83 protein-coding genes and 1 tRNA gene are annotated in these 105756 nt (G+C 31.2%); 48 read left to right on the top strand and 36 right to left on the bottom strand.

Translation table 11 applies throughout. The features are described 5' to 3' along the window. Positions 1-131 precede the first annotated feature (131 nt). The 12 genes from ACKTTC_RS05460 (at position 132) to ACKTTC_RS05515 (ending at position 13593) form a co-directional block, all read left to right on the top strand. Entirely contained in the window at positions 132-320 is a 189-nt protein-coding gene (locus tag ACKTTC_RS05460; protein WP_408038787.1) for a hypothetical protein, read from the top strand. A gap of 238 nt (positions 321-558) precedes the next feature. Continuing rightward, complete coding sequence (locus tag ACKTTC_RS05465) at positions 559-1020, top strand: helix-turn-helix domain-containing protein (RefSeq protein ID WP_408038788.1); 462 nt, start codon at positions 559-561, stop codon at positions 1018-1020. Between the two features lie 437 nt (positions 1021-1457). Further along, positions 1458-2006: a hypothetical protein gene (locus tag ACKTTC_RS05470; RefSeq protein WP_408038789.1), complete on the top strand. Its 549-nt coding sequence runs from the start codon at positions 1458-1460 to the stop codon at positions 2004-2006. Further along, positions 1997-2323: a hypothetical protein gene (locus ACKTTC_RS05475; protein ID WP_408038790.1), complete on the top strand. Its 327-nt coding sequence runs from the start codon at positions 1997-1999 to the stop codon at positions 2321-2323. Before ACKTTC_RS05470 ends, ACKTTC_RS05475 begins: the two co-directional genes overlap by 10 nt. A gap of 177 nt (positions 2324-2500) precedes the next feature. After that, positions 2501-2806, top strand: a complete 306-nt coding sequence (locus ACKTTC_RS05480) for a hypothetical protein (protein ID WP_408038791.1) — start codon at positions 2501-2503, stop codon at positions 2804-2806. Positions 2807-3549: 743 nt separating this feature from the next. Next, the gene (locus ACKTTC_RS05485) at positions 3550-3903 is read left to right on the top strand and encodes a hypothetical protein (protein WP_408038792.1); all 354 of its coding nucleotides are present in this window, start codon (positions 3550-3552) and stop codon (positions 3901-3903) included. Further along, on the top strand, positions 3903-4478 hold the full coding sequence (locus ACKTTC_RS05490) for an ABC-three component system protein (RefSeq protein ID WP_408038793.1): 576 nt from the start codon (positions 3903-3905) through the stop codon (positions 4476-4478). Before ACKTTC_RS05485 ends, ACKTTC_RS05490 begins: the two co-directional genes overlap by 1 nt. Continuing rightward, positions 4465-4986 (top strand): ABC-three component system middle component 5, encoded by a 522-nt coding sequence (locus ACKTTC_RS05495; RefSeq protein WP_408038794.1) that lies wholly within the window; start codon positions 4465-4467, stop codon positions 4984-4986. The genes ACKTTC_RS05490 and ACKTTC_RS05495 overlap by 14 nt, the downstream gene beginning before the upstream one ends. Then, positions 4973-6901, top strand: a complete 1929-nt coding sequence (locus ACKTTC_RS05500; RefSeq protein ID WP_408038795.1) for a hypothetical protein — start codon at positions 4973-4975, stop codon at positions 6899-6901. The genes ACKTTC_RS05495 and ACKTTC_RS05500 overlap by 14 nt, the downstream gene beginning before the upstream one ends. Before the next feature lie 115 nt (positions 6902-7016). After that, positions 7017-10391, top strand: coding sequence for a transcription-repair coupling factor (mfd, locus tag ACKTTC_RS05505; protein ID WP_408038796.1), 3375 nt, complete (start codon positions 7017-7019; stop codon positions 10389-10391). Positions 10392-11032: 641 nt separating this feature from the next. Beyond that, on the top strand, positions 11033-12394 hold the full coding sequence (locus tag ACKTTC_RS05510; protein WP_408038797.1) for a TlpA family protein disulfide reductase: 1362 nt from the start codon (positions 11033-11035) through the stop codon (positions 12392-12394). A 338-nt stretch (positions 12395-12732) separates the two neighbouring features. After that, positions 12733-13593, top strand: a complete 861-nt coding sequence (locus tag ACKTTC_RS05515) for a DMT family transporter (protein WP_408038798.1) — start codon at positions 12733-12735, stop codon at positions 13591-13593. A gap of 247 nt (positions 13594-13840) precedes the next feature. On the opposite strand, the gene ACKTTC_RS05520 is transcribed toward ACKTTC_RS05515, so the two are convergent. Together ACKTTC_RS05520 and ACKTTC_RS05525 are read right to left on the bottom strand one after the other, a co-directional pair. Next, the gene (locus ACKTTC_RS05520; protein WP_408038799.1) at positions 13841-14347 is read right to left on the bottom strand and encodes a hypothetical protein; all 507 of its coding nucleotides are present in this window, start codon (positions 14345-14347) and stop codon (positions 13841-13843) included. Positions 14348-14359: 12 nt separating this feature from the next. Continuing rightward, positions 14360-15418 carry a hypothetical protein gene (locus ACKTTC_RS05525; RefSeq protein ID WP_408038867.1) on the bottom strand — a complete coding sequence of 353 codons (1059 nt, stop codon included), beginning with the start codon at positions 15416-15418 and terminating at the stop codon, positions 14360-14362. 85 nt (positions 15419-15503) lie between these two features. On the opposite strand from ACKTTC_RS05525, the gene ACKTTC_RS05530 reads away from it, so the two are divergent. After that, positions 15504-16379, top strand: coding sequence for an energy transducer TonB (locus tag ACKTTC_RS05530; protein WP_408038800.1), 876 nt, complete (start codon positions 15504-15506; stop codon positions 16377-16379). A gap of 136 nt (positions 16380-16515) precedes the next feature. Here the strand turns inward: ACKTTC_RS05530 and dprA are convergent, their stop codons facing one another. Then, a complete protein-coding gene (gene dprA, locus ACKTTC_RS05535) occupies positions 16516-17613 on the bottom strand; it encodes a DNA-processing protein DprA (RefSeq protein WP_408038801.1) in 1098 nt (365 codons plus the stop codon). Positions 17614-17713: 100 nt separating this feature from the next. Here dprA and ACKTTC_RS05540 point away from each other — a divergent pair, with 100 nt between their 5' ends. Both ACKTTC_RS05540 and ACKTTC_RS05545 read left to right on the top strand, forming a co-directional pair. After that, positions 17714-18622: an HU domain-containing protein gene (locus tag ACKTTC_RS05540; RefSeq protein WP_408038802.1), complete on the top strand. Its 909-nt coding sequence runs from the start codon at positions 17714-17716 to the stop codon at positions 18620-18622. Between the two features lie 82 nt (positions 18623-18704). Continuing rightward, complete coding sequence (locus ACKTTC_RS05545) at positions 18705-19217, top strand: acyl-CoA thioesterase (protein WP_408038803.1); 513 nt, start codon at positions 18705-18707, stop codon at positions 19215-19217. A 96-nt stretch (positions 19218-19313) separates the two neighbouring features. Here the strand turns inward: ACKTTC_RS05545 and ACKTTC_RS05550 are convergent, their stop codons facing one another. Genes ACKTTC_RS05550 through ACKTTC_RS05575 form a run of 6 tightly spaced genes read right to left on the bottom strand, consistent with a single transcriptional unit; the run spans position 19314 to position 26035 of the window. Then, on the bottom strand, positions 19314-20363 hold the full coding sequence (locus ACKTTC_RS05550; RefSeq protein ID WP_408038804.1) for an AI-2E family transporter: 1050 nt from the start codon (positions 20361-20363) through the stop codon (positions 19314-19316). After that, complete coding sequence (locus ACKTTC_RS05555; protein WP_408038805.1) at positions 20364-21572, bottom strand: murein hydrolase activator EnvC family protein; 1209 nt, start codon at positions 21570-21572, stop codon at positions 20364-20366. Further along, positions 21572-22339 carry a DUF4292 domain-containing protein gene (locus tag ACKTTC_RS05560; protein WP_408038806.1) on the bottom strand — a complete coding sequence of 256 codons (768 nt, stop codon included), beginning with the start codon at positions 22337-22339 and terminating at the stop codon, positions 21572-21574. Before ACKTTC_RS05560 ends, ACKTTC_RS05555 begins: the two co-directional genes overlap by 1 nt. 3 nt (positions 22340-22342) lie before the next feature. After that, entirely contained in the window at positions 22343-23245 is a 903-nt protein-coding gene (locus tag ACKTTC_RS05565) for a tetratricopeptide repeat protein (RefSeq protein ID WP_408038807.1), read from the bottom strand. A gap of 55 nt (positions 23246-23300) precedes the next feature. Next, positions 23301-24317 (bottom strand): sugar nucleotidyltransferase, encoded by a 1017-nt coding sequence (locus ACKTTC_RS05570; protein ID WP_408038808.1) that lies wholly within the window; start codon positions 24315-24317, stop codon positions 23301-23303. Positions 24318-24376: 59 nt separating this feature from the next. Then, on the bottom strand, positions 24377-26035 hold the full coding sequence (locus ACKTTC_RS05575; protein ID WP_408038809.1) for an ABC transporter ATP-binding protein: 1659 nt from the start codon (positions 26033-26035) through the stop codon (positions 24377-24379). Positions 26036-26231: 196 nt separating this feature from the next. On the opposite strand from ACKTTC_RS05575, the gene ACKTTC_RS05580 reads away from it, so the two are divergent. Together ACKTTC_RS05580 and ACKTTC_RS05585 are read left to right on the top strand one after the other, a co-directional pair. Further along, positions 26232-29741, top strand: a complete 3510-nt coding sequence (locus ACKTTC_RS05580; protein ID WP_408038810.1) for a S8 family serine peptidase — start codon at positions 26232-26234, stop codon at positions 29739-29741. Positions 29742-29891: 150 nt separating this feature from the next. Then, positions 29892-31751 carry an ABC-F family ATP-binding cassette domain-containing protein gene (locus ACKTTC_RS05585; RefSeq protein WP_408038811.1) on the top strand — a complete coding sequence of 620 codons (1860 nt, stop codon included), beginning with the start codon at positions 29892-29894 and terminating at the stop codon, positions 31749-31751. A gap of 53 nt (positions 31752-31804) precedes the next feature. On the opposite strand, the gene ACKTTC_RS05590 is transcribed toward ACKTTC_RS05585, so the two are convergent. The 10 genes from ACKTTC_RS05590 to ACKTTC_RS05640 all read right to left on the bottom strand — a co-directional run bounded on the left by ACKTTC_RS05590 (position 31805) and on the right by ACKTTC_RS05640 (position 44580). Further along, the gene (locus tag ACKTTC_RS05590) at positions 31805-32344 is read right to left on the bottom strand and encodes a hypothetical protein (protein ID WP_408038812.1); all 540 of its coding nucleotides are present in this window, start codon (positions 32342-32344) and stop codon (positions 31805-31807) included. Between the two features lie 87 nt (positions 32345-32431). After that, on the bottom strand, positions 32432-34177 hold the full coding sequence (locus tag ACKTTC_RS05595; RefSeq protein ID WP_408038813.1) for a hypothetical protein: 1746 nt from the start codon (positions 34175-34177) through the stop codon (positions 32432-32434). A 354-nt stretch (positions 34178-34531) separates the two neighbouring features. Continuing rightward, entirely contained in the window at positions 34532-35818 is a 1287-nt protein-coding gene (locus ACKTTC_RS05600; RefSeq protein WP_408038814.1) for a phosphatidylserine decarboxylase, read from the bottom strand. A 300-nt stretch (positions 35819-36118) separates the two neighbouring features. After that, the gene (locus ACKTTC_RS05605) at positions 36119-36496 is read right to left on the bottom strand and encodes a VOC family protein (RefSeq protein ID WP_408038815.1); all 378 of its coding nucleotides are present in this window, start codon (positions 36494-36496) and stop codon (positions 36119-36121) included. 117 nt (positions 36497-36613) lie between these two features. Further along, entirely contained in the window at positions 36614-38071 is a 1458-nt protein-coding gene (locus tag ACKTTC_RS05610) for a serine hydrolase domain-containing protein (RefSeq protein WP_408038816.1), read from the bottom strand. 122 nt (positions 38072-38193) lie between these two features. After that, positions 38194-39324, bottom strand: a complete 1131-nt coding sequence (gene chrA, locus ACKTTC_RS05615; RefSeq protein WP_408038817.1) for a chromate efflux transporter — start codon at positions 39322-39324, stop codon at positions 38194-38196. Between the two features lie 181 nt (positions 39325-39505). Then, complete coding sequence (locus ACKTTC_RS05620; protein ID WP_408038818.1) at positions 39506-40024, bottom strand: hypothetical protein; 519 nt, start codon at positions 40022-40024, stop codon at positions 39506-39508. 109 nt (positions 40025-40133) lie between these two features. Then, complete coding sequence (locus ACKTTC_RS05625) at positions 40134-40499, bottom strand: DUF2200 domain-containing protein (protein WP_408038819.1); 366 nt, start codon at positions 40497-40499, stop codon at positions 40134-40136. Between the two features lie 41 nt (positions 40500-40540). After that, a complete protein-coding gene (gene glpK, locus ACKTTC_RS20600; protein ID WP_456243509.1) occupies positions 40541-43708 on the bottom strand; it encodes a glycerol kinase GlpK in 3168 nt (1055 codons plus the stop codon). A 155-nt stretch (positions 43709-43863) separates the two neighbouring features. After that, positions 43864-44580 (bottom strand): 3'-5' exonuclease, encoded by a 717-nt coding sequence (locus ACKTTC_RS05640; RefSeq protein WP_408038820.1) that lies wholly within the window; start codon positions 44578-44580, stop codon positions 43864-43866. Between the two features lie 194 nt (positions 44581-44774). Here ACKTTC_RS05640 and ACKTTC_RS05645 point away from each other — a divergent pair, with 194 nt between their 5' ends. The 6 genes from ACKTTC_RS05645 to ACKTTC_RS05670 all read left to right on the top strand — a co-directional run bounded on the left by ACKTTC_RS05645 (position 44775) and on the right by ACKTTC_RS05670 (position 52654). Further along, positions 44775-45191, top strand: a complete 417-nt coding sequence (locus ACKTTC_RS05645) for a hypothetical protein (protein WP_408038821.1) — start codon at positions 44775-44777, stop codon at positions 45189-45191. 135 nt (positions 45192-45326) lie between these two features. Further along, complete coding sequence (locus ACKTTC_RS05650; protein ID WP_408038822.1) at positions 45327-46403, top strand: efflux RND transporter periplasmic adaptor subunit; 1077 nt, start codon at positions 45327-45329, stop codon at positions 46401-46403. 24 nt (positions 46404-46427) lie between these two features. After that, positions 46428-49685 carry an efflux RND transporter permease subunit gene (locus ACKTTC_RS05655; RefSeq protein ID WP_408038823.1) on the top strand — a complete coding sequence of 1086 codons (3258 nt, stop codon included), beginning with the start codon at positions 46428-46430 and terminating at the stop codon, positions 49683-49685. Between the two features lie 16 nt (positions 49686-49701). Further along, positions 49702-51099 carry a TolC family protein gene (locus ACKTTC_RS05660; protein ID WP_408038824.1) on the top strand — a complete coding sequence of 466 codons (1398 nt, stop codon included), beginning with the start codon at positions 49702-49704 and terminating at the stop codon, positions 51097-51099. A 142-nt stretch (positions 51100-51241) separates the two neighbouring features. Next, on the top strand, positions 51242-51739 hold the full coding sequence (locus ACKTTC_RS05665; protein ID WP_408038825.1) for a hypothetical protein: 498 nt from the start codon (positions 51242-51244) through the stop codon (positions 51737-51739). Positions 51740-51748: 9 nt separating this feature from the next. Beyond that, a complete protein-coding gene (locus tag ACKTTC_RS05670; RefSeq protein ID WP_408038826.1) occupies positions 51749-52654 on the top strand; it encodes an ATP-grasp domain-containing protein in 906 nt (301 codons plus the stop codon). Here ACKTTC_RS05670 and ACKTTC_RS05675 read toward each other — a convergent pair. The 6 genes from ACKTTC_RS05675 to ACKTTC_RS05700 form a co-directional block, all read right to left on the bottom strand. Continuing rightward, the gene (locus ACKTTC_RS05675; protein WP_408038827.1) at positions 52638-53933 is read right to left on the bottom strand and encodes an aminopeptidase P family protein; all 1296 of its coding nucleotides are present in this window, start codon (positions 53931-53933) and stop codon (positions 52638-52640) included. The genes ACKTTC_RS05670 and ACKTTC_RS05675 overlap by 17 nt on opposite strands. A gap of 75 nt (positions 53934-54008) precedes the next feature. Beyond that, positions 54009-54590 carry a Crp/Fnr family transcriptional regulator gene (locus ACKTTC_RS05680; protein WP_408038828.1) on the bottom strand — a complete coding sequence of 194 codons (582 nt, stop codon included), beginning with the start codon at positions 54588-54590 and terminating at the stop codon, positions 54009-54011. 5 nt (positions 54591-54595) lie between these two features. After that, a complete protein-coding gene (locus tag ACKTTC_RS05685; protein WP_408038829.1) occupies positions 54596-55918 on the bottom strand; it encodes a DEAD/DEAH box helicase in 1323 nt (440 codons plus the stop codon). A 139-nt stretch (positions 55919-56057) separates the two neighbouring features. Next, positions 56058-56309, bottom strand: coding sequence for a hypothetical protein (locus ACKTTC_RS05690; RefSeq protein ID WP_408038869.1), 252 nt, complete (start codon positions 56307-56309; stop codon positions 56058-56060). 307 nt (positions 56310-56616) lie between these two features. Further along, on the bottom strand, positions 56617-57579 hold the full coding sequence (locus ACKTTC_RS05695; RefSeq protein ID WP_408038830.1) for a succinylglutamate desuccinylase/aspartoacylase family protein: 963 nt from the start codon (positions 57577-57579) through the stop codon (positions 56617-56619). Next, on the bottom strand, positions 57543-58448 hold the full coding sequence (locus ACKTTC_RS05700) for a RimK family alpha-L-glutamate ligase (RefSeq protein WP_408038831.1): 906 nt from the start codon (positions 58446-58448) through the stop codon (positions 57543-57545). Before ACKTTC_RS05700 ends, ACKTTC_RS05695 begins: the two co-directional genes overlap by 37 nt. Before the next feature lie 210 nt (positions 58449-58658). Between ACKTTC_RS05700 and ACKTTC_RS05705 the strand changes: the two genes are divergently transcribed. The 11 genes from ACKTTC_RS05705 (at position 58659) to ACKTTC_RS05755 (ending at position 73432) form a co-directional block, all read left to right on the top strand. After that, the gene (locus tag ACKTTC_RS05705; protein ID WP_408038832.1) at positions 58659-61490 is read left to right on the top strand and encodes a VPS10 domain-containing protein; all 2832 of its coding nucleotides are present in this window, start codon (positions 58659-58661) and stop codon (positions 61488-61490) included. 5 nt (positions 61491-61495) lie between these two features. Continuing rightward, positions 61496-61858 (top strand): dihydroneopterin aldolase, encoded by a 363-nt coding sequence (folB, locus tag ACKTTC_RS05710; protein ID WP_408038833.1) that lies wholly within the window; start codon positions 61496-61498, stop codon positions 61856-61858. Between the two features lie 50 nt (positions 61859-61908). Continuing rightward, positions 61909-61979: transfer RNA gene (locus ACKTTC_RS05715), tRNA-Cys, on the top strand. Between the two features lie 287 nt (positions 61980-62266). Next, positions 62267-64600, top strand: coding sequence for a spondin domain-containing protein (locus ACKTTC_RS05720; RefSeq protein ID WP_408038834.1), 2334 nt, complete (start codon positions 62267-62269; stop codon positions 64598-64600). A 203-nt stretch (positions 64601-64803) separates the two neighbouring features. Next, the gene (locus ACKTTC_RS05725) at positions 64804-65649 is read left to right on the top strand and encodes an MBL fold metallo-hydrolase (RefSeq protein ID WP_408038835.1); all 846 of its coding nucleotides are present in this window, start codon (positions 64804-64806) and stop codon (positions 65647-65649) included. A 6-nt stretch (positions 65650-65655) separates the two neighbouring features. Next, a complete protein-coding gene (locus tag ACKTTC_RS05730; protein WP_408038836.1) occupies positions 65656-67341 on the top strand; it encodes a S8 family serine peptidase in 1686 nt (561 codons plus the stop codon). A gap of 68 nt (positions 67342-67409) precedes the next feature. Next, positions 67410-69263, top strand: coding sequence for a M1 family metallopeptidase (locus ACKTTC_RS05735; protein WP_408038837.1), 1854 nt, complete (start codon positions 67410-67412; stop codon positions 69261-69263). Between the two features lie 124 nt (positions 69264-69387). After that, on the top strand, positions 69388-70431 hold the full coding sequence (locus ACKTTC_RS05740; RefSeq protein ID WP_408038838.1) for a helix-turn-helix domain-containing protein: 1044 nt from the start codon (positions 69388-69390) through the stop codon (positions 70429-70431). 88 nt (positions 70432-70519) lie between these two features. Then, positions 70520-71398, top strand: a complete 879-nt coding sequence (locus ACKTTC_RS05745; RefSeq protein WP_408038839.1) for a hypothetical protein — start codon at positions 70520-70522, stop codon at positions 71396-71398. 9 nt (positions 71399-71407) lie between these two features. Then, the gene (locus ACKTTC_RS05750) at positions 71408-72283 is read left to right on the top strand and encodes a hypothetical protein (RefSeq protein ID WP_408038840.1); all 876 of its coding nucleotides are present in this window, start codon (positions 71408-71410) and stop codon (positions 72281-72283) included. A gap of 249 nt (positions 72284-72532) precedes the next feature. After that, positions 72533-73432 (top strand): hypothetical protein, encoded by a 900-nt coding sequence (locus ACKTTC_RS05755; RefSeq protein ID WP_408038841.1) that lies wholly within the window; start codon positions 72533-72535, stop codon positions 73430-73432. A 237-nt stretch (positions 73433-73669) separates the two neighbouring features. Here the strand turns inward: ACKTTC_RS05755 and ACKTTC_RS05760 are convergent, their stop codons facing one another. Then, on the bottom strand, positions 73670-76183 hold the full coding sequence (locus ACKTTC_RS05760) for an AsmA-like C-terminal region-containing protein (RefSeq protein ID WP_408038842.1): 2514 nt from the start codon (positions 76181-76183) through the stop codon (positions 73670-73672). Positions 76184-76398: 215 nt separating this feature from the next. On the opposite strand from ACKTTC_RS05760, the gene ACKTTC_RS05765 reads away from it, so the two are divergent. The 3 genes from ACKTTC_RS05765 (at position 76399) to ACKTTC_RS05775 (ending at position 79773) form a co-directional block, all read left to right on the top strand. Next, entirely contained in the window at positions 76399-78090 is a 1692-nt protein-coding gene (locus tag ACKTTC_RS05765; protein ID WP_408038843.1) for a glutamine--tRNA ligase/YqeY domain fusion protein, read from the top strand. A 164-nt stretch (positions 78091-78254) separates the two neighbouring features. Then, entirely contained in the window at positions 78255-78899 is a 645-nt protein-coding gene (locus ACKTTC_RS05770) for an energy transducer TonB (RefSeq protein ID WP_408038844.1), read from the top strand. A gap of 148 nt (positions 78900-79047) precedes the next feature. Next, positions 79048-79773 (top strand): energy transducer TonB, encoded by a 726-nt coding sequence (locus ACKTTC_RS05775; protein ID WP_408038845.1) that lies wholly within the window; start codon positions 79048-79050, stop codon positions 79771-79773. Positions 79774-79843: 70 nt separating this feature from the next. Here the strand turns inward: ACKTTC_RS05775 and ACKTTC_RS05780 are convergent, their stop codons facing one another. Both ACKTTC_RS05780 and ACKTTC_RS05785 read right to left on the bottom strand, forming a co-directional pair. After that, a complete protein-coding gene (locus tag ACKTTC_RS05780) occupies positions 79844-81463 on the bottom strand; it encodes an Ig-like domain-containing protein (RefSeq protein WP_408038846.1) in 1620 nt (539 codons plus the stop codon). 42 nt (positions 81464-81505) lie between these two features. After that, a complete protein-coding gene (locus ACKTTC_RS05785) occupies positions 81506-82198 on the bottom strand; it encodes a ComF family protein (protein ID WP_408038847.1) in 693 nt (230 codons plus the stop codon). Between the two features lie 47 nt (positions 82199-82245). Here ACKTTC_RS05785 and ACKTTC_RS05790 point away from each other — a divergent pair, with 47 nt between their 5' ends. The 6 genes from ACKTTC_RS05790 (at position 82246) to ACKTTC_RS05815 (ending at position 91601) form a co-directional block, all read left to right on the top strand. Beyond that, positions 82246-82815 (top strand): class I SAM-dependent methyltransferase, encoded by a 570-nt coding sequence (locus tag ACKTTC_RS05790; RefSeq protein ID WP_408038848.1) that lies wholly within the window; start codon positions 82246-82248, stop codon positions 82813-82815. 51 nt (positions 82816-82866) lie between these two features. Beyond that, positions 82867-84057: a GTPase HflX gene (gene hflX / locus ACKTTC_RS05795; protein WP_408038849.1), complete on the top strand. Its 1191-nt coding sequence runs from the start codon at positions 82867-82869 to the stop codon at positions 84055-84057. A 186-nt stretch (positions 84058-84243) separates the two neighbouring features. Then, a complete protein-coding gene (locus ACKTTC_RS05800; protein ID WP_408038850.1) occupies positions 84244-84963 on the top strand; it encodes an energy transducer TonB in 720 nt (239 codons plus the stop codon). A gap of 57 nt (positions 84964-85020) precedes the next feature. After that, positions 85021-87780, top strand: a complete 2760-nt coding sequence (locus tag ACKTTC_RS05805) for a TonB-dependent receptor (RefSeq protein WP_408038851.1) — start codon at positions 85021-85023, stop codon at positions 87778-87780. 146 nt (positions 87781-87926) lie between these two features. Further along, on the top strand, positions 87927-88664 hold the full coding sequence (locus ACKTTC_RS05810) for an energy transducer TonB (RefSeq protein WP_408038852.1): 738 nt from the start codon (positions 87927-87929) through the stop codon (positions 88662-88664). A 30-nt stretch (positions 88665-88694) separates the two neighbouring features. Next, positions 88695-91601, top strand: a complete 2907-nt coding sequence (locus tag ACKTTC_RS05815; RefSeq protein WP_408038853.1) for a TonB-dependent receptor — start codon at positions 88695-88697, stop codon at positions 91599-91601. A 360-nt stretch (positions 91602-91961) separates the two neighbouring features. Here the strand turns inward: ACKTTC_RS05815 and ACKTTC_RS05820 are convergent, their stop codons facing one another. From ACKTTC_RS05820 to ACKTTC_RS05850, 7 genes are all read right to left on the bottom strand, one after another. Beyond that, positions 91962-93035: a CNNM domain-containing protein gene (locus tag ACKTTC_RS05820; RefSeq protein WP_408038854.1), complete on the bottom strand. Its 1074-nt coding sequence runs from the start codon at positions 93033-93035 to the stop codon at positions 91962-91964. A gap of 74 nt (positions 93036-93109) precedes the next feature. Then, entirely contained in the window at positions 93110-93979 is an 870-nt protein-coding gene (locus tag ACKTTC_RS05825; RefSeq protein ID WP_408038855.1) for a DUF3078 domain-containing protein, read from the bottom strand. A gap of 80 nt (positions 93980-94059) precedes the next feature. Further along, entirely contained in the window at positions 94060-94908 is an 849-nt protein-coding gene (locus tag ACKTTC_RS05830) for a DUF3078 domain-containing protein (RefSeq protein ID WP_408038856.1), read from the bottom strand. Between the two features lie 10 nt (positions 94909-94918). Further along, complete coding sequence (locus ACKTTC_RS05835; protein WP_408038857.1) at positions 94919-95437, bottom strand: DUF2480 family protein; 519 nt, start codon at positions 95435-95437, stop codon at positions 94919-94921. Positions 95438-95439: 2 nt separating this feature from the next. After that, positions 95440-95760 carry a DUF59 domain-containing protein gene (locus ACKTTC_RS05840; RefSeq protein WP_408038858.1) on the bottom strand — a complete coding sequence of 107 codons (321 nt, stop codon included), beginning with the start codon at positions 95758-95760 and terminating at the stop codon, positions 95440-95442. Then, complete coding sequence (locus ACKTTC_RS05845; RefSeq protein ID WP_408038859.1) at positions 95761-96531, bottom strand: hypothetical protein; 771 nt, start codon at positions 96529-96531, stop codon at positions 95761-95763. Between the two features lie 9 nt (positions 96532-96540). After that, positions 96541-96966, bottom strand: a complete 426-nt coding sequence (locus ACKTTC_RS05850) for a SufE family protein (protein WP_408038860.1) — start codon at positions 96964-96966, stop codon at positions 96541-96543. Between the two features lie 75 nt (positions 96967-97041). Here ACKTTC_RS05850 and ACKTTC_RS05855 point away from each other — a divergent pair, with 75 nt between their 5' ends. Together ACKTTC_RS05855 and ACKTTC_RS05860 are read left to right on the top strand one after the other, a co-directional pair. Beyond that, positions 97042-97968: a PfkB family carbohydrate kinase gene (locus ACKTTC_RS05855; RefSeq protein WP_408038861.1), complete on the top strand. Its 927-nt coding sequence runs from the start codon at positions 97042-97044 to the stop codon at positions 97966-97968. A 75-nt stretch (positions 97969-98043) separates the two neighbouring features. Next, the gene (locus ACKTTC_RS05860; protein ID WP_408038862.1) at positions 98044-99942 is read left to right on the top strand and encodes an amidophosphoribosyltransferase; all 1899 of its coding nucleotides are present in this window, start codon (positions 98044-98046) and stop codon (positions 99940-99942) included. A gap of 94 nt (positions 99943-100036) precedes the next feature. Here the strand turns inward: ACKTTC_RS05860 and ACKTTC_RS05865 are convergent, their stop codons facing one another. Further along, positions 100037-102337, bottom strand: coding sequence for a fibronectin type III domain-containing protein (locus ACKTTC_RS05865; protein WP_408038863.1), 2301 nt, complete (start codon positions 102335-102337; stop codon positions 100037-100039). A gap of 156 nt (positions 102338-102493) precedes the next feature. Here ACKTTC_RS05865 and ACKTTC_RS05870 point away from each other — a divergent pair, with 156 nt between their 5' ends. The 3 genes from ACKTTC_RS05870 to glpQ all read left to right on the top strand — a co-directional run bounded on the left by ACKTTC_RS05870 (position 102494) and on the right by glpQ (position 105517). Next, positions 102494-103408 carry a glutaminase gene (locus ACKTTC_RS05870; protein ID WP_408038864.1) on the top strand — a complete coding sequence of 305 codons (915 nt, stop codon included), beginning with the start codon at positions 102494-102496 and terminating at the stop codon, positions 103406-103408. A gap of 44 nt (positions 103409-103452) precedes the next feature. Continuing rightward, on the top strand, positions 103453-104442 hold the full coding sequence (locus ACKTTC_RS05875) for a leucine-rich repeat domain-containing protein (protein WP_408038865.1): 990 nt from the start codon (positions 103453-103455) through the stop codon (positions 104440-104442). Between the two features lie 91 nt (positions 104443-104533). Beyond that, positions 104534-105517 carry a glycerophosphodiester phosphodiesterase gene (glpQ, locus tag ACKTTC_RS05880; RefSeq protein ID WP_408038866.1) on the top strand — a complete coding sequence of 328 codons (984 nt, stop codon included), beginning with the start codon at positions 104534-104536 and terminating at the stop codon, positions 105515-105517. Positions 105518-105756: the final 239 nt, after the last annotated feature.

A 105756-nucleotide genomic window follows, 5' to 3' on the forward strand; every position in this document is an offset into this window, starting at 1 on the left:
AATCATTTATATCTATTTATTTCTTCTGTTAAAAACTCTATATGAACAACTTAGCTAAACTAAGGGTTCGCTGTGGCGAAGAAACACCACCAAATGAATAATCAATAAACGTTTAAATTCTTATTACAATTATGAAAAAAACAATTTTAAACTTAGGAAAATCATTAAGTAAAAAAGAACAACAATTAGTATCTGGAGGATTTGGAGATGTATTTTTTAATACTTGTCCAAAATATGCTACAGAATTTGAATGTAGTAAAAGAGCACAATGTGTTTGGAGTAATAATACTTGTGTTACAGATACACCACATATTGTATAATTTATCTTTTGAAAGAAAAGTTATAAAGCCGTCCTAAAATGGACGGCTTTTTCTATGAATATTCCTCGAGTTTTACGTTGTGTTTTATAAGTTTTATTTAAGAAAAAGTAGCGTAATTAATAAACCAAAAAACGAATGTCTTTTTACTGTCATATTGGTGTCGTATTCGTGTCCTAACCTTTTCAATACAAACTAAAACCTAGAACTTACCTTTGTATAAAAATTTACAAAACAAGAAATGAGTTCAAATTCAATAAACGTAAAAGACATTAAAAAAATGAGATTAGAGCGACATTGGTCGCAAGAACAATTAGCAGAAATGAGCGGATTGAGTATTCGAACCATACAGCGTATTGAAAATGGTGAAAATGCGGGATTGGAATCCTTAAAATCTTTGGCCTCAGTTTTTGAAACAGACCTTAATAATACCGATAAAGAAGCTGAACTAGCACAAATACGAAAAGAAGAAGCATATATTCAAAATTTAAAAGGTTTCTACAAATTGCTAGCCATTGCTATTGTAAGTTTAATAGTACCAATTGTTATTGCTTTTAACGATCCAATGTTTTGGAATGCAGCCTTATGGATGTTATTTACTTGGGTACTTTTACTAGGAATTTATGCGTTTAATGTATTTGATTTTTTTGGAGAAGAATGGAAACAAAAAAAGATTACCAAGAAATTTAAAAAGGGAAAATGAATGTATTTTATTGGTTACATGTTGTTTAATATGTAAAAATATGCTGCTGCGATTTGCAGGAAGGTCTTGTTGCTATAACAATGACTATTACGGTGTCGCAGGAAGCCTTTGTTACTGTAACAATACGCTTATGCGATTTGCAGAGAGGTTTTGTTGTAATAAAAAAGGCATTCCGATACCGCAGGAAGCTTTTGCTTCCTTAACATAGCGTATTTCAGTATCGCAGGAAGTTTTTGTTAAATTTTCTTATATTTAAAACATGAAAAAGAGAAAGAAATAGACTTAATTTCCTCTGTTATTTTTACCTCTTAAATACAAAAAAGTGCTTTTATAATTCTATTCTAGAATATTTCATGAGTACATTTTATATATGTATAAATCAGTATGTAACTATGAAAAAAAACAAACGAAATAGTCTGAAAAGTAACCATTTTAAAATGTTCTTGCCAGTTTTATCCATTATTGGAATTGGTATCATCTTTATAATATCACTGTTTTATGAGAAAAGTTGGACTTATAATTGGAGTGAAATACGACAGCAAATAAAAGACAGTGTAAGAATTGCTGAACATGATGGTATCTCAAGTGGAGTTGTAGGTTATGATGCTCGAAAACCAGCTCAATTTGATAGAAGACATTGGATCATGAAAAATGCAACGACATCAGAACTTTTGAAATTAACCGAATATCCAAATGGAACTATAAAAACGATTGCTTATGAGGGACTTATTAGAAAACGAGAATATAAAAATAAGAATGCATTAATTCTGAAAGCAATAGCAGATACCGAATACCCAATTCACTATCAATCAGGTTGTGTTGGTTCAAGTATGAATATTGGAGAATATTTAGTTGATGTAGTGTTACAAATTGGAGACAATAGCCCACCACCACCAAAAGGATTTGGATTAAAATTTGGACTATCTGAAAAAGAATGCCTAGCAATAGTTACTAAATATAGAAAAACACCAAGTTTATGGAGATGAAAAAAATGAAAGAATTTGAATTATGGCTAGAGTTTGAAGAAGTTGATCCAGGAAACTGGGACATTGAGAATGACTTTGCAAATATTCATGTGGATTTACCAGATGGTAGACACTATGGAATTAATGTTTGGACATACAAATTCTTTGAAAGAGCTATAAAAGAAGACCAATTAACAGGTGAAAATTTAAATGGTCTTTATCTAAAACCTCCAGACTTATTTGTAAAGGAATTGACTCGAGAATGTATTCAAAAAACAATTGAAGATTTACTAAAAAAAGGAGATTTAGAAGACGTACTTAACCCAAGTGTGAAATAGAAAAAATAGCATCTAATTATAATTTTTGATCAAAAAGATACAATAGAAGCTATTCAATTGATTGAAGGAGTTGAGGAAATGGAATTTGCTGCTTTAACCAAAAAAGACTTAAATCATATACTAAGTTTTTTAGTTAAAAATGAGAGAAATGAATTAAAAATTAGGAAAGAATAATACATGGCTATTTCAAAAAAAGGATTTAGAAAAATTGTGGTAGATGGAAGTGAATTTTTATGGAAATTCAATAAAAAAATAATAGTGAGTTCAGAGCAATTTAAAAATAGCCTATTGATAATAGATATTGGTTGGTATGATAGATGGTTATATATAGATGATAAAGAGAACAAACCTCCAGATTTTGAACCAAAAAGTATTACTCCTCAGTTTGTTAGTGAATCAATTTATTTTGCTCTTACCAAAGGGTGGAAAGAAGGAAAAATGGAAATAGTATTTACAAATAATGAATATAAAAAGATTGAATAAAAAAGCGACCTACTAATCAAAATTTTGAAAATTAAAGAAGCAGCGTTGGCGGAAAGATGAAAAGCTGTTTGAGCGTTAGCGAGTTCTTTTATCAAGTTAATAACTGAAGATTGTTTAGAAATAGTACATGCTATAAAGCGATTAAAAGCAGCGCTTTTCAAACCTTATTCGCAATATAGAATTTGATTCCGTTAAAAAATCTTGAAACCTTGGAAAGATTTTAGGAATTATAATTCGGTTTTTAGCTTTAGCTAAAAAATATCTCGAATAAGTGTCTTTTCTTTGGTTCGTTTCTTTGGACAAGCAAAGAAATGAACAGAAAGCTTATTTGATTTAAAATATATATTTTCTAAGTTGTATAGTAGAATTTGAAAAAGAATGTTATAATAAATTAGTAAATAACTATTTACAAGAAAAATACAATAAAAAAATAACGGATATCTATAACGAAACTGAGTTTTACAAATCACTAGAAACCGAATTACAAATACAAGAAGAAAAGTAGTAAAAAAGCAAGCTGTAACGCACTATTCTTCCCTCCTCCTCTTAAAAACAGTTGCAAAAACACAAATAATTTACTAGGTTTAAACCACGAAAAAAGACAAAGAAATAGACCAGTCCCCCTGTTCCTTTCACTTTTTCTTATTCACAAACTAATGTATAGCCATAACAAACTTGCGGATATCCGTAAAGTATTGTGCTGTGCTATGGTTAGTTTTATAATTTAAAAATATAAAATAAAGATGGAACCAATTACATTAATAACAACTGCTTTAACTTTAGCTTCCCCATATTTAACAAAAACAGGAGAAAAAATTGCTGAAAAAGTAGGAGAAGGCATATGGGAAATGCTTAGAAAACCTTTTATGGAGGAGAAAAAAAAAGAATTATTTATAGAAGCTCCAAATAAAGAACAACTAGAAAAAATAAAAGAAGAGCTAATTTTAAAAGTTGAAAACAACGAATCTTTTAAAAATGAATTGTTGCAAACAATTATGCAAGCCAAAACAAATCTTAGCCAACAGAATATTCATAATAAGGGTAAAGTAGAAAAACAGGTAAATATTCAAACCAATACAGGAGATATAAAACTTTAATGACGCAAAATATAAATAACGAAGGAGGAGTGCATTCACAGTTGAATGTTAACAATTTTACTGGTAATGTATATCTAGCAAAAAAAACAAGATTTGCAAGAAGATTTGAAAAATTAAATCAAGAAGTTAAAAATGATGAACGGTATGAAGGGACAATGGAATCTTTGAAATTTTATCTTACTAAGCTTGATGGAATTAGTGCTGAAACAAAATTATATGATGGTGGTTTCAACGAAAATGAAGTCATTTCTGCGATCAGAAGAAAAGAAAGGTATGCAAAACGCTTACAGTTAAATAGATTTTTTGAATCGGCACAATGGATAGACAGTCAGTTGTTTGCGAAAATAAAAATGGATTTTGAAGCATTTATTTTACCTCTAATTGACAGTGGTTATTCTAAAAGTGAAATATTAAGAGAAGTTGTTATTAATGTTGTACAACCTGTTCTTGATTTAATAAATATAGAAGGTGAAGATGATGAAGTTTTAAACTATAATGCAGATGATATATTTGGTATGGTTTATTATTTAACAGGACAATGTCACATAAATTGGAAAAATTATGATAGTATATAATCAAGCTCTGGATTTATATCATACAATTTTTAGATTACTTCATTTCCTTAATAAATTTGAAAATAAAACCGTGATAGAGATAGAAAGAATAAGAATTTGGGATTTTTATTTATTGTTCCCAAGTAAGATTCATGAAATAAGATTAAAAAGAGGAGAATCTGATATACGAAAATTAAGAAAAAAGTTTATAAGAGATTCTAAAAATCCTTATGAAAAGATTTCTGAGAATCGAAAGATTTTCGAAAAAATAAAACCTTACCAACTTGCAGCGTTTAATTGTATAGCATCATATGGTATTATTGATAAGTCGTTTTTAAATCAACAAAGAATTTCAATAATTAATAAAGAAATATTAATTGAATTTGTTAATAATTTTGAAGATTTACCAGCAAAAGAAAAAAACGTAATAGCTCTAATGACAGGTCATTTTAATCAAATGTCATTATTTGGAACTGATGGATTAAAAAATAGAACTAACCTTTTAGAAAGCAAGTATGATGCGAAATAATTTATTTTTAAATAGACTATGTATTTTTACTGAAGAAGAAAAGGTTGCTTATGATGAAAAATTTCATAAAGGTGTAAATATAATTCGTGGTGATAATAGTAGTGGGAAATCTACGATTACACATTTTATTTTTTATGTATTAGGTGGTGCTTTCAATGATTTTGTTCCAGAAGCAAGATTTTGCTCAAAAGCTATTGCAGAAGTTGAAATGAATGGAGCTATATTTACAATTAAGAGATATCTTATAAAGGATAAAAAAGATAATATTAGTACACAAGCACCTATGTATTTTTTTTGGGGAGATATGGATGAGAGTTTTAATCCTCCAATTGATAAAATGTGGCAAAAATTTGGATATAAAACGACTGATAATAGAAAGAGTTTTTCAAATGTAATGTTTGATAATCTTGATTTACCTATAGTAAAAGGAGATAGTAATATTACATTTCACCAAATATTAAGATTACTATATATTGATCAAGAGTCCCCAACTAGTTCACTTTTTCTCTACGAATATTTTGATAGTCAATTAACTAGGGAGACGGTGTCTGATTTGCTATTAGGAGTATACAATGAAGAATTATATGAAAATAAAAAACGTCTTATTTCTGCCGAAAAAGAGTTTGAGAATATTAAAAGTGAAATAAAAGCGACTTCACAGTTTTTTTCAGATCCTTTAGCACTTAATCCAATTCATATTAATGAAGCTATACAAAGTAGAGAAGTTGAAATATCTAAAATTCAAGAGGAAATTATCTCAATAAGGAATAAAGACAAAGAAATTACTTATAAAGATGATTCTGAGCTTTATTTTCAAAAATTGAATCAAAATTCAATTGTACAACGTAAAGTAGTTACTGATATTGAAAATCAAATTAACTACTTACACAATGAAATAGAAGATTCTGTTTTTTTTATAGATACACTTGAAAAAAAAATAAATGCATTAAAAAATTCTATACAAACAAGAGAGTTTTTAGGTAATCTTCCTTTAGAATACTGTCCAGAATGCTTATCAAAAATAAAAACTAATTCAGATAGTTCTAATTGTAAACTTTGTAAAGAATCCATTGATGAATCTTTTGGCGTAGTCCAAGCTAGAAGGATGGAACTTGAAATAGGCTTCCAAATTAGTGAATCCAAAAAAATACTTCAAATCAATAAGAGAGGTTTATTAGAATTAGAATCTAAATATTCAAGTGAAATAGGTAAACTTCACGATATTCAGCAACAAGTAAATGTAGCATTGGAGGATGTTAAATCATATAGTGAAGAAGAAGTAGATAATTTAAATAATAAAAAAGGTTTTATAGAAGGAGAAATACTTCAATTTAGAACAATGTTAGAGAATGCTGAACTATATGAGAGATTGCTTGAAAAGAAAAACGAACTTCATAAAGAGGTAAGTTATTTAAAAGCCTATATTTTTAGAACGGAGAAAGAGCAAATAAAATTAAAAGAAATAATTAATAAAAAGATAAAGGAAGAAGGTATTTACTTATTGAATAATGATTTAGATAGACAAGATGAATTTAAAAATGCAAGCGATTTCTTTATTGACTATTCAAATAACATAACATTCTTATCAAATAAATTTTCAAAATATTCGGCAAGCTCAAATTTTTATTTAAAAGTTTCAGCAAGATTCTCAATATTTTTAGCATCATTATATATAGATCAAATGAGGTATCCTAGGTTTATTTTTGCAGATAATATGGAGGATAAAGGTATTGAAATGAAAAGAGCACAAAATCTTCAAGATTTACTAATTAAACGAGTTAAAAATTTTGATGATAATAGTTATCAAATGATTTATACGACTTCGTATATCACAGAAGAACTTAACAATAGTGAATTAGTTATAGGAGATTATTATACAAAAGAAAACCCAAGTTTAAAAAATATTAATAATTGATTTTTTTGATTTGAGTACTTCAATCTATTTATTGAATTAGTAATTCATTATGATATTCCAGACACAATTTCCCCACAAAATATAATCCCCGTATCTTTACAAAAAAATAATCCCGTTGAGTAAGCAAACCATTGTAAACTATTACCAAGATGCTACAAAGGTAGCTTTGGTGCAACAAACCTTACAACAAGAAAAACACCATTTTCAAATCTCGAATTTGGTCGGATCTTCGTTGTCTTTTGTCATTTCAGAAACCTTTAAAAAAGCCGATAAACCTTACTTGTTTATCTGTAACGATAAAGAAGACGCGGCCTATTATTTAAACGACTTAGAACAATTACTAGGAGAAAAAAACGTACTTTTTTATCCAGGATCGTACCGTCGTCCGTATCAAATAGAAGAAACAGACAATGCCAACGTATTGCTACGATCGGAAGTATTAAACCGTATCAACTCACGCAAAAAACCAGCGGTAATTGTTACCTATCCTACAGCACTATTTGAAAAAGTAGTCACCAAAAAGGAACTGGAAAAAAACACACTCAAAGTCAATCAAGGCGAAAATCTCTCGCTCGATTTTATCAACGAAGTACTGTTTGAATACAATTTCAATCGTGTAGATTTTGTAACAGAACCAGGAGAATTCTCGGTACGTGGAGGAATTGTAGATGTCTTTTCCTTCTCTAACGACGAACCTTATCGAATTGAATTTTTTGGAGATGAGGTAGACAGTATACGAACCTTCGATGTAGAAACCCAACTTTCCAAAGAAAAACTCACTAAGGTGAGTATTATGCCTAATGTAGAAAACAAAGCCTTACAAGAATCAAGAGAAAGCTTTTTAAAATACATTGCCTCTAAAACAGTGTTGTTTGTAAAAAGTTTAGATTTACTAACGGGAAATCTAGATAAATTCTACCGCAGAGCACAAGTAGAATTCGAAAAACTATCTGAAGAAGTAAAACACTCAGAACCTTCAGAACTCTTCTGTAATGGCGAACTGATAAAAAATCAACTGAATGATTTTACAGTAGCATTTTTGGATAAACAGAACACGGCGAGCCCTGAGTCCAATCGAAGGGCACCCATCGACCTAGCTCAGGGTACGAATATAGTATTCAACGTACGCTCTCAACCTTCGTTTAACAAACAATTCAATTTGTTAATAGAAGACTTAAACGTGCATCACAGCAAAGGATTTACCAACTATATTTTCTGTGCCAATGAAAAACAAGCACAACGATTCCACGATATTTTTGACGATGCTGATGAAGAGGTACATTACGAAACAGTAGTATTTCCAATCTATCAAGGATTTATAGACGAGGATCAGAAAATTGTTTGTTATACAGATCATCAAATCTTTGAACGTTACCATAAATTCCGATTGAAAAATGGCTACGCCAAAAAACAATCCATTACGCTAAAAGAACTCACCAACTTAGAAAAAGGCGATTATGTAACGCATATCGACCATGGAGTTGGAAAGTTTGCAGGATTACAAAAGATAGATGTAGACGGAAAGAAACAAGAAGCCATTAAGCTAATTTATGGCGATCGCGATATTCTGTATGTAAGCATTCACTCGCTACACAAAATATCTAAGTTCAATGGAAAAGATGGAAAAGCACCGAAGATTTTCAAATTAGGATCGAATGCTTGGAAGAAAATCAAGCAGAAAACCAAAACCAGAGTTAAGGAAATTGCCTTTAACCTGATTAAACTTTACGCAAAACGAAAATTAGAAAAAGGTTATGCTTTTGGTCCAGATACGCACATTCAACACGAATTAGAAGCCAGTTTCTTATACGAAGACACGCCAGATCAGTTTTCGGCAACCCAAGACGTAAAGGCCGATATGGAAAAAGATCAACCGATGGATCGCTTGGTTTGTGGAGATGTTGGATTTGGAAAGACCGAAGTTGCCATTCGTGCGGCCTTCAAAGCGGTAGACAATGGAAAACAAGTTGCGGTATTAGTTCCCACAACCATCTTAGCATTTCAGCATTTTAAGACGTTTTCAGAGCGTTTAAGGCAATTTCCTGTACACATCGACTACTTGAATCGTTTTCGAACTGCAAAGCAAAAGAGAGGTGTTTTAGAAGGTATACAAGACGGATCTGTAGATATTGTTATTGGAACACATCAGTTAACCAACAAAAATGTACAGTTTAAAGATTTAGGACTGTTAATTATTGACGAAGAACAAAAGTTTGGTGTAGCAGCAAAAGACAAATTAAAAACCATAAAGGAAAACGTAGATACACTTACTCTAACAGCAACGCCAATTCCGCGTACCTTACAATTTAGTTTGATGGCGGCACGAGATTTATCGGTTATTAAAACACCGCCACCCAATCGTCATCCTGTAGAAACTAATGTCATTCGTTTGTCTGAAGAAACCATGCGTGACGCGATTTCGTATGAAATTTCACGTGGAGGTCAGGTGTTTTTTATTCATAACCGAATCGAGAATATCAAAGAAGTAGCCGGAATGTTACAACGTTTGGTGCCTTCAGCAAAAATTGGAATTGGACACGGACAAATGGAAGGAAAAAAGTTAGAAGAACTCATGTTGGCCTTTATGAATGGCGAGTTTGACGTACTGGTTTCTACTACCATTATTGAAAGTGGATTAGACGTACCAAATGCCAATACAATTTTCATTAACAATGCCAATAATTTTGGATTATCCGACTTACACCAAATGCGTGGTCGTGTAGGGCGATCGAATAAAAAAGCCTTCTGTTTCTTTATTACGCCGCCGTATCATATGATGACGGAAGAAGCTCGTAAACGTATTCAGGCCTTAGAAATGTTTTCTGAATTAGGAAGCGGATTAAATATTGCCATGAAAGATTTAGAAATTCGTGGAGCTGGAGATTTATTAGGAGGAGAACAAAGTGGATTTATCAACGATATTGGATTCGATACTTATCAGAAAATTTTAAAAGAAGCCATTGAAGAGCTGAAAGAAAATGAGTTTAAAGACTTGTATCCAGTAGATGAAAATAGCGGACCAAAAGAGTATGTAAAAGAAGTTCAAATAGATACTGATTTCGAAATTCTGTTCCCAGACGATTATGTGAATTCTATTACCGAACGGTTGAATTTATACAAACAGTTGAGTGAATTAAATTCAGAAGAAGAATTACAAGTATTTGAAACCAATATCATCGACCGTTTTGGAGAATACCCAACGCAAGTACAAGATTTGTTGGATAGTGTTCGAATCAAATGGTTAGCGAAATCGTTAGGGTTAGAAAAAATCATTTTAAAACAAAAACGCATGGTGGGATATTTTGTATCCGATCAACAAAGCGATTTCTATCATACCGAAGCCTTTACAAGAATGTTGAAATATGTACAACACAATTCTAAAAGCTGTGTAATGAAAGAAAAGGAAACCAAAAACGGTTTACGATTACTCATTACATTTATCAAAATAGACACCGTTAAAAAAGCATTAGAAACACTACAAAAAGTATAAATAAAAAACGTCATTACGAAGAAGGAAGGCTGAGCTGCGTCGAAGCCAACGACTGAAGTAATCTTTCAATCGAAATAATATAGATATATGTCATTCTGAACTGCTTACTGAGTATAATCGAAGTAGCATGAAGAATCTGTCGCTAATAAAATGTTTTTTACAATAGATCCTTCGTTTCACTCAGGATGACAGTAGTATTTGTTTTAATGAATCAGTAACACAAACGTCATTACGAACGAAACGCAGTGTAGTGAAGTAATCTGTTTATCGAAAAGAAGATTTTTTTGTCCCTTTAAGTCCTTCGATACTACTCAGGAGCTCTCAAGGACACTCGCAATAAGGCAAAAAATTGTCATTCTGAATTGCTTACTGAGTATAATCGAAGTAGCGTGAAGAATCTATTGTTTAGCAAAATGTTCTTTATAATAGATCCTTCGTTTCACTCAAAATAAATCCAAGGGACTTCAGTTCCTTGTAAAAAACAACAAATTATAACACTACAATAAGCGTGCTTACCTTACGTTGAAGGAAAAGCAACCTCATTTCTTGCAAATAGGTTGCGATTTATAACGAATCATACATAAAATAATACATGCAATGTATTTTAACGATACTTTTGCAGCCGTAGAAAAGATTGAATTATGAAGAAACTGGTTTTATGCCTTTTTTTATTAAGTACAGGATTACTTTTTGGACAACGATTATCGTTTAGTATTCGTAACGATTCTATTAACAATGAGTTTTTCCTAACCAAAATCAATGGTAAAATAGTAGAGCGAATTACAATAGACGAATTGAATTTTACTTTAGATACCAACTTAGACGACGATTACTATATTCTGGAAAAAGAAGACGATAAAATCTTGTTGTATCTAAAAAGAAATGACGAGTTTGCTATTGCTTTTGATGCAGATGATATTAATAATTCAATTGCCTTTTCAGGAAAAAGAGGTGCTGGAAGAAATACCTATTTACACAGTAAAAGAACACCACTTTTAGATAGAACAGGAAATAAGAAAAACTTTTATAAAAAAGCATTTTACAAAGGAGATGAAAACGAATATCTAGCACGACTAGATAATTTTTATAAAGGTTTTTACGGAACGTTATTTTCTGGTGGATTCGATCAAGGATTTATAGATGAAGAATCTAAAAACTTACAATACGGTTATTATTTAGACATGCTGAAGTTTGATAGTGCTAAAAAGCATTATAAATTTAACGATAGTATTAAAGCGTCAGATACATTTTTAGCACCTTTAAGTAGTTTACATTTCGACAATCAATTGTTTTCAGATACCTACGATTCGTATAACGACTTAGCCATTTTAAAATGGAAAAGAGATATTGAAAATAGCAACGATTATCCAGTTATGGAAGATATCATTGCTTCTATTAGAGTAGAAGCAATTCAACAAGGAGTATTAGAAAGTTTATACGAAGCAATGTCTAACGAAACTCCTGATAGACAACGTACGTATTATGAGTTTATAAAAAAGTATGCGAAAACGAATAAACTCATTGCAAAAGCAAAGGAAAAATACGCTGAAGTACGACAAGTTGAAGCAGAAAAGAATTTATCTAAGTTCAGTTTTTTAAACACGAATCAAGAAAAGGTAAAATTAGCCGATTTTAAAGGGAATTTTATTTTCTTATACATTTGGGCATCTTTTTGTAAAGAGTGCGTAGAAGAGTTTAAAAACATCCAAGAATTAAGAGATAAGTTTGCCGATAAGAATATTGTTTTTGTAGGTGTTTCTATAGATAAAGAAGAAAACTACGACGAATGGGTACAATTGGTAAAAGAAAATGGATTAAAAGCTAGTGCAGAACAATTGTTTTACGACGGTTCTAAATCGAGATTTGTAAAAGCTTATAACCTCTCTACTATTCCAAAATTTGTAATTCTTTCGTTAAAAGGAGAAGTAATACCAACAAAAACAACAAAAGTATCTTCTAAAAAAACCGAACGTTTATTGAATAAGTTAGTTAACGGAGAATAATAAATAGTGTAAACTTTAAATAATAATTTTCTTATCAAAACAAGTTTATAAAGTAGATTGTCATTGCGAAAAAAACGAACATATATTGAAGTTTTTTGCGGCAATCTGTTCAATAAAAGTAAACTTACTTCAGTATTCTTTTAAGATTTTTTCTGGTGATTGAGCAACGTCGAAATCATAAAGAAAAAATACGTTATTATCTAACTGTTTTGTATCAAAAAACAAAGTTGATTTAAATTTAAAACAGAAACAGTATAGTTTGATAATCTTGATTTATTCTGTGCTTAGAATAGTCATAAATAACTATATTTCAGGTTTATAATTTAAAAACAAACCCGTTGCAAAACTCATACAACCAAAAGCTTTTCGGATTAATAATTGCTACATTTTTCATAAGTACCTCTGGAGTATTAGGAAAGTACATAGCTATGCCTTCTGAAGTCATTATTTTCTTTAGAGCAGCCTTTGCAATGGTATTTCTATTCTTGTTTTTAAAACTCAAAAAGATAGATCTTAGATTAAAATCTAAAAAACATTCCGTTCCCTTTGTAATCATTGGCCTTTTAACAGGAATTCATTGGATAACATATTTCTATGCACTAAAATTCTCTAACGTAGCCATCGGAATGTTATCGTTATATACATTTCCAGTAATTATTGCCTTTCTAGAACCCGTATTTTTAAAAATAAAATTCGATCCTATTTATATTGTTTTAGGACTTTTGGTATTGTTAGGATTATACATCCTCTCTCCTACACTTACGTTTAAAGACACCACAGTACAAGGAATTATTTTCGGATTGATTTCTGCATTGTGTTATGCAATTAGAGTATTGATTTTAAAGAAATATGTAAGTCAGTACAATGGAGTCTTACTGATGTTTTATCAAACTGTAATCATTACCGTTTTCTCATTTCCAGTATTGTTTTTTATGGACACTTCAGGCTTTCAAAGTCAGTTGCCTTATTTACTATTACTTGCAATTTTAACAACAGCTATTGGACATAGTTTAATGGTATATTCATTAAAATTTTTCTCAGCTTCAACTACCAGTATTATTAGCAGTGTACAACCCATTTTTGGAATCATATTAGCATTTATTTTTATCAATGAAATCCCGAAACTGAATACGTTATTTGGTGGAGCTTTAATTCTTGCTACTGTGGTAATTGAAAGTGTTAGGAATAAGAAGAAATAATGTCATACTGAATGAGTTTTGAGGAAGTTCGAAGAGAAAGGAAAAATCTTTCATGTTAGATAAATACTTTTCTAAGTGAGAGATTTTTTCCACTATTTCGATTATACCCAAAAAACAGCTCAGAATAACGAAGGATCTATTACAAAGAATATTTTGTTAACGATAGATTCTTCACTTTGTTCAGAATGACATAGCTCAATCGCTTATTTCAAATTTTATTTGAATAAAAAAAGACAGTTTTTAAAATTTATGAATTTTGGTAATATCCCTTAGTTCCAATTCCTATAGACCAAAAGAACTTACCTTCATCTGAATCAGCGATGTTTTCATTATTCTCATCAAGTTCTGGAATAACTTGTCTCCAAAGACTAAGATCTATTGTAGGAAAAATATATGAGTATGGGATTTCTTCGTTTGTAACATCATATTTAGATCTTGTTAATTCTGTAATCTTAATAAGTAATTCAACAGCAGGTATTTTGAAAATATATAATGTATCAAGCAAAACTTCTAAATGCTCAGCGTTTTTACCATAAAACTCGATGAAATCAACTTTATTATTATCAAAAGTTATTTGAAGTTCATTATCAAAATAAGTCATTTTCATTGGTTCTTCTATAGAGAAATTACCATAGTTAATAGTAGATTTTTCAATAATTAATTGAGGAGTTCCAAGGGTTTTTATAACTTGTTTTGAAGTCATTTTAAATTTTAACTCACCAGCACCAATATGTGGTTGTATATTGAATTTCATCTAAATATGTACTTACCTGGTAGTTACATCTTCATAATTTCTACGAACAAAATCCAAAGCACTTTCTAAAACTTCTCCCATGTTTTTGCTTTTTTTGAACGAAATATCTCTAGTAAAATCAAAGACTTGCATTTTTAATAATTCAATGTTTGCTTCGGTAGAAATTTCATCGTTTTTCATACAGAAAACAAGCTCATTAATACGATCTTCTGAAGATAAAATACGCTTAGCAACTATAGAACGTTCTTCGAGTTTATATTGCTCTATGGAGTTTTCTTGTAGCTTCTCTCCTACCAATTGTACCATTGGAAAGTTTTCTTTGAAGAATTGTGGATAATATACTTTAAACTTTCCTTCATAACACTGCTGATCGAAATCTATTGCTCTAATTTTATATACCACATGATCAAAATCGTGTGTAGGTACAATTACATAATTATACGATCGCATATCGCCTAATAAACGAATCATGCAACGTTCATTAAACTTAACAAACTCTTTGGCTATTTGCGATTTTTCAGATTCAGAACAATTAGGCAACATTTCTTTGATAAAAGTATCTCCTGGAATTCCAGCAATATGCTCCTCTATCAAGGTATCTTTATATACTAAAAAGTTGAGGTTATACGGAGATAAAATATGTTCCAACTCCAAACCATATACACGAGAAGCATCAGTTTTTTTTACATAGAAATAAGTGTAATTATCATTTAAAACATTACGAACTTTTACCCGGAAAGGCTTTGAGTTTCCAAACGTACAGTAATCTACAGCATCAATATTCAAAAACTGAATATTATCCTCATTTCCATTAGAATGTAAAATATTATACACTTTTTTCAAGCTCAGATCAATTTCTTGTCGTTCAAATTCTGAATAATATACACGTACCCAAAGCGTATCTTCATCATTTTTGTCATACACAACCACAGATCCTTGAAAACGTAGTAAATCTTCATAAAAAATAGGAATCTTTATGTTTCTACTATGTTCAATTAAATAATCATTTAAAAAATGATTGATAGGAAACGCAGGTTTCTTTTTAGACATTAATTTTTCTTCAGAATGCATGCTTATGGGGTGTTTCTTCAAATGTAAGTATTTCGTTCAATAATTTCTGGAATAATATTTGCTCTTATTTGTAGAAACGCAGACTATGAAAAACTATAAGATTAGTATTCCTAAACCTTGTCTTGAAAATTGGAATGTAATGAAGTCTAATGAAAGAGGACGATTTTGTAAATCTTGTACTAAAACAGTTGTAGATTTTACTAAGAAAACACCAAAAGAAATTCAAGAGTATGTAGTTAAATATAAGAGTGAAAATATTTGCGGTCACTTTTACAGTACACAATTAGATAGTTTAGTTATTCAAATACCAGAAAGTGTTTTTAAAAGCTCTTTATCTTTCCATAAGACGTTTATGCTAATACTTTTAATAGTTATGGGAACTACATTATTTAGTTGTAAAACAGAAGATAAAGTTCAGAAGATAGAAAAAGTAGAATTAATAGAAAGTATCTGTAAAAAAGATGAAAATACAGAAGCTAAGATGAAAATAAGAGCAAAAAAAACTAGTTATAATAAGAAAGAAAAAGATAGTACACCACTACCTGTAATTAAAGGAGCAATTGAAGTAAGCGGAGAAGTTATGTTAGTAGAGCAACCAAAAAATCCTTATTCGATTTATGAGGTAGATATGCCTCCTAAATTTAAAGATACCCCGAAAGATACAGATGAAAATCTGAGAGAATTGCTGCATAAAAATTTAAGGGATTTTGTGAACAAAAGATTTGATCTGAATATTACAACAAACCTAGGTTTGTTAAGAGGAAGAAAAAGAATATTCTCTCAAATTACCATAGATAGTTTAGGAAGTGTTTCTAATATTCAAATAAGAGCACCACATCCTAAATTAAAAATGCATTTAAAGAAAATTTTAGAAGAATTACCTCTTTTTGTACCTGCTGAAAAAGATGGAGAAAGCGTAGCGACAAAATGTATATTTCCTATAACATTTGAAGTATTCTAAAATTGGAATGTACCCTAATTGCTTTCTGAATTTTATTGAAGAATACTCGAGGAGAAAGTGAAGACTCTATCATGTAGAAAGATGCCATTTCCATGAAAATGGGATTCTTTTTTAAAAATAATTATCTCTAAGAAATTTAAACCTCAAACATCTTTCCAGGAAGTGCTTTTACAACATTTTTTAATTCCATTTGAATTAATACTGAAGAAAGTTTGTACACAGGAATCTTACAATCTAATGCAATTACATCTAATAACTGTTTTCCATTGGTTTGCAAGTAATCGTATATGATTTGTTCTTCTGGTTCTAGGTTTAAAAAAAGCTGAGGTTGCTGTACAATTGCCTTCTCTTTTTTGTTCCAATTCAGTAATTGTATAATATCTTCTGCAGAAGATAATAGGTGTGCTTGATGTGTTTTTATAAGATTATTACATCCTTTGCTATAGGTATCATCTACTCTACCTGGCAAAGCAAAAACATCTCGATGATACGAATTAGCAATATCTGCGGTAACCAAAGAGCCACCTTTTACTGCAGATTCAATAATAACTGTAGCATCGGCCATACCAGCAACAATTCTATTACGCTTTAAAAAATTTTCACGCATGGGAGGTTCATCGTGCCAAAACTCAGAAATAAAACCACCGTTAGCCAATACTTGATGCATGTATTTCTTATGTGTTTTTGGATAAATTTCATCTAAACCATGAGCTAACACCGCAATGGTTTGTAAATTATTATCCATAGCAGCTTTATGTGCACAAATATCAGCTCCGTAAGCAAAACCACTTACAATAACTGGATTATAAGATGCTAAATCTTGTACTAACTGATTACAAAAAGCGCGTCCATAATTCGTAATATTCCGTGTACCAACAATTGAAATGATTTTTTGATGTTGCCAATTCATTTGACCATCGTGGAAGAAAATAACAGGGCCGTCAATACAATTTTGTAGATTTTTAGGATAGTTTTCATCTAAAAAATAAGAGTATTGAACACCATTTTCGAGTACATATGAATGTTCTTTCTCAATTTTTTTTAAATTTTTTGTACTTACAATTTGTTGAGCAAGCAACTCTCCTATTCCATCAATTTTTAATAAGGAAGATTTTTTCTCACGGAATATTTGTTCCGCAGAACCAATAATTTGAATTAATTTTTTGGTAATAATAGTACCAATTTTAGGAGTGGCTTGCAATCGTAAAATTGCAAATAATTCTTCTTCTAGCATTTTTTTAATTTTAATAGCAGTTCCTAAAATACAATTTTTTTCGTTAATTCGCGCCCCAACAAACTTGGTAAAGACAAACAAAAAAGCTAACTTTGTAATTATGATATTGAAAAGCTATATACAAGATTTATTATATCGTTATGATTGTGTAATCGTTCCTAACTTTGGAGGATTCGTTACAAATAAAATTGGCGCTAAAATTGAAGACAGTGTAATATACCCACCGTCTAAACAAATCTCTTTTAATGCACAATTAACTCATAATGATGGATTATTAGTAAATCATGTAGCTTCAGTAGAAAAGTTATCTTTTAATGAGGCAAACGAAAAAGTTGCTAAAATTGTTGCTGAATGGAAGCAATTATTAGAAACACAAAGTTTGCATATAGATAATGTTGGAAGTATTGCTCTTAACGATGAAAAGCAATTTACTTTTGAACCGAATAAGAAAGTGAATTTTGATATTGCTTCTTTTGGTTTAGCTCCTGTAGATAACTTATCTACAATAGAGCGATACAAAGAACAAGTAAAACCATTGAATCCAGTTGTTGAAGAAGAGGTTATTACAACTTCAAAATCAAGGAATTCAGTACTTATAAAATACGCGGCCGCTGCTGCAGTATTAATTGCAGGTTTTGTTGGCGCAAACAAGTACAGCCAAAATATTCAAATGGAAGAGCTTGCTAATGAGCAAAATGCTTTAGAGCAAAAGATTCAGAAAGCAACTTTTGTAATAGACGATCAATTACCTACAGTGAACTTAGATGTAGCTAAGAAAAACACAAACCATATTTACATCATTGCTGGAGCTTTCCAATTAGTAAAAAACGCTAATAAAAAAATAGAAGAGCTTCAAGATAAAGGATTTGATGCTAAAATTATTGGTAAAAACGATTGGGGATTAACGCAAGTTTCAGTGGGTAGCTACGAAACAAAAGAAGCTGCAGAAGATGCATTAATATCTGTTCGTGAAGAGGTATCTGAAGACGCTTGGATCTTGGTTAAATAAACCAAAAATCATTTATTATTTCTTAATTTAAGGTTGAAACTCTTTAAAGGGCATTGCCTATCTTTGCATCAAATTTTAATACATGAGAGCTAAGACACCTAAAGAGTCATTAACTACACTTACTGATTTAGTTTTACCTGGAGAAACAAATTATTTAGACAATCTTTTTGGAGGAGAATTGTTAGCAAGAATGGACCGTGCTTGTAGTATTGCAGCTAGAAGACATTCTCGTAGAATTGTGGTAACCGCTTCTGTAAATCATGTGGCATTTACAAAATCTGTTCCAGTAGGAAGTGTTGTTACGTTAGAAGCGAAGGTTTCTAGGTCTTTTAGATCGTCTATGGAGGTATTTGTAGATGTTTGGATAGAAGATCGCCAATCGGGTGAAAAAACGAAGGTAAACGAAGGAATTTATACGTTTGTTGCAGTAGATGAAACAGGAAAGCCTGTACCAATTCCTCAAATAGAGCCAGAAACAGATTTAGAAAAAGAACGTTACGATGGTGCACTGCGTAGAAAACAATTAAGTTTAGTTTTAGCAGGTAAAATGAAACCAGCGGAAGCAACAGAATTAAAAGCTTTATTTGTGTCTTAATTAATATAAAATTACATAAGAAGATTATATACTACTTAAAAAGCCTTGTAAACACAATTTACAAGGCTTTTTTTATAATTTAATATCATTTGTTATTTACGAGCTTTCGTTCGTTTTAATCTCATCTATATCGCCATTTTCGGAGAGCATTATAGCAATAGAACGTGTTTTTTCAAATTGAGAGAAAACAATAATCATAATTACTGTTATAGGAACTGATAATACCATTCCTGTAATTCCCCATATTTTACCCCAAACTGCTAAAGCTAAAATGGTAACTAACGGGCTTAAATTTAAAGATTTACCAAATAACCTAGGCTCTAAGAAGTTTCCTACAACTACTTGAATAGCTCCTACTGCGATAACAATAATTAAAAATGGTGTAAACTCACCAAATTGTAATAAGCTAAAAATGGCTGGAAATAAAGTTCCTACTAAAGAACCTACGGTTGGAATGTAATTTAATAAAAAGATTAAAAATGCCCAGAAAGGAGCACTATCTACTCCTACAGAAAGCAGTACAAAATAACTTAAAACACCGGTTAGTAAACTTACATACGTTTTTAAACGTAAGTAGTTTGAGATAGAATCTTCTATTTTATCTAGCATTGTTTTTATACCCTCGTAATTACCACCACGACTTATAATCATGTATAGTTTCTTTATAAAACTTCGTTCTTCTAAAAACAAGAACAAGGCATAAATAACAATCATAAAAGTATCTCCTAATAAACCACTTACACCATTGGCAACATCTCCTAAAACTGATCCATAATTAAAGTCACCTACGAGAGATTTAATAGATTTTATGATATCTAGATTTAAATAATTTCCAAGTTCCGTAATTATTTTTTCTACGTTGGGTTCGTATTTACTATACGAAGTAGTAACGTTAGTAACACTATTAGTGATGATTTCTGATACAAAGCCAAAAGCTAAAATAATAATTGAGAATACAATAATGCTACTCAACCATTTAGGAATAAAACGTTTAGCAAAAGGAACTTTATAAATTCCTTTTCGAATTTCTCTGGTAAAAAACCAAAAGATTACGGCAAAAATAAAAGGAATTAAAATTCCTTTTCCAATAACAAGAACAGCTATTAAAGCTGTAGTTATAATAACAAAATTTGAAGCTCTATTCATTTAGTTTGTTCTTATCCAGTGCGATGGATTTAGTTGTTTTCTGTTTTTATAAAGTAGAAAAACAAGATCTGTTTTTCCTGTAATTCTATCTGTAAATACCTTTCCTAAGGTGGTTCCAGTTTTTATATTCTGGCCTTTTTTAACAGATACGTTTCTAAGGTTAGAATAGGTAGCAATATAATCTCCGTGCTGTACCATAACAGTTCTGGTTCCTTTTTCAGCCTTAAAAACATTCATTACTTTACCGTTAAAAATACTTTTGGCAACACTCCCCTGCTTTCCTCTAATATGAATTCCAGGATTGTTTAAGGTAATAGACTTAAACGTTGGATGTGGTTGTTTACCAAATCTACGTGTAATTACACCATCTAAAGGCCAAGGTAAATCTCCTTTATTTTGCTCGAAATTAGCTTTTAATGCTTTTTCTGCTTTGTTAAGTAAAAGCTCACCTTTCTTTGCCTTTCCTTTTTTCCCTTTGTTGGCTTTAGCAATGGCATCTCTAATACTTTTATCAATCTTTTTAGCAACAGCTTTCTCTTCTCTTATTTTCTTCTGTAGTTGTCGCTTATACTTACTTTCTTGTTTTTTAATTTTCGAAACTAAGTTTTCTTGTTCTTCTTTTTCGTTTTCAATTTTTTTCTTCTGACTCTTTTCTGTGTTGATCAACACCTTTTTCTGATTCTTTTTCTTTGTTAGAGAGTCATTAAGAAGTTCAATTTGTTTTGTTTTGGCAATAACACGTTCGCCTTGTTTCTTTCGAAACTTTTTGTATTGCTCTATATATTTAATTCTTTTATAGGCTTGTAAAAAGTTTTCTGAAGAGAGTAAAAACATGGTTTTACTTTCCTGTGATTTACTCTTGTAAGATTTAAAGACCATTTCTGCATAGTCTGCTTTCATTTTAGCCAACTCTGCATTGTTTTTAGAGATTATCTTTTCGTTTTGCTTAATTTCTTTGCTAAGCTCTTCGTTTTCTAATTCAATGGTTTCTATTAAGCGTTCACGAACGGTAATTTTCTGACTTAGATCTTTTAAATCATCTAAAGCATTTGTTTTTTCCTTATTCGTTTTAAAAAGTAAGTTGTTAATTTTTTTAATCTCGCTATTAAGCTTTTTACGGCGTTTTTCAAGCTGTTTTCTGTTCTGACCATCTACAGATACACCTAAAAAGAGAAAACTTAACAATGATATGTAAAAAAGCTGTTTCACTATAATTCAATTTCTTTATATCCCGAAGGAATTTTAAATGGAAAACTCAATGTTTTATCAAAAGCAATAGAACGAATGCTTAAGTCAATATTAGTAAATTTATTTTGTTCCTTGGCTTTAATACTTATATTCTCAGGGAATAAGTAGGCATCTTTTTCAAGATAATCAGAATAGTTAATATCTAATCGCTGATTTTTTAAACCGTTTACTAAGTATTGTTTTTTAAGTTTGAAATGTGCAGGATTAATATGATAAAAAATATCAAAAAGTGCACGTTGTTTTTTAGGAGAAAGTTGATAAGAATTCTCTACAATTTCAACGGTTTGTTTTTTCTTTTTAACGTTAAAAAGTGTTTGTCCTAGTAACATATTTTGAAGTTGGTAAAAATCAATCTCTACGCCTAACAATTTTGTTAACATAGAAAAATCGCCTTCAAAATAATTCTTTTTATAAGGAGAATAAAAACTGACTTTCGTTGGTGTAATTTTAGCTTTAAAAATGGTAATTATTTTTGTTCCTTTTAGCCAAATTACTTCGTCTTTTTTCATTTTCATTTTTACAGAAAAACCTAAGCTCTCTTTACTGTCTTTGTAATTTACTTTTAACTTAGCCTCTACTGTTTTAGGAGTTTTAACAGCTGTATGCTTTCTAACAATTTTTCTAGCCGACATGTCTTTAATAACAGCAGTATTATCTGTTATATTCTTAGAAGACTTACAAGCACCTAGTGCTAGAAAGAAAATAATGAGATACTTATAAAATTTCATGAACTACTTAATTTTTTTCTGATACTTATTTACATTTTTTGTATCACCTAAGGCTTTATATGCCTTTACTAATTCGTTGTAAAAATGGTTCTCTAATTGTTGATCATCAATCACAAAATCAATACCATTTTGTAAACTTTCAATAGCTTTTTTGAATTGTTTGTTTTTATTTAACGCTTTACCATTCATTAAATACACAAAAGGTTGCGCTGGGAATAAAGAAATTCCTTGTTCGCTATACCCTAATAAACTATTGTTACCGTCTTTATCTAATTTTACGAGTAAATCTGAAAGATTTGTAAACGATTTTTCTTTTTCAAAACGTTCTTCTAAATTATTTCGAACAGTAGTTTTGCTAGTAGTTAGTTTTTTCGGAGGAGTTGGTGTTCCTATACGGAGTATTTTAGTTCTTAAAGAGCGCAATCTGGAGTTTAAAAGCTTAGCTGTTGCTAATTCTTCTAATACTTTTTTAGCAGAATTTCGATCGTTATTTTGCAAATGCAGATACACAAGTGGTCGTTTTTTCTTAGGAAAACGCTCTCCTAATTTTTGTTGTATAGCAATAGCAGCTTCAAAATTTCTACTTTTCTTATATACGTTTACAAGGTGTTCTAAAATCCAAACATTATTTGCTTCTAATTCTAAGGCTTTGTTTCCATAAATTATAGCTTCTGGAAGCTTGTTTAGGAAATAGTAGTTTTTAGATAACTCAAACAATACCGCTTTATTATCAGGGATAATAGCATTACATTCCTCTAAATAATCAATTGCTTTTTGATAGTTGTAGATGGCTTTTTGAGTAATTGCATCAAAGAAATATTGCTCAAAATTGATTTGTTTTTTCTCGCTAATACTAGATTCTAATACAATACTGTCTTGCGCATAAGAAGAAAAAGTTAGAAACATAAAACACAATAAAAATATTGCGCGAAATGCTTCTAACTTTTTAAAATGTAATATGTTATGTAAGTTCTGTATAATCACCGATACTTATTGATGTAAATTCTCCATTAAATTTAGCAAAATTACCAATCATAGCATTATCAAAATTTGCATTAGTAATTTCTACATTAGTTTGTATAAGAGAATTAGTTATTGTTGCATTTTCTACAACACTATTTTCACCTATAGATACGTAAGGACCAATTTTAGCGTTCTTTAAAACGACATTTTTTCCAATATAACAAGGCTGAATAATCTCTGAGTTTTCTAAGATAACATCATCAGAAACTAAATTATTTCCATCTGCAGCTTCAAAACCTAAAACCTGTTTATTTGTATCTACTGTTGGATCTTTTTTACCACAATCCATCCAAGCATCCACTTTTCCGGGAATAAATTTCGCTCCTTGTTGTTTTAAAGATTCTAACACATTTGTTAATTGATATTCATTGTTTTCTTTCAAATCATTATCAATTAAATATTGAATTTCCTCTCTTAATTTATTACCATCTTTAAAGTAATAAATACCAATAATGGCTAAATCAGAAACAAAATCTTTTGGTTTTTCAATAAAATCAGTAATAAATCCATCTTCTAGTTTTATAACACCAAAAGCACTTGGATCTTCTACTTGTTTTACCCAAATAGCACCATCTGCATTAGTATCTAACGTAAAGTCAGCTTTAAAAAGTGTATCTGCATACGCTACAACACAAGGTCCGCTAAGAGATTCTTTAGCTGCATAAATAGCATGTGCAGTACCTAATGCTTCTTCTTGTACATATACAGAACCTTTTGCACCTAAACTATCTGCAATTGTCATTAATTTATCCTTGGTATCTGAAGGAAATCCTTTTTTCGCAGGACCAATAATAAATGCTATTTCTTCAATCTTTTCGTCAATTACCTTACTAATATCTTCTACTAAGCGTTGTACTATTGTTTTTCCTGCAATTACAGTTAATGGTTTTGGAGTAGTTAATGTATGTGGTCTCAAACGAGAACCAACACCTGCCATAGGTACAATAATTTTCATTAATTTTCCTTTAAATTTTTAGTAACGCAATATACTACTAATTAAGCTATAGAAAAAAGTTAAATATCTTTTGGAATTGCGTTAATTAATGTCCTTGTATATGAGCTTTTTGGAGTAGCATATAAAGCATCTGCTTCAGCAACTTCTTCTATTGTACCTTTATTCATTACAACTACTTTATCTGACATGTATTTTACTACAGATAAATCGTGAGAGATAAATAGATAAGTAAATCCATACATTTCCTTTAAATCATTCAATAAATTTAATACTTGAGCTTGTACAGAAACATCTAAAGCAGATACAGACTCGTCGCAGATAATAAATTTAGGTTGCAATGCAATTGTACGTGCAATTCCTACACGCTGTCTTTGTCCGCCAGAAAATTGATGAGGTAAATGATAAAAGTGTTGTGGTTCTAATCCTACTTTATCTAAAATATCTAATACATAGGCTTTTCGCTCTTTTCGGGAAGAAAAAATTCCATGTACTTTCATAGGTTCCATAATGGCTTCCCCTACAGGAATTCTTGGGTTTAAAGAAGAAAAAGGATCTTGAAAAATAATTTGTATATCTTTTCGTAGTCGTTTTAATTCTCTTCTTTTTAACTGAGTAATATCTCTACCTTGGTAGAATATTTGACCAGAAGTAGCTTTTTCTAATTGTAAAATAGTTCTTCCTAAGGTTGTTTTACCACAGCCAGATTCCCCTACAAGTCCTAATGTTTCACCTTCATAAATAGCAAATGAAACATCATGTACTGCTTTTACTACATTTGAAGATGAAAAGAAAAACTTTTTTGAAACAAACTCTTTATGTAAATTTTTAATTTCTAATAAAGGAGGTTTACCATATATCTTTTCATGATATTCTTTTCTTTCAGCTGTTTTGTATACAGTTAAATCAAGTGAATTGTTTAGAAAATCAGCAACAGTAGGGAGTTTTTTTAATCGTTGTTGAGTACTTGGTTTTGAATTTATAAGTGCTTTGGTATAATTGTTTTGTGGATTTAAAAAGACATCAGATGCTTTTCCTTGCTCTACAATTTCACCTTTTTGCATTACAATAAGATCATCTGCAATTTCTGAAACTAAATTTAAATCATGAGAAATAAAAAGGATACTCATTTTGTTAGTTTCCTGTAATTCTTTTAAAAGTTGTATGATTTCTTTTTGAACGGTTACATCTAATGCAGTGGTAGGTTCATCGGCAATAAGTAGTTTGGGTTTATGAGCAATTGCCATAGCAATCATAATACGTTGCTTTTGTCCACCACTTAATTCATGCGGATAAGCTTTAAAAATTCTTTCAGGGTTTGGAAGCTTTACTTGTTCGAACAAAGCAAGTACTTCTTTTTTAATTTCAGAGTTAGATAAATTAGTGTCTTTTTTAAAAACTTCAGATACTTGATAGCCACAAGTTAAACTCGGATTTAAAGAAGTCATAGGTTCCTGAAAAATCATAGAAATGAGTTTTCCACGAATTTTTAAAAAATTTTTTTCAGAAAAATTTACAAGAGAAAAATCGTCAAATTTTATGCTTCCTGTTACAGTTGCATCTTTAGGTAGTAATCCCATTATACTAAGAGAAGTTATAGATTTTCCACTACCACTCTCCCCTACCAAACCTACTGTTTTAGTAGGATTAATGTCAAAAGATACATTTTTTACAATTGGTCTATTTTTAAAAAAAATAGATAAGTCTTTTATTTTTAGCATAAAGGAGTTTTTAATTATGAATTATAAAAAACTAATATAAAGTAACTTAATAAAAATGTCAAAAAATCAATTTTTTTTTTGATTAATTAGAAAAAAAGCTATATTTGGCCGATTATTAACAAAATTTTAAGGTTTGTTTTAACATTTTTTAATGTAAATCGGCTTTTAATTTTATTAACCCAAATAACCCTTCACAATGAGAAACAATTACTTTGGAAAGCTGTTCTTTTCAGCTGCTTTCTTGGCTTTGACCTATAACGTTGGAGCACAAAGCAAAAAAGAAGCAGATCAAATTCGTAGTAAATACGATTTAGTAAAGCTTCAAACAGTTCAAAAAACTTTAAAGACTAAGGAAGACTCTGACAGAAAAAGAGCTCTAAGATTAGCGAAACAAAATGGTTGGGAAACAACTATTAAAATGAAGGACGGTAGGTTTATGGAACTACAAAAAGTAGTAGACGGAAAACCTATTTACTACACTACATTTAATGTGGCTGCCGCAAAATCAACAAGAACAGATCATTTAAATTCTGGAGGTTCATTAGGATTAAACTTAATGGGGCAAGGAATGACTGCTTACGTATGGGATGGTGGAGTTGCAAATCCAGCTCACCAAGAATACGATGGAAGCGGAGGAAATAACAGGTTCTCTATTGGGGATGGAACCAATACACGTAATTTCCACGCAGAGCACGTTACAGGAACAATTATGGCTTCAGGTTTTGACGCAAATGCAAAAGGTATGGCACCATACGCTTCTGCTGTAGGTCATGACTGGACTAACGATAAGTCAGAAGCAACAGGTCAAGTTAGTAACGGAATGTTAGTTTCAAATCACTCATATGGTTTTGCTGTAAGAAATAGATTTGGACAAGTACAAATACCACAATATTATTTTGGAGGATATATTGACGAATCTCGTGCATGGGATGAAATCATGTTTAATGCACCAAACTACTTAATGGTAGTTGCTGCGGGTAACGATGGTAATGATAACACTGCAAATAATAATCCTAACAGTGGATCTGGATGGGATAAATTAACTGGACATTCTACTTCTAAAAATAACTTAGTAGTTGCAAATGCACAGGATGCAAATATTGATGCAAATGGAAACTTAGTTTCTGTATCTATTAACGCTAGTAGTAGTGAAGGACCAACAGATGATATGCGTATTAAGCCAGATATTACTGGTAACGGTACAAATGTATATTCAAGTTTCCACTGGCCTAGTTATGATGCAGTAGCTGGAACTAACAACGCAGATGGAAATATTACAGATGATTACGCTAGTATTACTGGTACATCTATGGCATCTCCAAACGTAACAGGTTCTTTATTATTATTACAACAACACCACAATAATATTAACGGAAGCTTTATGAGAGCTGCTACTTTAAAAGGTATCGCTTTACATACTGCAGACGATGCAGGAGCTGCTGGACCAGATGCTGTTTTTGGTTGGGGATTATTAAATGCTAAAAAAGCTGCTGAAACAATCACTAACAATGGAAACCAATCTAAAATTGAAGAGTTAACATTAACTTCTGGTCAAACATATACAATTACAGTAAACTCTGATGGAACTAACCCATTATTAGCTTCTATTTCTTGGACTGATAGACCAGGTACAGCTATTACTTCAGCTTCTTCAGCTAAAGTATTAGTAAACGACTTAGATATTAGAGTTTCTAAAGCTGGAACTACTTATTTACCATATGAATTAACTGGGCCAACTACAAGTGCACAGAGAGATAATGATGTAGATCCTTACGAAAGAATTGATGTAGCAAATGCATCAGGAACATATACAATTACAGTTACAAACAAAGGTAGTTTAGTAGGTGGAAGCCAAAACTTCTCTTTAATTGTTACAGGTATTACAGGTAACGCACCAGTTTGTAACGCTACAACTCCAACTGGAGTTTCTACTTCAGGAGTTTCTCAAACAGGAGCTACTGTTTCATGGACTGCAGTTTCAGGAACTACATATGATGTTAGACACCGTCAAGCAGGAACTTCTTCTTGGACAGTAAATGCTGCGTCTTCTAACACAGCTACTTTATCTGGATTAACAGCTGGTACACAATACCAAGTACAAGTTCGTAGTAAGTGTCCAGACGGAACAAATTCTTCTTATAGCTCTACAGTTACATTTACAACTGCTGCACCAGCTGCATGTGCATCATTACCATATAGTGAAAGCTTTGAATCTAATGATGGATGGACACAAGTTAGTGGAGATGATGGAGATTGGGTAAGAGATAGTGGAGGAACACCTTCATCTGGTACTGGACCTAGCTCAGGAGCAGACGGTTCTTTCTATATGTTCTTAGAGGCTTCTACAAATAATAGCGCAGGGCAAATTGGAAACAATGCAACAGCAATTTTAGAAAGTGGATGTTTTGATTTATCTGGTAAATCTTCAGCAACGTTCACATTCAAGAGCCATATGAATGGTACAAATATGGGAACTTTAAAAGCACAAGTTTCTACAAATGACGGAGGTACTTGGACAGATGTATTCACAAAATCTGGTAACCAAGGTAATCAATGGAATAATGAATCAGTAAGTTTAAATAGCTATTTAGGATCTACAATTAAATTAAGACTTGTTGGTACAACAGGTAATGGATGGAGAAGTGATTTAGCTATTGATGATATTGAAGTAACTGCTGTAAATGCAGGATCTGATACGCAAGCACCTTCTACACCAGGAAACGTACAAGCGTCTAACGTAGATCAAACTTCTGCAACTATTGGTTGGAATGCTTCTACAGATAACGTAGGTGTAACTGGTTACGATGTATATAGAGGAGCTACAAAAGTTGCTACGGTAACAGGTACTTCTTATAATGCTACAGGTTTAACAGCTGCAACTTCTTACACATTCTCAGTAAGAGCAAAAGATGCTGCTGATAATGAATCTGCTGCAGGTTCTGTAACATTTACTACATCTAGCAACCAATTAACGTACTGTAATTCTACAGGACAAAGAACTCAATTTGAGTGGATTGATAAAGTTGTAATCGGTGGAATTAATAATGTAACTGGTGCAGGTTCAGGATATTCAGACTTTACTTCACAAGTTGGTACATTAGCTAGAGGAACAACGAATTCAATTATCATTAGTGCTGGATTTGCTAGTACTGCTTATACTGAGTTCTGGGGTGTTTGGATTGATTTCAACCAAAATGGAGTATTTGAAGATAGCGAAAGAGTAACATCTGGATCTTCTTCTAGTGCAGGAGACTTAACTGATGATACAGTTATAGTACCAGCAGATGCTGTATTAGGTAACACAAGAATGCGTGTATCTATGAAGTACAATGCAAACCAAACTGCTTGTGAAACATTTGATGATGGAGAAGTAGAAGATTATACAATTAATATTGTAGCGTCTGCATCTAGTTCATCTTTATATACAACATTTAATGATTCAAACAATCTTATTCAATTAGGAAACGAAGATGCATTATCTGTAGTTACATATCCAAACCCAGCATCTAGTTTTGTTGAGGTTAGATTAGACGACAAAGATGTAGTATTATCTTCTTATAGAATCATAAATACTATTGGTCAAACAGTTCAAAGAGGTGCATTTAGCAACCAAAGAATTGATATTTCGAACTTAAACTTTGGAATGTATGTTCTAGAGGTTAACGACGGACAAAAAGCGTTCAAAGCTAAACTTATTAAAAACTAAATTGGTTAAAAGATAAAAACCCTTCAATTTTTCACAAACCAATTCTAACCCAAGCTTTATGCTTGGGTTTTTTTATTATATAAAGATGCAGTTTTACTGGCTATTAAAATTAGTACCTTTGTTTTCTTTTTAAAATACCCACTAGTATCAATGAATTACCTTACAGTTGAAAATATATCGAAAGCATACGGAGAAAGAGTTTTATTTGAAGACTTGTCTTTTGGAATTAATAAAGATCAGAAGATTGCTTTTGTAGCTAAAAATGGGAGTGGAAAAACCTCTATTTTAAATATTGTTGCTGGAAAGGATACACCAGATTCTGGACAGGTAGTGAGTAGAAAGGGATTGCATATTGCTTATTTATCTCAAGATCATAATTTTGATATAGATAAGACTATTGAAGAAACAATTTTTGCCACAGAAAATAAAATTCTTCCTATAGTACAGCAATATGAAGAAGCTTTACAAAATCCAGACGATACAGAAGCGTATCAAAAGGCTTTTGAGTTAATGGAGCAACACAATGCTTGGGATTTTGAAACGCAATACAAGCAGATTTTATCGAAGCTAAAGCTAGATAACTTGCAGCAAAAAGTAGGAACACTTTCTGGAGGACAACGTAAACGTTTGGCCTTAGCAATTATTCTAATAAATAAACCTGATTTATTAATTCTAGATGAGCCTACCAACCATTTAGATTTAGAAATGATTGAGTGGTTAGAAGCCTTTTTTGCTAAGGAAAAAATTACTTTGTTTATGGTAACGCACGATCGTTACTTTTTAGAAAGAGTGTGTAATGAGATTATTGAATTAGATAATGGACAGTTATATAAATACAAAGGAAACTATTCGTATTATCTTCAAAATAAAGAAGAGCGAAAAGCATTAGAAGCTGTTAATTTAAGCAAAGCAAAAAGCTTATATAAAAAAGAATTAGACTGGATGCGTCGTCAACCAAAAGCACGTACCACAAAGTCAAAATCTAGAATTGATGATTTCTTCGAAATAAAATCAAAAGCACACCAGCGCCGACAAGAACATGAAGTGCAGTTAGAAATTAACATGGAGCGTTTGGGAAGTAAGATTGTAGAATTACACAAACTGAAAAAATCCTTTGATGATAAAGTAATTCTAGATGGTTTTGAATATGTGTTTAAGAAAGGAGAACGTATTGGAGTTATTGGAAAAAACGGAACTGGAAAATCGTCGTTCTTAAATTTATTGACAGGTCAAATCCCTGTAGATGGCGGAAAAATTGTAGTTGGTGAAACCGTAAAGTTTGGGTATTACACCCAAAAAGGAATTAAGATTAAAGAAGGGCAGAAAGTAATTGAGGTAATTAAAGAATTTGGGGAAGAAATTCCATTAACCAAAGGAAGAAGAATTTCTGCAGCGCAGTTATTAGAACGTTTTTTATTCGATAGAAAAAAACAGTATGATTTTGTAGAGAAATTAAGTGGAGGAGAGCAGAAGCGTTTGTACTTGTGCGCAGTGTTAATTCAGAATCCAAACTTCTTAATTCTGGATGAGCCTACAAACGATTTAGATGTAGTTACCTTAAATGTCTTAGAAAACTTCTTGTTGGATTATCCAGGAAACTTAATTGTAGTATCGCACGACCGTTATTTTATGGATAAAATTGTAGATTCTTTATTTGTATTTAGAGGAAATGGTGTGGTAGAGAATTTTCCAGGGAATTACTCCGATTTTAGAGCGTATGAAGATTCTAAAGCACCAGAACCTAAAGTTGAGAAGAAAGAAGCTGTAAAACGCGAAAAAACACCTCAAAAAGGAAAATTAAGTTATAATGAGAAGCGAGAGTTTGGTGTGTTGGAAATTGATATTGAAAAATTACAAAAGAAGAAAAACGAGATAGAAGTGCAGTTTGCCAATGGAAGCATTGCTTCTGAAGATATTAATGATAAATCTGTAGAGTTACAACAAATCATAGAAGACCTAGAAACCAAAGAAGAACGTTGGTTTGAGTTGTCTATGAAGATGGAGGGGTAGAAAGATTAAGTCATATCAGAGTTTATTTGGTAAGCATTTCTGAATGATAAGTGTTATTGTTTACTTTCTTTTCTATTATGTTTAGTGTGTTTAAAGTCATCATTTTCTAATATGAAAAAGCTATAAATTGTACTACTTGAAGAGAAGTCGTCTTTTTGAGTTGATGTACTAATTATATAGGTTATTGTTGAACCTTGATAAACTTTGAAAAAGACATCATCTTCTATGTAAGAATCATATATTTTTCCTCCCCATTTTTTAATTTGGGTTATATATTCATTATACTTTTCTTTTTTATGTATTTGAATACTTAGTCTGTTAGGATAGTTTTCACTATCTGAAAAATATAACCATATAAAGGATTCAGCGTTATCGTTAAATTTAGATTTGTTGTATGCGAAACTTAATCCTCCATATTTGTCGGTTGTTGCTGATTCAGCACTTATAAAGCTCCAATTTCTTAGTGTAAGATACTCTTCAGCTTCTGCCATATTCTTTTTTCTAACAGTGATTAATTGTTTAAGTGATAAGTTTTGAGAAATTGAAGGAATTGTTACTAAAGTAAATAGAATTAATGTTAAAATATTTTTCATTGTCTTTTTAATTAATATTACAAAAGGAGTTTATCAAGAATTATTTTTTTAGTTTAAAAATTAAAACCTTATATAAAATTCTTTTTTTTAAGAAAAGCAAGAATCGTTTTTAATTACTTCAAATGATAAGTCATAATATTCAGTTCTCATTTCCGTATAACATTGTATTAGTGATAATTTAGCAATATTTGATTTATATTTTTTAATATCTTTTTGAACAGGTTTATTTTTTATGTGGCTTGTAATACACATCACATATTTTATGTTTTCGGCAGTCTTGAATAAATCTAAAAAGTTTTGTTCGCTCAGGTTTCTATTCTTCTTTTTTGATTTTAGACTTTTATAGACAGCTTTTAAATAGTCGTTTTTCTCATCTTTTAGGTCATTTTTTAACCTCCTAGCTGATGAAATAACTTGACTATAAAGTTCTCTCATATCTGTGCTAAAACCATATTTCACATGACATAAATAAAGTGTTTTTCCTTTAAAATGAACTATATCTGCTAATTCGATTGAATCTGGTGAAATGGTATCTAAAACTAAATAATTTTTCTTATCATATTTATCATTATATGTTCCTTCGTTCTCCCTTTTTCCACTAGCTTTTTTTTGCCATTCCTCGTTCAGAATTTGATTTTTTAAATCATTAGCGTTTAATATTTCTGAACACCTTTTATTCATTTCATTTATAAATATTTCTCGTAGTTTATACCATTTGGAATCTAGATATATAAAAGTCCCTAAACCTTTGATATTTATCTCTGTGTTTAAATGATATATAAGTGCAGTTTTTAGAATTGGATTTTTATTCTGGTTTTTATAAGTATAAATATATAGACTATATATTTTACTGCCGAAACTGTTTAAATTTCGGTCAAAATTTTCATCATTTAAGTAGCGAAGAATAGTTCTAAGAATTTCACTTTTATCATTTAATTCACTTATTTTTTTGAATTTTCTTTTATCCTCTTTCAGTTTAATTGCATATTGATCTGCACTGTAGAAGTCTTCTATTTTGTTTGGGTAACAAATATCAAAATTTGAAACTTTATTCTCCAAAATATTATTTCTCTTATTGAAGAGTTCGTTTATAATGGCAGGTTTTAATGAGTTTGAAATGAGGTCTTTATCTGTTATTTCTTTGTAAGAACTGAAAAAATCATCAGCTTTCTTCGTTTCTATATATTCCAAGATTTCAATTAATAAACCTAATTCTTGAAAAGTGAGTTTTTTGTTAAGATTAAAGCCACTAGAAATATTTAATATTATATTAGGCGACCTATTTGACAAAAATTGATTAAAATAAAGTTCTGCCGTTTCTGATGAAAGTTTGATCTTAAGTTCAGTTGGAATTTTACCAAACTTAATATAGTCCATTAGTCTGTAATTATCTTTAAACTGTTCAGACATTCCTGCTCTCAAACCAGTTACACCTCTAGTTTTTATTGTAATTATTTCATCCTGTATTGGGTTCATTATTCTGGAATACGTGTTTAGACCATAGGACGTATCTAGAAAGGGTAAAATATATTTGTAAAAAGCACCTCCAATAACTGTAAAAATTCCAGATTCCGTATTAACTAAAATTAAAATAGATGGAATTTGATATTCAAGAGCAATTCCTTTTACGTATTCTTTTGGAAAGAATCTTGCCCATTCAGATTCTTTTTCACTTGATTGAATAACAATTAATTTAGAGTCATATTCATTAACTTGAATGTCTCTAATAATTGAAGGTTTTTTGTTCATTAATAAATGAGCAGAAATTCCGTCAACAATAGAATCTATATTATGTCTACTTTCAATCTTATATATCGTTGGATTCTGTTTCAAATAGTTTCAGTCTTTTATTATGCACGTTTTTAATTACAGTTAATTATGAGTATATAGACCTTTATATTGAATATACTACCAGACTAGCTGCATAAACACAGTTTATTGTTAATTAATAAATTCTCTAAGAAAAAGTGAAAGGAACAGGGGGACTGGTCTATTTCTTTATCTTTTTGGTTCTTAAATGTAGAAAATAAAAATTAAAAGCAAAAAGCACTTCCTTAGAAAGTGCTTTTAATCTTTTACTTATTAAAGAGATTGCTTCACATTCCCTTCGACTCCTTCAACATAGTTCAGGAGCCTCCTCTGGGAATACTCGCAATGACGTTTTATAAATGAGTTTTTATGGTTAGTTTATTTTTTCCATAATACAGAAGGCTGACCATATTGAAAATGAACTGGTACTTGTCCTGGATCGTAGGTATACATGTACAAGTCTTTAGGTGGATTTTCGAATAACATGATAATATCAGAACCTCCAAATCTAAACTTTCCAAACTCTTGTCCTTTTACTACTGTTTTTCCTTGTAAATCTGTGTACATATCTACACCAGATACTTGACACATTCCTATTGGTAAAACAGCCACTTTTCCAACTACTGGACCTGCATCTATAATTACTAAACCTCTGGCTTGTGTAAATTCGTAACCATCTCCTGCACCATCAGGAGCATCCCATTGTCCGTCTTTTTTAAGTTCTACGTTTAAATATACATTCCCTTCAATAGGAATAATTTCTAAAATTTCTCCACTTACTGGTGTATGAAAACGGTGATAATCAAACGGACTTAAGAAGTAGTGAATAAAAGTTCCTCCATAAAAATCACTCGAATACTCACTTTCCTGTAATAATTCATCTACAGTTCCAATAGTATGTGTTCCTTTTAAAGAAACCTTAGTTGGTTTTCCAGTAGTAATACTAATTACATTTCCGCTGTCATCTATTGGGTAAAACTGTTTGTAAGTACAATCTGCAGGAGAGGTAATTACTTCATTATTGTCTGGTGCAATAATTGGACGCAAAGGACTAATACCTGTTTCTGGATTTGCATGATTAAATTCTCTGTAGAAAAACTCATTAAACGTTTTCCAATTAGGTTCATTATCGGCATACAAAGGGAAGTTGTACATACGATCGTATTTAAACGAGTGTAAACTTTCTTTCGTTAACGATTCTTCGGTATCTAAAAACGTTCCCCAAGCATTTGCAAAATCTACCAACCAATTGGCAAACTTTTCAAAACTTTGCATGGTAAGATTCGATCCAGGAATCTTTTGATCTATCAACCAATATGATTGGCATAATAAATCGTATACTTTTTGGTTGTATCCATTTTTTTGATCGTTACTTTTCCAAGCATCTGGATATTGTGGATCGTTACTTTCATTAGGAACCATACGTACGTATAAATCTAAATAATCTAAATACGCCGAAATGGTAGTTGGCCAACCGTTTCCTTTAAATTCATTATTAATGGCATTGTATAAATCTGAATTCAAATCTTTTTTAGCTTTCTCAACTGCAATATTTAACGATGCTACTAAAGCAGCAGCCATTTTAGGATCTTCTGAAAGAATTTCTTGTAAAGAAGCTACTACAGGTTGATGGGTAGTTTTTGAAATAGGAGTTAATGTTTCCATTTTTAAGTGTTTTTAAGGTTGTTCTTCAAAATTCAATAAAATACTAGCAGGATGCTGAAAAAATGGATTAAAAGGAAGATTTTAATGTATAATTGAAGAAAAAGAAGGTATAAGAGCAATGCAGAAAATAGAAACTATTAATTAGCATTATTAAACCAAGGGACTTCAGTCCCTTGCAAAACCAAAGCTGTACTTTTATAAGCAGTTTTTATTTTCTAGGTGAAGATTATTTCAATTTCTTCAAATGTATTCTTTGGTAGAGCTCAGTGTACGCTAAAGAAATATTTTGTTATGATAAATTTAATCAATTCGCCACGGTGGATTCAATCGGTTTTCGCCAGCAAAGAATAAAATTAGTTGATTTCCATCTAGGTCTTTTAATCTGGCTTCTCTCCATAACCAAGATTGATCTGTTGGTTCTTGGTCAAACTGAATTCCATTTGCTTTTAAAGAAGTTACTCGTTCGTCTAAATCATCACATTCAAAATACACATAAATACCTTCACCTTTAGGCAAAGCATCGGTTTGATGAATAGAAAAAGTAGCATTTCCATCCGGACATTCAAAACGCGCATAATGCGGTAAAGCTTTTACAATGAGTTTTAATCCTAGTTTTTCGTAAAAAGGAATTGACTTTGTTAAGTCTATAGAAGGCACTGTTATTTGATTTAAATTCATAGTGTTTGGTTTTAGCAATTGATATGATTTATCACGCTTCAATTTCTATAAAAACCAATAAAACAACTGCTTTTTTCCATAGGAAGTTCTTAGAGAAGCATAAGCATTTCTTATAAATTAAGGATGTTCCTCTAACCATTGAGCTGCGTCTTTAGTATACCAGTTTGATGAAAAATTAGGAAGTGTTACAATGGTTTTATAATGTTGTTTCGCTTTTTTAAGATTTCCATTACGATCGTAAAAAGTTGCCATATAAGAATGTAGATACGGATCGTTTGGTGTTTCTTTTAAAAGTGTTGTTCCAATATGTTCAATTTGCGTATCGAATTGGGTAAAAGGCGGTAATTTTTTGTAAAAAGCAACGTCTTTTAAGAAAACCAATGTGTGTAACAGATTGATATCTGTATATGCTAGATAATTGGGATGCTTTTCAAATGTTTTTTCTAACAATACTTTGCTAGTTTGGAAATGTTTAAGATCAAAACGCGCCATAAAAGAATTTGCCAAAGCTTGCGCTAATACTTTTTTGCGATAGAAGGAAGTATTGGTGGCATTGTTTGTATATACTTCTTCAGCAGTTTCTAAAAGAGGTGTTTGTGGAGAATTTAAAACATAATTCTTTAAAAAACTCATCGCAAATAAAGAAGAAGTAACATCGCCCATAATAAGTCTTGCAGGATCGCTCATTAAATTATTGTTGGCTAATAAAACCAATGTTAACTTTTTTGACGGTACTTTAAGTAGTAAACTAGAATAACAATCGTATTGACCGTAGATCCAAAAAATATCTGTTTCTAAATAACGTTGTTTAAAAATTCCAAAAGCATAAGGTAAATCGTTATCAATTCCTTGTAGTAATTTGTTTTTACTAGCTGTTGAAAGAATCGAATTTTGATCTAAAGCTTTTGAAAACTGAAGTAAATCTTTGGTGTTAGAAACCAAACCTGCAGAGGTAGAATATCCGTAGTCTATAAACCCTTTTTCAACACCGTTACCTAACACATAAGGAGTTGCAATAGTTTCTTTTGCCTGTGTTAATTGCTGTTTATTTTTTAAAAGAAATGTATTTGTAAGCTTTAAAGGAGTTAATATTTCTGAATTCATAACTTCATTAAAAGGCTTACCAGTAGCTTTTTCTATAATTTGAGTTAATAAACTAAAGCGTACGCTGTAAAAGAATTGTTTTCCAATAGTTCCTTGCGAGGTATGCGAAAGTAAATGTTGTATTTGTATCTGCTTATCGAGTTTTGAGTTAGGAATGTATAGAGAAATAGGATCGTTAAGTACTAGTTTTCCTTGTGCAGCTAATTTCATTATTAATGTAGCGGTAAATAATTTGGTTATAGAAGCAACAGGAAAGATCGTATTTGCATTGACTAGAGTTTTAGTTTCAAGATCTGCATATCCAAAATGTTGCTCGTAAATAAGTTTATTGTTTTGAGTTATAGCAGCCGTCATACCTGGAATAGAAAAGAAATGCTGTAAACTTTCTAGTTCTTTTGTGAATTGAGTTTGTTGGCCAAAACTAATATTACTTAGCAGTAATAGCACAAATAAAAAACTACATTTTCTCATGTGTTAAAGCATAATTTCTTAAGTAAAGACAATGCAGTTAGTGTTTTGTTACAGTAAAATCATAAAAGGAATTTCTTAAAAATAGAAAAAAGTTAGTTTTATAAGAAGAAGTAAAATAGAAATTACACTAAACTTAATAAGAAGCCTAAAATAGCACCACCTAAAACGGTCCACATAGCATTTACCTTTTTAAGTCCAAAGGTTAATCCAAAACTGATAAGAGCAATTACAATAGCTCTCCAATCGATAAGAGTGTCTTTTCCCATTTCAAATAAAACAGCAATCATTACAGCTACTGCAGCAATGTTTACACTGTCTAAAAAATAACCTAATAACTTAGATTGTCGCATTTTAGGAACAAGTGGATTTAAAACTAGAACAAATAAAAATGAAGGAAGGAAAATACCAAGTGTAGCAGCAACTGCACCCCAAAAACCGTTTAATTGATAACCAATAAAAGTAGCAGTTGATAATACAGGACCTGGAGTAAACTGACCTACAGCTATGGCATCTATTAATTCTTGTCTGGTTAACCAACCTCTGGTAACTAATTCTGCATCTAAATACGCAAATAAAACATATCCACTACCGTATAACACAGCGCCAACTTTTAAGAAGGTCCAAAATACTTTTAAGGATGTAATACTGGCAACAGATTTTATAGATGTTGGAAGTAATACTAATGGAAAGAGAGATTTTAAATTTCCAGAAAATCTATTTTTCGAATAGAAATAAAATGCGCCTAAAACTCCAGCACTTAATAATGCAAAAACCTCATTTATACCTAAAATACTTACAATAAGTACAAGCGATCCAAGTATTCCTAACTCCCAACTCTTAAGTGCTTTTTTACCAAGTTTTACAATAGCTGCTGTAATAATTGCTAGTACAGCGGGTTTTATACCAAAAATAAAAGGAGCAACTTGAGGTAATTGACCGTAAGTTGTATATAACCAAGCGAAAAATCCAGTAATAACTACCGCAGGAAAAACAAAACAAGCACCTGCAACAAATAATCCAGGCATACCAGCACGTTCATGCCCACAGTGCATTGTCATTTCTGTAGAATTTGGTCCTGGAATTAAATTAGTTGCGCCCATAAGATCTAGAAAATGTTGTCTATCCATCCATTTTCTTTTACGTACTATTTCTTCTTCCATCATGGCAACATGAGCAGCAGGGCCACCAAAAGCAATACATCCTAACTTAAAAAATACACTGGCGACTTCTCTTAAATTTCCTTTTTTACTCATTTTATAAACGTACTAATTTTTTGCACTGGCTAAAATTAGTATATAAAAGTTACTTTTAAAGATATAATGAGTTATTTTTAAAATAGAATTTTGTTAGTTTTTATTTTGAATTATTTGAAATTGTTGAACATTAAAACATCTAATAACAAACTTTTTTCTAAAAAATAATATTAAGGTTTTGTTATTCACTTAAAGGAATATTAACCCCAAGAGAAACTCCCCATTTTGAATAATTAGCGGGGTAAAAGTCTGTAATTTCTGAAACATTATATGTCGCTTTTAAGTTAAAAAAGCCGAATAAAGAAAAACCTAAAGATGGTTCTAACATAAATGCTTGTTTTCCATTATTACCTTCATTTAAGAAATAAACAGCGTCTAATCCTATATGAAACACAGAAAAAAATAATGAAGCATTAGCTTTAGGACCGTGGTATAATCCATCAAAAAAAGCAACTTTATAACCAGCAGATAAAAACAGTCCTTGATTAGGAAAGTTTGGAACAATTCTACCAAAATCGATTCCAGAGCCATATTCAGAAACTTCAGCTCCTAAAATACCAAATCCAATACCAACATCGGCAACAAATCCAGAGTTATAGCCAGTATTAGCACTAAGTATTGCTCCGCTACTTGTTGTTAAATTTTGAGAAAAAGAGGTGATAGTTATAAAAAAGAACGATAGTAAACATATTTTTTTCATGACTGTAAGTTTTTATATTATAAAAGTGCTAAGTATTAATAGCACATTCAATACCTACAGATAAGTAATGTTGTAACCTAAGTTTACTATCGTTTGTAATGTATTTTAGTTATGGTGTACGTAGAATCTTTTCCACTTTACGACCTTTTGCTAATTCATCTATTAATTTATCTAAATACCGAGCTTGTTGTGTAAGTGTATTTTGAATTTCTTCTACTCGATATCCACAAATAACACCTTTTATAAGATGCGCGTTTGGATTTAGTGTTGCATGTTTAAAAAAAGTTTCAAAAGTAACTTTTTGCTCGATAAGCTCTTGTATTTTTTGCTCATCATAACCAGTCAACCATTCAATTACTTGATGTAATTCTTCTATTGTTCTACCTTTTTTCTCCACTTTAGTAACATAATGTGGGTATATAGATGCAAAAGTCATTTTTGCAATGCGTTCGTCGTGATGGTTTGTATCTGTCATAGTAAAAAAGTTAGTGTCTTTTTAAAATTACAAAACAAATGCTAAAACTCTTTATCATAATACGTTGTAGCATCTGAAAGCAATTGATGTAACAATGCTTTTTCTTGTGCTACTCGTTTTTTATCCCATTCTAAAATTGAAATACAATCTTTTAATACAATATCTAAATGTTCAGAAATACTATTTATATTGAAGTACAATCTTCCTGTACGTCTCACAAAGAAATCAGCTAAACTATTTGTCATTTCAAATTGAATGCAATACCATAATTCAGCTCTTACTAAACGTTGTATCATGGTTCCACTTCTGTAAAAGGCGCTTCTTTCCAAAATTTTGTTAGCCTTTTTACCATAAGTTGTACACAAATGCCAAGCATAATACGGATCGTCTATGCCTAAGTTTGCTAATGCTTTCGTAAGCTCTTCTTGGTATTCATTTACTTCAGCAACAGAATGTAAACTCGGATTGACTAATAAAATATGTTCTGTTTGTGATTTTTTAAATGAATTTCGACGTTTTTCATCCATGGTTTTTAAAACGGCATCAATTACACGATGTGCCATTTTTCTATAACCAGTTAGTTTACCACCAGCAATAGAAATTAGTCCGCTTTTAGAATGAAAAATTTCATCTTTTCTAGATAATTCTGAAGGATCTTTTTCTTCTTCATGAATTAAAGGGCGTAAACCAGCCCAATTTGATTCAATATCATCTATGGTAAGATGTACGTCTGGAAAGGTATTATTTGCCGCATTAAGCAAGTATTCTGCATCTTCTTTGGTAGCTATTACACGATCAAGACTTCCGTTGTAATTGGTATCTGTAGTTCCTACATATGTACAACGTCCTCTTGGAATGGCAAACACCATTCTTCCATCTGGAACATCAAAATACACCGATTGTTTTACGGGTAATTTTTCATGCGGAAAAACAATATGAACACCTTTTGTAAGATGTAAATGCTTATGATTCATTGAAGCATCTTTCTCTCTTAATAAATCAACCCAAGGTCCAGCAGCAGAAACGTAGTTTCTTGCTTTTGCAGTCAATGATTTTCCAGTATTAATATCAACACAATGAACGCTTTCAATTTTGCCATCCTCATCATATTCAAACGATTCCATTTCACAATAATTCACAATGGTAGCACCGAATTCAGCCGCTTTTTTCAAAATTTCTATGGTCAATCGTGCATCGTCTGTTCTATATTCAGCATAATAACCACTACCTAAGGTGATGGTTTCATCTAGTAAAGGTTCTTTTTCTAAAGTTGCTTTTTTGTCTAACATTCTACGACTGTCTTCCCCACCTACATTAGCTAGTAAATCGTATACTTTTAAACCAATAGCAGTCATCATTTTACCATAGGTTCCACCTTCAATAAGTGGTAATAACATCTTTTCTGGAATAACTAGGTGTGGTGCTAATTTATGTACAATAGCACGCTCAGAACCCGATTCTCTTACCAATCCGATTTCTAATTGTTTTAAATAACGTAAACCACCATGAATAAGCTTGGTTGATTTATTACTGGTCCCAGAAGCAAAATCATTTTTTTCTACTAAACATACATTCATACCTCTAGAAGCAGCATCTAAAGCAATCCCAGCGCCTGTAATTCCACCTCCAATAACAATTAAATCGAAGGTTTTAGAAGTCATTTTTTTAAGCTGTTTTTCCCGATCTAAAACCGAAAAACGAATAGGAGTAGGCTTGGTTTTCTTCTTTTTAGAAGTTTGCGTTTTTTCAATGGATTTTAACCAACCTTTATATTTTCTCTTTCTGGCTTTAGGTTTCATTTTTGGTGTAAACACCGTATCTACTTCTCTAATAGAAGCAATAGCATCTTTGGTCCAAATTCCTGCTTTAATTCCTGCTAATAAAGCAGCTCCAAAAGCAGTTACTTCAATCATTTTAGGACGATCTACAGAAACATTTAAAACATCCGATTGAAATTGCATTAAGTAGTTGTTAGCACTGGCACCTCCATCTACTTTTAGTGTTATCATTTCTTTCCCGCTATCATTAATCATAGCAGTAATTACGTCTTTGGTTTGATAAGCTAAAGATTCTACGGTGGCTTTTATAATTTCTTTTCTACCTGTATCTAAAGTCATTCCGTAAATACTTCCTTTTGCTTTGGCATCCCAATAAGGCGCTCCTAATCCAGCAAAAGCAGGAACTACATAAATACCTTTTAAAGGAGGAATACTTTCACAAATAGCTTCTGTATCTGAAGCTTTATCTATCAATTCCATTCGGTCGCGTAACCATTGAATAGACGCTCCACCTACAAAAATACTTCCCTCTAAAGCATAATGAATTGGAGAAGATTCTAAACTACAGGTTAACGTAGTTAACAAACCACTTTGAGAAATTACCTGTTCTTCTCCTGTGTTTAACAACATAAAACATCCTGTACCATAGGTGTTTTTGGCAATTCCAGATTTAAAACCACCTTGTCCAAATAACGATGCTTGTTGATCTCCGGCAACTCCGTAAATAGGAATTATAGTACCTTCAAAATCAATATCTCCAAAATGAGATGAAGACGACTGTACCTCTGGAAGTAATGATGTAGGAATATCTAAAGCTTTTAAAAGCGTATCATCCCAACATAAATTTTTAATATCATAAATCATGGTACGAGAAGCATTGGTATGATCTGTAACATGTTTTTGATGTTTGGTGAATTTATAAATCAACCAAGAATCTATCGTTCCAAAGCATAGTTCTCCTGCAGCTGCCTTTTCTTTTGCTTCGGGTACATTTTCTAAAATCCATTTTAGCTTTGTAGCAGAGAAATACGAATCGATTACCAATCCTGTATGTTCTTGAACATAATTAGAAAGTCCACGATTTTTTAAGTCTTCACAAATTTCTGTAGTACGCTTATCTAGCCAAACAATAGCATTGTGGATAGGTTCTCCCGTTACTCTGTCCCAAACTACAGTAGTTTCACGTTGATTGGTAATACCTACTGCTGCGATTTGTGATGGACTAATACCAGATTTTTTTACTGCTTGTGTAAAAGTTTCTAGTTGATCGTTATAAATATCTATAGGATTGTGTTCTACCCAACCAGATTGTGGGTAATGTTGTGTTAATTCCTTTTGGGCAATAGCTTTAATTTGTCCTTTTTCGTCAAAAATAATCGTTCGTGTACTTGTTGTTCCTTGATCGAATGCTGCTAAATAACGCTGGCTCATTAACTTATAATCAGATTTAAATGGTTTGAAGGTTTTTTATCAACTTTTACAAGTATGTAGAAGTTATAAAATGACCTGTAAGATACTTAAAAAAGTGGGGAAGAGTTTATATTTCCTTCACAATGGTGCATTAATCGTTGAAAATTTGATAAATTTTAAACACGAACAATATTCTCATTTTTTAGAATAGGTAAATTATTAAACCTTAATAGTAGTTGTGCAATAGCAATAGTATCATTTTCACAATAACGTACAATTCTATCTAAATCTTGCTCTTTGTAGTATACATTGGCAACTTCGCTTCCATCAATATCTTGCTTAGGTGAAGGAACTCCTAAAATATGGGTTAGTAGACTTAAAGAAGTATAATGTTTATAATCACCAAACTTCCACAACTCTAAGGTATCTAAATGTGCTACTTCCCATGGTTTTTTACCAAATAAATTAAGCTTTTCTGGCAACGGAATTTGATGAATAACCATTCGACGTGCGATATAGGGAAAGTCAAATTCTTTACCGTTATGAGCGCATAACAAGTGCTTTTTTAAGTTGAAATGTGTATCCAGTAAGTTTTTAAAATCCACCAATAATTGATATTCACTTTCATTATCAAATGAAGTAATACGTAACTGATATTCCTGATCTTTCTCGATAAAATATCCCACAGAAATACAGATGATTTTACCAAACTCGGCCCAAATACCTGCTTTGTGATAAAATTCCTCAGCAGTAAATTCTTCTTTCCGTTGATACTGAGTTTTTAATTCAAATAATTGTTGTGTTTCTTTTGGAAGTGTTTTCCAATATTCATGTTGGGGTACAGTTTCAATATCTAGAAACAAGATATCTTCTAGTTTTTTCTTTTCAAGCATATTTTTTTGTTTAATAAAAACTTAAAATTAATAAAAAGAGTTGTTAATTAAAACAGGCTTATAAAAAAAAATAATTTGTAAGAATCAGATTATGATTTGTTTAGTTGTATTTATACAAGTAAATACAGCGGCTCTCAAAAAACAACCAATTTTATTGTTTATATAATTTTAGGCAAGTAATTTTGCAATAACCTATGAGCAAACTACATAGCTATATTATTTTACTTTCAACACTTTTATTAAGTGTAGGACTCCAATTTACTGGTAGTCAAGCTACGTTATATGCATCTCCAGTAAAAACAAGTTTTTCTTTACATAATCACCATACAACTTTATTAACTGATTTTCAGGATGAGGCTGTAGTTCATCACAATAAAAAAGAGCAGGAACGATTTTTTGCTGAAATTGAAATAGAAGAGGTAGAAGATAGTTCAGAAGAAGAGTATAAAACTGTTAAGTTAAATTCTAATACAACTGTTTTTCATACTTTTTATCTATCATTTCCGGATTCTTTAAAAGTAAAGTCTCAAAAGAAAAATAATCTTTTAGTACAAAGGAATATTGTTACTACAATTCCTTTGTACTTAGAACTTCAGGTTTTTAGACTATGATTGTATTACCGAGACAGGCAAGGATAGCCTTTCTTGGTGCATTACTTAACTATCCTATTCAATAAAGCAAGAATCCGTTTGCTTTTATTGGAATTTCTTTTTAATCATTTAAGTAATAAATACATACAATTTATAATGAAATCATTGATTTTATTTCTAGTGGCTTGTACCTTATTAACAAGCTGCAATTCACATAAAGAACACCACAAAGAACATATAAAATTTAAAGTAACAAGTCCTATAAAAATGGACACTATAATCACTAAAGACTATGTGTGTCAAATCCATGCTATTCGTCATATTGAATTAAGAGCCTTAGAAAAAGGGTATTTACAAAAAATATGGGTAGACGAAGGGCAATTTGTTAAAGAAGGACAAGCGATGTTTAAAATTATGCCCAATGTATACGAGGCAGAGTTACAAAAAGCAAACGCTGAGGAAGATGTAGCTTCTATAGAATATAAAAACACCAAATTATTAGCAGAAAGTAACATTGTATCTCCTAATGAACTAGCCATGTCTAAAGCTAAACTAGATAAAGCAAAAGCAGAAGTTACAATGGCAAAAACACATTTAGGTTTTACAAATATTAAAGCTCCTTTTGCCGGTATTATGGATCATTTACATGTACGAGAAGGTAGTTTGTTAGATGAAGGAGAACTGCTTACCACATTATCTGATAATAGCAAAATGTGGGTGTATTTTAATGTGCCAGAAGTAGAATATTTAGACTACGTAATGAATGGAGAAAAAGACAAGAAAAAAGAAGTAAGTCTATTATTAGCAAACAATCGCGAGTTCAACCAAAAAGGTGTTGTAGAAGTTATTGAAGGGGAGTTTAATAATGAAACTGGAAATATTGCTTTTAGAGCAACTTTTCCAAATCCTGATAAAATCCTAAGACACGGAGAAACAGGAAGCATTTTAATGAAAATACCTTTTAACAATGCACTTATTATTCCACAAAAAGCAACTTTTGAAGTATTAGATAAAAAGTTTGTTTTTGTAGTAGATGAACATAACGAAATACATCAGAGAGAAATAACAATAGAAGCAGAATTACCACACTTATTCATTGTTAAAAAAGGACTTAAACAATCTGATAAGTTTGTATTAGACGGAATTCGATTGGTAAAAGAAGGAGAGCATATTAGCTACGATTTTATTGCGCCAAAGAAAGCGATTTCTAATCTAGAACTGTACGCAGAATAGTTTCACCTTTAAAATATTAACAAGATGTTTGGTATGTTTATCAAAAGGCCAGTATTGGCAATAGTTATCTCTGTTATTGTTGTTTTTACAGGGATGCTTTCTATTAAAAAATTACCGATTTCTCAATTTCCTCAAATTGCACCAACCACGGTAAATATCTTTATTGCCTATCCAGGAGCAAGTGCAGATGTATTGGTGAAATCGACATTAATTCCTTTAGAAACTTCAATAAATGGAGTACAAGGAATGCGATATATTGCTTCCGATGCTACAAGTGCAGGAGAAGGAACCATTAGAATTATTTTTGAACCAGGAACCGATCCAAATCAAGCTGTAGTTCGTGTAAAAACAAGAGTAGATCAGGTAATGCCATTATTACCACCACTGGTACAACGAGAAGGAGTTATTATTACACCCGTACAACCGAGTATGTTGATGTATGTTAACTTGTTTAGTAAAGATAAAAACAATGATGAAAAGTTCCTTTACAATTATGCATACACGAAGATTATTCCAGAATTGCAACGTATTAATGGTGTTGCCAGTGCCAAAATATTAGGTAGTCGTAAGTATGCAATGAGAGTTTGGTTAAAACCAGACCGAATGAGAGCTTATAATATTTCTGCAGAAGAAGTTTTAAAAGCAATGGAAGAACAGAGTTTTATTGCTAGGCCAGGACGACTGGGTAGAAGCTCTGGTAAAAAAGCGCAATCCTTAGAATATGTACTCACATACGAAGGACGCTTTAATGAAGCAGATCAGTATAAAAATATCATTGTTAAATCTAATGAAGAAGGTGAAATAGTAAAACTTGGAGATATTGCCAGTGTTGAACTTGGTAGTGAGTTTTTTGATATTTATTCGAATTTAGATGGAGACCCTTCAGCCTCTATTGTTTTAAAACAAACCTTTGGAAGTAATGCAAGTGAGGTAATAGCAACAGTAAAAGAAAAGCTAAAAGAGCTTAAAGAATCACTTCCGCCAGGAGTAGATTATAAAATTAGCTACGATGTATCTAAGTTTTTAGATGCTTCTATAGAACAAGTAATTCATACATTAAGAGATGCATTTATTTTAGTTGCTATTGTTGTATTCTTATTTTTAGGAGACTGGAGATCTACATTAATTCCTATTATAGCTGTACCAGTATCTTTAATTGGAGCATTTTTTATAATGCAGTTATTTGGGCTTTCTATTAACTTAATTACATTATTCGCATTAGTGTTAGCTATTGGTATTGTGGTAGATGATGCTATTGTTGTCGTAGAAGCTGTACATGCTAAAATGGAAGAAAAGCCTATAACTCCATATCAGGCAGTAACAGAAGTAATAGGAGAAATAGGAGGAGCAATTATAGCAATTACTTTAGTAATGGTTTCGGTATTTGTTCCAATATCTTTTATGACAGGACCTGTAGGAGTTTTCTATAGACAATTTTCAATTACAATGGCTGGATCTATTATTATTTCAGCAATAGTAGCATTAACACTAACACCTGTATTGTGTGCTATGATTTTTAAAAACAATCATGACACACCAAGAAAAAAATCTCCAATAAACCGTTTTATCGATTGGTTTAATAGAAGGTTTGATAAGTTAACAGGACGTTACATTCGGGTATTAAATACCATAGTAAATAGGCGTGTAATCACCTTTGGAATACTAATCGCGTTTTGTGGAGGTATTTATTATACGAATCAAATATTGCCTGCCGGATTTATCCCAAATGAAGACCAAGGAACTATTTATGCAATTATTCAAACACCACCAGGAGCAACTTTAGAACGTACAAATGAAGTAGCTAAAAAACTACAGCAATTGTGCGAGGAAACGGAAGGAGTAGCCTCAGTATCATCTTTATCTGGTTATGAAATTATGACGGAAGGTCGCGGTTCTAACGCAGGAACATGTTTAATTAACCTTAAACCATGGTCTGAACGCGAGCACTCAGTACATGAAATAATGGAAGAATTAGAAGAAAAGAGTAAGGATTTAGGTGCAGTTATAGAATATTTTGAACCGCCAGCTGTACCTGGTTTTGGATCTTCTGGAGGTTTCTCACTACGATTATTAGATAAAACAGACAATACAAACTATCAGGAGTTTGAAAAGATCAATAACAATTTTATGGAAGCTCTTAAAAAACGAAAAGAACTTACTGGATTGTTTACCTTTTTCGCTGCTAATTATCCACAATACGAATTAAAAATTAATAACAAAGCAGCAATGCAAAAAGGAGTATCTGTAGGTAAAGCTATGGAAAATCTTAATATTTTAATAGGAAGTACATACGAACAAGGGTTTATTAAATTTGGACGTTTCTTTAAAGTATATACGCAAGCAGCTCCAGAATACAGAAGATTACCATCAGATTTAGATAAGCTTTTTGTTAAGAATGAAGCTGGGAAAATGGTTCCGTATTCAGCATTTATGAAGTTGGAAAAACGTTTAGGTCCCAACGAAATTACCCGTTATAACTTATATAATTCAGCAGCAATTAGAGGATTACCAGCATCAGGATATACAACAGGAGATGCTATTAAAGCAATTAAAGAAGTTGCTGCAAGTACATTACCAAGAGGATACGATATTGCTTGGGAAGGATTGTCTTACGATGAATCTCGTCGCGGAAATGAATCGTTTTACATATTCGCTGTTGTACTCATATTTGTGTACTTGGTATTAGCGGCACAATACGAAAGTTTCTTACTACCATTAGCTGTTATTTTATCACTTCCCGTAGGAGTATTTGGATCATTTTTCCTTTTAAAATTAATGGGACTAGCAAACGATGTTTATGCACAAATAGGTCTAATTATGTTAGTTGGACTTCTTGGAAAAAACGGTGTATTAATTGTTGAATTTGCAGTTCAAAAAAGAAGAGAAGGTATATCCATTTTTGAAGCGGCTATAGAAGGAGCAAAAATGCGTTTTCGACCAATTTTAATGACGTCTTTTGCTTTTATTTCAGGACTAATTCCGTTAGTAATTGCAACAGGAGCAGGAGCTATTGGAAACAGAACAATTGGAGGTTCTGCTATGGGAGGAATGCTAATGGGAACTGTTATTGGGGTATTCATAATTCCAGGATTGTATTACATTTTTGCGAAGATGGCAGGCGGACGAAAATTAATAAAAGAGGAAGCTGAAGAACCTATCTCAGAAGAATTTGTAAGAGTAACAGAAGGAAGAGCATCCATGATTTCAAAATTGAAAGAAAGCTTAGCCAAATTAATGGCAAAAAACACAAAAAACATAGAGCGTAACGATGAAGACATGTAATCGAATTAGTCTTCTCATGGTACTTACATTACTGGTAGTGTCTTGCGTACCCACACAAAAAGTAAGAGAAGCTAATAGAAAATTACCAGCACAATATGATCAAACACAAATAGACAGTGTTAATACTGCAAACATTTCTTGGAAAACGTTTTTTACAGATCCAGAATTAAATACACTTATAGATTCAGCACTTGCAAACAATCAAGAGTTGAATATCTTTCTACAAAAAATAGCAATAGCTAAAAATGAAATTAAAGCACGAAAAGGAGAATATTTACCTTTTGTGAATTATAAAGCAGGAGCAGATGTAGAAAAAGTAGGGGAATATACCCGAAATGGAGCGGTAGAGAAAAATCTTAAAATTAAAGAAGATGAAGTTTTTCCAGAGCCACTTACAAACTACTCAGCAGGTTTATACGCTTCGTGGGAGTTAGATGTATGTAAAAAGCTTAGAAACTCTAAGAAAATGGCTGTAATGGAGTATTTAGCAACTACAGAAGGTAAGAAGTTTATGACGACTAATTTGGTGGCTGAAGTAGCGAGTGCATATTACGAGTTAATAGCATTAGACAATCAATTAGAAATTCTTAATCAGAATTTAAAAATTCAAGAAAATGCATTACGTGTAGTAAAACTTCAAAAACGAGCTGCACAAGCTACAGAATTGACAGTTCAAAGGTTTGAAGCCGAGGTGTTAAAAAACAAGAGTGAAAAATATGAGATTAAACAGCAAATTACAGAAGTTGAGAATAAACTTAATTTTTTAATTGGTAAGTTTTCTGCTCCTATTAAAAGAAATTCAAAAGGATTTTTAGAAAAACAAATTGATAGTTTACATGCAGGAATTCCTTCAGAATTATTGAGTAATAGACCTGATATTAAAAGAGCAGAATACGAATTATTAGCTGCGAAACTAGATGTAAAAGTTGCTAAAGCGAATTTTTATCCATCTTTTGGAATAAAAGCAGGTATAGGATTGCAAGCGTTTAAACCAAAATATTTAACTATTATGTCAGAGTCTTTATTGTACAATTTAGGAGGGGATCTCGTAGGGCCACTCATTAATAGAAATGCAATAAAAGCAACATATAGCAGTGCAAATGCAAGACAATTACAAGCAGTTTATGAGTATGAAAAAGCCATTTTAAATGGATATATAGAAGTTGCAAATGGACTTTCGAATATGAAAAACCTTGCAAAGAGTTATGAAAATAAACGTAAACAAGTTGCAGCTCTTACCAAATCTATCGAAGTAGCCAATAAACTGTACCAATCTGCAAGAGCAGATTATATGGAAATATTACTCACACAAAGAGACGCTTTAGAATCTAAAATGAAATTAGTTGAAACAAAAAAAGAACAACTATTAGGAAGGATCAATGTATATAAATCTCTTGGTGGGGGATGGAAATAAACTGATGTTCGATGAATAATCGACACAATTTTCTTTTTTTATAGTATAAGGAGTTCTTGTTTGGAGAACTCCTTATGTTTTTTGTGAATGATTAAATGAAATGATATTTTAGTGAATATTAAAACAAATTATAAGAATTGTAATGAGCGAATCAGAAAAAACAAATAAAGTACTTCAACAAATTTTAGATTTGATTTCTAAAAATGATGCTAGATTGGAAGTTAATGAATTAACAACAGAAAGTGAATCTTTTATAGATAAAGCAAAAAAAGAGGCTGATGAAGCAACAAAAAAAATACAATCAACTTTTGATCGAATACATGATAAGTTATTTAACTTTAATAATATGTTGATTGCTGCATTTTTAGGTTTGAGCAAATTTCCAACTGAAACTCCAATTTTAAGTTTGTGGATGGCTATTTTACCAATTCTAAACTTAATTTATTTGATGTTTATGGAATATTCTCAAATGGAAATCTATAGGCATGCTGCAAAAAGAATGGAATGGAGTTTAGATGTTAATTTAGATGTGAGAAAATATGGAAATATGATTAGAAAGCAGACGAGAAGATCTTTGTTTTCTATTTTTACAACTTTTGGGCTTTTTATTTTTTTGGTTATAAAAATCCTAGCTTATTAAAATTGAAAAATGAGAATTATATATTGCGATAGTGTATTTGATAATAAGATAATTGAACCTGATTACGAAAAAGAAAAAGAGGCTGCTATCAATGCTGGATTTAGCTTTTCACTTATTAGTTTTGAAGAATTGATCGATGGAAAAATAACAAGGTCATTAAGGTTTGTAAAAGAAGCAGAAAACACTGAATTTGGTATGTATAGAGGATGGATGTTAACTCCAAATCAGTACGAAAAACTCTATAACGGACTTTTAAAAAAGAATATTGAGCTAGTAAACTCTCCTATTGAATATACACATTGCCATTATTTGCCTAATTCTTATGCTAAAATAGTATCTAAAACTCCAAAGTCTAATTGGACAAAAGAATTAACTACCGAATCTATACTTAAATTAACCAAAGCTTTTGGAGACAATTCAATTATTGTAAAAGATTTTGTAAAATCTGAAAAACATCATTGGGAAACGGCTTGTTTTATTCCAAATGCATCCAATTCTGAGAATGTACTAGCTGTTGTGAATAAATTTATTGAGTTAAGAGGTGAATCACTAAATGAAGGGTTGGTATTTAGACAATTCGAGGAATTAGAATACTTAACAGAGTACTCAAAAAGTGGAATGCCTTTAACAAAAGAATTCAGAATCTTTTTTGCAAATAAGGAGGTTGTAAAAGTATTTAATTACTGGGACGAAGGTGTATACGGAGCTGAGAAACCAGCGCTTGAAGAGTTTATAGCAATAGCTCAAGCAATTGATAGTAATTTCTTTACAATGGATGTTGCTAAAAAGAAAAATGGAGAATGGATTATTATGGAACTTGGTGATGGGCAAGTTGCAGGATTACCCGATAATGCTGATAAAAATGAATTTTATACTCATTTAAAAGAAAAAACCAGTCTTAAGACTGGTTCATAATTTCTTCAATTTCTTCGGCTTCAATAGGAATATTACGCATTAAATTAAATGGTTCACCTTTTTCTTGAATTACAACATCGTCTTCTAAACGAATTCCAAAACCTTCATCAGGAATATAAATTCCAGGCTCTACAGTAAATACCATGTTTGCTTGCATTGGCTCGTGTAATAATCCGTAATCGTGCGTATCTAAGCCCATGTGATGCGATGTTCCATGCATAAAGTATTTCTTATATGCTGGCCAATTTGGATCTTCATTCTGTACATCAGCTTTGTCTAATAATCCTAAACCTAATAATTCAGAAGTCATTAATTTCCCAACTTCTACATGGTAATCTGCCCAAATAGCACCAGGAACTAATAATTTTGTAGCTTCGTTTTTTACCCTGTTTACAGCATTATACACCTCTTTTTGACGATCGGTAAAACGTCCAGATACAGGAATAGTTCTACTCATATCACTTGCATAATTTGCATATTCTGCACCAACATCTAATAAGATTAAATCACCAGCTTTACATTGCTGATTGTTTTCAATATAATGTAAAACATTTGCATTTGATCCACTTGCAATAATAGGCGTATACGCAAAACCTTTAGAGCGATTTCTTAAAAACTCGTGTGCAAATTCAGCTTCAATTTCATATTCCCAAACATCAGGTTTTACAAAACCTAAAATTCTACGGAATCCTTTTTCGGTAATATTACAGGCCTTTTGAATTAAATCAAGCTCTATTTGATCTTTTACAGAACGTAAACGCTGTAAAATAGGATTACTTTTCGCTACTGAATGTGCAGGATATTTGTTTAATAACCACTTTGTAAAACGAGCTTCTCTTGTTTCAGTTTCAATCTTAGCTCTGTAATGTTCGTTCGTATTTATGTAAACAGTATCTGCTAAAGCCATCATTTCGGCCAATACTTTTTCTAAATCCTGTAACCAATACACGGTTTTGACACCACTAGTTTCAAAAGCTTTTTCTTTAGTAAGCTTCTCACCTTCCCAAACAGCAATGTGCTCATTCGTTTCTCTTAAAAACAAAACTTCACGTAAGTGTTTTTTAGGGCAATCTGGAAATACAACTAAAATACTTTCTTCCTGATCTACTCCACTTAAAAAGAAAATATCTCTATGTTGTTCAAAAGGTAAAGTAGAATCTGCACTAACAGGATAAATATCATTAGAATTAAAAACAGCTAAACTATTAGGCTTCATTTGTGCCATAAAATCGTGTCTGTTTTTAACAAATAAACTACTATCTATAGGTAAATATTTCATTAGAGTTTAGCATTTATAGGTTATGTGTTTTCAAAAATAATGAAAGAAATAAGTACACAAGGTAGCCAAATGGCGTTATTTTATGTTTTTGCGAATTCTACTCATATGTCGTTTAGAAATTCCTAAGAAAGAAGCCAAATAATGAAGTGGAATGCTTTGTAATAATTCTGGATCATTCATTAATAATTTCTGATAACGTTCTTCTGGAGATAAGGTTAATAAATCAATTCGATAATCATCAATTAAAAAAATCTGATGTTCAATAAGCTTATGATAAAACTGAAAAAATGCCGTATTTTCTTTTATAAGACGATTAAAATCATCGATGGTAATTACAAGTAATTCGCAATTACTTAATGCCTTTATATTTTTTCTAGAAGGTTGCTGATGCAAAAAGCTTTTTAATGCAGCAGTACAAGTATTTTTTAAGGCTAAATACGTTGTTTTTTCTTCTCCATCAACATCTATAGAATGTTGTAAAATGCCACTTTTTATAAAACAAAAATAATTACAAATCTGATTTTTAGAAACAAAAAAATCATTCTTTTTAAGTTGTAGCGATTCAAAAGAATTTAAAATTTCAGGAACATAAGAACTAACCAAATCATTATTTATGATGTGCTTTAAGTAATTATTAAATTGATCTTTTGAATTCATTTTGATTAACTTGTAGTTTTCCTGCTAGGTCTTCTTTTTGAGTTGTTTTTTCTTTTATTAGAAGAGCGATTGGTGGTATTTTTTTCACTCGACTTGTTTTTAGGTCTGAAATTTCTTTTAGAAGTATTTCTAGTAAACGACTTTTTTGCCTTGGTATTTTTAGTAGTCGCTTTCTTTTGCTCTGTTTGTTGTGTAGTTGTAAGATCGAAACCTTCCAGTTCAACAATTTTTAGTTTTTGTTTTAATAACTTTTCAATACCTTTTACATATGCCAACTCTTCATCTCCCACTAACGAAATAGCCTCTCCACTAGCACCAGCTCTACCTGTTCTACCTATTCTGTGCACATAATCTTCTGGAATATTTGGTAATTCATAATTGATTACGTGAGGTAATAATGGAATGTCTAATCCTCGTGCTGCAATATCTGTAGCGACTAAAACACGAATCGTATTTTCTTTAAAACCTTTTAAAGCTTTTGTTCTAGCACCTTGACTTTTATTTCCATGTATAGCAGCAGCAGAAATTCCTCTTTTAACTAATTTTTCAGTCAGTCTATTGGCGCCATGCTTTGTACGTGTAAAAATCAAAACCTGATTCCAGTTACCATCAGAAATCAATTGAATAACCATAGCTGCTTTTCTACTTTTAGGAACACGATATATCTTCTGTGTAACCATTTCTGCAGTTGTATTTTCAGGAGCAGCTTCTACAAGTGTCGGATTTGTTAAGATTCCTTTTGCAAGCGCTTTAATTTCCTTAGAAAAAGTAGCTGAAAAAAGTAAATTTTGACGCTTAGAAGGCAAAAGAGCTATGATTTTTTTAATATCTCTTACAAAGCCCATGTCTAACATTCTATCAGCTTCATCTAAAATTAAAATATCTACTCTTTTTAACGACAATGCTTTTTGATCGTGTAAATCTAATAACCTTCCAGGTGTAGCAACTAACACATCGATACCATTTTTTATGGTTGCAATTTGACTTTTAGGTTTTACACCTCCAAATATTACCGTAGATCTTATATTGAGATATTGACTATAATCTCGTACGTTATCATAAATCTGTGCTGCTAATTCTCTAGTTGGAGTTAAAATTAATGCACGTATTGGGCGAAATTTTGGATTCTTAGTATCTGTTATTATTTGTAATATAGGTAAGGTAAATCCTGCTGTTTTTCCAGTTCCAGTTTGTGCAGATGCTAATACATCTTGGCCTTTTAATATTACGGGTATTGCTTTTTCTTGTATTGGTGATGGAGTCGTGTATCCTTTTTCTTCTACTGCTTTTAAAAGCTCCTCTTTTAATCCTAATGATTTAAATGTCATAAATATGTATATAGAAATAAATTAAGTTTTATTTCTGAATAGGTTACAAAGGTACGGTTATAGATCTTGTGAATAAGAAAAGCGCTTAAATAAATACTTTAAACGCTTTTTTATAATTTTATTTATACTGTGTATAAATCTATTTCTTCATGGAATTTTTAATAACTCCAATAATAGCCATTAAAACACCACCTCCTACAGTTCCTCCTGCAATACTTCCAATAATACCTGAGAGATCAATACCAAGCATTCCTAATAATTGAGCACCAAGACCACCACCTAAAATTCCTACAATAGAATTCCACAGCGTTCCCATTGAAAACTTTTTTAAGATGGCACCAGCTAAATTTCCACCTACAGCTCCTGTAAGTAAGCTAATAATTAATTCCATGTTGTTTGTTTTAATTAGTTAATTGTTAATAAATTAACAAAAAAATAAAGACTCGTGCAAGTTTAATAGATTGAAAGCTAGGTGTATAAGAATAAACATTGATCTAAATAAAAGATGTTTCACTTTTTTTCGATAAACTCAGAAAGCAGTTCAGAATAACATATTTCCACGTCATTGCGAGTGTTCCCTGAGGAGACTCGAAGGGAAAGGGGAGCAATCTGTTTTTTCAGATAGAAAGATTTCTTTAGTCGTTGACTTCGACGCTGCGTAGTCTCCTTCTTAAAAGTAAAATAATAAACCAATTTTTTCAATATCCCATGTGAAATAAAGGATCTCCCAGATTTACAACAGGAAAGTTGTTTTTAGCAATAATAAAACCATCTTTTGGAGCTTTTACAGAAAACTTAGTTTCTCCATAAGTATCCATAATAAAACCTAGAATTTCTCCCTTTTTAATAGCAACACCGTTAGCTACTTTAGGATTGAAAAGCCCAGCTACTTTAGCACGAATCCATGTTTTTTTCTGAATCTCTATAGAAGGTACTCCAGTAGGTATAAGAACATTTTCGTCAATCATTTTAAAATGCTTTAAAATACGTAGTGTTCCATAAATTCCTTCTTGAATTGGAAATTCTTCTAAACGTAAGGATTCTCCTCCTTCGTAAACAATTACAGGAATATCATATTTAAAACACTCTTTACGAAAAGACTTAGCAATTAAGTTCGATCCAAATACAAAAGGAGCATTAAAAATAGTAGCTAATGCTTTGGCTCTTTCATCTTGTGGGGTGTATCGTATTTGAGGATGGTTATTTCTTTGAGCGCCACCTGTATGATAATCGATAGCGAAATCTACATTTTTCGTAATCTCTTTCATTAAATAATAAGCAAGTCTGCTTGCTAAAGAACCTCTTTTAGAGCCTGGAAAACTTCTATTAACATCTTTTCCATGCATTTCTCGAGACAGGTCTAAAAAACCAAAAATGTTTAATAAAGGAACTACAATAACACAACCTCGATGTATTTTATAAGATTTATCAATTAACATTCTTCTCACCAGTTCTACACCATTGGTTTCATCGCCATGTAAACCACCCTGTAATAGTACGGTTGGCCCTAATTCTTCGCCATTAAAAATATATACAGGAATTTCAATTAGCGTACCTGTAGGTAATCTATCAACTGGAATCTTAATCAATTTCGATTCTCCTAATCGAATTCGTTCTCCTCTAATTAATATCTCCTCATTCTTGAATTCTTTGTCGAACATTTCTTCTCTAAATATTTTATAATTCCTTCAGCTACATTAATCTTTGTATAAGCTTCAATTCCTTGCAATCCAGGAGTAGAATTCACTTCTAGTAAAAGAGGTCCTCTTTTAGAGCGAATTAAATCTACACCAGCAACAGGTAAACCTAAATAGCTAGCAGCTCTAATAGCCATTGATTTTTCTTTATCTGTTAAATTCACTTTAGAACCAGAGCCACCTCTATGAATATTCGATCTAAAATCGTCATCCAATCCTTTTCGTTTCATGGCTGCTAACACTTTCTCACCAGCAACAATAATTCGAATATCTTCACTATTACTTTCTTTAATAAACTCTTGTAATAAAATGTTATGATTCATTCTATAAAAAGTATCAATAATAGATTTTGCCGATTTCTTACTTTCAGCAAGCATTACGCCCATTCCTTGGGTGCCTTCTTGCATTTTTATAATAACAGGAGCACCGCCTAACAATTCTATTTGCTCTTTTATATTTTCTGGATTTACAGAGAAAACAGTATCTGGAATAGGAATACCTTTACGATTCATAATTTGTAATGTACGAACCTTGTTTTGAGCCCTTAAAATACCTAAAGATCTAGCGGTACTGAATACATCGTTCATTTCAAATTCTTTCACAACAGCAGCACCATGTCTAGTAATAGAAGCTCCAATTCTTGGAATAATTACATCAGGTTCATCAATAATATTATCACCGTAATAATTAATTTCCCTTTTCCCATTACTTAGTTTGATAGAACATTTACTATGATTAATGATATCTACTTCATGACCTCTATTAACAGCTTCATCATATAACCGTTTGGTAGAATAAATATGCTCACCCGCAGAGAGAATAAAAATGTTCATGAGGCTTCTTTTTTCACAAATCTAATTAAAATATAAAATGGAAACTATTTTTTATTTTTGATGTAATTAGTAAAACCAAATAGTATTCTAAAAACAGAAGAAAAATTTCATCAAAATATATATTTAATGATGGATTTTTCTGATGTATGTTTTTGAAAACTAATGCAACTAAAAATTGGTATTTCAATAGCCAAATAAAACAAACACACAATGAAAAAAATCTTTAAACTAGCATTCCTTGTAGGGCCAACCATCTTTGCCCAACAAGTTGCTACTCCTGTAAAAAAAGTGCAGGAATCATTACAACAGAAAAAAGCAATGGTATCACAATCTTTAGTGAAAAATATACCATTTGAAAATATTGGTCCAACAGTTATGAGTGGACGTGTTGTAGATATAGATGTAAATCCAAAAAATACAAATGAATTCTATGTAGGATATGCTTCAGGAGGATTATGGTACACAAATAATAACGGAAATACGTTTACGCCAGTATTAGATAGTTCACCAACACAAAACATTGGAGATATTGCCGTAGATTGGAAAAACAATACTATTTGGGTAGGAACAGGAGAAAATAACTCATCTCGTTCTTCGTATGCAGGAATTGGAATTTTAAAATCTACAGATAAAGGTAAAACTTGGGAAAATGTTGGTTTAGGAGATTCACATCATATAGGGCGTGTATTAATCAATCCTAATAATCCACAAGAAATAGTAGTAGGTGTTTTAGGACACTTGTATTCGCCAAATAAAGAACGTGGTATTTTTAAAACTACAGACGGAGGTAAAACTTGGAAGAAAACCTTATTTATAAATGAAGATACAGGAATTATTGATGTACAACCTGCACCAAATAATTTTAATGTATTGTATGCTGCAGCTTGGGAAAGAGATCGTAAAGCATGGAATTTTGAAGGTAGTGGATCGCATTCTGGAATTTATAAATCTACAGATAGTGGTACTACATGGACAAATATTTCTGATGATAACGGGTTTCCAAAAGGAAATGGTGTAGGTAGAATTGGGTTAGCTGTTTTTGATGAAAATACAGTATATGCTTCACATGATAGTCAGTTTAGAAGAAAGAAAGATGGAAAGAAAAAAACAGCTTCTAATGCATTAGCAAAAGATGATTTTAAAACAATGTCTGTGAGTGATTTCTTAGCCTTGTCTGATAAAAAGTTGAATTCATACTTAAAAATGAATGGATTCCAAGAAAAGTACCGTGCAGAAAATGTAAAACAAATGGTACGTGCAGGAGCTGTAAAACCTATTGATTTAGCAAAGTATTTAGAAGATGCAAATTCGTTGTTATTTGACACTCCAGTGGTAGGAGCAGAAGTATACAAAACCACAAATGGAGGGAAGTCTTGGAAGAAAACTCATGATGGATATTTAGATGATTTATATTATTCATACGGATATTACTTTGGAGAAATTAGAGTAGATCCGCAAGACGAAAACGGAATTTACATTTTAGGAGTTCCTATTTTAAAGTCGAAAGACGGTGGAAAAACATTTACATCTATTAGTAGAGAAAATGTACATGCAGATCATCAAGCGTTATGGGTAAATCCAAAATTACAAGGACATTTAATTGATGGAAACGATGGAGGTTTGAATATTTCTTATGATGATGGAGCTAGTTGGTTAAAATTAAATACGCCTTCTGTTGGACAATTCTATTCAGTGTATGTAGACAATCAAAAGCCATATAATGTGTATGGAGGATTGCAAGATAATGGTGTTTGGACAGCAAAAAACAATGCACGTATTAACAAAGCTTGGCATCAAACAGGTAAAAACCCATACCAATCTATAATGGGAGGAGATGGAATGCAAGTACAAGTAGACGATAGAAATCCAAACATTGTATATACAGGATATCAATTTGGAAACTATTTTAGAATTGATAGAGCTACAGGAAAGCAAACCTATATTCAACCAAAACACACATTAGGAGAAAGTCCATACCGATTCAATTGGCAAACACCTATTTTATTATCAAAACACAATCAAGATATTTTATACTTAGGAGGAAATAAATTACATCGTTCTTTAAATCAAGGAAACGATTGGGAAACTATTTCAGAAGATTTAACCAAAGGAGGTAAAAAAGGAAATGTAGCGTACGGAACCATTACAAGTATTAGTGAAAGTCCTTTTCAGTTTGGATTATTATACACTGGATCTGACGATGGCTTAATTCACATTTCTGAAAATGGCGGAGGTTCATGGAGGCAAATTTCAAGTGCTTTGCCACAAGATCTTTGGGTAAGTAGAGTTATTGCTTCTAAACATAAAAAAGAACGTGTATACGCTACATTAAACGGATACCGTTGGGACGATTTTAATCCGTATGTATATGTATCTGATGATTACGGAAAAACTTGGAAAAACATCAGCAATAATATTCCTGCTGCTCCTGTGAATGTTATCAAAGAAGATCCTGAAAATGAAAACGTATTATATGTAGGAACAGATAACGGACTATATGTTTCTTTAGATCGAGGAAATACTTGGGAGATTTTCAATAAAAATTTACCAAACGTAGCAGTACACGATTTAGTAATTCAACCAGAAGCAAAAGAATTAGTAATTGGTACACACGGAAGAAGTTTATATAAAGCTAACATAGCTCCGATTCAAAAATTAACTGAAGCAATTAAAAAACAATCAGTTCATATTTTTGCCGTAAAACCAATTAGAAAATCAAGATCTTGGGGAAATACATGGAGTAAATGGTTAAAACCAAATACGCCAGAAGTTACAATTCCTTTTTATGTAAATAAAGATGGTAAGGTAAAGATCACTATTTTCTCAGGAGATATAGCTGTAAATACAATGGGAACTTCGGCTTCTAAAGGAATTAATGAAGCTATTTTTGATGTTTCTTTCAATGAAAAAGGATTGAAAAAATATCAAAAAGAACATCCAGATGCGATTGTAATGAAAGCTAAAAACGGAAAAACCTATTTACCAAAAGGAAAATACACAGTTAAAATAGGTGAAAAAGAAAGTACATTCGAAATTAAATAAGTTACATGGGAATCATAAAAGTTACAGATATTAGACTGTTTACAAATCACGGTTGTTTAGACGAAGAAGCGAAAATTGGGTCGGAATATCGAGTGGATATTGAGGTAAAAGCCAATTTAAATCGCTCTGCAACCAGTGATGAGCTAAAAGATACAGTTGATTATGTACATTTAAATAAAATAGCAAAAGAAGAAATGGCCATTCGCTCCAAATTATTGGAGCATGTGGCTAAAAGAATGATAGACAGAATCTTCGAAGAAATAATTATGGTAGAAGAAGCTACTGTAAGTGTCTCAAAAATCAATCCGCCAATAGGTGGAAATGTGGGTGAAGTAACAATTATGCTATCTGAAGTGCGTAAAAATTAAAAAATACTTGCTGAAATTAATAAAAGTATTAAATTTGCACACTCACTAAAGGTGTCGTGGCCGAGTGGCTAGGCAGTGGTCTGCAACACCATCTACAGCGGTTCGAATCCGCTCGACACCTCAAAACCTTCACAAGTAACTTGTGAAGGTTTTTTGTTTTGTATCATTTTGAAGATTTCGGAATCTTTCTATAAATAGAATAAAATTTACACGGTAAGAATAGCCTAGATAAATGCATCCTTTGTTATGATTAGGGTATAATTAAAGTTCATTATCCCATTATTGGGATTTTCTTCAAACGTTTTTTTTCCTTTTTAACCTATTCTATTTCCCTTTAGTATAGTTTACTAGTAGTAAAAACAAGGGCTTAAGGTAATTTCGTCTCAGAATTTATAAAAAGCAGATACCATGAGACAAATTAACTTTTTTTTACTATCACTACTACTGTTAGTAATATCATGTAACGACGATAATGATGTGGCTACTGAACCAGATACACCTATAACACCAGAAATAAATGTAGTCTTTAACGAGATAAAATATCAAGGAACAAAAAACTTAATTGAAATTTATAACAGAGGTGATCAAGCAGCAGATTTAAATGAATATTGGTTGTGTTTAGGTCCAGGAGCTTATCAGAAAATAGGAGATTTAACACCAGAAAGTGGAAATATTGTAATTCCATCAAAAGGATACCTAGTATTAAGTTATGATTTACCAGCAGAAAGCGGTGGTTTAGGATTATACAGTACAAATGAATTTACAAACGCACAAGCTATTGTAGATTTTGTTCAATATGGTGCGGCTGGAAGTGCAAGAGAAAATGTTGCTGTTGAAGCTGGAATTTGGACTGCAGGAGAGTTTGTTCCTGAAGTTAAGAGTGAGAATAACAGCATTATTTACGATGGAGAAGGAAACGGTGTAGGAAATTGGGCAGAAACAACTGAAACAACTTTTGGAGCAGAAAACATTTTAATGGTACCAGAAGACGATGTACGTTCTGTGGTATTAAATGAAGTAAACTACGGTCAAAATAAATTAATCGAATTGTGGAATAACGGAAATGTAGCTGTAGATGTATCAGATTACTGGTTATGTTTAGGCCCAGGAAAATACTTGCAATTAAAAGATGCTACTGTAGTAAGCGGTTCTGTACAATTAAATCCAGGAGAATTCTTAGTAGTAAATTGGGATCAATTAAGCGATAGCGACGGATTAGGTTTTTACTCAACAAATGCATTTACAGATGCTAACGCAATTGTAGATTTTGTACAATGGGGAGCTTCAGGAAGTGCAAGAGAAAATGTGGCAGTTGCAGCAGGAATTTGGACTGCAGGAGAGTTTGTTCCAGCAGTAAGATTAGATACTTATAGTATTGCTTATGATGGAGAAGGAGATGGAGCACAAGATTGGCAAGAAGCAGTAAATACAACATTTGGAACTGGAAATAGTCAAGATGCTACTAAAACAACCTTTTCGGTAACAATTACAAATAAAATCAATTATTTAGCAACGTATGTTTTCAATACACCAAATGGAGCTGCAAATCCAGGACCAATTCCAAATGCTAACGGAAGTTATTCAGTACAATTTAAAGCAGTACCAGGAGCGAAGCTAAGTTTCGCAACTATGTCTGCAGCTACAAACGATTGGTTTTTTGCACCAAAAATGACAGGAATTGATCTTTTTGATAGCAATGGAGCTGCAGTAACAGGAGATGTTAGTAATCAAATTTATTTATGGGACGCAGGAACAGAAGAAGAAAACCCAGCAACTATTGCAACAGAGCCAAATGGAGGAACAGCAGGAGATCCAGATGATGACAATACGGTTCGTGTTGTAAAGGAAGACGTAACAGATTATTTGAAAACAGAATTAGCTTACGATAGCGGTACAAAATACTTTACACTTACCTTAACAAATGTTGAAGGAAATGCTGGAGCAAACCCAATTATTATTACACCAGGATTGGTTGTATTACACGCACAAAATGCACCATTATTTACTACAGGAAGTCCAGATAGAGGTTATGGTCTTAAAGAATTAGCAGAAGCAGGAGACCCAAAACCATTATACGATTGGTTTAATGAAACTGGATCACAAGGAGCGCCATTAAGATTATCTTCTTCGTATACAGTGTTTTCTCCAGGAATATTATATGCTTTCAATACAACTAAAGATCCTTGGTTTGTTCAAGGGCAAGCTGCAAAAGCAAATAGCGGTTTAGAAGAATTAGCTGAAGATGGAAATAATCAAGTAGCATATGAATACCTAAAGAATTTAGGATTACCAACAGCAGTAAGTAATGAAATGGCACCTGTTAAGCCAGGAGAATCATTAACATTCACTATAGAAGTTCCACAAGGTTTAGGCTATAAATTAGGTTTTGGTACAATGATGGTAGATTCTAACGACTGGTTTATTAGTTATAACAATAACGGAGTAGCTCTTTTTGATGGAAACAACACACCTTTTTCTGGAACTTCAGAAAGTGATGAAACGTATTTATATGATGCAGGAACTGAAGCCGACGAAGATGTTGGATTTGGAGCTAATCAAGCACCAAGACAAGGAGGAGCAAATACTGGAGCTGCAGATGCAGATAACTTAGTTAGAAGAGTAGGAACAATAAACGATGTACAATTTAATAAAGGAGAAATTAATAGTGCACCAGGAGTTACTTGGTTTGGAGATCCAAGAGGTGGTTACAACTTTATAGAAGTAAATATCCAACCAAATTAAGAATATGGATGTAAATCGATCTTACATGTTTTTGAGAATAAGATGGTTTATTTCAGATTAGGGACCAAAACCTCAGCTAAAATAGCTGGGGTTTTGTATTTAAAAAAAGAATAACGAGAAGGCATTTAACGCACAACGAAATCGATTAAAATTACGAAATAATTAACCTTATTTTTCGTTAAAAATTTGCATATTTGCTTTCTATGCGAATTTATCCTATTGAAACGGGGAATTTTAAACTAGACGGAGGAGCAATGTTTGGAGTTGTTCCAAAATCTTTATGGGAACGAACAAACCCTGCCGATGACAAAAATATGATTGAAATGGGCATGCGATGTATGCTTATTGAAGATGGTGATCGATTAACTTTGATCGATACTGGAATCGGAAATAAACAATCCGACAAGTTTTTTGGTTACTACTACTTATACGGCGATTTTTCACTAGACAAATCTTTAGTAGAATTAGGTTTTCACAGAGATGATATTACCGATGTGTTTTTAACACATTTGCATTTCGATCATTGTGGAGGAGCTATTCAATTTAATAAAGATAGAACAGGTTACGAACCTGCATTTAAAAACGCAAGGTTTTGGAGTAACAGTCGTCATTGGGATTGGGCAGTAAATCCAAACCCAAGAGAAAAAGCATCTTTCTTAACAGAAAACATTTTACCAATTCAGGAAAGTGGGCAATTAAATTTTTTGCATTTAAATGCACAAGACTATGTTGGTTTTGATGTAATTTTTAAAGATGGTCATACAGAAAAACAAATGTTACCTAAAATAGAATATCAAGGGAAAACAATTGTTTTTATGGCAGATTTACTTCCTACTGCAGGACACATTCCTCTTCCTTATGTTATGGGTTACGATACAAGGCCTTTACTTACATTAAAAGAAAAGGAAGCATTTTTAAATGAAGCTGCAGATAAAGAATTTTACCTGTTTTTAGAGCACGATGCGCATAATGAATTAATTACTGTGAAACACACAGAAAAAGGAGTACGATTGAAAGAAAGTTATAAATTTAAGGATATTTTTAATTAAACAAACATGAGAGTTTTAAAACCTATTTTATATTCAACAATAGCTGTTGCTTTAGCAAGCTGTTCTAGCTCAGGAAATGTTGCAAAAAAAGCAGTTCCTCAAGGACCAAATGTAGTGGTAGATATACCTGCAAAGAAAGCAGAGTTAACAGATACCGAGAAAGAGAACTGGCAACATTTAGATTTAGCTACTGACTCTATCCCTGGAATGAGTGTGTACAAAGCATATGAGTTTTTAAATGGGAAAAAAGGTGTTGAGGTTGTTGTTGGAGTTGTTGATAGCGGTACCGATTTAAAACACGAAGATTTAAAAGATGTAGCTTGGGTAAATGTAGATGAAATCCCAGGAAATGGAATCGATGACGATAAAAATGGTTATGTAGACGATATTAACGGATGGAATTTCTTAGGAGATACTTATAAAGAGCTTTTAGAGTATCAAAGAATTATGCAAAACCCATCTATTGCAGATGCTGAAACAGCAGCAAAAGTAAAAGAGTTCTATAACAAAGAGTTAAAAGACGCTAAAGAAGGATTAAGTAAGTTAGAGCAAAACTCATTTACTTACGGAAAAATCTTAGAAGGAATTATTAAAGCAGATGAAGCTTTTACAAAATACTTTAAGAAGTCTGATTACACAAGTGAAGAGATTTTAGCAATAAAAGATCAACCAGAATTAGAAAATTACATTGCGATTGCAAAACAAGTTTTTGGTTTTGGAATGTCTTCTCTTAAAGAAGGAAAGAGTGAATTAGAAGGAGCTGTTAACTATTTTACAAACAAAGTACAAGGAAACAAAGACTTAATTTCTGGAGAAATTCTTAAGAAAAACTATCGTGCTACAGTTGGAGACAATCCAGAAGATATTAAGGATAGCCCAGGATATGGAAATGGAAACTCTGGACACTCTACAAAAGATGAGTCGCACGGTACACACGTTTCTGGAATCATTGGAGCAACTAGAGGTAACGGTAAAGGAATGGAAGGAGTAGCAAATAATGTAAAAATTATGGCAGTTCGTTCTGTTCCAGATGGAGACGAGTACGATAAAGATGTTGCTTTAGGTATTCGTTATGCAGTAGATAATGGAGCTAAAGTAATTAACACAAGTTTTGGTAAAGGATATTCTCCACATAAAGATTGGGTTTACGATGCTATTAAGTATGCAGCAGATAACGATGTGTTAATCGTAAATGCAGCTGGAAACTCTAGTGATGATATCGATGTTGTTGAAACATATCCAAACGATACACCAGATAATAAAAATGAAGTAGCAGATAACTTTATTACAATTGGTGCTATGAGTGCTAATAATGATAAAAATTTACCAGCAACTTTTACAAATTATGGTAAAAGAAATGTAGACGTTTTTGCTCCTGGAGTACAAATTTATGCTACTACTCCTGACGGAGAATATGGTAAAAAGAGTGGAACATCTATGGCTGCTCCTGCTACAGCTGGAGTTGCTGCATTAATTCGTTCTTACTATCCACAATTATCAGCAAGTCAGGTAAAAAGAATTTTAATGAACTCTGGAACTAAAATAGATTTTGAAGTGATTAGACCAGGTTCTGCTTCAAGAGAAAATCCAGATGGAGAATTAGTGCCATTTTCAGATTTATCTGTATCAGGTCGTGTAGTAAATGCGTACAATGCATTACGTATGGCAGACAGAATTGTGAACGGAAAATAATCATTCATATAACAAATAAAAAAAGAGCATTTATAAATGCTCTTTTTTTTGATTAACAAACAGACGAAATGAGAAAAATTATTTATTCAATAGGATGCCTTTTCTTGCTTTCTAGCACAAGTTTTGCTCAGAAAAAAGGAAAGACGAATTATTGGCAACAGGAGGTAGATTATACCATGGATATTGATATGGATGTGAAGAAATATCAATATAAAGGGAAGCAAAAATTAGTGTACACTAATAATTCACCAGATGTGTTAGATAAAGTTTTCTATCACTTGTATTTTAATGCCTTTCAACCTAATTCTCAAATGGATGCAAGGTTGCATACCATTGAAGATCCAGACGGAAGAATGGTGAATAAAACAGGGACTAAAGAAGAACCAAAAGTTGAAAGTAGAATAGCGAAACTAAATCCTGATGAAATAGGCTATATTAAAGTAAATAGCTTAAAACAAAATGGGAAAAAAGTAAGCTACGAAACTGTAGGAACAATATTAGAAGTTACTTTACACAAACCAATTCAACCAGGACAAAAAGCAACTTTTGAAATGGATTTTGATGCGCAAGTACCTGTGCAAATCCGTAGATCGGGAAGAAACAGTAAGGAAGGAGTTGCTTTATCTATGACACAATGGTATCCTAAAATGGCAGAGTACGACTTCGAAGGATGGCATACACCACCTTATATTGCAAGAGAATTCCATGGTGTTTGGGGAGATTTTGATGTAACGTTACATATCGATAAAAGCTATACCGTTGGAGGAACGGGAAGACTACAAAACCCACAAGAAGTTGGACATGGATACGAAGATAAAAGCAAGAAATTAAAACTTCCAAAAGGGAAGAAACTTACATGGAACTTTAAAGGAGAAAATATACATGATTTTGCTTGGGCCGCAGATCCAGAATATATCCACGATATTTATAAAATGAAAAATGGGATAGATTTACATTTTTTATATAAGAAAACCTTAGCAGAAAATTACTTAGAAAATTGGAAGAAACTACAGCCTAAAACAGCTGAATTAATGAACTATTTCAGCGAAAATATTGGTCAGTACCCATACAAGCAATATTCAGTATTACAAGGAGGAGATGGAGGAATGGAGTACGCACAATGTACTTTAATTACAGGAAAAAGATCTTGGGGAAGCTTATTTGGTGTTACAGCACACGAGTTAGCACATACTTGGTTCCAATTTTTGTTAGCTACAAACGAGAGTAAACATCCATGGATGGATGAAGGATTTACAACCTATATTTCTAATAAAGCAACAAACGATATTTTAGGAAAAGGTGAAGTAAACCCACATAAAGGCTCTTATAGAGGATATTCGTATTTAGTAAGTACAGGAAAAGAAGAACCACTTTCTACACATGCAGATAGATACAATACAAACTTTGCATATGGCGTAGGAAGTTATAGTAAAGGAAACATCTTTTTAAGTCAATTAGAATACATTATTGGAGCAGAAAATGTAGCGAAAGCATTAAAGAAATACTTTAGTGATTTCTCATTTAAACATCCAACTCCTAATGATATTAAACGTAGTGCAGAGAAAGTTTCTGGAATACATTTAGATTGGTATTTAAATGAATGGACGCAAACAAACCATAGAATAGATTATGGAGTAAAATCTATAAATAATAAAGAAGTAACTTTAGAAAGAATTGGAGAAATGCCAATGCCTATAGATGTTGAAGTTACTTATGCAGATGGAACAACTCAGTCTTTTTATATTCCTTTAGAAATTATGAGAGGACATAAAGCAACCAATGCTACATTATTAAAAGATTGGGGATGGGCTTATCCAACCTATACATTTGAAACTGCAAAACCTGTAAAATCTGTACAAATAGATAAAAGTGGTTTAATGGCAGATGTAGATGTGAACAACAATGTTTTAGTTATAGAATAAATAACTTTTACAATAAGAATACAAAAAGGTTGAGAATAAATTTTCTCAACCTTTTTTAGTTTAATATAAATACTTTTTAAAATATTATAAGGTTATTTAGACGGAAATATTACCTTTATATACCATGGAGCAAATAACCTTAGAATTTAGTTATCTATTAATTATTGACGTACTTTCTATAGCAACATCATTAATTTTAGGTTTGTTATTTATAACGTTAAAATCAGATAACAGGAAAGCAAATGTCTTTATTGGTTTGTTTTTATGGTCTTTAAGTTTCGAAGTCCTAGAAGCTTTTTTGGAAGCAATAGAAGAAGCTCCAGAGATGTTGTTTAATGCAACATTGCTAACAATTCCACTACTATTTTTATATGTAAATTCAACGTTAAATAGAAAACTACCAAAGAAAATATTTCTATTGTTTCTACCCTGGCTTATTGTAACAATACTAGGTATACACACAGAAGATCTTAGATTAGTAGAATACCTTTTTAACGTAACTATTTTGATATTTATATTTAAAAAAGTCGATAGTAATAAGGAAGAAGTCAAAGATTTTTATTCAGATATCGAAAACAGAACGTTGTCTTGGATTAAAACAATAGTATATATCTTTTTATTCTTTAATGCTTTTTGGATTCTTGAAGATATAGTAGGTTTTCAGTATGAGTATATTGCCGAATACTTTGCATATGTTTCTTCAATACTTACCTTCTTTATGATTTATTGGATAGGACATAACGGATTCTCTCAATCGGCAATGTTCACTACTACATTATTTCAAAAACAAGAAACTGAAATAAAACCTGAGCAAGAAGATACAAGTGAAAAGTTTGCTGAAATAATAGCAACTATAGAGAGTAAAAAATACTTTACAATCTCTAATCTTAACTTAAAGTTGCTTTCTGATTTGTTAGAAATTAAAGAAAAAGAATTGTCAAAATTGATCAATTTACACACTCAAAATAATTTTTATCAATTTATAAATCAATTTCGAGTAAGTGAGTTTAAAAACCTACTACTTTCTCCAAAAGCGAAGCAATTATCTATATTAGGAATGGCACAAGAAGCAGGTTTTACTTCAAAATCAACTTTTTATGTGGCCTTTAAGAATATTGAAGGAATCACTCCAAAGCAGTATCAAAACTCCCTAAAAGAGTCCGAATAGAGTTTATACGGACTTCTAGGAGCCTTTTTAAAGCAATTCTGGCCATACTTTTGAAGTTACAAGTGTAACAATGTTAAATTTTAAAAGTATGGCTAAGAAAACCCTTTATTCATTCCTAATCCTAATAGGAATATTTTATACTTCATGTTCTAAAAATGAAGAATTAGTTGTGCCAGATAATGGTACATCAGGAACAGGATCTTCTAATAATACCTTAGAAGAATATCTAAAAGCAAATGCAGATTATGTGCATAATATTAACGGATTTTATATTGTAGGTAGTGCAGCAGCACCTGGTAGTCCAGAAACCACACCAGGAACTACTGCTAAAGAGATTTTTGATCATTCCGTACGTTTATTCAGTAGTTTTTTAGATCAAGACAACGATGGAGTTGTTGATGAAGATAGAAAACAATTAAATACGTATTTAGCAAATACAGTACTGTTTATTTCTGGGCCTCTTTCTTTTGTAGATAAAATTTCAATGTCTTCACAGTTGACTTCTAAAAATCTGTACGGTATGAGTATGCAAACGGATAATTGGCCATATGTAAAAAACTATGATGGAAAAGGATGGACTGTTAGTACATTAAATTCTTCAACATGGAGACCAAATAACTTTAATGCTTTATGGGAGGAGGTATTTCATACAATAACTGAAGCATATAGTAGATCGGACAATACGCTTGCTTTTACTCCGGGAGCTAAGTTTCGTCAATTAATGGATGCAGACATTGCTGCGGGAACATATGATATTTCTGAGCAAAATGCAGCCGAAAATGGAAATTATGATAGAGTGACTGCCGTAAATGAATACATCCATCAAATTTGGGCTATAAATTTTGCAGGCCAAGATGCCGCATTGAATTCATATCAAAAAGAAGCATTACAATTTATGAAGGACAATAAAATTCCAATGACTGTAAATGCTACATATAATCAAACAATAGGAACACAAATTAAATAATTAAGATATATGAAGAAAGTAACAGCAAACATCGTAATGGTAGTAATAGCATTTATATCTATTGGCTGCCTGTCTTGTTCAAAAAATGATGAAGTTGTTGGTGGAGGAACCAACTCAGGAACTATTAATGAAGGAAATGATCCTAATTTTAAAATTGTAGCGAATACAGATGCAGGAATGTCTGCATTTAATAGAAAAGTAGTTGTATTTGGAATCGATATTTATGCTGTAGCAGGAGTAGAAGATGCGAAATTATTACATGCGGCTAATGTAATGGCCCAATATTTAGATAATAATGAAGACGGTGTAGTAGATAATCAGGCTGTTCTAGATAAAATGCTAGAAAATAAAGCATTTCTTTTTATGTGGGCTTCAGAATCAGATTTAAATTCTATAAATCCTCCATCAGGAAGAATAGGACAAGATCTTGGAAATGGAGAAACAGTTCCAAATTTTGTTGCAAATGGGAAAACAGGAAGATTTGATGCTTCTTTAGAGGAAGTTTGGCATATTATTACCAATGCAGGATATTCTAAGGCTTATCCAGCTGTATTTGGCGAAAGTGCAGGATCAACATTATCTAATGCAATGGATAAAGCAAGAGGTGGGCAATTTACAACGATTCCTAGTTCATATCCTTCAGGAGCATGGTATACTTATAACGATACTACTTGCGATTACAACTGTCAAAACACTGAGTATTTCTATTGGGCAATGACTTCTATTTTAGGAGCTCAAGTAAATCGTTTAAGTGAGATTCAACAAGAATGGAAATTAAATACAAAAGATAAAGTGCAAACAACAGATACAGATGTATATGCTTTACTAACAAATGTTCAATATAAACTTCCAACAGTTTTGCCTGATGGAACTTATAAAAGATAAAAAAGATTATCCAACCCTTGATTTTTTTATGAGTTGTTAGTTTAAACAATGACTAGCAACTCATGATTTTTAATAATGAGGATTATAATTAGAGAACGAGAGCGCTTTTTTCAGTTATTTGTTTTGATGAATTGTTTTAGAAGAGATATTTATTATGGGATATCTTATACTTTTTTCACTGATTAAGGTTGCTCTTTTCTCTGTTTTTAACTGAAAACTTTTCGATATAAAGGAATTAAGATAGTACAAATGAAGAAAATATTTTGCCTTGCTGTTATATGTGTCTTAACAATTTTTACTTCTTGTAAAGTAACTCCTAAAAAGCAAGAAGAAAGAGGTCAAGAGAAAAATCCTAAACTAGGAGCTTGTGTATTTGCTACTCCACAAAATTCAAAAACGGTAAACCCTTCAAATCTTGCAATTAGCATTCATAACGGATCGGGAGCCTTTGCTAAAAAAATGAATGTGTATGGTATGGAGTTTATCGTAATGAAAGACGTTCCTAATAGTTTCTTAGAAGAAGTTGGGACTACACTTCAAGAGATATTTCCTCAAGATAGTTCATTAAATCTAGTAAGACAACATAAGGTTTTAAATAACCTAATACAATATAAAGCAACGATTCCAGTAATCGATGGACATCACGATGCTATGCCAGAAAATGTTATGGAAGAACTTTACACTAAGTACGAAAATAAATGTAGTGTTTGTGATGTAATTATGTATAATGTACCCTTACAAACTATGGAAGTTGTGGAACATTTATTGCATTTTATTACAGATATAGGTTTGAACTATGAATATCCAGAAGAATGGTCTTTTAATACTAAAGATGCTACTGTATTTAATGTAATGCAAGAAGCAATTAACAAAGGTTTTTATGATATAGATAGCTATGATGATTTGAAAGAAGATAAAGAAGCATATGAAAGAGTAGTGATTCAGGAATTTGCATATTGGCTAATTAGTACCTATTGGAATTTACAAGAAGAATATGGACCGAACGAAAATGAATGGACTATTAGAAATAAAGATGAATTAAAAAACAAATTACCTAGTGCCTATAATTTAGTTGAGAATACTGTTGGAGAAATAATGAAAACTCCTTCAAAAAGCATATTAGAAAAACTACAAGCTAATTACAAATAAGGTTTAAAATCGAATAGCTTAATAATTGGTTGTTTTTAATAAAAAAGTTCGGATAAATTTTATTCGGACTTTTTTTATGTGCTGAAAAGCAGTTTTTTAAATTGATTAATGTAGTTTTAAAATGTTAAAAGCATTAATGTATTCTAATCCCCATCCTAATTTATCTGTAAGTAAGACTACAGGATAGATTTTATAAGAAATTCCATGTACTAATGTAAGGTATGTGGAGTTTTTTTATTATTGAACTTTTTCTAATATTCTGTTTTTTAAACGCTTTTGCTGTTCATGTTTCCCGTGTAATTGTTCATCTTTTTTGTAAAGAAGGATTTGTTTATTTAAATGTTTTTCTTCTTCAAGAAGTTTCCTGTCGCTTAATCGAAACTTATAATCTATTTCATTTTTAGAATTGCTTACTGCTTGTACAAATACTTTCCATCCAGAATTTTTGTAAGCCACTTTTTTAGGAATGTTTTTTATATTTCTATACTCTAAATTGCTAAGAGGTATAGATATCCAGAGATTAGTGTTATTATCAAAACCTAAATCTCCAAGCACATATAAATTAAAAGCAGTAGATTGAATTTCAGTACGTGGAATTTCAACGGTTTTGTTTTTAAAGTAAATGGTGTTAGAAATAGGAGCAAAACGTATATTTTCAAATCTACTTTTCCTAAAAACAAGATCAGCAACCTTCTCTAAAGGTTTAAATCCATCAATAGATAAACTATCAATATTAAAGTCAATTTTTCCTGAAAGTGTCTGTAAATCTAAACCTTTATCATTGTTTAAAACACCTTTTACAACAGTATTTACATCTATTGCTCCAGTAAACTGTTTTAAGTTTTGTAAACTTTGTATTCCAAAATAATCGTAATCTTTAACAACCTTAGCAAAATCTAATTTACTAGTAGTGCTTTCAATTTCAAATATTGTTTTTTCAGGATCAGTAATATCTAAATTGGCATCTAAAACAACGCTGCCATTTCTATAATCGAAACCAGTATTTTTTAAATAAATTTGATTTTCATTTTTAAATTTCAGTCCAGTTTCTGCATTGAAAAGTTGAAAATCTTTATAGTTAAATTCCTTGAACTTTATAGAAATATTCGGGTTGAATTTTTGATAAATACTTTTAGCAAAATCATTAATAACTAAATGCTGCTTTGCAGTACCAGTATTAAAGCTATCTATTTTGTTAAATAGCTGCGTAACATTCTTCCAAGCAATCTTTTCAGAACTCATTTTAATAGCAGTAGCTACAGGTTCTTTTTTTCCAAAAACTAAGGCAAGCACATTAGTTATTTTACCAGTAAGATCAATGTTGTTTTCTTTAAGAGGAATTTTTAAAATACTAAGATTAGCATCTTTTTTAGCAATAGCTAAATGCAAAGTATCAATAGCTATACGAACACCTAATTCTTTATGTAATACATTACTGTTTTGTATACTAAAAGAGCTTTTCGTAGTTTGTAACAAACTATCTAAATTATTGATATTTCCACTTATTTGAGATGTTAAATTAAACCTCCCTTCCTGAAATAAAAAAGTAGTGTTGTTAAGTAATGAGTTTAATGATTTTGTATTTCCTTTAGCAGTAGTTACGGTTTGTATAGATGTTTTTCCGCTTGCGGTACTATATAAATCAGCTTTTTTAGTAGAGAAAGAAATGCCTTTATAAACTCCTTGTAATGTTTTAGTATGCAATTTTAAAACACCACTTTCTTCGCTAATAAAATTTCCAACCAAATCTAAACTGTCAATGGTAATACTATCCTTTATTTGTAAATTATTTTTAGCTATTTTAAAATCAACATTTACATACGGATTACTATTGGGACCAAAACTTCCTTGTAATGCAATATCGGTATGAATTGGTTTGGCAAAAGAAAAATGTTTTAATGTTTTTCGAATGTTAGCAGGCAAAAGTTTAACCGTTTTATCATAGTCGGTTTTACTGTTTTTAATAGTCAAATCAAAAGAACCATAGCCTTGAGTATATATCGTACCTCCTACCTTAAAAATCTGATCATTCAATACAATATCGAAAGGTGGAATAGCTATGTTTTTTTTATCGATAAATAGTGTAGGGTGCATCCTTAACTTTACACGTGTGTCTTTTAAGAAAGCTCCGTTTTGTAAATTAAAACCTAACTCTTCCATATAGGCATTTAAAACTAAATCGGTATGAATAATAGTATCATTCAAAGAAACAGTAGCATTTAAACCATTTAAATTTCCACTTATTTTTTGATGATTAAACTCCTGTATGATCTCATATTTTACATTAGTAAGTTCTAAATGCATTTGTTCCTTAGAAAACCAAGACTGTAGATGCTTTTTTTTAGAAGCTGTTTTTTTAGCTGAAAAAACAGTTGTGTTAGAAAGGTTGTTTTTATCAGTGAATAAAAATACCTTTCCATTCTTCATGATTAAAGAATTGAATTGAATTTTCTTTCGCAATAAGTTTTTAAGAGATACCTTTAAATCTACTTCATCAAATGAAAAATCTTGAGTTTGTTGTCCGTTATCAAGTGAGTTTTTCAAAGAAACCTTATGAATTGTAAAAGATAAGGAAGGAAAATGCTTAAAAGTGTTTACTGAAATATTATCAAAAGTTAATGTTCCTTTATGATGTTTATGGTACCATTGAGAGAATTCATGAAGTACTTTTTCCTTATGTGTTTTTAGATAATAACCACCACCAATAAGCCCAAGTATAAAAACAATACTTATGGTTATCAATACTTTCAATATGATTTTTAAAACTTTCAATGCGAAAAAATAACCTTCTAAAGATAAGTTTTTGAAATGAAAGAAAAATCCAGTTAGAAACGAAACAATTTTAGCCTTATGAAGTTCTTAATTTTGATTTGATAAATCATTGTCTTTTTATTTTAAAAGGAGTTGATTTATATAGAAATCACGTCAACAATTTTATGTAGTTTTGCACTTCAATTTAATAGAAAATGTCAGAAGAAAAGAAATCATTGAATTTTATTGAGCAAATTATAGAAGAAGATTTAACCAATGGGATGAAAAACGAAGCATTACGTTTTCGTTTTCCTCCAGAACCAAATGGTTATTTACACATTGGACATACAAAAGCTATTGGAATTAGTTTTGGTTTAGGTGAAAAATACAATGCACCTGTAAACTTACGTTTCGATGATACAAATCCAGCTAAAGAGGAACAAGAGTATGTAGATGCTATAAAAAAAGACGTTGCTTGGTTAGGTTACAAATGGGAAAACGAATGTTATTCTTCTGATTATTTTCAGCAATTGTACGACTGGGCTATACAATTAATTAAAGACGGAAAAGCCTATGTAGATAGCCAAACCTCTGAGGCTATGGCAGAGCAAAAAGGAACACCAACAGAACCTGGTGTGGCTAGTCCGTTTAGAGATAGAACAGTTGAAGAAAACCTTGAATTATTCACAAAGATGAAAGAAGGAGAATTCGAGGAAGGTTCACATGTATTAAGAGCTAAAATAGATATGGCATCTCCAAATATGTTGTTAAGAGATCCTATTATGTATCGAATTCTTAAAAAAGCACATCATAGAACAGGAACAGATTGGGTAATTTATCCTATGTACGATTGGACACATGGAGAAAGTGATTATATCGAACAAATTTCTCATTCGTTATGTTCTTTAGAATTTAAGCCACATAGAGATTTATACAATTGGTTTAGAGATAATGTGTACACTTATAGCAAAAGTGAATATCCATTAATGCCAAAACAACGAGAGTTTTCAAGACTTAACTTAAGTTATACTATTATGAGTAAGCGTAAGTTACTTAAGTTAGTTGAAGAAGGTGTAGTAAGTGGATGGGATGATCCTAGAATGCCAACAATTTCTGGATTAAGAAGAAGAGGATATACACCAGCTGCAATTCGTAATTTTATTGAAACTGTAGGAGTTTCTAAAAGAGAAAATGTAATTGATGTAGCGTTATTAGAGTTTAAGATTAGAGAAGACTTAAACAAAAATGCAAACAGAGTAATGGGAGTTTTAAACCCTGTAAAACTTGTAATTACAAACTATCCAGAAGACAAAGAAGAAATCTTAATTGCAGAAAATAACCCTGAATTAGAAGATGCTGGATCTAGAGAAATACCTTTTTCTCGTGAATTATACATTGAAAGAGAGGATTTTAAAGAGGAAGCGAACAGGAAGTATTTCCGCTTAGCTTTAGGTAAAGAAGTACGCTTAAAAAACGCTTATATCATTAAAGGAGAAAGTTGTGTAAAAGATGCCGAAGGAAACATTACAGAAATTCACTGTACCTACGATCCTTTAAGTAAATCTGGAAGTGGAACAGAAGAAAGTAAACGTAAAGTTAAAGGTACATTGCATTGGGTTTCTATTAAACATGCCGTAGAAGCTGAAGTAAGAATTTATGATCGTTTATTCTTAGATGAAGCACCAGATTCTCATAAAGACAAAGATTTTATGGAATTTTTAAACCCAGATTCTTTACAGGTAATTAAAGCATTTGTAGAGCCAAGTTTGGTTGCTGCGAAGGTTGCAGATAGATTTCAATTTCAACGTCTAGGATATTTCAATGTAGATACTGACAGCACTGAGAATGCACTTGTTTTTAATAAGATTGTTGGCTTAAGAGATACTTGGGCTAAAGTGAACAAGTAGTTGAAAATGAACTACTTGTTTTAAGTGTTAAGGAAGTATAATTTTAAGTTAATTAAATCAATTTAAATTAGTTTTAACTATAAAAAAGAGATTTTTTTTAGTATATTAGCTATCCCAATATTACAAAAAATACAGAATAACCAAACTTTATAAATCCCCAAACTATGAAGAAAGTTATATGGTTGCTGATCTGTATGTTTATGGTTTGCAAAGCATACTCTCAGGATAAACAAAATCAGTCTATCGAAATTAAGAGAAACAAAAAAGCTTCTCAAAATATCGAGGTTGAAATTGTTTATAATAAAAATAAAGACACAAAAACTTCAGAGGCAGATAATAAAACACGTTTTCTTATTAAAAGGAAAAAGGATGTTGATGCAAAGAAACTTTCAGTAAAAAAGAAAAAAAAGAGCACTACTTCAAAAATTAATAAAGTAGAAGAAGTACACAATACAGTTTATAATTTTTATAAGGTAGATAAAGTACCTGTATTTATTAATTGCAATTCTAATTCACAAAGAAGCCAGAAGAAATGTTTCAATATTGGTATAAGTAAACATATACAAGAGAATTTTGTATATCCTGAAGAAGCTGTAGAAAATGGAATTGTAGGTAAAGTAGCGATCAAATTTATTATTAATGAAAAAGGAGAAGTAGTAAATGTAAATGCTACAGATGAAAATAAAGAAGATATACTTACGAGTTATACCGTAGAGTTAATTTCTAAATTGCCAAAGTTTAAACCAGCTAAGAAAGAAGGGAAACCTGTTGCTGTTTATTATGAATTCCATTTAGACTTTTCTCTTTAATTTATCTGTAAAATAAATGTCAAAACAGTGTTAAATAAACAAGCTGTAGGTTAAAAAATTGAATTATTAATGAAAAATTAGCTTTTTTAACATTTTTTTTCTAAATTAGCTAATGTGAATATTACATAACCAATTAAAATCCCCCCACATGAAAAAAGTACATTGGTTACTCGTTTGCCTGTTTATAGGAAATTTAGTGACAGCACAATCATCTAAGACTTGTGATTCCGATAAAAATACTGTAACAGAAGAAGACTTAAATAGTATAGACAAATGCAAAGTCATATCTAAAGAGTTAGACAAAGATGGCAAACCGATACGTCAAATCATCCTAAGTTTTAATGCATCTCAAGGTCGTCGTTTTCTTAGAAAAAGGAAAGCGGAAAAGAAAGCTATTCAAAAAGCAAAAGATGCTGTAAGAGCAATTACTGAATTAGACACAAAAGGGGTGAAAACAAATGCAAAAGGAGGTGCTAATACAGATAAGAAATTAGCGGTAAACAAAATAAATAAGAAATCAGTTTACTTATTGCACGAAGTGGATTACGTGCCAGTATTCGAAGCCTGTAAAGCATTTAAGGATATTAAAATTTTAAAGTGCTTTAAAAGTGTAATAGGAAAGCATATTCAGAAAAACTTTGAGTATCCAGAAGAAGCTATAGAGGACAATATTACAGGTAAAGTTTCTGTTCAATTCTTATTTGATAAATACGGAAAAATCCAAATCAAAAAAATAATAGACAACAACGAAGATAAAATACTAGGAAAATATACAGCAGGATTAATTTCTAAGCTGCCAAAATTTACTCCAGCTAGGAGAAACGGTAAACACGTTCCGCTTTCTTATGAACTTTCTCTTGATTTTTCGCTTTAATGTTTGATGTGTATTAATGAAAATGTGGGACCTGAGGAAAATTAGAGAGGTTATTTAAAAAAAAGAGCACTTAATAGTGCTCTTTTTTTATGGTTAAAGTTTCATTAAAAGACCAATTGGCTCGCATTTCTATAACTTCAGGGAAATATATAATGCGTTCTGGTTGTATTTTAAGTAAATAACTTCCGGTATCCCAAACGCCATTTTCATTGGAGTCTACAATAGCTCTTATTGTGTATTTTTTAGGTTCTAAAAGTGTAAAATCAATCTTTTTAGAGGTTTTTAAGTAAGTACTACTTACCACTTTTTTATCCATTATTAACTCAATAATTATAGGCTCTTCAATTTCTTTTACAACATTTAATGAAATAGAGCCGTAATCTTCAATTTCCTTAGTATTTAGTGTATAACGTATAGTATCTTTTGATTGTACCTTATATAGGTCTTCTATGGCTTTAGGAAGGATTTCTAAGTTGTATTTAGAATTAGGTTTTTTTTCAAATAAAACAGCGAGCTTATTAAAGTCTATTTCTTTAATTTCAAAATTTACAGCAACGGTGTCTGCATCTACTAAAGAAAATTTGGTTTTATCAAATGCTACAATTGGATTGTTAGTGTTGATGAACAGGGTATCTGCTAAGTGTAAATTACTACCTCTAATACTAGATGAAACAGTAAGAGAGTCAATTTTTTTCTTTCTTAATTTTACGCGAGTTGTATCTTTATGATTGTTGTTGGTAACAATAAAGTTTAAAGAATCAGCTTTTATTGGAGTGTGCCAGTAAATTAATGAATCTTTATCTTTAAGAACTTTAGAAAATGCTTTAAAATCTGCTGGAACCTTAGAAATTACTTCAACTTTCATGTCTTTTTGTTTTCCAGTAAAACCAAAGTTTATTTTTCCTTTACTTAATTCTTTACCTCTTTTAAATTTATAAGGTTGATCTTCTTTAAAAAGAATAATTGGTTTAATAATAACACTATCCTTTGGTAAAGAGATTGTTCCTTCAAAAAAACCTACTTGATCTAATTTTGAATTAAATAAATAATCAGAAGTTTCTTCTTCTAAAGCAAAAACCCTGTAATCTCCATCGCTTACATTAGTGAATTTAAAATTAAGAGAATCAATAGTTTTTGTTACATAATCAGGCTTTCTTTTATAAATAATAGAATCATTAAAAGTTGAATCTACCTTGTATAAAAGCACATTATAGTTTTTACTTTTTACCTTTTCTTTTATATCTATAACAGAACCGCTAACTGTAAGAGAATCGATAAAGTCTCCCGTAGAAAAAACATATTTAAAGTTTTCTAATTTATTATTCTCGTTATTATCAAGAATAGCATCTCCAAAATTAAAAGTATAAGTTGTGTTCTTTTTTAGAGTATCTAAAATTTTAATATTAATATACTTGCTAGGTGTTCCTTGTGGTGTAATTAAAGGAGGGTTTTTAAATGGAGGAGAAACGATTAGTTTTTTGTTTAAATCTCTTAAAATAATGTACTCATCAAAATAAATACGAATATTTTCTCCATCAAAATTTAAACTCTCATAAGCAGGTTTTGCAATAACCATTATCGGAGCTGTTTCATCTTTAGGTCCTCCACTAGGACTTCCTTTTCTAGCACAACCTGATAATAAAATTATACATGAGAATACTATAAAAAATAACTGTTTATAAAGTTTCACAAGAATCGAAATTTAGATAACATCAAAAGTAGTAAAAAACTACTAGCTATCACTTGTAAACGCAATACTCAAAATGCTTATTTTCAATTTTTCTGTTTTTAACAATTCTTTACAACAAGACTCCAGAGTAGCGCCAGTAGTAATTACATCATCAACTAAAAGTACATGTTTATTTTTTAAGAAAGATACATCTGTTAATTTAAAATTATGCGCTAGATCTTTAGATCTTTCAAAGCGAGTTTTAAATGTTTGGGAAGTATTGTTTGTTACTTTAGTTAGTAAGTTTGGAATGTAAGTGATTTGTAATACATCGCTAATACATTTACAAAAACTATCAACTTGATTATATCCTCTTTTGCGTTTCTTTTTTAAGTGAATTGGAACAGGAATAATATAATCTACATCTTTAAACACCTTGTTTTCTTTTAGTTGATAGCCAAACCAATTTCCTAAAAATAGACCAATATCTTGTCTTCCATTATACTTTAAATTATGAATAAGTTTCTGCGAAATATTCCCTTTTTTAAAATAGAGGAAAGAAGCACCAGATTCAATTTTTATTTTCCCATACAAAGTATTTGTAACAAAATTGTTCTTGTAGTCGTCTATTGTAATAGTAGGCAAATCATTACTACAAATAGTACATAAAACTTTTTCTGAAAAAAGTAAATGATCCGAACAGTTTATACATAAATTAGGATAAAATAAACGTAAAAAGTCTACGAAAAAACGCATATTTGTGCAGCAATTTATTTATAAAAATACAAAACACTATACAGCTTTTGAGTAAAAAGTTCAATTTTTTTAAAGAAGCAATCGCTACAGCCAAAACTTCTGGTACAATTGCTCCAAGTTCCCGTTTTTTAGCAGATAAAATGTTGAAAAACATTAACTTTAATGAAGCAAAACTTATTGTGGAGTTAGGGCCAGGCAATGGAGCTATTACAAAACATATTTTAGAAAAAATACACCCAGAAACTATGTTAATTTGCTTTGAGATAAACGATAGTTTCTATAATGAATTGCTAGAAATTAATAATGATCAACTAATAGTTTTAAAAGCTTCTGCAGAAAATATTCAGGAAGAAATAGAAAAAAGAGGCTTTCAGAATGCAGACTATATTGTTTCTAGTTTGCCGTTAGCAATCATTCCAAAAGAAATAAGTAAAAATATTCTTATAAAATCGTACGATTCTTTAAAAGAAAAAGGAATCTTTATTCAATTTCAATACAGTCTCAATTATTTAAAGAAGCTGAAAAAAGTCTTCGGAAGAAATAATGTCTCAGTAAAATTTGAAGCCATTAACTTACCACCTGCATTTGTGTATGAATGCGTAAAGAAAACTGCTTAAAAAATAGTATAGTGTGAAAAAGCATCACTATAATTTGTAATTTTGCCCTCTATGATTGAAACACGCGAAGTAATATCTGAGAAAGCGGTGCTAATTGGAGTAATAACTCAACATCAAAATGAAGAAAAGGCACAAGAGTATTTAGATGAGTTAGAGTTTTTAACCGTTACAGCTGGAGGAGTACCTACTAAAAGATTTTTACAAAAGTTAGAAAGACCACACCCAAAAACATTTATTGGGTCTGGAAAACTAGAAGATGTAAAAGCTTTTGTTGAGTCTAATGAAATTGGTACAGCTATTTTTGATGATGAATTAACACCAGCACAATTACGAAATATAGAAAAAGTTCTAAATTGTAAAATACTAGATAGAACGAATCTAATCTTAGATATTTTTGCTAGTCGTGCACAAACTAGTTCTGCGAAAACACAAGTCGAATTAGCGCAATACGAATACTTACTTCCTCGTTTAACGAGAATGTGGACACATCTTGATAAGCAAAAAGGAGGGATTGGAATGAGAGGGCCTGGAGAAACGGAAATTGAGACGGATCGACGTATTATTCGAGATAAAATAACACTCCTTAAAAAGAAGTTGCAAGCCATTGATAAACAAATGGGAGTGCAACGTAAAAATAGAGGTAAAATGGTACGTGTGGCTTTAGTTGGTTATACCAATGTAGGAAAGTCTACACTAATGAATTTAATTAGTAAAAGTGCTGTATTTGCTGAAAACAAATTGTTTGCAACATTAGATACTACTGTACGAAAAGTTGTGATACAGAATCTTCCATTCCTTTTAACAGATACAGTAGGGTTTATACGTAAACTTCCAACACAATTAGTCGAATCTTTTAAGTCTACTTTAGATGAAGTTAGAGAAGCAGATCTTTTGGTACATGTGGTAGATATTTCACATCCAAATTTTGAAGATCATATAGATTCGGTTAATAAGATCTTAGATGAGATAAAAAGCGCAGATAAACCAGTAATTATGGTTTTTAATAAAATAGATGCATATACTCATAAAACGATTGACGAAGACGATCTAGTTACACAAAAAACAAAAGAACACTACACTTTAGAAGATTGGAAGAAAACATGGATTAATGATTTGAGTAAAGAAGTGTGCTTTATTTCTGCCATTGATAAAGAAAATATAGAAGAATTTAAAGAAAAGGTCTACGAAGAAGTAAAAAAGATCCACACAAAAATTTTTCCTTACAATAATTTTCTGTATTAAAAATGTTTTTTTAGTGTAAAATTTGTTAACACTTGTTTATAAAAAGTTAAAAAAGGGCTGTTTTTCAAGGGCTAATGGCTTTTGTATGCAATTTTTTCCTACTTTTGTAGTTGGAACATTGTGTAAAATCTAAATAAAAAGCTAATAATATACACTTGTGTATTATTGGTTTAAATCCCTTGACTCATGAAAAAAATACTAGTATTACTTTTTTTAGGGCTGTCAGTTAATGTCTTAGCTCAAAAAGAGACATGTGAGACCCCAGAAGATGCAGCGGTAGATTTAAATAGTATAACTAAGTGTACTATTAAACCTTCAAAGAACTCAAAGGACAAGAAGGCAAGGCAAATCTCAGTTAGGATATCGGCACCTAAGAAAAGATTTTTGAAGAAAAGAAAGAAAATAACTTCAGGAGCTAATGGATTAAATAGTTCTGGACTTTCTAGTACTAGTCACGACAATGAAATCTCAAAATCAGTTGCGCTTAAAACCAATTTAGCAGCATTAACAAATACACTTTCGAAAGAAGAGGTAAGAAAAGCTGCAAAATTTAGCACTGTGAGTAACATTCCTCTTTTTCCAGACTGTAAAAGTGAAGACAAATCATCAGATCAATTAGACTGTTTTAACACAGAAATGATCAAACATATTCAAGAACATTTCAGATATCCAAACGAAGCATTAATCAATAAACTTCAAGGAGAAGTTTGGGTGCGTTTTATTATAGACAAAGACGGAAATGTTACTAATATCAAAGCTTTGGGACCTAAAGGAGGTAAAATATTAAAAGATGAAGCTATTCGAGTAGTTTCAAACTTACCTAAATTTAAGCCAGGTATCAAAGATGGTGAAACTACTTCGGTAAAATACGGTTTCCCTATTAATTTCTCTTTAGAAGAAGATTAATATCTCACCGTCATAAAATAATTTACATCAATACAAAATCAATTAATTCAAAATAGTATGGTTAGAAAATTACTAGCACTATTCTTTTCTTTAAGTACTTTTTTCGCAATAGCACAAACTGAAGTTTCAGGACTAGTATTCGATGAATACTTAGAGCCTTTTCCAGGAGTGTCTATTCGTTCAAGTGAAGGAGAATCTGCAACATCTAATATAGATGGAGAATTCACAATTAAAGTAAAAAAGTTTCCGGTTACCATAAATGTTTCTCTTGTTGGGTTTCAAACAGAAGTATTACAAATTAGCGATGCTTCAGAAGAAATTAATGTAATCTTAAAAGAAACATTTGTTTTAGATCAAGTAGTAGTTTCTGCCTCTAGAACACCCGAGCGTATTATAGAATCGCCAGTAACAATTGAGAGAATTGGTATTGCAGATATTAAAAGAAATACTTCGGTTTCTTTCTATGACGGGTTAGTTAATTTAAAAGGAATTGATTCTTACGAAGCGAACTACGGATTTAAATCTATAAACTCTCGTGGTTTCTCTACATTCGATAATACACGTTTTGTACAATTGGTAGATGGAGTTGAAACTTCTATTCCAGCTACAAATTTCTCTGTAGGTAACTTAGTAGGACCTTCAGAATTAGATGTGAAAAATGTGGAAATTCTACCAGGAGCATCTTCTGCACTTTATGGAGCAAATGCATTTAACGGAATTTTATTAATGAGAACAAAAAGTCCATTTGAATTTGATGGAGTAAGTACTTATGTAAAATCAGGTTTTATATCGCAGGAAGCTACAGAAAAGAGTGATCTTTTCTACGATGTAGGAGCTAGAATGGCATATAAATTTAGCGATAAGTTTGCTGGTAAAGTAAACTTCACGTATTTCGATGCAGAAGAGTGGCATGCAAACGATTTATCAAATACAAGCGGTATTGCAGGAGTTGTAATTCCAGGAACTAGAGAGTCAGATACAAACTACGATGGAGTAAATGTTTATGGAGATGAAGTTTCTGCTAATATCAATGAGATTGCTCAATTATTAGAATTAGGTGGTTTAATACCAGCTGGTGCTTCTGCATTGGTTCCAAATGTTGATGTAAGTAGAACAGGGTATGCAGAAACAGATTTAGTAAACTACGATGGATATAACATGAAGTTTGATGGATCATTACACTATAGACCATGGGGTGATGATAGAATAGAAGTGATTTTAAATTCTCGTTTTTCTAGAGGAAATAATATTTACCAAGGTAGTAACCGTTTTTCGCAGAAAGATTATTACGTAGAGCAGTATAAATTAGAAGTTTTAGGAAAGAACTTTTTCTTAAGAGGATATTATACTGGTAATGATTCTGGTCAAAGTACAGATTTACGATTCTTAGGTATTGGTATCGATGAATTAAATAAACCTTCTTCACAATGGTATGGAGAATATATTGGTGCATTCTTAGCTACAGGAAGTCATGCAGCTGCTAGAAATGTAGCAGATGCTAATAGATTTGTTCCTGGAACTCAAGCATTCGAGAATGCGTTAAATACTGTTGCTAGTACTCCAATATCTAATGGAGGTGCAGGTATTACAGATGTAACATCTTACTACCATGGAGATGCAAATTATAACTTTAGAGATCTTATTGATTGGGCAGAAATACAGGTAGGAGGATCTTTCCGTAGACATCTTGTAAATTCAAACGGTACTTTATTTACAGATCTAGGAAGTCAAATTACTTTTGATAATTATGGATTTTATACACAGATTCAGAAGAAATTTTTAAACGATAAATTAAAGTTTACAGGATCTGTTCGTTACGATAAGTCTAAAAATTTTGAAGGGAACTTCTCTCCAAGGATTGCATTAAACTATGCATTAGATGAAAATAATGATCATATCTTAAGAGCATCATATCAAACAGGATTTAGAAACCCTAGTATTTTAGAGCAATATTCAGGTTTACGTATTGGACCAAATAGATTCTCTATAGGTACTGCGGAAGAAAATTTAGATAGATTTGTGGCTATTACTGCTAATAATGATGGAACTACAAGTACTATTACTGGTAGAGACGCTTTTAGTAGAGCATTACTTCCTTCTTCTGTATTCGCAGGAGCGCCAGTAAGAGCGAATGTAAGTCCAGTTAAACCAGAAACGGTTACTTCTTACGAATTAGGATATCGTAGTATTATTGGAATTAATGACGATAATATTTTAGAATTAGATATTAATGGTTACTACAACCAATATCAAGATTTCGTAGCTTTTAAAGATGTTATTATCCCTAATTACGGAAGTTTAGATGCAAATGGACAACCAGATGCACTTGCATTAGGAGCGTTGGCTGCAGGCGATATAACAGCGTTTAATTTAAATACAAATTCATTAGCAGATATTAGCTCATACGGTTTTGGACTTGGAGCAAGCACAAAAGTATTTGGTAATTTTAACTTTGGATTAAATTATACATTATCTAAATTAATTTTCGATCAAGATTCTGATCCTGAATTTAATCCTGGATTTAATACTCCAGAACATCAAGTAAAAGTGTCTTTTGGTAATCCTAAATTATTTAAAAATATTGGGTTTAACATTAATGCGCGTTGGCAAGACAGTTTCTTATGGGAATCTAGTTTCTTAACAGGAGTTATAGACTCAAGAACTGTAATCGATGCACAATTAAATTATAGAATTCCAGTATTAAAATCTAGATTTAAAATAGGTGCTACAAACTTAACTGGAGAAGAATATGTAGTAGCTCCGGGTTCAGGTAGTATAGGATCTGTATATTACATTTCATGGACAATAAACGACTAAATTATTGTAAATAAATAATATAAAAGAGGGCTGATTTTTAGCCCTCTTTATTTTTTTAACAAAAAAATATTTTGAATATAAAAATAGTTGTATTTTTGCGCCCCCAATCCCCAATTAATCGTCTACAAAAGTAGATTTTTTTAGATATGAGTAAGATAAAATTATGCATTGTAGTATTACTATGTTGTTTAAATGTTGTTAGTCAAGAAGTTTGTGAAACCCCGGAAGAGCAAACGTTAGATTTAAACAGTATCACTAAGTGTACTATAAAACCTTCAAAAAAAGGAAAAGGTAAAAGAAGCAGACAAATTACCGTTAGAGTATCTGCAAAAAGAAGATTCCTAAAAAAGAGAGAAATTAGAAAGAAAAAAGAAGTAGTATCAAATGGAAAATTGAATACTACAGGAGTTTCTGAGATTTCAACTACATCAGGAATAGCTACTAAACTTAACTTAAAAAGAAAGAGTGCAGCAAGTGATATTGCAGCATTAACAAATAGCTTGTCTGAAGAAGAAGTGAGAAAAGCAGAACGTTTTGCTACTGTAGATAAATTACCATTGTTTTCTGATTGTAAAAATGCAAGAAAAGGAGAAATGGTAGATTGCTTCAATACAGAAATGATTAAGCATATTCAAAAGCACTTTAGATACCCAGCAGAAGCAGTATCAAACATGATACAAGGTGAAGTTTGGGTACGTTTTATTATTGATGCAAATGGAGATGTGAAAAACATTAAAACGTTAGGCCCAGAAAACGCTGAAATTTTAAATGAGGAGGCAAAAAGAGTAGTAACTAAACTATCTAAATTTACACCAGGTAAAAAAGACGGAAAGCGTGTTGCTGTAAAATACGGTTTCCCTATCAATTTTTCACTAGAAGAATAATTTCCAATCCCTAAATATTAATTTTTTAAAATGCTAAAGAGACAGTTAGTAATGATTGTTTTTACTTTATGCGCAAGCATGGCTTTTGCACAAGTAAAAATAAAAGGAGTTGTGTACAATGAGTACTTAGAGCCATTTTATAATGCGAAAATAACAAGTGGTTCAAACATAGCAGTATCTGATTTCAATGGGCAGTTTACGATTACTGTAGAAGGAGCACTTCCACAAGAAATTGAAGTTGCTGCGTTCGGACATCAAACGGAATATGTAGAGATTATAAAACCAAATCAAAAAGTAAATGTAATCTTAAAAGAGAGCTATTTACTAGACCAAGTAGTAATTTCAGCATCTAGAGTTCCGGAAAGAATTATAGAATCACCAGTAACTATCGAAAGATTTGGATTAACAGATATTAGAAGAACATCTTCTAATTCTTTCTATGATGGATTAGCAAACCTTAAAGGTATTCAATCTAATGAAGGTGGTTATGGATACAAATCTATCAATACAAGAGGTTTTTCTGATTTTGCAAATTCAAGATTTGTACAAATGGTAGATGGAATGGATACAGCAGTACCAGCATTAAACTATAGTGCAGGAAATTTATCTGGAGTATCAGAATTAGATATTAACAATGTTGAAATATTACCAGGAGCTTCTTCTGCTTTATATGGAGCCAATGCCTATAATGGTATTTTGTTAATGAATACTAAAAACCCTTTTGATTTCACTGGGGTTAGCACATTATTTAAAACAGGTGTTACAAGTCAAGAGTTGGCAGGAAATAACTTATTCTACGATCTTTCTACAAGAATGGCGTATAAGTTTAGTGATGCTTTTGCAGCTAAAGTTAATTTCTCTTATTACGAAGCTAACGAATGGTTAGCAAATGATACTAGAAACAAACTAATTGATACGAACGAAATTACTACAGGTAGTATAAATAATCCTCTAAATTACGATGGAATTAATATCTACGGAGATGAATTTAATAGAAGTATTAGTGTTCAAGATATAGGTCGCAGATTCTTTAATGTAAATTTACCACAAGATGCTAGAGTTAGTAGAACTGGTTTTGCAGAAAGAGATTTATTAATGGATGAAAAATCAAAAAATTTAAAATTTTCTGCATCATTACATTATAGACCATTCAAAGATGAGTCTTTAGAATTAATATTAACTGGTAGATTGGGATTAGGTAACAATTTATTACAAGGGAATTCTTCTAGGATATCACAGAGAGATTACTATATCGGACAATATAAATTTGAGGTTAAAGGAGATAATTTTTATGTAAGAACATATTACACAAATAATGATGCAGGTAATACCTATAATTTAGATGCGACTGGGGCAATACTTACGTTTAGATCTGGATTAAATAATACAGCAGGTAACTGGGGTGTAGATTATTTAATAGGTTTACAAAACAATGGTGTAGATTTTAATAATATAACTGCAGATATTTCAGTATTAGAGAGAGCAAGAGCATATGCTGATAGCTTTGGGTTCCAACCAGGAACAAATGAATTTGATGCTGCATTTAATAGTGTAACATCTACATTAATCACTGAAGGAGGAAGTAAAATTTTTGATAAGAGTTCTTATACACACGTAGACGGAAACTATAATTTTGCTAGTTTATTAGATAATTGGGCAGATGTTCAAATAGGAGGATCTTTTAGACAATATAACCCAAATTCTAGAGGAACTATTTTTAACGATGCTACAGAAGCAATTCAAGTAAATGAGTATGGTTTTTATACACAAGTTCAGAAAAAACTTTTAGATGAAAGATTAAAGTTAACAGGATCTATCCGTTACGATAAATCTCAAAACTTTGATGGTAATTACTCACCTCGTTTTGCTGTAAACTATGCTTTAGGAGAAGATAAAAACCATATTATTAGAGCATCTTACCAAACAGGTTTTAGAAACCCAACAATACAAGAACAATACTTATTCAACCAACCAGGGAGAAAGATTAATGTAGGTACTTCTGGAGACAATTTAGATAGAATTGCTATAGGAACTGAAATTACATTAACTTTTCCAGGACAACCTGATTTAACAGGTGGTATTATTAATGGACATGATATTATCAATAATTCATTATTAACAGAATCTGTATATACTACTGGTACATTCATCAAATCAGACCATGAAGAAATAAAGCCAGAAGAAGTACGAACTATAGAATTAGGATATAGAAGTATGTTCCCTATTACAGATACAAATAATATTAGTATCGATGTTAATGGTTTTTATAGTTTCCATAATGATTTTGTTTTCTTCCAGGACGTTGTTACTCCTAAAATAGGTAAAGTATATCCTTTTGGAAATAGACAATTAACTGCAGCAGAATTAGCAGATCCTTTTATTCAAGCAGGTAGGATTGTTGATGGTGTTTTAGTTTGGGATGCGTATGCTGAATTTGCATTTACTAACGTTCACCCAACTACAGGAGAATTATTAGTACAAGAATTTAATATTATAACTAACAGTAAATCTAAAGTTAACTCTTACGGAGCAAGTATTGCTTTAAACACTAAAATCTTTGGAACTTTTGATTTAGGATTAAACTATAGTTATATAGATTTTAGAGTTGAGGATAGAGATAATGGTTTCTTTGAGCCAAATTTCAATACACCAAAACATACTGTAAAAGGACAATTTGGTAATGATAACTTATTTAAAAACTTTGGATTTAGTGTAAACGGTAGATGGTTAGATAAATACAGATGGGTTTCTCCATTTGTAAAAGGAGATGTAGCATCTAGAACTGTAATAGATGCACAAGTAAACTATCGTATTCCATCTATAAAGTCTAAATTCAAAATTGGAGGAACAAACTTATTAGGAAAAGAATATTTAGTAGCACCAGGAACTGGTCAAATAGGAAAGCTTTATTATATATCTTGGATCATTAACGATTAAGAATGTAATAATTTGTGACTAAAAAAGCCTTAGAGATGTACCTCTAGGGCTTTTTTATTGATTTTTACCGACGTTCTTTAAAACTCTAGCAAATCATCAGCTTTATCATTAAAAAGCTTGTAAAATAGGATTTAATTGCAAAAACCAAACGCAGTTAAACCTTTGTAGTAAGTAGCTTAATAAAAGGTTACTTGGATACTCTTTTTAGATTTGATTTAGACCAGGTTTTGCAATGATGATAGCTGTAAAAAATAACAGTTTAATGAGTAAGAATATAGAGTTAAATAAAAAGGCTAAAAGTTTTAAAACTTTTAGCCTTTTTATTTATATATAGTTGATGAACTATTAAAAAGTAAAGAATTATTCAATAATTCCTAAACGTTTTGCTCTTTGTTCCCAGCTTTTCCTTGCTAAACTTTGTAAATCTGCTACATTATCGCTTTCATCCATAATTTCAAGTCCTAATAAAGTTTCAATAGCATCTTCTTGAGTTACAATTCCACTTACAGAACCAAATTCATCTACCACTAAAGCAATGTGCTCACGTTGTTCGATTAATTTTTCAAAAAGTTGTGGAATAGGAAGATCTCTTTTAGTTACAATAATATCTCTTTTAATAGAAGATAAAGGCTCGTCTCCTTTACCTTTAATAATAGCTTCTAAGAGCTGATCTTTTAAAAAGTACCCTATGATACTATCTGGACTTTCTGAGTACAAAGGAATACGTGAAAAGCGTAATTTAGGATTAGTATCAAAGAATGATTGAATAGTTTGAGAAGCATCTGCGGTTACCAATACAGTACGAGGTGTCATAATGTGTTTGGCCCAAACATCTTTAAAGCTCAACATATTCTTAATAACCTTACTTTCATTCTCTTTAAAAACACCTTCTTTTTCAGCGATTTCTGTCATAGCAGAAAAATCTTCTCTACTTAAAACACTTTCTCCATGACCACCTTTACCAAACATTTTGGTAAATAATTGAAGTACCCAAATGATTCCAGTAATTTTAAAGATGAAAATTAAGAACTTTAAAGTACTTGTTGTAAAACCAGCTAAAGATTTCCAGTAGGTAGCACCAATAGTTTTTGGAATAATTTCTGAAGCTACTAAAATTAAAACAGTCATAATAGCAGAAACAATAAACACTCCGCTTAATACTCCAGAATTAGAATCTCCTTCAAAAACTGTTTCTGCTTGTGAACCTACTAAAATAGCTCCAACAGTATGTGCAATGGTATTTAAAGTTAAAATTGCGATTAAAGGTTTGTCTACATCTTTTTTTAATTCTTCTAATCCAATAGCGAAAGACTTTCCTTCTTTCTTTTTTACATTAATGAATGTTGGTGTAACACTTAATAATACAGCTTCTAATATTGAGCATAAAAAGGAAATAACGATAGAAAATACTCCGTAAATAATTAATAGTCCCATTTTAAAATTTTTTGTAAAAATAAAAAACCCCAAGTTATAATCTTGGGGTTCTGAATTATTTATTGCGAAATTGGTTAGAAAGCATAATTTACTCCTAAACCAAATACTTCTCTAGTTTGAAAACCTCTAAAGGCATTATCGTCATAAATAGTTTGTAAAGCAAGGTTTGCAGATAAATACTTGTTAATTTTCATAACCACATTAACAGTATAATCTAAATCTACATTTTGTGGGTCATCTAAATAGTTACTATATAAGTTTAAAATGTTCTCAACAGAAACATTTTCCATTAAATTAAACTTGTAGTAAGCATTCACTGCAGCACCTAATTCATAACGAATAGACTCATTAGCTTGTACACCAAAATAACCACCATTAGCATTAAAAGCAGCAACTGCAGCAGCAGGCACATCTGTAAAATCACTAGCAACTACGACTAACTTTGAAGTACCTGGAGCGATATTAACTTTTAAATTATCACTCTTTTTCCATAACATACCAGGACCAAATTGAAAGTATGCAGGAGAGAAAAAGTGCGATTGTTGTACACCATTAACATCTGTAGAAGACATTTGTGTTTTAAAGTTGAAAAAAGCAGAATAGTACCAGTTTCCTTGCGCTTTTTTACCAGCTAAAGAGTTAAACTCTAAACGATCATCTGTTTTTTGTAAGTCTTCTCCTTTTAATTTGGTTAAACCATACGAAGCAATGATTTTATTATCCCAAGTCCAATCACCTTTTATATAATTAAAATCATAATTAATGTTTAATGTACCAGCAATACTATTGGTACCACCAGCTAACCAATTATTAAATGCAGATTGGTTGAAAAGTAATGAGATATTTCCTCCTTTTTTCCACCCATCCTTTGGTTCTTCTTTCTTTTCTTGCGCCGAAAGAGTGAATCCTCCTAATACAATAGCGATAGCTAATAGTTTTTTCATTTTGTTAAATTATGTGTGTTTTTACGCAAAATTACGTTTTGATATGAATTTAGACAATTTAACAATAGAAAAGTCACATCTTATAAAAAAACATAATTAACCCCTAATCCAAAAAGTTGTTTAAACTGAATTCTACTAGAAGCATTATCATCTATAATTGTGTGAAAACCAAGGTTTGTAGAGAAGTATTTACTGATTTTAACCATAAAATTCATTTGATAATCGATATCCACATTTTGAGGATTATCTAAATAATCAGCATACAAAGCCAACACGTTTTCCATGGTTAAATTCTCTGTAATATTAAACTTGTAATAAGAAGACAAGTTAAAACCTAAACCAAAGCTACTTGTTTTACCTTCTTCTACCCCATAGTTACCTGAAAATTCAGGAGAAACAAAAGTAAAACGGGAAGTAGAAGGTGCAATGTTTATAAACTTATTCTCAGATTTTTTCCATAACATTCCTGGTCCAAAACTTAAATAAGCAGGCGCAAAAAAGCTAGAAATCGCAACCTGTGGCGTTTTAGTATAATCGTATCCTTTAGAAAATTGAGTTTTAAGATTGTTAAAAAAGGAAAAATACCAATCTTTTTTAGTTTTGTAACCCAATAACGAGTTGTATTCTAATCGATCGTCTGTTTTTCGAACACCTTGTCCGTCTACATAACTTAAACCATAGGCAGAAGTTATTTTATTATCCCAATTCCAATTGTTTTTTTTGTAGTTAAATTCTTGATTAACATTTAAATTACCAGCAACAGTGTTAGTACCCCCGGCAACCCAATTTGAAAAAGTAGATTGGTTTAAAATAAAGGCAACTTTAGTTGGTGCATTCCACTTTTTAGGAATACTGTCTTTCTTTTTAGTTTCTTGAGACAGTAGGGATATGGGAAGGCTTAAGAAAAAAAATAGTAGTACTCTTTTCATGTATTAAAATTTAAGCTTTTTTGGCTTTTTTCTTGAAAAGGGGGACAGTGGAACAAGCTTCTCCATACATAATAGATTTAGCAATAGGTTGAATTTTGCTAATTAACAACGTATAAGCACTTGATGGTATGGGTTTATTACTACAACCTTTAATAATAATAGGTTTATCGGTATAAATATCTACGGGTAATTGATTGATGATATCTGTATAGATTACTGTTTCCAGTAGTTCTAAATCACCAATAACTACTTTTTTTGCAAAATTACTAAGTTCGGCGGTTACTAATAGGTAAGCCCAAGAAGGGATAATAGCATCGGTAGCACAATATAAAGCAACAAAAGCATTACTATATTGAGACCAATCATGTTGTTTTACAGATTGTCTAAAATCTTTTTCTCGTAAAAGTAAGCCTTCAAATAACCAATCGGAAATATCAAACAACACACGGTTACCTTTTGGATAAAAATCTTCTAAATCAACAGTAATTAACTTACTATTAGCTACTCTATTTATAATTTCATCTGCCATTGTTATAACAAACCTAATTCTAATTTTGCTTCTTCACTCATCATATCCTGAGTCCAAGTAGGATCAAAAGTAATTTCTACTTCGCAATCATTAATTTCTTTCAATGTTTTTACTTTTTCCTCAACTTCTACAGGTAATGTTTCGGCTACTGGACAGTTAGGTGAAGTTAATGTCATTAAAATTTTTGCATCATTCTCTTCAGAAACAAAAACATCGTAAATTAATCCTAACTCATAAATATCTACAGGAATTTCTGGATCGTATATTGTTTTTAATACACGCACTATTTTATCTCCTAACTCTTCTAATTGATCTTCTGTCATTTATTTGTTGTATTTGTATTCTGTTGTATAGGTTTGTGAAGCATTATAAAACTCGTGAACGACTTTTATCAAATAACCATCTTCATCATAAGAATTAATTATGTTTGAAGAAAGGTCTCCACCATGGAAACTTTTATACGAAATTAGATTATTCAATGGTTTAGCGTCTAACCTTCTATAAGGTATTTTAGTAAATGGGCTTTTCAATGTGTCGAATTCCCTTAAACTTAACACGCCGTATTTACCTAACTCTTCTACTTTATTATTTTTTAAATATTTAAAATTTAAAAAAGTAATAACCGAATCCATTTTTACTTTTTTATAACGTGTTGTTTTAATTTGAACTAGTCTTTCTATGGAATCGTATAAATAATTTTCTGATTTTACTTTTTTAGTACCATCAAAATAATTGATTTTTTTAGGAAGACCTTCGTTATACTCTATAACTTTAACTTCTATTTTCTTTCCACTAACATCATATTTTTCAATTATATTTTGATTATTATGATAAATTATCTTGGAGTAGCCATTAGGCTTTTTATCTTTTTTAACCAAAAGAGAGATAGGTCTATTTAAACTATCATAAAGATATTTGTACTCATATATGGAACCGTTAGCTTTACCATTTTTAGTAGATGTTTTTATATACGATATTAATAATTTGGGTTCTTTTTTATTGTAATTTGAAATAGCAGTTTTCTTACTACCACATTTAATCAATAACAAAAGAGCTATTATTAATAGAATTCTAGTTTTAATTTTAAAAAACATAATTTCAAATTAACTTGATAATTTACTTTGTTGCGCAATCGCATACATTTTAATTTGTTTCACCATAGAAACCAATCCGTTGGCTCTTGTAGGACTTAAATGTTCCTTTAAACCAATTTCATCAATAAAAGCAGTATCTGCTTCTAAAATATCTTTTGGCGTTTGGTCGGAAAAAACACGTAATAATAACGCAACAATTCCTTTTGTTAGAATGGCATCGCTATCGGCTGTAAACTTTACTTTGTCGTCTTCAACCTCAGAGTACATCCACACTTTCGACTGACAACCTTTAATTAAATTTTCATCTAATTTATACTGTGTATCAATCAAAGGAAGCGATTTTCCTAACTCAATAATGTATTCATATCGTTCCATCCAGTCTTCAAACATTGAAAACTCATCGATAATTTCTTCTTGTATTTCTTTGATAGTCATTTTTTAGAACTATTTTTGCACTTTATAAATTGTTTTGTACAATTCATGTGCAAAATTACTGATAAAAATTAATAAATGGGTAAACTATTAGCAGTAGGAACTGTTGCTTACGATGCAATTGAAACACCTTTTGGTAAAACAGATAAAATATTAGGAGGTTCTGGAACTTTTGTTGGGTTAGCAGCATCTCAATTTGGAGTACAAACAGGAGTCGTTTCTGTAGTAGGTGGAGACTTTTCTCAATCGTATTTAGATATGATGGAAGGAAAAGGAATTGATACAACAGGAATAGAAATCGTTAAAGACGGAAAAACGTTTTTCTGGAGTGGTAAATATCATAACGATATGAACTCTAGAGATACATTAATAACAGAGTTGAATGTATTAGAAACATTTAATCCTGTAGTACCAGAATCTTTTAAAGATGCTGAAGTTGTGATGTTAGGAAACTTACATCCGTTAACACAAGCTTCTGTATTAGACCAAATGAATGAAAGACCAAAATTAGTTGTATTAGATACAATGAACTTTTGGATGGATATTGCCTTAAACGATTTACACGAAGTATTAAAAAGAATAGATGTAATTACCATTAACGACGAAGAAGCTCGTCAGTTAAGTGGAGAATATTCTTTAGTAAATGCAGCGAAGAAGATTCATGAAATGGGTCCAAAATATGTGGTAATTAAAAAAGGAGAGCACGGAGCTTTATTATTTAACGATGATAATATGTTTTATGCACCAGCATTACCATTAGCAGAAGTTTTTGATCCAACTGGAGCAGGAGATACATTTGCAGGAGGTTTCTGTGGATATTTAGCCAAAACAGAAAATTACTCTTTTGAGAATATGAAGAATGCTATTATTTACGGTTCTAATTTAGCTTCGTTCTGTGTAGAGAAATTTGGAACACAACGAATGGAAGCATTAACAAAAGACGAAGTTCAAACACGTTTACAGTTGTTTAAGCAACTAACACAATTTGATATTGAATTACAATAAAAAAAATCCGCGCAGTATTGTGCGGATTTTTTATTTATAAAACGAACACACAACAACACAACACAAAAGACTAGAATGAGTGATTTTCTGAAACACGAATGCGGAATAGCATTAGTAAGATTATTAAAACCACTTCAATATTATAAAGACAAATACGGAACGGCTTTTTACGGGTTAAATAAGATGTATTTGTTAATGGAAAAACAGCATAATCGAGGACAAGATGGAGCTGGTTTAGCAAGCATAAAATTTAATGTAGAACCTGGAACAAGATACATTAGTAGAGTTCGTTCGAACAAAACACAACCTATTCAAGATATTTTCGGTCAGATAAACAATAGAATCAATGGTATTTTCGAAAAGCACGAAGATAAGTTAGATGATATTGCATGGCAAGAGGAGAACATGCCTTATATAGGAAACCTATTTTTAGGTCATGTACGTTATGGAACTTATGGCGGAAATAGTATTGAAAATGTACATCCATTTTTACGTCAAAGCAATTGGAAACATAAAAATCTAATTGTTGCAGGAAACTTTAACATGACCAATTCAGGTGAATTAATGAAAGAATTAATCACATTAGGTCAGCACCCAAAAGAAGCTACAGATACGGTTACTGTTATGGAAAAAATAGGACATTTTCTAGAAGATGAAGTTTCAGACACCTATGTAAAAGCTAAAGCAGCAGGCTTTAATAAAAAAGAAGCCTCTCCTTTTATAGAAGAACATTTAGACATTCAACGTATTTTAAAACGTTCTTCAAGAAACTGGGACGGTGGCTATGCAATGGCTGGTTTATTAGGACATGGAGATGCTTTTGTATTAAGAGATCCTTCAGGAATCAGACCTGCTTTTTGGTATCAAGATGATGAAGTAGTTGTTGTAGCGTCTGAACGACCAGTAATTCAAACTACTTTTAATGTTCCTATTGAAGAAGTAAAAGAATTACCAAGAGGGAAAGCATTGATTATTAAAAAAGGAGGAAAAGTATCTTTAGAAAGAGTCCTTAAAAAGAGAGATAAACTATCATGCTCTTTTGAAAGAATTTATTTTTCTAGAGGAAGTGATGCCGATATTTACCAAGAACGAAAAAACTTAGGAAAATATGTGTTTTCAGAAGTTTTAAAATCGATAAACGAAGATATTTCGAATACGGTTTTCACATACATTCCTAACACTGCGGAAACCTCTTTTTATGGGATGATGGAAGCAGCAGAAGATGTATTGAACCAACAAAAAACTGCTGAAATTTTAGCTGGAGGAGGAAAACTATCGGCTCAAAGAGTTACAGATATTCTATCAGAAAGGCCACGTTTTGAAAAAATCGCGATTAAAGATGTAAAACTAAGAACATTTATTACAGATGATACCAGTAGAGACGATTTAGTTGCTCATGTATACGATGTAACTTACGGAGTTGTAAAACCTACGGATAATTTGGTAATTATAGACGATAGTATTGTTCGAGGTACAACATTAAAAAAGAGTATTATAAAAATACTAGACAGACTTTCTCCTAAGAAAATTGTTGTCGTGTCTTCTGCGCCGCAAATTAGGTATCCAGACTGTTATGGTATCGATATGGCCAGAATTGGTGATTTCATCGCATTTAAAGCCGCTTTAGAGTTATTAAAAGAAACCAATCAATATCATATTGTTGAGGAAGTATATAACAAGTGTAAAGCACAACAAGTAAATGAAGACAAAGACATCATTAATTTTGTAAAAGAAATTTATGCACCATTTACAGACGAACAAATTTCTGCTAAAATTGGAGAAATGTTAAAAACGGAAGAAGTAAATGCAGAAGTAGAAATTATTTACCAAACAGTAGAAGGACTACATAAAGCTTGTCCGAAACACAAAGGAGACTGGTATTTTACAGGAGATTATCCTACTCCAGGAGGACACCGTGTCGTAAACCAAGCCTTTATTAATTTTTACGAAGGAAACGATAAGAGAGCCTATTAAGTAAGTTTATATATAATAACTATTTGTAAAAGCCCGAAAACTTTATATAAGTTTCGGGCTTTTTTGTAAAAGATGCTAAATTATTTTACTATCGTTAAAATACGATAGTATCGCTAATCGATGTTATTACTGTATCATTATCATCAATCATAGATAATCTAAAAAAGTAATCTTTATTATTATCTAAATCTGTAGAAACTTGATATTCTGGGAATTCAGTAGCAGTGTCAATTGCTATTGGTTGTGTATTACTTTCTATAAGAGTTGTTAAATTAGAATCTTCAAAAACTTCTATTAAATATTTATAGCTACTTGGAATAAAACCATCCACTCCACCAGAATGACTCCATTTAATAATTGGTCTTGTAGACGTTGTTATCTTTTCAGTAACTATAAGTTCTGCTTCATAAATAGATATTAGCCCTAAACTCCTCCATTCACTTGTATTGCCATCGGGAGTAACATGTCTTGCTCTTATATAAAAAATACCATAGCCATCTACAGCTGCATCCCAAATATCGTAGTTAGATTGTAAGTCTAATGAGTTTAAATCTTTTTCAATTGTACTAAAATTTGAATTAGTGGAAACTTGAATCTGCATTTTAATACCTGCATTTTCGTAGTTTGGATAAGCATTAATATCGTACTCTAATAAAAATTTATTGATTTCAGTATTGCTATATGTGGTAGGTAAAAACTGTGGACTTCTTATTACAAAATTAAATGTAGCTGTAGTCCAATCAGTATATAGTTCATTTTGATCTTTAAATCGTACTCTCCAATGATAAGTTGTATTATTTTCCAAAGTCAAGTTTGAAGCTACTGAAGTTGTTGTTAAACCAGTTTCTTCAAAGATTAAGTTTGTAAAGTTAGCATTATTGGCAACTTGTATATCATATAAAATATTAGATAAATTACTTGTAGTACTCCAGTTAAAAGTTGGAGAGCCAACAATATCGTTAATAGGGCTTGTAAGTTCAATACTCCCTATATTAAGTAAGAACTCTTCAGAACTCCAATCACTACTAACTCCGTTTGCATCAATAATTTTAACACGCCAAAAATAGCTTGTATTATTTTGAGGCAATACAAGTTCAGATGTGTATGATAATGTATTTAAATCACTTTCTTCGAAAAGTAAATTAGAAAAGTTGCTGTCGGATGCAAGTTGTATTGTATAGGTAACTTCAGATAAATTACTTGCTTCCCAACTAAATTCAGGTTGTGAATTATTTATTGTAGTGTTTGGACTAACTAAAACGATTTTATTTAACAAAACAGAAAACTGTGTAGTATTCCATGCTGTTTCATTTCCATTTTCATCTAGAGCATTAACTCTCCAAAAATATTCTTTATTATTTTCTAAAATAATAGTTGAAAGTAAAGTTGTTTCTGTAAGGTTTTCCTCATCTATTAATATTGTAGTAAAATCATTATTTGATGCTAATTGGAAATGATATTTTGTACCAGTAACGTTGCTAGCAGACCATGAAAACTCAGGTTTAGTATTGTTAACTTCATTTTTAGGATAAATTAAACTGGTATCGTGTGTATTTAAAATACCATCCCCATCTGAATCAACAAACTGCTCAAATTCAGGAATTGTATAAGTCACATTGAGTTCTTCAAATCTATTAATTAGGTTTTGACGAACAATAGTTAAGTCTAAACTCATGCTATTGTTTGTAATTTCCTCTGTTAATTGATTATTATTAATAATTCCATCAGTTTCTAAATCATCTGCTATTTTAGAAATAAACTCTCCTAATTCTGCTACAGAATTATTCCCTTGAACAATTGCAGAAATAGCTAAAAGGATAGCATTGTTTTCTCCAGATTTACTAATATCCATCTCATTAAAATCAATATTAATATTTTCTTGAATAGATTCAGTAACATTAAATGCAGTTAGTATTTCTTTTTCAGCCTGAATTTTAGCATCAGAAAAAGTTTTCTCTTCATTTAGAATTAAATACTTAATTCGTTTACGACCTAAAGTAGATAATATATTAATATTAATGACTTTTTCATCACTAAACTCTACATAAGTGCGTAAAGTAAGCGGAGCATCTGATAATTCCCCAGAAACCTCATTAAAATAAAAACCTGTGGCAGAAATGTCGATTTTATTACTTTCAATTTCCGCATTAAAATTGAAAGAACCGAAGTCGTCTATAGTTTCCGTACTATATGTTTTACCTGTTAAGGATAGATCATCGTTCAATTCTTGAATTGAAATTGTCGAACCTTGAAGAAAAGGTCCTTTTTGTATTAAACTAGCATCTAAATTAATAGGAATAGTAGTGTTAGGTTGTGTATTTTCTGTTCCATTATCTGAAGAACATCCTGAAAAAATAAATAAAGCCAAAGCCAATAGCAATGATAGATATTTCATAGTTTTTAATTTTTTTTGAATTGCAAATGTATTAGAAAGGCTTTCAAGTTCCAAAAAAAACTAGTATTCAGAACTCATATGGACTTTATAATTATCTAATTCATATAAAAAACTTAAGTTTTCTATATTTTTAAAAACTGTAAAAACATACGAATAATGAATTGTAAAGAAGTCTTAGAAAGAATTTATAAAGAGATTGCATCAAAAGAAAATAAAGGAGCTATAGCCACATATATTCCAGAATTAGCCAAAGTAAATCCAGATAATTTTGGTGTATGTTTTTTATCTGTAAATAATGAAGAGCACGGAGTTGGCGATTGGCAAACAAAATTCTCCATACAAAGTATTTCTAAAGTATTAGCACTTAGTTTCGCATATAAAACATTTGGAGATGAAATATGGGAGCGTGTTGGTGTAGAACCTTCAGGAACTCCTTTTAATTCCTTGGTGCAGTTAGAATCAGATAATGGAATTCCTAGAAACCCATTTATGAATAGCGGAGCTATGGTAATTAGCGATATGTTGGTAAGTCATTTAGAAAACCCTAAAGAAGACTTTTTGAATTATGTTAGAGAGATTTGTGGTTCTGATCAAATTCAATATTCAGAAGCAGTAGCAAAATCAGAAGCTTCTGTAGGTTATAGAAACAAAGCACTTTGTAATTTTATAAAATCGTTTGGAAATATAGAAAACGATCCCAATGAAGTATTAGATTTTTATTTTCATAAATGTGCTATAGAAATGAGTTGCCAAGAACTCTCTAAAACCTTTTTATTTCTAGCAAATCATGATTTTAGAACAACAAAAGGAAAGAAAGTATTAAGTACCAGCAAATCCAAAAGAATCAATGCAATTATGCAAACCTGTGGGTTTTACGATGAATCTGGAGAATTCTCTTTTAAAGTAGGTTTACCAGGAAAAAGTGGTGTTGGTGGCGGAATTGTAGCGGTATATCCAGGGAAATACTGTATTACAGTTTGGAGTCCAAAACTAAACGAAAAAGGAAACTCTTATAGAGGAATGCAATTTTTAGAAACCTTTACAACCGAAACTGAATTGTCTATATTTTAGAAAACAATTAATAAACTTTACTATATTTTAAATTAAAAATTAATATGAAGTCAAAAATCACAGAGTTACTTGAAAGAGAAGAAGGAGTATTTATAGAGACACTAATAAATGCATTTTCAAATACAGAAGAAACTATAATTGAGTTTGCAGATACTGAAGATGAAAAAAATGAACCAACTTCAGAACAGTTAAAAACATGTGAATATATACTCAATAATGCAGATAAGATCGTAAGTAACATTAAACAATATATTTACGAAGAGAGAGAAGTTTTAGAAGACATTTACAATAGTTATGGATTAAAACCTGAAAGCTATTTTGAATTAAATAATTCATGGAAAAATATAACTATAGAAAAAATTATTATTCATTCAGAGAATAAAAATGGAATAGCATACTATGGAATAGTAGGAGAATGTAAATGGGATGAAGAACATGGTTTTGGAGTAACTATGTTAAATGATGTAATTGTTGAGTTAGGAGATTGGTGTACAGGAGTTTATTGTTATGGTACTGATGAAGATGAAAAGGAAAGTTTAGCTGAAAAATATGGATTAGAGTTACTTTCTAAAAGAAAAGAACAATTAGCAGAATTAGCTAAAAATATTAAAGAAGAAAATATAGATGCTTATCTAAATCTATTTGATTGGTTGTTAAGTAAAAGAGCAATTTATGGTTATCGTAGTTCTAAGGTAGATTTATCAGATAAAGAAAAAGTAGCATTTTTACAAAATATAACTTACTTAGATTTAATGGATAAAGAAATAAAAGAACTTCCTAGCTCTTTTTTATTATTACAAAAATTAAGTGGTTTATCACTAGAACATAATATGCTAGAAGAAGTACCTAATTGTTTTCAAAAATTATTAAAACTAGAATCTATAGGTCTTTCTTATAATCAGATTAGTAAAGTACCAGAAAAATTAGTGTTTTCAGAGGTAATGAAAAGAATAGAAATGAGAGAGAATAAGTTGTCAGAACTGCAAAAAGAAAAGTTTAAAGCGATATACAGCGAAATAGAGATTAGTTTTTAATAATACCGTTAAATAACAAAAGCAATTAATATTTTAGAATTAAATTTATAACCACACTTATAAAGACTTTTAATTAAACTATAGCAATACTATGCGATATGTAATTGGAGTATTCGCTTTCTTATCTTTTTGGAGTTGTAAACAAGCTACAAAACCTAATTTGAATGATACATCTATGAATAAAAAAGTTGTAGTAGCACATCGTGGTGCTTCAGGGTATTTACCAGAACATACTATGGAAGCCAAAGCAATGGCTTATGCAATGCATCCAGATTTTATAGAGCAGGATTTGGTGTTGAGTAAAGACGATGTTCCAGTGGTAATTCATGATATTTATTTAGATGATGTAACAGATGTAGCTACTAAATTTCCAAATAGAAAACGAGCAGATGGACGTTATTATGTAATCGATTTTACTTTTGATGAATTACAAGAATTAAACGTATCAGAACGCTTCGATCCTAAAACAGGAAAACAATTCTACTCTAATCGATTTCCGAAAGGAAAAGGAAATTTCAAATTACATTCTTTATCACAAGAAATTGAATTAATTCAAGGCTTAAATAGCAGCACAGGCAACAACATTGGAATTTATCCAGAAATTAAAAATCCAGCCTTTCATCATCAAAATGGAAAAGATATTGCTAAAATTACGTTAGATATTCTATCTAATTATGGTTATAAGACAAAAGAAGACAACTGTGTTTTTCAGTGTTTTGATGCAAAAGAATTAGAACGCGTACGAAAAGAACTAAACTCTAACTTGTTTTTAGTACAATTAGTTGAGTTTCCAGAAGAGACAAAACACCTAGAACAATTTGCTACATATGCAGATGGAATAGGTCCGTGGTATAAACAAATCATAGATAAAAAAGAAGATGGAAAGTGGATATTTACTTCTTTGGTAAACGATGCCCATAAATTAGGACTAAAGGTTCATACGTATACTTTGAGAGCAGATCAACTAGGAGATTTCAAAGACTTTCCAGAACATGTTGAAGTACTGCTATATGATGCCAATGTAGATGGCTGTTTTACCGATTTTCCAGATAAAGTAAAAGCACTTTTAAAATAGCAAACATAAAAATGTTAAATACAAAAAATCACCCGTTTTGGGTGATTTTTGCTTAAATTGCTTTTTGTAAAAATCCTTTCAATCTGATAACTTTTTGTAACAAAAAAGTGTGTTTTTCTCAGTATTTACAAAGGTTTAAGGTTTTTTTAAATTTCTTAATTTTCTGTTTTTTATAAAGATCGAGTATTCTTCTAAAAGTTTCTTAACAACTATTCTTACCCTTTTTTTTACCCCTTTTT

The organism is Tenacibaculum amylolyticum (assembly GCF_964511145.1).
Classification (GTDB): Bacteria; Bacteroidota; Bacteroidia; order Flavobacteriales; family Flavobacteriaceae; genus Polaribacter; species Polaribacter amylolyticum.

What these genes read in the sequence shown, in the direction of transcription:
- ACKTTC_RS05460 (WP_408038787.1), top strand. Translation starts at nt 132, where the DNA reads ATGAAAAAAACAATTTTAAACTTAGGAAAATCATTAAGTAAAAAAGAA.
- ACKTTC_RS05465 (WP_408038788.1), top strand. Translation starts at nt 559, where the DNA reads ATGAGTTCAAATTCAATAAACGTAAAAGACATTAAAAAAATGAGATTA.
- ACKTTC_RS05470 (WP_408038789.1), top strand. Translation starts at nt 1,458, where the DNA reads ATGTTCTTGCCAGTTTTATCCATTATTGGAATTGGTATCATCTTTATA.
- ACKTTC_RS05475 (WP_408038790.1), top strand. Translation starts at nt 1,997, where the DNA reads ATGGAGATGAAAAAAATGAAAGAATTTGAATTATGGCTAGAGTTTGAA.
- ACKTTC_RS05480 (WP_408038791.1), top strand. Translation starts at nt 2,501, where the DNA reads ATGGCTATTTCAAAAAAAGGATTTAGAAAAATTGTGGTAGATGGAAGT.
- ACKTTC_RS05485 (WP_408038792.1), top strand. Translation starts at nt 3,550, where the DNA reads ATGGAACCAATTACATTAATAACAACTGCTTTAACTTTAGCTTCCCCA.
- ACKTTC_RS05490 (WP_408038793.1), top strand. Translation starts at nt 3,903, where the DNA reads ATGACGCAAAATATAAATAACGAAGGAGGAGTGCATTCACAGTTGAAT.
- ACKTTC_RS05495 (WP_408038794.1), top strand. Translation starts at nt 4,465, where the DNA reads ATGATAGTATATAATCAAGCTCTGGATTTATATCATACAATTTTTAGA.
- ACKTTC_RS05500 (WP_408038795.1), top strand. Translation starts at nt 4,973, where the DNA reads ATGATGCGAAATAATTTATTTTTAAATAGACTATGTATTTTTACTGAA.
- ACKTTC_RS05510 (WP_408038797.1), top strand. Translation starts at nt 11,033, where the DNA reads ATGAAGAAACTGGTTTTATGCCTTTTTTTATTAAGTACAGGATTACTT.
- ACKTTC_RS05520 (WP_408038799.1), bottom strand. Translation starts at nt 14,347, where the DNA reads ATGAAATTCAATATACAACCACATATTGGTGCTGGTGAGTTAAAATTT.
- ACKTTC_RS05525 (WP_408038867.1), bottom strand. Translation starts at nt 15,418, where the DNA reads ATGCATTCTGAAGAAAAATTAATGTCTAAAAAGAAACCTGCGTTTCCT.
- ACKTTC_RS05530 (WP_408038800.1), top strand. Translation starts at nt 15,504, where the DNA reads ATGAAAAACTATAAGATTAGTATTCCTAAACCTTGTCTTGAAAATTGG.
- dprA (WP_408038801.1), bottom strand. Translation starts at nt 17,613, where the DNA reads ATGCTAGAAGAAGAATTATTTGCAATTTTACGATTGCAAGCCACTCCT.
- ACKTTC_RS05540 (WP_408038802.1), top strand. Translation starts at nt 17,714, where the DNA reads ATGATATTGAAAAGCTATATACAAGATTTATTATATCGTTATGATTGT.
- ACKTTC_RS05545 (WP_408038803.1), top strand. Translation starts at nt 18,705, where the DNA reads ATGAGAGCTAAGACACCTAAAGAGTCATTAACTACACTTACTGATTTA.
- ACKTTC_RS05550 (WP_408038804.1), bottom strand. Translation starts at nt 20,363, where the DNA reads ATGAATAGAGCTTCAAATTTTGTTATTATAACTACAGCTTTAATAGCT.
- ACKTTC_RS05560 (WP_408038806.1), bottom strand. Translation starts at nt 22,339, where the DNA reads ATGAAATTTTATAAGTATCTCATTATTTTCTTTCTAGCACTAGGTGCT.
- ACKTTC_RS05565 (WP_408038807.1), bottom strand. Translation starts at nt 23,245, where the DNA reads ATGTTTCTAACTTTTTCTTCTTATGCGCAAGACAGTATTGTATTAGAA.
- ACKTTC_RS05570 (WP_408038808.1), bottom strand. Translation starts at nt 24,317, where the DNA reads ATGAAAATTATTGTACCTATGGCAGGTGTTGGTTCTCGTTTGAGACCA.
- ACKTTC_RS05575 (WP_408038809.1), bottom strand. Translation starts at nt 26,035, where the DNA reads ATGCTAAAAATAAAAGACTTATCTATTTTTTTTAAAAATAGACCAATT.
- ACKTTC_RS05580 (WP_408038810.1), top strand. Translation starts at nt 26,232, where the DNA reads ATGAGAAACAATTACTTTGGAAAGCTGTTCTTTTCAGCTGCTTTCTTG.
- ACKTTC_RS05585 (WP_408038811.1), top strand. Translation starts at nt 29,892, where the DNA reads ATGAATTACCTTACAGTTGAAAATATATCGAAAGCATACGGAGAAAGA.
- ACKTTC_RS05590 (WP_408038812.1), bottom strand. Translation starts at nt 32,344, where the DNA reads ATGAAAAATATTTTAACATTAATTCTATTTACTTTAGTAACAATTCCT.
- ACKTTC_RS05600 (WP_408038814.1), bottom strand. Translation starts at nt 35,818, where the DNA reads ATGGAAACATTAACTCCTATTTCAAAAACTACCCATCAACCTGTAGTA.
- ACKTTC_RS05605 (WP_408038815.1), bottom strand. Translation starts at nt 36,496, where the DNA reads ATGAATTTAAATCAAATAACAGTGCCTTCTATAGACTTAACAAAGTCA.
- ACKTTC_RS05610 (WP_408038816.1), bottom strand. Translation starts at nt 38,071, where the DNA reads ATGAGAAAATGTAGTTTTTTATTTGTGCTATTACTGCTAAGTAATATT.
- chrA (WP_408038817.1), bottom strand. Translation starts at nt 39,324, where the DNA reads ATGAGTAAAAAAGGAAATTTAAGAGAAGTCGCCAGTGTATTTTTTAAG.
- ACKTTC_RS05620 (WP_408038818.1), bottom strand. Translation starts at nt 40,024, where the DNA reads ATGAAAAAAATATGTTTACTATCGTTCTTTTTTATAACTATCACCTCT.
- ACKTTC_RS05625 (WP_408038819.1), bottom strand. Translation starts at nt 40,499, where the DNA reads ATGACAGATACAAACCATCACGACGAACGCATTGCAAAAATGACTTTT.
- glpK (WP_456243509.1), bottom strand. Translation starts at nt 43,708, where the DNA reads ATGAGCCAGCGTTATTTAGCAGCATTCGATCAAGGAACAACAAGTACA.
- ACKTTC_RS05640 (WP_408038820.1), bottom strand. Translation starts at nt 44,580, where the DNA reads ATGCTTGAAAAGAAAAAACTAGAAGATATCTTGTTTCTAGATATTGAA.
- ACKTTC_RS05645 (WP_408038821.1), top strand. Translation starts at nt 44,775, where the DNA reads ATGAGCAAACTACATAGCTATATTATTTTACTTTCAACACTTTTATTA.
- ACKTTC_RS05650 (WP_408038822.1), top strand. Translation starts at nt 45,327, where the DNA reads ATGAAATCATTGATTTTATTTCTAGTGGCTTGTACCTTATTAACAAGC.
- ACKTTC_RS05655 (WP_408038823.1), top strand. Translation starts at nt 46,428, where the DNA reads ATGTTTGGTATGTTTATCAAAAGGCCAGTATTGGCAATAGTTATCTCT.
- ACKTTC_RS05660 (WP_408038824.1), top strand. Translation starts at nt 49,702, where the DNA reads ATGGTACTTACATTACTGGTAGTGTCTTGCGTACCCACACAAAAAGTA.
- ACKTTC_RS05665 (WP_408038825.1), top strand. Translation starts at nt 51,242, where the DNA reads ATGAGCGAATCAGAAAAAACAAATAAAGTACTTCAACAAATTTTAGAT.
- ACKTTC_RS05670 (WP_408038826.1), top strand. Translation starts at nt 51,749, where the DNA reads ATGAGAATTATATATTGCGATAGTGTATTTGATAATAAGATAATTGAA.
- ACKTTC_RS05675 (WP_408038827.1), bottom strand. Translation starts at nt 53,933, where the DNA reads ATGAAATATTTACCTATAGATAGTAGTTTATTTGTTAAAAACAGACAC.
- ACKTTC_RS05680 (WP_408038828.1), bottom strand. Translation starts at nt 54,590, where the DNA reads ATGAATTCAAAAGATCAATTTAATAATTACTTAAAGCACATCATAAAT.
- ACKTTC_RS05685 (WP_408038829.1), bottom strand. Translation starts at nt 55,918, where the DNA reads ATGACATTTAAATCATTAGGATTAAAAGAGGAGCTTTTAAAAGCAGTA.
- ACKTTC_RS05690 (WP_408038869.1), bottom strand. Translation starts at nt 56,309, where the DNA reads ATGGAATTAATTATTAGCTTACTTACAGGAGCTGTAGGTGGAAATTTA.
- ACKTTC_RS05695 (WP_408038830.1), bottom strand. Translation starts at nt 57,579, where the DNA reads ATGTTCGACAAAGAATTCAAGAATGAGGAGATATTAATTAGAGGAGAA.
- ACKTTC_RS05700 (WP_408038831.1), bottom strand. Translation starts at nt 58,448, where the DNA reads ATGAACATTTTTATTCTCTCTGCGGGTGAGCATATTTATTCTACCAAA.
- ACKTTC_RS05705 (WP_408038832.1), top strand. Translation starts at nt 58,659, where the DNA reads ATGAAAAAAATCTTTAAACTAGCATTCCTTGTAGGGCCAACCATCTTT.
- folB (WP_408038833.1), top strand. Translation starts at nt 61,496, where the DNA reads ATGGGAATCATAAAAGTTACAGATATTAGACTGTTTACAAATCACGGT.
- ACKTTC_RS05720 (WP_408038834.1), top strand. Translation starts at nt 62,267, where the DNA reads ATGAGACAAATTAACTTTTTTTTACTATCACTACTACTGTTAGTAATA.
- ACKTTC_RS05725 (WP_408038835.1), top strand. Translation starts at nt 64,804, where the DNA reads ATGCGAATTTATCCTATTGAAACGGGGAATTTTAAACTAGACGGAGGA.
- ACKTTC_RS05730 (WP_408038836.1), top strand. Translation starts at nt 65,656, where the DNA reads ATGAGAGTTTTAAAACCTATTTTATATTCAACAATAGCTGTTGCTTTA.
- ACKTTC_RS05735 (WP_408038837.1), top strand. Translation starts at nt 67,410, where the DNA reads ATGAGAAAAATTATTTATTCAATAGGATGCCTTTTCTTGCTTTCTAGC.
- ACKTTC_RS05740 (WP_408038838.1), top strand. Translation starts at nt 69,388, where the DNA reads ATGGAGCAAATAACCTTAGAATTTAGTTATCTATTAATTATTGACGTA.
- ACKTTC_RS05745 (WP_408038839.1), top strand. Translation starts at nt 70,520, where the DNA reads ATGGCTAAGAAAACCCTTTATTCATTCCTAATCCTAATAGGAATATTT.
- ACKTTC_RS05750 (WP_408038840.1), top strand. Translation starts at nt 71,408, where the DNA reads ATGAAGAAAGTAACAGCAAACATCGTAATGGTAGTAATAGCATTTATA.
- ACKTTC_RS05755 (WP_408038841.1), top strand. Translation starts at nt 72,533, where the DNA reads ATGAAGAAAATATTTTGCCTTGCTGTTATATGTGTCTTAACAATTTTT.
- ACKTTC_RS05765 (WP_408038843.1), top strand. Translation starts at nt 76,399, where the DNA reads ATGTCAGAAGAAAAGAAATCATTGAATTTTATTGAGCAAATTATAGAA.
- ACKTTC_RS05770 (WP_408038844.1), top strand. Translation starts at nt 78,255, where the DNA reads ATGAAGAAAGTTATATGGTTGCTGATCTGTATGTTTATGGTTTGCAAA.
- ACKTTC_RS05775 (WP_408038845.1), top strand. Translation starts at nt 79,048, where the DNA reads ATGAAAAAAGTACATTGGTTACTCGTTTGCCTGTTTATAGGAAATTTA.
- ACKTTC_RS05785 (WP_408038847.1), bottom strand. Translation starts at nt 82,198, where the DNA reads ATGCGTTTTTTCGTAGACTTTTTACGTTTATTTTATCCTAATTTATGT.
- hflX (WP_408038849.1), top strand. Translation starts at nt 82,867, where the DNA reads ATGATTGAAACACGCGAAGTAATATCTGAGAAAGCGGTGCTAATTGGA.
- ACKTTC_RS05800 (WP_408038850.1), top strand. Translation starts at nt 84,244, where the DNA reads ATGAAAAAAATACTAGTATTACTTTTTTTAGGGCTGTCAGTTAATGTC.
- ACKTTC_RS05805 (WP_408038851.1), top strand. Translation starts at nt 85,021, where the DNA reads ATGGTTAGAAAATTACTAGCACTATTCTTTTCTTTAAGTACTTTTTTC.
- ACKTTC_RS05810 (WP_408038852.1), top strand. Translation starts at nt 87,927, where the DNA reads ATGAGTAAGATAAAATTATGCATTGTAGTATTACTATGTTGTTTAAAT.
- ACKTTC_RS05815 (WP_408038853.1), top strand. Translation starts at nt 88,695, where the DNA reads ATGCTAAAGAGACAGTTAGTAATGATTGTTTTTACTTTATGCGCAAGC.
- ACKTTC_RS05820 (WP_408038854.1), bottom strand. Translation starts at nt 93,035, where the DNA reads ATGGGACTATTAATTATTTACGGAGTATTTTCTATCGTTATTTCCTTT.
- ACKTTC_RS05825 (WP_408038855.1), bottom strand. Translation starts at nt 93,979, where the DNA reads ATGAAAAAACTATTAGCTATCGCTATTGTATTAGGAGGATTCACTCTT.
- ACKTTC_RS05830 (WP_408038856.1), bottom strand. Translation starts at nt 94,908, where the DNA reads ATGAAAAGAGTACTACTATTTTTTTTCTTAAGCCTTCCCATATCCCTA.
- ACKTTC_RS05835 (WP_408038857.1), bottom strand. Translation starts at nt 95,437, where the DNA reads ATGGCAGATGAAATTATAAATAGAGTAGCTAATAGTAAGTTAATTACT.
- ACKTTC_RS05840 (WP_408038858.1), bottom strand. Translation starts at nt 95,760, where the DNA reads ATGACAGAAGATCAATTAGAAGAGTTAGGAGATAAAATAGTGCGTGTA.
- ACKTTC_RS05845 (WP_408038859.1), bottom strand. Translation starts at nt 96,531, where the DNA reads ATGTTTTTTAAAATTAAAACTAGAATTCTATTAATAATAGCTCTTTTG.
- ACKTTC_RS05850 (WP_408038860.1), bottom strand. Translation starts at nt 96,966, where the DNA reads ATGACTATCAAAGAAATACAAGAAGAAATTATCGATGAGTTTTCAATG.
- ACKTTC_RS05855 (WP_408038861.1), top strand. Translation starts at nt 97,042, where the DNA reads ATGGGTAAACTATTAGCAGTAGGAACTGTTGCTTACGATGCAATTGAA.
- ACKTTC_RS05860 (WP_408038862.1), top strand. Translation starts at nt 98,044, where the DNA reads ATGAGTGATTTTCTGAAACACGAATGCGGAATAGCATTAGTAAGATTA.
- ACKTTC_RS05865 (WP_408038863.1), bottom strand. Translation starts at nt 102,337, where the DNA reads ATGAAATATCTATCATTGCTATTGGCTTTGGCTTTATTTATTTTTTCA.
- ACKTTC_RS05870 (WP_408038864.1), top strand. Translation starts at nt 102,494, where the DNA reads ATGAATTGTAAAGAAGTCTTAGAAAGAATTTATAAAGAGATTGCATCA.
- ACKTTC_RS05875 (WP_408038865.1), top strand. Translation starts at nt 103,453, where the DNA reads ATGAAGTCAAAAATCACAGAGTTACTTGAAAGAGAAGAAGGAGTATTT.
- glpQ (WP_408038866.1), top strand. Translation starts at nt 104,534, where the DNA reads ATGCGATATGTAATTGGAGTATTCGCTTTCTTATCTTTTTGGAGTTGT.